125 protein-coding genes, 1 tRNA gene, 1 other RNA gene and 1 other annotated feature (1 of these 128 only partly in view) are annotated in these 112,974 nt (G+C 57.0%); of the genes, 113 read left to right on the top strand and 14 right to left on the bottom strand.

Going from position 1 to position 112,974, the window contains the following annotated elements; translation table 11 throughout:
• Window positions 1-116: the 3' portion of a hypothetical protein gene (locus KDN35_RS09815; RefSeq protein WP_171567393.1), read on the top strand. The gene continues 79 nt to the left of window position 1, outside the view; the window shows 116 of its 195 coding nt (coding positions 80-195); its start codon lies beyond the left edge, outside the window; its stop codon occupies window positions 114-116.
• 64 nt (window positions 117-180) lie between these two features.
• Here the strand turns inward: KDN35_RS09815 and KDN35_RS09810 are convergent, their stop codons facing one another.
• From KDN35_RS09810 to KDN35_RS09785, 6 genes are all read right to left on the bottom strand, one after another.
• Window positions 181-1,095: a DUF7916 family protein gene (locus KDN35_RS09810; RefSeq protein WP_171567392.1), complete on the bottom strand. Its 915-nt coding sequence runs from the start codon at window positions 1,093-1,095 to the stop codon at window positions 181-183.
• A gap of 107 nt (window positions 1,096-1,202) precedes the next feature.
• Complete coding sequence (gene nagE, locus KDN35_RS09805; RefSeq protein WP_212132629.1) at window positions 1,203-2,645, bottom strand: N-acetylglucosamine-specific PTS transporter subunit IIBC; 1,443 nt, start codon at window positions 2,643-2,645, stop codon at window positions 1,203-1,205.
• A 330-nt stretch (window positions 2,646-2,975) separates the two neighbouring features.
• Entirely contained in the window at window positions 2,976-3,473 is a 498-nt protein-coding gene (locus KDN35_RS09800) for a PTS sugar transporter subunit IIA (protein ID WP_171567390.1), read from the bottom strand.
• A 147-nt stretch (window positions 3,474-3,620) separates the two neighbouring features.
• Window positions 3,621-4,478 carry a glucose PTS transporter transcription antiterminator GlcT gene (gene glcT, locus KDN35_RS09795; RefSeq protein WP_212132628.1) on the bottom strand — a complete coding sequence of 286 codons (858 nt, stop codon included), beginning with the start codon at window positions 4,476-4,478 and terminating at the stop codon, window positions 3,621-3,623.
• A gap of 249 nt (window positions 4,479-4,727) precedes the next feature.
• Window positions 4,728-5,228, bottom strand: a complete 501-nt coding sequence (locus tag KDN35_RS09790) for a ribonuclease H-like YkuK family protein (RefSeq protein WP_171567388.1) — start codon at window positions 5,226-5,228, stop codon at window positions 4,728-4,730.
• Between the two features lie 166 nt (window positions 5,229-5,394).
• The gene (locus tag KDN35_RS09785) at window positions 5,395-5,898 is read right to left on the bottom strand and encodes a DinB family protein (RefSeq protein ID WP_212132627.1); all 504 of its coding nucleotides are present in this window, start codon (window positions 5,896-5,898) and stop codon (window positions 5,395-5,397) included.
• A 130-nt stretch (window positions 5,899-6,028) separates the two neighbouring features.
• Here KDN35_RS09785 and KDN35_RS09780 point away from each other — a divergent pair, with 130 nt between their 5' ends.
• Window positions 6,029-6,625, top strand: coding sequence for a nitroreductase family protein (locus tag KDN35_RS09780; protein WP_212132638.1), 597 nt, complete (start codon window positions 6,029-6,031; stop codon window positions 6,623-6,625).
• Window positions 6,625-7,104, top strand: a complete 480-nt coding sequence (gene tadA, locus KDN35_RS09775) for a tRNA adenosine(34) deaminase TadA (protein WP_212132637.1) — start codon at window positions 6,625-6,627, stop codon at window positions 7,102-7,104. The genes KDN35_RS09780 and tadA overlap by 1 nt, the downstream gene beginning before the upstream one ends.
• Here tadA and KDN35_RS09770 read toward each other — a convergent pair.
• A complete protein-coding gene (locus KDN35_RS09770; protein ID WP_212132626.1) occupies window positions 7,101-7,835 on the bottom strand; it encodes a pseudouridine synthase in 735 nt (244 codons plus the stop codon). The genes tadA and KDN35_RS09770 overlap by 4 nt on opposite strands.
• A 142-nt stretch (window positions 7,836-7,977) precedes the next feature.
• Here KDN35_RS09770 and KDN35_RS09765 point away from each other — a divergent pair.
• A tRNA-Ser gene (locus KDN35_RS09765) sits at window positions 7,978-8,069 on the top strand.
• Window positions 8,070-8,119: 50 nt separating this feature from the next.
• Here the strand turns inward: KDN35_RS09765 and KDN35_RS09760 are convergent.
• On the bottom strand, window positions 8,120-8,683 hold the full coding sequence (locus KDN35_RS09760; protein ID WP_212132625.1) for a hypothetical protein: 564 nt from the start codon (window positions 8,681-8,683) through the stop codon (window positions 8,120-8,122).
• 137 nt (window positions 8,684-8,820) lie between these two features.
• Entirely contained in the window at window positions 8,821-9,129 is a 309-nt protein-coding gene (locus KDN35_RS09755; protein ID WP_212132624.1) for a DUF4870 domain-containing protein, read from the bottom strand.
• A gap of 262 nt (window positions 9,130-9,391) precedes the next feature.
• Between KDN35_RS09755 and hmpA the strand changes: the two genes are divergently transcribed.
• From hmpA to KDN35_RS09705, 10 genes are all read left to right on the top strand, one after another.
• Complete coding sequence (gene hmpA / locus KDN35_RS09750) at window positions 9,392-10,612, top strand: NO-inducible flavohemoprotein (RefSeq protein ID WP_171567383.1); 1,221 nt, start codon at window positions 9,392-9,394, stop codon at window positions 10,610-10,612.
• Between the two features lie 249 nt (window positions 10,613-10,861).
• On the top strand, window positions 10,862-12,607 hold the full coding sequence (locus tag KDN35_RS20195; protein ID WP_212132623.1) for an HD-GYP domain-containing protein: 1,746 nt from the start codon (window positions 10,862-10,864) through the stop codon (window positions 12,605-12,607).
• 70 nt (window positions 12,608-12,677) lie between these two features.
• Window positions 12,678-12,943, top strand: an RNA gene (gene ffs, locus KDN35_RS09740) — signal recognition particle sRNA large type.
• A 199-nt stretch (window positions 12,944-13,142) separates the two neighbouring features.
• A complete protein-coding gene (locus tag KDN35_RS09735; protein WP_171567381.1) occupies window positions 13,143-14,576 on the top strand; it encodes a PAS domain-containing sensor histidine kinase in 1,434 nt (477 codons plus the stop codon).
• Window positions 14,577-14,701: 125 nt separating this feature from the next.
• On the top strand, window positions 14,702-16,399 hold the full coding sequence (gene dnaX / locus KDN35_RS09730) for a DNA polymerase III subunit gamma/tau (protein WP_171567380.1): 1,698 nt from the start codon (window positions 14,702-14,704) through the stop codon (window positions 16,397-16,399).
• Window positions 16,400-16,432: 33 nt separating this feature from the next.
• Complete coding sequence (locus KDN35_RS09725; protein ID WP_212132622.1) at window positions 16,433-16,744, top strand: YbaB/EbfC family nucleoid-associated protein; 312 nt, start codon at window positions 16,433-16,435, stop codon at window positions 16,742-16,744.
• 13 nt (window positions 16,745-16,757) lie between these two features.
• Window positions 16,758-17,354, top strand: a complete 597-nt coding sequence (recR, locus tag KDN35_RS09720; RefSeq protein ID WP_171567378.1) for a recombination mediator RecR — start codon at window positions 16,758-16,760, stop codon at window positions 17,352-17,354.
• Between the two features lie 108 nt (window positions 17,355-17,462).
• Window positions 17,463-18,437, top strand: a complete 975-nt coding sequence (locus tag KDN35_RS09715) for a CPBP family intramembrane glutamic endopeptidase (protein ID WP_171567377.1) — start codon at window positions 17,463-17,465, stop codon at window positions 18,435-18,437.
• 15 nt (window positions 18,438-18,452) lie between these two features.
• Window positions 18,453-18,689, top strand: a complete 237-nt coding sequence (locus KDN35_RS09710) for a DUF2508 family protein (RefSeq protein WP_171567376.1) — start codon at window positions 18,453-18,455, stop codon at window positions 18,687-18,689.
• Window positions 18,690-18,692: 3 nt separating this feature from the next.
• Window positions 18,693-18,959, top strand: coding sequence for a pro-sigmaK processing inhibitor BofA family protein (locus tag KDN35_RS09705; protein ID WP_171567375.1), 267 nt, complete (start codon window positions 18,693-18,695; stop codon window positions 18,957-18,959).
• 4 nt (window positions 18,960-18,963) lie between these two features.
• Here KDN35_RS09705 and KDN35_RS09700 read toward each other — a convergent pair whose 3' ends face one another.
• Window positions 18,964-19,482: a hypothetical protein gene (locus KDN35_RS09700; protein WP_171567374.1), complete on the bottom strand. Its 519-nt coding sequence runs from the start codon at window positions 19,480-19,482 to the stop codon at window positions 18,964-18,966.
• A 183-nt stretch (window positions 19,483-19,665) separates the two neighbouring features.
• Between KDN35_RS09700 and KDN35_RS20230 the strand changes: the two genes are divergently transcribed.
• The 13 genes from KDN35_RS20230 to rsmI all read left to right on the top strand — a co-directional run bounded on the left by KDN35_RS20230 (window position 19,666) and on the right by rsmI (window position 28,637).
• Window positions 19,666-19,908 (top strand): hypothetical protein, encoded by a 243-nt coding sequence (locus KDN35_RS20230; RefSeq protein ID WP_212132621.1) that lies wholly within the window; start codon window positions 19,666-19,668, stop codon window positions 19,906-19,908.
• Window position 19,909: 1 nt separating this feature from the next.
• Window positions 19,910-20,920, top strand: a complete 1,011-nt coding sequence (locus tag KDN35_RS09690) for a Rossmann-fold NAD(P)-binding domain-containing protein (protein WP_212132620.1) — start codon at window positions 19,910-19,912, stop codon at window positions 20,918-20,920.
• A 48-nt stretch (window positions 20,921-20,968) separates the two neighbouring features.
• Complete coding sequence (locus tag KDN35_RS09685; RefSeq protein WP_171567371.1) at window positions 20,969-21,145, top strand: sigma factor G inhibitor Gin; 177 nt, start codon at window positions 20,969-20,971, stop codon at window positions 21,143-21,145.
• Window positions 21,146-21,244: 99 nt separating this feature from the next.
• Window positions 21,245-22,738: an aminotransferase class I/II-fold pyridoxal phosphate-dependent enzyme gene (locus KDN35_RS09680; protein WP_216369559.1), complete on the top strand. Its 1,494-nt coding sequence runs from the start codon at window positions 21,245-21,247 to the stop codon at window positions 22,736-22,738.
• A gap of 7 nt (window positions 22,739-22,745) precedes the next feature.
• Window positions 22,746-23,387, top strand: a complete 642-nt coding sequence (gene tmk, locus KDN35_RS09675) for a dTMP kinase (protein ID WP_171567369.1) — start codon at window positions 22,746-22,748, stop codon at window positions 23,385-23,387.
• A gap of 139 nt (window positions 23,388-23,526) precedes the next feature.
• Window positions 23,527-23,856, top strand: coding sequence for a cyclic-di-AMP receptor (locus tag KDN35_RS09670; RefSeq protein ID WP_029098050.1), 330 nt, complete (start codon window positions 23,527-23,529; stop codon window positions 23,854-23,856).
• A 90-nt stretch (window positions 23,857-23,946) separates the two neighbouring features.
• Complete coding sequence (locus tag KDN35_RS09665; protein WP_171567368.1) at window positions 23,947-24,393, top strand: YaaR family protein; 447 nt, start codon at window positions 23,947-23,949, stop codon at window positions 24,391-24,393.
• Window positions 24,394-24,403: 10 nt separating this feature from the next.
• Window positions 24,404-25,384: a DNA polymerase III subunit delta' gene (gene holB, locus KDN35_RS09660; RefSeq protein WP_171567367.1), complete on the top strand. Its 981-nt coding sequence runs from the start codon at window positions 24,404-24,406 to the stop codon at window positions 25,382-25,384.
• A 3-nt stretch (window positions 25,385-25,387) separates the two neighbouring features.
• A complete protein-coding gene (locus tag KDN35_RS09655; protein WP_171567366.1) occupies window positions 25,388-26,203 on the top strand; it encodes a PSP1 domain-containing protein in 816 nt (271 codons plus the stop codon).
• Window positions 26,204-26,252: 49 nt separating this feature from the next.
• On the top strand, window positions 26,253-26,618 hold the full coding sequence (yabA, locus tag KDN35_RS09650; protein ID WP_171567365.1) for a DNA replication initiation control protein YabA: 366 nt from the start codon (window positions 26,253-26,255) through the stop codon (window positions 26,616-26,618).
• A gap of 114 nt (window positions 26,619-26,732) precedes the next feature.
• Window positions 26,733-27,500 (top strand): tRNA1(Val) (adenine(37)-N6)-methyltransferase, encoded by a 768-nt coding sequence (locus KDN35_RS09645; protein WP_029098045.1) that lies wholly within the window; start codon window positions 26,733-26,735, stop codon window positions 27,498-27,500.
• Window positions 27,501-27,528: 28 nt separating this feature from the next.
• Window positions 27,529-27,756, top strand: a complete 228-nt coding sequence (locus KDN35_RS09640) for a GIY-YIG nuclease family protein (protein WP_481752769.1) — start codon at window positions 27,529-27,531, stop codon at window positions 27,754-27,756.
• Complete coding sequence (rsmI, locus tag KDN35_RS09635) at window positions 27,753-28,637, top strand: 16S rRNA (cytidine(1402)-2'-O)-methyltransferase (RefSeq protein ID WP_212132619.1); 885 nt, start codon at window positions 27,753-27,755, stop codon at window positions 28,635-28,637. Before KDN35_RS09640 ends, rsmI begins: the two co-directional genes overlap by 4 nt.
• Window positions 28,638-29,109: 472 nt before the next feature.
• On the opposite strand, the gene KDN35_RS09630 is transcribed toward rsmI, so the two are convergent.
• A complete protein-coding gene (locus KDN35_RS09630) occupies window positions 29,110-29,361 on the bottom strand; it encodes an AbrB/MazE/SpoVT family DNA-binding domain-containing protein (protein ID WP_029098042.1) in 252 nt (83 codons plus the stop codon).
• Between the two features lie 442 nt (window positions 29,362-29,803).
• Window positions 29,804-30,057 (top strand) — a binding site (T-box leader).
• A gap of 44 nt (window positions 30,058-30,101) precedes the next feature.
• Here KDN35_RS09630 and metG point away from each other — a divergent pair.
• Together metG and KDN35_RS09620 are read left to right on the top strand one after the other, a co-directional pair.
• Window positions 30,102-32,132, top strand: a complete 2,031-nt coding sequence (gene metG / locus KDN35_RS09625; RefSeq protein WP_212132618.1) for a methionine--tRNA ligase — start codon at window positions 30,102-30,104, stop codon at window positions 32,130-32,132.
• Window positions 32,133-32,152: 20 nt separating this feature from the next.
• Window positions 32,153-32,932 carry a TatD family hydrolase gene (locus KDN35_RS09620; RefSeq protein ID WP_212132617.1) on the top strand — a complete coding sequence of 260 codons (780 nt, stop codon included), beginning with the start codon at window positions 32,153-32,155 and terminating at the stop codon, window positions 32,930-32,932.
• A 5-nt stretch (window positions 32,933-32,937) separates the two neighbouring features.
• Here KDN35_RS09620 and KDN35_RS09615 read toward each other — a convergent pair whose 3' ends face one another.
• Entirely contained in the window at window positions 32,938-33,318 is a 381-nt protein-coding gene (locus tag KDN35_RS09615; RefSeq protein WP_171567360.1) for a hypothetical protein, read from the bottom strand.
• Between the two features lie 61 nt (window positions 33,319-33,379).
• Between KDN35_RS09615 and KDN35_RS09610 the strand changes: the two genes are divergently transcribed.
• The 10 genes from KDN35_RS09610 to spoVG all read left to right on the top strand — a co-directional run bounded on the left by KDN35_RS09610 (window position 33,380) and on the right by spoVG (window position 41,114).
• Entirely contained in the window at window positions 33,380-34,465 is a 1,086-nt protein-coding gene (locus tag KDN35_RS09610; protein WP_171567359.1) for a 3D domain-containing protein, read from the top strand.
• A gap of 151 nt (window positions 34,466-34,616) precedes the next feature.
• Window positions 34,617-35,171 (top strand): ribonuclease M5, encoded by a 555-nt coding sequence (gene rnmV, locus KDN35_RS09605; RefSeq protein WP_171567358.1) that lies wholly within the window; start codon window positions 34,617-34,619, stop codon window positions 35,169-35,171.
• Entirely contained in the window at window positions 35,168-36,070 is a 903-nt protein-coding gene (gene rsmA, locus KDN35_RS09600) for a 16S rRNA (adenine(1518)-N(6)/adenine(1519)-N(6))-dimethyltransferase RsmA (RefSeq protein ID WP_212132616.1), read from the top strand. The genes rnmV and rsmA overlap by 4 nt, the downstream gene beginning before the upstream one ends.
• 263 nt (window positions 36,071-36,333) lie before the next feature.
• Window positions 36,334-36,606, top strand: coding sequence for a biofilm formation stimulator Veg (gene veg, locus KDN35_RS09595; RefSeq protein WP_029098036.1), 273 nt, complete (start codon window positions 36,334-36,336; stop codon window positions 36,604-36,606).
• 171 nt (window positions 36,607-36,777) lie between these two features.
• Complete coding sequence (locus KDN35_RS09590; RefSeq protein WP_029098035.1) at window positions 36,778-36,960, top strand: small, acid-soluble spore protein, alpha/beta type; 183 nt, start codon at window positions 36,778-36,780, stop codon at window positions 36,958-36,960.
• 271 nt (window positions 36,961-37,231) lie between these two features.
• Entirely contained in the window at window positions 37,232-38,389 is a 1,158-nt protein-coding gene (locus KDN35_RS09585; RefSeq protein ID WP_212132615.1) for a YdcF family protein, read from the top strand.
• A gap of 88 nt (window positions 38,390-38,477) precedes the next feature.
• Window positions 38,478-39,356 (top strand): 4-(cytidine 5'-diphospho)-2-C-methyl-D-erythritol kinase, encoded by an 879-nt coding sequence (ispE, locus tag KDN35_RS09580; RefSeq protein WP_212132636.1) that lies wholly within the window; start codon window positions 38,478-38,480, stop codon window positions 39,354-39,356.
• A gap of 58 nt (window positions 39,357-39,414) precedes the next feature.
• Entirely contained in the window at window positions 39,415-40,245 is an 831-nt protein-coding gene (gene purR / locus KDN35_RS09575; RefSeq protein WP_171567197.1) for a pur operon repressor, read from the top strand.
• A 7-nt stretch (window positions 40,246-40,252) separates the two neighbouring features.
• The gene (locus tag KDN35_RS09570) at window positions 40,253-40,636 is read left to right on the top strand and encodes a RidA family protein (RefSeq protein WP_171567198.1); all 384 of its coding nucleotides are present in this window, start codon (window positions 40,253-40,255) and stop codon (window positions 40,634-40,636) included.
• Between the two features lie 190 nt (window positions 40,637-40,826).
• Window positions 40,827-41,114, top strand: coding sequence for a septation regulator SpoVG (gene spoVG / locus KDN35_RS09565; protein ID WP_029098031.1), 288 nt, complete (start codon window positions 40,827-40,829; stop codon window positions 41,112-41,114).
• 121 nt (window positions 41,115-41,235) lie between these two features.
• On the opposite strand, the gene KDN35_RS09560 is transcribed toward spoVG, so the two are convergent.
• Window positions 41,236-42,252: a CobW family GTP-binding protein gene (locus KDN35_RS09560; RefSeq protein WP_171567199.1), complete on the bottom strand. Its 1,017-nt coding sequence runs from the start codon at window positions 42,250-42,252 to the stop codon at window positions 41,236-41,238.
• 267 nt (window positions 42,253-42,519) lie between these two features.
• Between KDN35_RS09560 and glmU the strand changes: the two genes are divergently transcribed.
• The 27 genes from glmU (at window position 42,520) to nadA (ending at window position 72,562) form a co-directional block, all read left to right on the top strand.
• Window positions 42,520-43,902, top strand: coding sequence for a bifunctional UDP-N-acetylglucosamine diphosphorylase/glucosamine-1-phosphate N-acetyltransferase GlmU (gene glmU, locus KDN35_RS09555; protein ID WP_212132614.1), 1,383 nt, complete (start codon window positions 42,520-42,522; stop codon window positions 43,900-43,902).
• Between the two features lie 24 nt (window positions 43,903-43,926).
• A complete protein-coding gene (locus tag KDN35_RS09550) occupies window positions 43,927-44,877 on the top strand; it encodes a ribose-phosphate diphosphokinase (protein WP_171567201.1) in 951 nt (316 codons plus the stop codon).
• Window positions 44,878-44,966: 89 nt separating this feature from the next.
• Window positions 44,967-45,590 (top strand): 50S ribosomal protein L25, encoded by a 624-nt coding sequence (locus tag KDN35_RS09545; RefSeq protein ID WP_230077608.1) that lies wholly within the window; start codon window positions 44,967-44,969, stop codon window positions 45,588-45,590.
• Window positions 45,591-45,885: 295 nt separating this feature from the next.
• Window positions 45,886-46,452 carry an aminoacyl-tRNA hydrolase gene (pth, locus tag KDN35_RS09540; RefSeq protein ID WP_171567203.1) on the top strand — a complete coding sequence of 189 codons (567 nt, stop codon included), beginning with the start codon at window positions 45,886-45,888 and terminating at the stop codon, window positions 46,450-46,452.
• 115 nt (window positions 46,453-46,567) lie between these two features.
• Window positions 46,568-46,798 carry an anti-sigma-F factor Fin gene (locus KDN35_RS09535; protein ID WP_171567204.1) on the top strand — a complete coding sequence of 77 codons (231 nt, stop codon included), beginning with the start codon at window positions 46,568-46,570 and terminating at the stop codon, window positions 46,796-46,798.
• Window positions 46,799-46,941: 143 nt separating this feature from the next.
• On the top strand, window positions 46,942-50,490 hold the full coding sequence (gene mfd / locus KDN35_RS09530) for a transcription-repair coupling factor (protein WP_212132613.1): 3,549 nt from the start codon (window positions 46,942-46,944) through the stop codon (window positions 50,488-50,490).
• 36 nt (window positions 50,491-50,526) lie between these two features.
• Window positions 50,527-51,585, top strand: a complete 1,059-nt coding sequence (locus KDN35_RS09525) for a peptidylprolyl isomerase (RefSeq protein ID WP_171567206.1) — start codon at window positions 50,527-50,529, stop codon at window positions 51,583-51,585.
• A 273-nt stretch (window positions 51,586-51,858) separates the two neighbouring features.
• Window positions 51,859-52,401 carry a stage V sporulation protein T gene (spoVT, locus tag KDN35_RS09520; RefSeq protein WP_171567207.1) on the top strand — a complete coding sequence of 181 codons (543 nt, stop codon included), beginning with the start codon at window positions 51,859-51,861 and terminating at the stop codon, window positions 52,399-52,401.
• Window positions 52,402-52,543: 142 nt separating this feature from the next.
• Entirely contained in the window at window positions 52,544-54,181 is a 1,638-nt protein-coding gene (locus tag KDN35_RS09515; RefSeq protein WP_212132612.1) for a putative polysaccharide biosynthesis protein, read from the top strand.
• Window positions 54,182-54,211: 30 nt separating this feature from the next.
• Window positions 54,212-55,687, top strand: a complete 1,476-nt coding sequence (gene yabN / locus KDN35_RS09510) for a bifunctional methyltransferase/pyrophosphohydrolase YabN (protein ID WP_171567209.1) — start codon at window positions 54,212-54,214, stop codon at window positions 55,685-55,687.
• A 21-nt stretch (window positions 55,688-55,708) separates the two neighbouring features.
• Window positions 55,709-56,002, top strand: coding sequence for an RNA-binding S4 domain-containing protein (locus tag KDN35_RS09505; RefSeq protein ID WP_212132611.1), 294 nt, complete (start codon window positions 55,709-55,711; stop codon window positions 56,000-56,002).
• A gap of 90 nt (window positions 56,003-56,092) precedes the next feature.
• Complete coding sequence (locus tag KDN35_RS09500; protein WP_171567210.1) at window positions 56,093-56,761, top strand: tetratricopeptide repeat protein; 669 nt, start codon at window positions 56,093-56,095, stop codon at window positions 56,759-56,761.
• A gap of 162 nt (window positions 56,762-56,923) precedes the next feature.
• A complete protein-coding gene (locus KDN35_RS09495; RefSeq protein WP_216369541.1) occupies window positions 56,924-58,963 on the top strand; it encodes a copper amine oxidase N-terminal domain-containing protein in 2,040 nt (679 codons plus the stop codon).
• A gap of 151 nt (window positions 58,964-59,114) precedes the next feature.
• Window positions 59,115-59,399 carry a sporulation protein YabP gene (gene yabP / locus KDN35_RS09490; RefSeq protein ID WP_171567212.1) on the top strand — a complete coding sequence of 95 codons (285 nt, stop codon included), beginning with the start codon at window positions 59,115-59,117 and terminating at the stop codon, window positions 59,397-59,399.
• A complete protein-coding gene (gene yabQ / locus KDN35_RS09485) occupies window positions 59,396-59,968 on the top strand; it encodes a spore cortex biosynthesis protein YabQ (protein WP_171567213.1) in 573 nt (190 codons plus the stop codon). The genes yabP and yabQ overlap by 4 nt, the downstream gene beginning before the upstream one ends.
• Window positions 59,969-59,989: 21 nt before the next feature.
• Window positions 59,990-60,298, top strand: a complete 309-nt coding sequence (locus KDN35_RS09480; RefSeq protein ID WP_171567214.1) for an FtsB family cell division protein — start codon at window positions 59,990-59,992, stop codon at window positions 60,296-60,298.
• Window positions 60,299-60,340: 42 nt separating this feature from the next.
• The gene (locus KDN35_RS09475; protein ID WP_171567215.1) at window positions 60,341-60,706 is read left to right on the top strand and encodes a S1 RNA-binding domain-containing protein; all 366 of its coding nucleotides are present in this window, start codon (window positions 60,341-60,343) and stop codon (window positions 60,704-60,706) included.
• A 294-nt stretch (window positions 60,707-61,000) separates the two neighbouring features.
• Window positions 61,001-63,475 carry a stage II sporulation protein E gene (gene spoIIE, locus KDN35_RS09470; protein WP_212132610.1) on the top strand — a complete coding sequence of 825 codons (2,475 nt, stop codon included), beginning with the start codon at window positions 61,001-61,003 and terminating at the stop codon, window positions 63,473-63,475.
• A 72-nt stretch (window positions 63,476-63,547) separates the two neighbouring features.
• A complete protein-coding gene (locus KDN35_RS09465; RefSeq protein WP_212132609.1) occupies window positions 63,548-64,303 on the top strand; it encodes a vWA domain-containing protein in 756 nt (251 codons plus the stop codon).
• Window positions 64,293-65,216 carry a serine/threonine protein kinase gene (locus tag KDN35_RS09460; RefSeq protein ID WP_171567218.1) on the top strand — a complete coding sequence of 308 codons (924 nt, stop codon included), beginning with the start codon at window positions 64,293-64,295 and terminating at the stop codon, window positions 65,214-65,216. The genes KDN35_RS09465 and KDN35_RS09460 overlap by 11 nt, the downstream gene beginning before the upstream one ends.
• 16 nt (window positions 65,217-65,232) lie before the next feature.
• Window positions 65,233-65,982 (top strand): threonine/serine exporter family protein, encoded by a 750-nt coding sequence (locus KDN35_RS09455; protein WP_171567219.1) that lies wholly within the window; start codon window positions 65,233-65,235, stop codon window positions 65,980-65,982.
• A 6-nt stretch (window positions 65,983-65,988) separates the two neighbouring features.
• Complete coding sequence (locus tag KDN35_RS09450) at window positions 65,989-66,456, top strand: threonine/serine exporter family protein (protein WP_216369542.1); 468 nt, start codon at window positions 65,989-65,991, stop codon at window positions 66,454-66,456.
• Window positions 66,428-67,855 (top strand): tRNA lysidine(34) synthetase TilS, encoded by a 1,428-nt coding sequence (tilS, locus tag KDN35_RS09445; protein ID WP_212132635.1) that lies wholly within the window; start codon window positions 66,428-66,430, stop codon window positions 67,853-67,855. Before KDN35_RS09450 ends, tilS begins: the two co-directional genes overlap by 29 nt.
• Entirely contained in the window at window positions 67,852-68,391 is a 540-nt protein-coding gene (gene hpt, locus KDN35_RS09440; protein ID WP_171567220.1) for a hypoxanthine phosphoribosyltransferase, read from the top strand. Before tilS ends, hpt begins: the two co-directional genes overlap by 4 nt.
• A 69-nt stretch (window positions 68,392-68,460) precedes the next feature.
• On the top strand, window positions 68,461-70,386 hold the full coding sequence (gene ftsH, locus KDN35_RS09435; protein ID WP_171567221.1) for an ATP-dependent zinc metalloprotease FtsH: 1,926 nt from the start codon (window positions 68,461-68,463) through the stop codon (window positions 70,384-70,386).
• Window positions 70,387-70,659: 273 nt separating this feature from the next.
• Window positions 70,660-71,523 (top strand): HAD family hydrolase, encoded by an 864-nt coding sequence (locus KDN35_RS09430; protein ID WP_249179015.1) that lies wholly within the window; start codon window positions 70,660-70,662, stop codon window positions 71,521-71,523.
• A 94-nt stretch (window positions 71,524-71,617) separates the two neighbouring features.
• A complete protein-coding gene (nadA, locus tag KDN35_RS09425; RefSeq protein ID WP_171567223.1) occupies window positions 71,618-72,562 on the top strand; it encodes a quinolinate synthase NadA in 945 nt (314 codons plus the stop codon).
• 121 nt (window positions 72,563-72,683) lie between these two features.
• On the opposite strand, the gene KDN35_RS09420 is transcribed toward nadA, so the two are convergent.
• Window positions 72,684-73,175, bottom strand: a complete 492-nt coding sequence (locus KDN35_RS09420; protein ID WP_212132608.1) for a PCYCGC motif-containing (lipo)protein — start codon at window positions 73,173-73,175, stop codon at window positions 72,684-72,686.
• Between the two features lie 169 nt (window positions 73,176-73,344).
• On the opposite strand from KDN35_RS09420, the gene KDN35_RS09415 reads away from it, so the two are divergent.
• The 47 genes from KDN35_RS09415 to lysS all read left to right on the top strand — a co-directional run bounded on the left by KDN35_RS09415 (window position 73,345) and on the right by lysS (window position 112,716).
• On the top strand, window positions 73,345-74,358 hold the full coding sequence (locus KDN35_RS09415) for a metal ABC transporter substrate-binding protein (RefSeq protein WP_212132607.1): 1,014 nt from the start codon (window positions 73,345-73,347) through the stop codon (window positions 74,356-74,358).
• 139 nt (window positions 74,359-74,497) lie between these two features.
• Window positions 74,498-75,268 carry a metal ABC transporter ATP-binding protein gene (locus KDN35_RS09410; RefSeq protein ID WP_171567226.1) on the top strand — a complete coding sequence of 257 codons (771 nt, stop codon included), beginning with the start codon at window positions 74,498-74,500 and terminating at the stop codon, window positions 75,266-75,268.
• A gap of 31 nt (window positions 75,269-75,299) precedes the next feature.
• Window positions 75,300-76,139, top strand: a complete 840-nt coding sequence (locus KDN35_RS09405; RefSeq protein ID WP_171567227.1) for a metal ABC transporter permease — start codon at window positions 75,300-75,302, stop codon at window positions 76,137-76,139.
• Window positions 76,140-76,169: 30 nt separating this feature from the next.
• Window positions 76,170-76,592 (top strand): Fur family transcriptional regulator, encoded by a 423-nt coding sequence (locus KDN35_RS09400; RefSeq protein ID WP_171567228.1) that lies wholly within the window; start codon window positions 76,170-76,172, stop codon window positions 76,590-76,592.
• A 307-nt stretch (window positions 76,593-76,899) separates the two neighbouring features.
• On the top strand, window positions 76,900-78,522 hold the full coding sequence (nadB, locus tag KDN35_RS09395; RefSeq protein WP_171567229.1) for an L-aspartate oxidase: 1,623 nt from the start codon (window positions 76,900-76,902) through the stop codon (window positions 78,520-78,522).
• Entirely contained in the window at window positions 78,512-79,357 is an 846-nt protein-coding gene (gene nadC / locus KDN35_RS09390; RefSeq protein WP_171567230.1) for a carboxylating nicotinate-nucleotide diphosphorylase, read from the top strand. The genes nadB and nadC overlap by 11 nt, the downstream gene beginning before the upstream one ends.
• Before the next feature lie 11 nt (window positions 79,358-79,368).
• Window positions 79,369-80,133 carry a type III pantothenate kinase gene (locus KDN35_RS09385; protein ID WP_212132606.1) on the top strand — a complete coding sequence of 255 codons (765 nt, stop codon included), beginning with the start codon at window positions 79,369-79,371 and terminating at the stop codon, window positions 80,131-80,133.
• 572 nt (window positions 80,134-80,705) lie between these two features.
• Window positions 80,706-80,864 (top strand): hypothetical protein, encoded by a 159-nt coding sequence (locus KDN35_RS09380; RefSeq protein WP_212132605.1) that lies wholly within the window; start codon window positions 80,706-80,708, stop codon window positions 80,862-80,864.
• Between the two features lie 122 nt (window positions 80,865-80,986).
• Window positions 80,987-81,715 (top strand): RcpC/CpaB family pilus assembly protein, encoded by a 729-nt coding sequence (locus KDN35_RS09375; protein ID WP_212132604.1) that lies wholly within the window; start codon window positions 80,987-80,989, stop codon window positions 81,713-81,715.
• Complete coding sequence (locus KDN35_RS09370) at window positions 81,712-83,115, top strand: CpaE/TadZ family protein (protein ID WP_212132603.1); 1,404 nt, start codon at window positions 81,712-81,714, stop codon at window positions 83,113-83,115. The genes KDN35_RS09375 and KDN35_RS09370 overlap by 4 nt, the downstream gene beginning before the upstream one ends.
• 13 nt (window positions 83,116-83,128) lie before the next feature.
• Window positions 83,129-84,613, top strand: coding sequence for a TadA family conjugal transfer-associated ATPase (locus KDN35_RS09365; protein WP_212132602.1), 1,485 nt, complete (start codon window positions 83,129-83,131; stop codon window positions 84,611-84,613).
• A gap of 12 nt (window positions 84,614-84,625) precedes the next feature.
• A complete protein-coding gene (locus KDN35_RS09360; RefSeq protein WP_171567236.1) occupies window positions 84,626-85,525 on the top strand; it encodes a type II secretion system F family protein in 900 nt (299 codons plus the stop codon).
• A gap of 4 nt (window positions 85,526-85,529) precedes the next feature.
• Entirely contained in the window at window positions 85,530-86,438 is a 909-nt protein-coding gene (locus tag KDN35_RS09355; RefSeq protein ID WP_171567237.1) for a type II secretion system F family protein, read from the top strand.
• Between the two features lie 65 nt (window positions 86,439-86,503).
• The gene (locus KDN35_RS09350; protein WP_171567238.1) at window positions 86,504-86,680 is read left to right on the top strand and encodes a pilus assembly protein; all 177 of its coding nucleotides are present in this window, start codon (window positions 86,504-86,506) and stop codon (window positions 86,678-86,680) included.
• Window positions 86,677-87,156 carry a prepilin peptidase gene (locus KDN35_RS09345; RefSeq protein WP_171567239.1) on the top strand — a complete coding sequence of 160 codons (480 nt, stop codon included), beginning with the start codon at window positions 86,677-86,679 and terminating at the stop codon, window positions 87,154-87,156. The genes KDN35_RS09350 and KDN35_RS09345 overlap by 4 nt, the downstream gene beginning before the upstream one ends.
• Before the next feature lie 4 nt (window positions 87,157-87,160).
• Window positions 87,161-87,580, top strand: coding sequence for a TadE/TadG family type IV pilus assembly protein (locus KDN35_RS09340; RefSeq protein WP_171567240.1), 420 nt, complete (start codon window positions 87,161-87,163; stop codon window positions 87,578-87,580).
• Window positions 87,580-88,086, top strand: coding sequence for a hypothetical protein (locus KDN35_RS09335; RefSeq protein WP_171567258.1), 507 nt, complete (start codon window positions 87,580-87,582; stop codon window positions 88,084-88,086). Before KDN35_RS09340 ends, KDN35_RS09335 begins: the two co-directional genes overlap by 1 nt.
• 92 nt (window positions 88,087-88,178) lie before the next feature.
• A complete protein-coding gene (locus tag KDN35_RS09330; RefSeq protein WP_171567241.1) occupies window positions 88,179-88,796 on the top strand; it encodes a DUF4046 domain-containing protein in 618 nt (205 codons plus the stop codon).
• A 106-nt stretch (window positions 88,797-88,902) separates the two neighbouring features.
• Window positions 88,903-89,181, top strand: a complete 279-nt coding sequence (locus KDN35_RS09325; RefSeq protein ID WP_212132601.1) for a hypothetical protein — start codon at window positions 88,903-88,905, stop codon at window positions 89,179-89,181.
• A gap of 146 nt (window positions 89,182-89,327) precedes the next feature.
• On the top strand, window positions 89,328-90,086 hold the full coding sequence (locus tag KDN35_RS09320) for a hypothetical protein (protein WP_171567243.1): 759 nt from the start codon (window positions 89,328-89,330) through the stop codon (window positions 90,084-90,086).
• A gap of 3 nt (window positions 90,087-90,089) precedes the next feature.
• Window positions 90,090-90,962 carry a CpaE/TadZ family protein gene (locus tag KDN35_RS09315; RefSeq protein WP_171567244.1) on the top strand — a complete coding sequence of 291 codons (873 nt, stop codon included), beginning with the start codon at window positions 90,090-90,092 and terminating at the stop codon, window positions 90,960-90,962.
• Entirely contained in the window at window positions 90,959-91,747 is a 789-nt protein-coding gene (locus KDN35_RS09310) for an SAF domain-containing protein (protein WP_212132600.1), read from the top strand. The genes KDN35_RS09315 and KDN35_RS09310 overlap by 4 nt, the downstream gene beginning before the upstream one ends.
• Window positions 91,744-92,865 (top strand): CpaE/TadZ family protein, encoded by a 1,122-nt coding sequence (locus KDN35_RS09305; RefSeq protein ID WP_212132599.1) that lies wholly within the window; start codon window positions 91,744-91,746, stop codon window positions 92,863-92,865. The genes KDN35_RS09310 and KDN35_RS09305 overlap by 4 nt, the downstream gene beginning before the upstream one ends.
• Window positions 92,862-94,211 (top strand): ATPase, T2SS/T4P/T4SS family, encoded by a 1,350-nt coding sequence (locus KDN35_RS09300; RefSeq protein WP_212132598.1) that lies wholly within the window; start codon window positions 92,862-92,864, stop codon window positions 94,209-94,211. Before KDN35_RS09305 ends, KDN35_RS09300 begins: the two co-directional genes overlap by 4 nt.
• Window positions 94,208-95,107, top strand: coding sequence for a hypothetical protein (locus KDN35_RS09295; RefSeq protein WP_171567248.1), 900 nt, complete (start codon window positions 94,208-94,210; stop codon window positions 95,105-95,107). Before KDN35_RS09300 ends, KDN35_RS09295 begins: the two co-directional genes overlap by 4 nt.
• The gene (locus KDN35_RS09290; protein WP_171567249.1) at window positions 95,107-95,946 is read left to right on the top strand and encodes a hypothetical protein; all 840 of its coding nucleotides are present in this window, start codon (window positions 95,107-95,109) and stop codon (window positions 95,944-95,946) included. Before KDN35_RS09295 ends, KDN35_RS09290 begins: the two co-directional genes overlap by 1 nt.
• A 15-nt stretch (window positions 95,947-95,961) precedes the next feature.
• Window positions 95,962-96,108 (top strand): hypothetical protein, encoded by a 147-nt coding sequence (locus KDN35_RS09285; RefSeq protein WP_212132597.1) that lies wholly within the window; start codon window positions 95,962-95,964, stop codon window positions 96,106-96,108.
• A 74-nt stretch (window positions 96,109-96,182) separates the two neighbouring features.
• Window positions 96,183-96,383, top strand: a complete 201-nt coding sequence (locus KDN35_RS09280; RefSeq protein ID WP_171567251.1) for a hypothetical protein — start codon at window positions 96,183-96,185, stop codon at window positions 96,381-96,383.
• A gap of 163 nt (window positions 96,384-96,546) precedes the next feature.
• Complete coding sequence (locus tag KDN35_RS09275; RefSeq protein ID WP_212132596.1) at window positions 96,547-96,954, top strand: hypothetical protein; 408 nt, start codon at window positions 96,547-96,549, stop codon at window positions 96,952-96,954.
• 1 nt (window position 96,955) lies between these two features.
• Window positions 96,956-97,108, top strand: a complete 153-nt coding sequence (locus tag KDN35_RS09270; RefSeq protein WP_212132595.1) for a hypothetical protein — start codon at window positions 96,956-96,958, stop codon at window positions 97,106-97,108.
• Window positions 97,108-97,524: a hypothetical protein gene (locus tag KDN35_RS09265; RefSeq protein ID WP_171567254.1), complete on the top strand. Its 417-nt coding sequence runs from the start codon at window positions 97,108-97,110 to the stop codon at window positions 97,522-97,524. The genes KDN35_RS09270 and KDN35_RS09265 overlap by 1 nt, the downstream gene beginning before the upstream one ends.
• 121 nt (window positions 97,525-97,645) lie before the next feature.
• A complete protein-coding gene (locus tag KDN35_RS09260) occupies window positions 97,646-98,209 on the top strand; it encodes a hypothetical protein (protein ID WP_212132634.1) in 564 nt (187 codons plus the stop codon).
• 254 nt (window positions 98,210-98,463) lie between these two features.
• Window positions 98,464-99,408, top strand: coding sequence for a sigma-70 family RNA polymerase sigma factor (locus KDN35_RS09255; RefSeq protein ID WP_171567255.1), 945 nt, complete (start codon window positions 98,464-98,466; stop codon window positions 99,406-99,408).
• Window positions 99,409-99,669: 261 nt separating this feature from the next.
• Window positions 99,670-100,542, top strand: coding sequence for an Hsp33 family molecular chaperone HslO (hslO, locus tag KDN35_RS09250; RefSeq protein ID WP_212132594.1), 873 nt, complete (start codon window positions 99,670-99,672; stop codon window positions 100,540-100,542).
• A gap of 181 nt (window positions 100,543-100,723) precedes the next feature.
• Window positions 100,724-101,656 carry a cysteine synthase A gene (gene cysK / locus KDN35_RS09245; protein WP_171567567.1) on the top strand — a complete coding sequence of 311 codons (933 nt, stop codon included), beginning with the start codon at window positions 100,724-100,726 and terminating at the stop codon, window positions 101,654-101,656.
• A 162-nt stretch (window positions 101,657-101,818) separates the two neighbouring features.
• Window positions 101,819-103,336: an anthranilate synthase component I family protein gene (locus tag KDN35_RS09240; RefSeq protein WP_212132633.1), complete on the top strand. Its 1,518-nt coding sequence runs from the start codon at window positions 101,819-101,821 to the stop codon at window positions 103,334-103,336.
• A complete protein-coding gene (gene pabA, locus KDN35_RS09235) occupies window positions 103,333-103,917 on the top strand; it encodes an aminodeoxychorismate/anthranilate synthase component II (RefSeq protein WP_171567566.1) in 585 nt (194 codons plus the stop codon). Before KDN35_RS09240 ends, pabA begins: the two co-directional genes overlap by 4 nt.
• Before the next feature lie 150 nt (window positions 103,918-104,067).
• Entirely contained in the window at window positions 104,068-105,711 is a 1,644-nt protein-coding gene (locus KDN35_RS09230; protein WP_212132593.1) for a PhoX family protein, read from the top strand.
• Between the two features lie 23 nt (window positions 105,712-105,734).
• Window positions 105,735-105,944: a twin-arginine translocase TatA/TatE family subunit gene (tatA, locus tag KDN35_RS09225; RefSeq protein ID WP_171567564.1), complete on the top strand. Its 210-nt coding sequence runs from the start codon at window positions 105,735-105,737 to the stop codon at window positions 105,942-105,944.
• A gap of 184 nt (window positions 105,945-106,128) precedes the next feature.
• Window positions 106,129-106,974 (top strand): aminodeoxychorismate lyase, encoded by an 846-nt coding sequence (pabC, locus tag KDN35_RS09220; protein WP_171567563.1) that lies wholly within the window; start codon window positions 106,129-106,131, stop codon window positions 106,972-106,974.
• A 407-nt stretch (window positions 106,975-107,381) separates the two neighbouring features.
• Window positions 107,382-108,233, top strand: coding sequence for a dihydropteroate synthase (folP, locus tag KDN35_RS09215; RefSeq protein ID WP_311838091.1), 852 nt, complete (start codon window positions 107,382-107,384; stop codon window positions 108,231-108,233).
• Entirely contained in the window at window positions 108,226-108,597 is a 372-nt protein-coding gene (folB, locus tag KDN35_RS09210; RefSeq protein WP_171567561.1) for a dihydroneopterin aldolase, read from the top strand. The genes folP and folB overlap by 8 nt, the downstream gene beginning before the upstream one ends.
• Window positions 108,594-109,124, top strand: a complete 531-nt coding sequence (gene folK / locus KDN35_RS09205; RefSeq protein WP_171567560.1) for a 2-amino-4-hydroxy-6-hydroxymethyldihydropteridine diphosphokinase — start codon at window positions 108,594-108,596, stop codon at window positions 109,122-109,124. Before folB ends, folK begins: the two co-directional genes overlap by 4 nt.
• Window positions 109,076-109,288, top strand: coding sequence for a helix-turn-helix domain-containing protein (locus KDN35_RS09200; RefSeq protein ID WP_171567559.1), 213 nt, complete (start codon window positions 109,076-109,078; stop codon window positions 109,286-109,288). The genes folK and KDN35_RS09200 overlap by 49 nt, the downstream gene beginning before the upstream one ends.
• A 97-nt stretch (window positions 109,289-109,385) precedes the next feature.
• Window positions 109,386-110,414, top strand: coding sequence for a tRNA dihydrouridine synthase DusB (gene dusB, locus KDN35_RS09195; protein ID WP_212132591.1), 1,029 nt, complete (start codon window positions 109,386-109,388; stop codon window positions 110,412-110,414).
• A 204-nt stretch (window positions 110,415-110,618) separates the two neighbouring features.
• Window positions 110,619-111,095 (top strand): transcription elongation factor GreA, encoded by a 477-nt coding sequence (greA, locus tag KDN35_RS09190; RefSeq protein ID WP_171567557.1) that lies wholly within the window; start codon window positions 110,619-110,621, stop codon window positions 111,093-111,095.
• 100 nt (window positions 111,096-111,195) lie between these two features.
• Window positions 111,196-112,716 carry a lysine--tRNA ligase gene (gene lysS, locus KDN35_RS09185; protein WP_212132590.1) on the top strand — a complete coding sequence of 507 codons (1,521 nt, stop codon included), beginning with the start codon at window positions 111,196-111,198 and terminating at the stop codon, window positions 112,714-112,716.
• The last annotated feature ends 258 nt before the right edge of the window (window positions 112,717-112,974 follow it).

Genomic DNA, 112,974 nt, shown 5'->3' with positions numbered 1-112,974 from the left:
CCCAAAGCGTTTCTGCCTGTCAGGATTTCCTTCGTCGCTTGGAGTCGTTTGAGCGGGAACTGCAAAGGGAGAGCGACGCGGCACTGACCGCCCCGATTGCCGGGCAGGTGCCGTGAGAAAAAGCGGTTTCCCCAAACGGACGAGCCCACGGGGGAAACCGCTTCGTTGTGCTGTCTGGCGTTACCGCAGGACCGATGCGGCCATCCGCACATAGGTATGCCGTTTTCCGCGCACGGCGATGGAGTAGTGCATGATGTTTTCCGGGATAGCGATGCCATTGTAACCGGCGTCGCCGATGTGATACAGATCGGCCCCGGCCATTTTGCTGTTCAGCGCGATCTGGCGAATGGTCGCCTCGTCTGCCCCTTCCTGACTGGTGCCGGTGGCCAATAGGGCCAATGCGCCGTGGCGGTGGGCCAGATCGACCATGGATTTGGCCGCATCAAGCGTGATGCCGGGAATTGTGCCGGGCGAGGGGAGCAGGATGATGTCCGCCCCTGCTTCGATAAACTGGACAATCGTCTGCTCTTCTATCAAATTGCCACCGGCTTCATCTGCTACGCCAGCGCCGTGCATTTTCCCGGCCATGATCAAGGCGTCTTTGCCCATGACTTCACGGGCGGTGCGGATCGCCTGCCTGATTTCCCGGTTGGTCACTCCGGTCTTGGGGTTGCCGGTCAGGCAGAGGAAGTCAAAACCGAGCCGTTTTGCCTCGACAAAGGTTTCCGCCGAGGCCAGCCGCCCTGGGGGCAGGGGGAGCAGTTGTTCTGCCGCTCTGGCCTGTGGGTCGACTGGTTCCAGGTTGAGGCCGACGGGCCGTCCGATGAGCCGTTTCAACTCATGTACCGTCTCATCGGGCGCAGCGGTCAGTCCTTCCACGTGCGGCTGAAACACGTCAAAGAGATTGAGCAGGATCATGTCGGCACCAAAAGCGGCGGCCAATTCTGCATTGGTAACACTGGGGTAGAGTGGGGAGACGGAGGAGATCACTTCGGCTACCAGCACTCGCCCTTCAGAGGCCTTGATTGCCCGCTTTACATCCTGCCCGGTCATCCGTGAGAAATCGGAAGCTGTGCAGTCCAACAATCGTTTCATCGTCTTCCTCCCAGTAACAAATATTGTGCCGTTATAAAGCAGTCCACCCGGCACGTCAGGGCGCTGCCGGGTGGAATCGTGCCGTCAGGCGAGCGGTGACGACAGGTTTACATCTTTTTGATCTCGTCCTTCAGCGCTTCCGACTGGGGACCGAAGACGATCTGCACGCTGCCCTGCCCCAGTTTCATCACGCCGGCCGCCCCGAGACTGCGCAGGCCTTTTTCATCGACGACCTTGTCATCCTTTAAGACCAGCCGCAGGCGGGTAATGCAGGCGTCCACGCTGACGATGTTGTCCTTGCCGCCAATGAGGGCCAGCACTTTTTGTGCCTTTTCGTGCATCGCATCGCTGCCGGACGCGTGGGATGCCGTCTCCTCTTCGTCGTCTTCGCGGCCCGGTGTCTTCAGATTCAGCTTGACGATCAGGAAGCGGAAGAGGAAGTAGTACACCGCGGCAAAGGCCAGGCCGACCGGAATGATCAACAGCGCGTTGGTCGACAGGTGGAAGTTGACCAGGTAATCGATGAGGCCCGCGGAGAAGCCAAAGCCGTGTTTGATGCCCAAGGCGTACACAACAAAGCCGGAAATGCCCGTCAGGACAGCGTGAATCACATAGAGGACGGGAGCCACAAACATGAACGCAAACTCAATCGGCTCCGTAATCCCTGTCAGGAAGGAAGCAAGGGCTGAGCTAAGGAAGATGGCGGCGACGGTTTTCCGCTTTTCCGGTTTTGCCGTGTGGATAATGGCAAAAGCACCTGCCGGCAGGGCAAACATCATGATCGGGAAGAAGCCGGTCATAAACATGCCGGCCGATTTGTCACCGGCAAAGAAGCGCCACAGGTCGCCGTGAACCACATTTCCGGCGGGATCGGTAAAACTGCCGATTTGGAACCAGGCGATGGAGTTGAGCACGTGGTGCAGGCCAAACGGGATGAGTAGACGGTTGAAGAAGCCAAAGATGGCCGCGCCGATGCCGCCCAGCCCGACAACCCAGTTCCCGAAGGCGTCCAGTACGGATTGGATCGGCCCCCAGATGCAGCCGATGATGATCCCGATGACCACCATGAACAGCGAGGTCACGATCGGCACAAACCGCTTGCCGCTGAAGAAACCGAGCCAATCCGGCATCTTGATGTCGCGGTACTTGTTGTAGCAGTAAGCGGCGACGCCGCCGGCGAGAAATCCGCCGAGAACGCCCATGTTCAGTTCCACCTTGTCATCGATGAAGGGCATGGCGGCAGGCACTTTGGCCAGTACTCCCACCAGCACCTGGTAGGCCAGGACCGCCGCCAGGGCGGCAATCGCGTCACCTGCAAAACCGATGGCGACACCCACCGCAAAAATCAAGGCCAGGTTGCCGAGAATCGCAGTACCGCCGGCATTGAGGAAGGGAGCGACGTACGTGTTCAGAAAACCACCCACTGCGGAGCCGAGCGGGATGTTCTTCTCGTAGTCGAGAAGACCGATGGACACCAGCAGCGCCGCGGCAGGCAGTACGGCTACAGGGAGCATGAGCGCTTTCCCGAGCCTTTGCATGAAAGCAAGCATGGATAAAACCTCCTTGGATGAAAGTGATATTCAGAAAGCCGCTCTCCGGAGTACGTTCAATTAGGAGCGATAATTAGGACACGGCCGGAGAGTGACTCATCTGACGAAGGGAGAATCGCGGTTTGTAAGCGTTTGCAATTCGAAGCTGGCGAAACCTGTGATGCGGTTCTGCCTTCCCGCTGACGGGATGCCTCTGTTGCCGTGACAGAGTGCAATATGGGTTCAGCGTGACGGTCGAGCGGGACTGGGCGGAACAATTTACCAACAGGGGGCGGGCGTGCAGCCCGCCATTCCCCGTGATGCTTACCTGAAACTACATTATGCGGTGCCTCACTTTACTACAACGTTCATCACCGGTTCCTGACCGGCATGCACGTTGGGCGGAGCAATCACCTGTTTCTCGGCGACCACATCGCCGTTGGTGATGACAACAGGCGTCACTGTTGCGCATCCTGCCTGCCGGATTGTATCCAGTTGAAACTCGATCAGCTTGTCGCCGGCTTTTACCTGATCGCCGACAGACACGAACGGCGTAAATCCTTCTCCGTTCAACTTCACTGTATCAATGCCAATGTGGAGGAGAATTTCCAGACCGTTGTCGCTGGTCAGGGCAATCGCATGATGGGTGGGGAACAAATGGGTCACTTTCCCGTCTACGGGGGAGACGAGCACCCCTTCAGTCGGGTCGATTGCTACGCCGTCACCGACAACCTGCTGTGCGAAGACCGGGTCAGGCACTTCGCTCAACGGCACCATCACGCCCGTCAAGGGGGCCAGGATCGTCACTTCTTGCTGCTTTTTTTTGCGGGAAAACAAACTGCGTAACATAAGCTCCTCCTTTTGCGTCTGCTGTATGAAATAAGGTGTATGAAAAAAGGCATGAACGGGGAAACAATGCGGCATCGTTTGCCATGTCCGCATGCTCTCACCGCTCATGCCTAGTCGAACTAGTAACACGCAGGTAAGGTATTCTGTTCATTCGTATGGTTGCTGGGTCAGCCGAAATACATGCATCGCCATGTAACCGATCTCATCGTCGGGCACGTTCATGTCCAGCCGCTTCGAGATGTGCCGGGCCAATTTTTCGGCCACGGCGTAGGCCTCTGGAGCGGTCTCTTTCAACCGGTCCAACAGCGGATTGTAAATCGATTTCTGCTGCCGGATGCGCTCGCAGGCAAACCGCAGATGTGTGATGAGGCGGACGTAATCAATCGAGTTGCGATCGATGGATCTGCCCGTCTGCTCCTCGATGATGCCGACCAGCTCGGCGATGATGTTGGTAAATTGAACGGTTTTGCTCACCGGCATGGAGCTGACGGCCGAATGGATGTGCAGGGCCAGAAAGCCGATCTCGCTCTCCGGTATCTCTTGGGAAAACGCCGTTTTGATCATCTCGGCCGCTCGTTTGGCCAACGCGTATTCCTTGCTGTACAAGGTCTGGATCTCAAACAGGAACGGGTTGACGATATCCATGCCGTTGCGCAGGCGGTAGATGGCAAACTGGATGTGGTCCGGCAGGGCGACATGGACGTGTTCGTTTACGTGCGGCGTGATTTCCTTGGCAATCAGGGCGATGATTTCTTCGGCGATCCCCACTACGGCCGGGTCGATCTGGCTGAGCAGGGTTTGATACTGCTGCTGGTGGCTCTCATTTTCCAAGCGGAAGCGTTTTTCGACACGTGCATCGTGGGGAAGGATGGTGTTCCCAGGTTTGGTGCCGAAGCCGATGCCTTTTCCGAACAGCACAATCTCCTGGCCGGAGTCGGGTTCTTCGACGAGGACCACGTTGTGGTTGAGGACGCGTGTGATCGTATACGGTTTTTCACGAGACACCCGTTACCACCCACCTTTACCAACAAAAAAGAGCTGAAAAAACCTTTTTTGGGTGAAAAAAAGATCTTCTCAGCTCATGCCTGCATTACCAGTAACACGCTTATGTGAAAACGCTTCATTGTCAATTTCATGATAACGCACTGGCTTTCCGTTGTCAATCATGCAGGGAAAAGACGCGGGCGAAGCGAAATCGTTCCTGCCGTCCAAAAAAACGGCAAGGTTGGGGCAGCGTTCTGCAACAGATGTTTCTTATCTGGTAAACTTGTCTGCAATGGAGGAAGCGCAGTACGCGTATGGTTTGATTTCCGCCCGGAAGTGGTTTGATTTTGCCAGGCTTAGCAAAGACTGGATAAACTTGCGGGTGGGACCGTTCTTGCCGATGTCGAAATGCAGGCTGATGGGGATGTCGATATTGCGTTCACGCAGATAGTGGCGCAGTTCGGAAGCCAACCCCACAGCGTAAATCGCCTCCTGGAAAATGCGCTGCTGCAGCGAAGCATAATGTCGTTCCTGAAACGTGTGGTAAAAAAAATTGCCGCCGCGACCGTGACGGATCAGCGTGATGACGATGGCAAAGGACGTGCTGCGGTTCCGCAGTTTCGAGTCGGCGCCGACAATGATTTCGCACGTCCCGGCTGTCGAGGATACGGTTTGCTCGATGTTGGAAAAAACGGCTGCCTTGTCCAGTAGGCCGATTGTTGGACTGTAAAATCGGTCGAACAGGACGGGGCTAACAGGGGTTACTCCCACTCACATCCCCCCTCACAGAGGTTGTATACATACGTGCGCTTACACTGTTAATGTATGTAAACACGAAGAGAGTATGTGAATGGAAGAGACAAATCCTCGCGCGGAATGCTGCGTGCTTACCGAAACTGCCGAGTGAGACGGTCGAGGCGGCGGACTGAATGGGCGATTACAGGGCAGGCGGCTCCATGCTCATATTGCTCCACTCTTCGCGAGCGGGTCCGTATGTGCCCGGCACACGCAGACCAGCTTGGCGCATGAGGACGGTCATTTGCCCGCGGTGATGGACCATGTGCAGGATCAGCATTTGCAGCGTATAGCCGTTGGACCATTGCTCGCCGTACATCTCGCGCACTTCCTGCAGGGTGGCGTCACTCCATTGGGATCGGATGGCTTCGACAAAGGAAGCGCTGGTGTTGCGCCACGCTTCGGCAATGTCGCGCGCGGAGGACGGCACGGGTTGGTGCTCACCGACCGCTTCAAACTGCAGGCCGGTGCGGGACATCATTTCGTGCACGGTGCACACGATGTGCCAAGCAATCCTGCCCAGCGTACGATCATCGGCGGAGACGCGCTGCTGCAGTGAATCGTCGGTACAGGCGTCGAGAATGCGCTGGGTCATCTGTGCCTCGTCTTCCCATACCTTTAGAAAAGTGGAAATGCTTGAAAACATGAAAAACCCTCCCTCCAATAGTACTAGGAACATGTGTTCCCTTCAGTTCCCATTATACGCCAGGTTGGCTGATTTTATCCAGCCCTATTCTATAAAAATGAAAAACTATGAAGGAGGTTTGCGAACCATGATGAATCAGTACCTGCCCCAGGTGGCAGAATACCGGAAAGCATCCTACGAGGTGGACCCGGTATTTCTCAATCGCTGGTCGCCCCGTTCGTTCAAGTCAGACCCGATTCCCGACGAGGTTTTGTTCAGCCTGTTCGAAGCGGCGCGCTGGGCACCGTCGGCCAACAACGAACAGCCCTGGCGGTTTATCCTGGCCCGCAGCAAAGAGGAGAGGGAGCGCTTTTACCCGTTCATCGCCGACGGCAACCGCGTCTGGTGCGAAAAAGCGCCGGTGCTGGCGCTGATTTTGTCCAAAACGGTCAATGCCAAAGGAGTGAACAACCGGGCGCATGCGTTTGATGCCGGTGCGGCATGGGGATACCTGGCTCTGGAAGCAGCACGGCGCGGCCTGATTGCCCACGCAATGGGCGGTTTTGATCCGGACAAGGCACGCGAGGTGCTGAAAGTGCCGGACGAATACGAGCTGCACGCGGTCATCGCGATTGGCTACCAAGGGGAAAAGGACGCGCTGCCCGAGCAATTGCAGGAGCGGGAAAAACCGTCGGGGCGTCGGGAACTGTCTGAGACTGTGTTTAAAGGAGTATTTGGACGCACGTGATGGAGATGCAGGAACACGAGACATACATGCGAGCCGCGATGGAAGAAGCGAAAAAGGCAGCGGCCATCGGCGAGGTGCCGATCGGGGCGGTCATCGTTCGCGACGGGGAAATCGTCGGCCGCGGCTACAATCTGCGGGAAACGAAAAAAGATCCCACCCTGCACGCGGAAATGATTGCCATTCGGGAGGCAAGCGCCCGGCTCGGCGGTTGGCGGCTGATCGGCTGCACGCTGTACGTGACGCTGGAGCCGTGTCCGATGTGTGCAGGAGCGATTGTGCAGAGCCGCATCGAGCAGGTGGTGTACGGGGCCCGTGATCCGAAGGCAGGATGCGCGGGCACCTTGATGAACTTGCTGGATGAGTCGCGATTCAACCACCAGGTGCCGGTCGTGGAAGGGGTGCTGGCGGAGGAATGCGGCCAGATGCTGAAAGACTTTTTTCGCGGTCTGCGGATGAAAAAACAGCCCGGTCAGGATTAAACCGGGCTGTTCTTCTGGATATGGCTGCGAAGCTGTTCCAATTCTTCCTCGCTCAATTCCCGGTATTCCCCGGGGGAAAGCGTCGTGTCGAGATGGAGCGGCCCCATGCGGACGCGCTGCAGGTAGACCACCTGCAGGCCAAATGCGGCAAACATGCGCTTCACCTGATGAAATTTTCCTTCCATGATCGTGACCCGGACTTCCGAGACGTCGCCGGAAGAGAGTATCTCCAGCTTGGCCGGCAGGGTCGTAAAATCTTCCAGCTCGACGCCCCGGGCGAACGCCTCCACGTGCTGGTCGGTGACGCGGCCCTGGATGCGGGCGAAGTACTCCTTTTCCACCTTTTTCTTTGGCGACAGGAGATTGTGGGAGAGCTGTCCGTCGTTGGTCAGGAGCAGCAGTCCTTCCGTGTCGATGTCCAGCCGGCCGACCGGGTGTACCTTGTGGGCCCATTCGTACGGCAGGAGATCCACCACCGTCATGTGCAGGTTGTCTTCCGTGGCAGAGACGACGCCGGGCGGCTTGTTCAACATGATGTACAGCCAGCGTTTGTAGTTGAGCGGTTCCCCCTCGACCGTGATCTCCTGCGTTTCCGGTATCACGTGCATGCCGGGGTCAGTGGCGACGGAGCCGTCTACTTCCACCAGCCCTTGCTTTACCAGTTGTTTCACTTCCTTGCGCGTCCCCAAGCCCATGTTGGCGAGGACCTTGTCCAAACGCTCTCGCTTCAATTGAATTCCCCGTTTCTGCTCGTTTTCGCTGTGCTGTTACTATATTGGCCCAACGCTGACGGCAAATCAAGGGGTGGTAGAGATTTACTCTTGCGCATTGGGCAATCTTTTGCTATAGTTAATTTTGCTTCTAGCATACAGTGGAGAGATACCCAAGTGGTCATAAGGGGACGCACTCGAAATGCGTTAGGCGTCGTGAGGCGTGCGTGGGTTCGAATCCCACTCTCTCCGCCATACAAATCGTACGCAAAGCACAGGTTGGCAGCCAGCCTGTGCTTTTTGATTTACTTGGCAGTGGAAGGTTTGTGGGCATCCGTTTTGATGACAAATGCATATTCCTGTGTGCGGTCTTCCCATTTGCATACCAGGCGATAACCTCGGATGGTCCCGCCCGGTTGATAATCTTGACTGTTAGAACTTAAGAGGGCAAAGACGTTTTCATTCAGAGTAAATGTTGCTTCATTTTCATTATCATTAAAATTAAGCGTTACTGGCTGTTGCTGCGCTGGTTGACGATTATATTTAAAATTGCCATCTGTAAGAAGAATGCCCTCCCTTACTTCAAATGATTTTGGTTTTGGATGAAGCGAAATATGTACGGTCTCACCAAGCTTGACGTATGGAATCGTTATCGCGGGATCATTCATGATCGCTCGGAACAGTGACGCATCTTCAAAATCTGCTGGATCTTCCAATGTTCTTGACTTTAATGTCGAGCTGATATCATCGTTTCCGACTTTCAATGTGATCTCTGGAACAACATGTGATTGCTTGCTGTTCATCATGATGACAAGCAGGGAACAAACCAAGATGAACGCCATCAGTGTAAACCAATGAGCTTTTTTCATGTTGATTCTTCCACCTCTTTTCCAACATGATTACATCACCAAATATGTAATAATTATACAACAGGTCATTTGTTCGTTGCCGAGAACGAAGCGGCGGGAGTGAATTGCTCACTCCCGCCTTGTGTTATGGTATTCGTCTACCCGATCAGCGATCCGATGACCGGATAGCGAAACGGTCTGTCCTGCAGCGCGTAAACGATCCCCTTGATCGGATAGTAGAGGATCATAAAGCCGAATACCAGCACGAACGGAATGCCGATCACGAAAAACGACAGAAAGAGGGAAATGGAGAAAAGAATGCTCATGATGACATGAAACAGCAATGCCTGCAAGGCGATGTTTTTTACATGCCGGTCTTGAATCAGCAGCCAGACAACCAGCGGCACCAGGATTGGCGCGAAGAACAAACTGGCATGGGTGATCGCCTTGACTCCCTTTTGATCCATTCTGCTACCTCCCTGTATTGAGAAGCGTTATGACTGCCCCCATAATTATTGTACCTCATATTACCAAACCCTCCAACCGACGCAAGCGCGATCGGCACGTCCGACCGCAGACGGAGGACAGCGCAGGACGGCTACACATGCTCGGTACAGGTGTTCACAAAACCTCCACCGGCGATGTGATTGCAATCACAGTGAACAAAATCACAGCGCCTTATACTAAAGGCGACACGAACCATCACGGTATCATCAAGGAGGAGCGAACATGCTGAGTCAACATACGATAGACATCATCAAGTCGACCGTTCCCGTCCTGAAGGAGCATGGCCGGACGATTACGACACGTTTTTACCAGTTGATGTTTACCAACCATCCGGAACTGCTGAACATTTTCAACCACGCCAACCAAAAACAGGGGCGGCAGCAGACCGCGCTGGCCAACTCCGTCTATGCGGCGGCGGCCAACATTGAGAATTTGGAAGCCATCCTGCCGGTCGTCAAGCAAATTGCGCACAAACACCGCAGTTTGGGCATCAAGCCGGAACACTACCCGATCGTCGGGAAAAACCTGCTCGCGGCGATCAAGGACGTGCTCGGCGACGCAGCGACTGACGAGATCATCAACGCATGGGCGGAAGCGTACGGCGTTATTGCCGACGTGTTCATCAATTTGGAGGAGGAATTGTACCGGGAAGCGGAACAGTTGCCCGGCGGCTGGCGGGATTTCCGCAACTTTGTCGTGGACCGAAAAGTAAAAGAGAGCGACGTGATTACCTCCTTCTACCTGAAACCGCAGGACGGCGGCCTTATTCCGCCATTCCAGCCAGGGCAGTACATCAGTGTGAAGTTGGATATCCCGGGTGAAACCTACACGCACATCCGTCAGTACAGCCTGTCGGACAGCCCGGGCAAGGATTACTACCGGATCAGCGTCAAACGGGAAGATGCCGTAGATGGCAAACCGGCGGGGATCGTCTCCACCTACCTGCACGACCACATTAAGGAGGGAGACGTGCTGCCGATCAGCGCGCCCGCAGGCGACTTCGTCCTGGATACGTCAAAAGAGACGCCGGTCGTCCTGTTGAGCGGAGGCGTTGGTCTCACGCCGATGATCAGCATGCTGAATACGCTGGTAGAGCGGCAGCCGCAGCGACGGGTTCACTTTATCCACGCTGCACGCAACAGCCGGGTGCACGCGATGAAGGAGCACGTGGCCGCGCTGGCCGATAAGCACGAAGCGCTGACTTTCCATGCAGCATATTCGGAACCGACCGAAGAAGACCGGGCTGAGCGCCGTTTTGACAAGGAAGGATTCATCGACCTGCCGTGGTTGCAGTCGATTCTGCCCGACAACAATGCCGATTTCTACTTCTGTGGACCGGTGCCGTTCATGAAAAACGTTTACCAGGCGCTGAAAGACTGGGGCGTGCCGGAAGAACGCATCCATTTTGAATTCTTCGGGCCAAAGGGCAGTCTGAGCGAGTAATCGAATATGATCGCCAAAATCCTCCGTACTTTACGGAGGATTTTTTGCTGTGTGTGGCGGCATGAAAGCATAGGGAGGAAACTTTTCTGCAAAAACCCCTGAAAGAGGTTTAGGCGCTGCTTCCCCGTGGTAGGTAAAGAATGTCATAGATATGGGCGTTGTTCCCAGTCGGTTGGAGATTCACAGCGTGCACGAAGCAGGAGGGAGCTTGTGCCCGTCCACCTCGGGAAAGAAGCAAGGGGGAGGCCCGTGTTTACCAAGGTAAGAGACCGCTTATTTGCAGCACTGCTGTGCTTGTGCCTGATCCCGATACTCGTCGTCAGCTTTGTCAATTACGACGCGGCAAGAACGGTGGTGTACGAACAGTACGCCACCAGCATTCGCGAGCGTTTGCGCCACACGGACGAGCAGTTTTCGCTGTATGCCCAGCTCTTGCTGGACAGCGTCCAACGGCTGGCCAACGAACCAGCCGTGCGCAGCACGGAGGGACAGTTGGCGCTTTTGCCGCGCAGCGCACAAACGGCTGCGGCGGAGAAGCTGTTCCGGGACTTTCAACGCAGAAATCCCTCTGTCCGCAATGTTCATCTGCTCGCCGTCGATGGTGGACGTCTCTCCCTGTTTACCGACGAGCAATGGATGGACGGAAATGTCCGCAGTCTGTCATGGTACCGCGACACACTGGAGGCGTGGCACATCGCTCCCCGGCTGCTGCTTGGAGCGGAAGCGGGGGCCGATCCGTCGTGGCTGTACGCGGTGCAGGCGGTAACGAACGAGCAGGGGCGGCCGTTCGCCGTGCTTGTGGCAGAATGGAAGCCCGATTTATTGGAAAGGTGGCTGAAAACAGACACCGAGCGGCACGACTGTACGCTTTTGGTGTTTACCTCCGACGGGCACCCGCTGATTCAGGTTGAACCGGAGTCCTCGGGTGCGCGGCTGCTGGTGGAGTCTTATGCAGATGTAAGAGAGGTGCACAATGCGGGCCTAACGGAGGAAGTGCGGTATGACAGCCGGCTGAACGGGATGGTGCATCTCTTTCGATACGTCTCCCCGCATACGGGAAACACCTACGTGGAACTGCTGCCGGCCGAAGTGATTGACCGTCATCTCGGCCGTCTGGAGCTGATTTTGCTGATCGTCACGTTATTGGTGGTGCTGTTTGCCGCTATGGAGACCCGGCTGGTCGCCCGGTGGATGGACCGGCCGATTTCCACCCTTGTCGAAGCGACGGAGGCTTTGCAGAAAGGGGATTTTTCCATTCGCGTGCCGGTGGACGGGATGGAAGAGATGGCGCGCTTGGGAAACAAATTTAATCAGATGGCCGAGCAGTTGGACACTCTGATCCGAAGGGAACGGGAGTACATGCAGAAGGGGATGGACCAGATTGTCCGCAGCTTTTACCTGGCTGTGGAGATGAAAGATCCGTACACGGCCGGCCACAGCGAGCGGGTTACCCGGTACGCGCTGCTTATCTACGATTATTTGGATGATGCGAAAAAGCAAACCATATCCCGGAACGATCTGCGTTATGCCGGGCTGATGCACGATATCGGCAAGGTGGCCATTCCCGACCGGGTGCTGTTGAAGGAAGGCAAGCTGAATGACGAGGAGTACGAACTGATCAAGCTGCACACCACCATTGGAGCCGACATCGTGGAGAGGATCGAGAGCCTGTCCCACGTCAGTCCCGGTGTCCGTCATCATCACGAGCGCTGGGACGGATACGGGTATCCGGACGGACTGAAAGGGGAGGATATCCCCCTGCTGGGGCGTATTTTGGCCGTCGCCGACACCTTTGACGCCATGACTTCAACGCGTTCCTACCGCAAGGCGATGACAGCAGAAGAAGCGTATGCGGAAATTGTCCGCTGCTCTGGCACTCAATTCGATCCGGAGATTGTCCGGGCGTTTTGCCGGGCGTATCAGGCGATTGCCGCCAGCATGATTTCATCCGACGCCGGGCATGAAGTGCAGAAAGCGGCAGCCCACGTCACGTGAGGGGACGCTTTCCTGTTATGGATGGCTTTTTGCCTTGCGATCATTCCGGTTCTTTGGTATGCTAAATGTGCCGTGCTAGACGGGGAGGTTGCGGTGCCCTGTAACCTGCAATCCGCAATAGCAGGGTCGAATTCCTATCAGAGGTCTTCTCATGTAAGGCTGCCATATGGGCGGCGGTGTTGAGGATCGGGTCCTGTGCAACGCGAACCCATGAACCTGGTCAGGTCCGGAAGGAAGCAGCCATAAGTGGATCATCGCGTGTGCCGCAGGGGAGCCTGGTCTGAGCTGCCCCCATATGTAACGCTTGGATGGGGAGTATCGAAGATAGGTGCACGGTCTTCTCGAAGAACATCAAGTGGCCTGTTCATGAGGAACAGGCCATTTTTTGTTGATTTCTGACGATCTCTAGCGAAACATTTCCTTCCAGAATCATTCTGTACAGGCAGGGCATTCCTGATAGGGTGACGAATGTGTAGGAATGTGCAGAATGCGATGATTGCCTGTAAAAACGTCAAGGGTCAGGGGGGGACAAGCTGTGAGTGCATCATTCTCGTTACATCTCGCCGGTTCGTCCAAACGATTGACGAAATTTTTGCAATACTTCCCGACGGCCGTATTTCTGGTGACGCAAACGGGATGTATCGTGGAAGTGAATGAACAGCTTCTTCGCGTTACCGGATACCAACGCGGAGAACTCGTGAACCAGCCGTTTCACGTCCTGCTGCCGTACCGGGGCACGATCGAACAACTGTATCAGGATCTGCTGCGCCGGGAAGCGGAGACAGATATGCCCGCAGAAGTGGAATGGCGTGACAGGCAGGGCAGAAGCGGTAAAACACCGGCGATGATTTTGGGGCAGCAGACAGAGGAGGAGCTGCTGTATCTGGTTCACCTGTATCAGTTGACCAAAGAGACGGATTACGGGCTGTCACAGCGGCTTGTGGAAAAACTGACTACCGATACCAGCCTGGGATTGTTCGTGCTCAACAAGCAGGGACAGATCGTCGAAGCCAGCCACGCGGCCTGTAAGCTCCTCGGAATGGAGCGGCTGCATGTGCTCAACCGGCACGTGGACGATGTGTTTGCCGGCATACCTGAAGAGCATCGCCTGATTAAGCGGGAACTGCTCGACGGGGTGAAGCTTCACAATATCGCCACGTCCTGGACAAACGACAACCAGCGCTACGAATTAATCGTGGACGCCCACACGCTTCAGGACGAGGCCGGCAATACCGTCGGCGCGTTCGTCTTGTTCAAGGATATTACCAACCTGCGCTCGTTTGAACAAAAAATCGAGCGTAACGAGCGACTGGCGATGATCGGACAGATTGCCGCCGGCACGGCTCACGAGATCCGCAACCCGCTCACGTCGATCAAGGGCTTTTTGCAGATGTTCCTGCAATCCTTCAGCGACAACGGCATGGAGCGGGAGCGTACCTACACGGAAATCATGCTGACGGAGATCAATCGGATCAATTCGCTGGTCAGCGAATTTTTGCTGCTGAGCAAGCAGCGCGACGTCCAGTATTCCCTGGTCGATTTAAACACGGTGTTTGAGGAGATTCTCCCGATCGTGGAGTCGCAGGCACTTCTGTTCGGCATCGACGTAAAGTTCTCCTCGCGGGGACAGCTTCCGCTGGTGGTGGGGGACACGGAACTGCTCAAACAGGTCTTCATCAACATCTGCAAAAACGGCATCGAGGCCATGGGGGAGAAGGGGACGCTGCACATTTCCCATCACATCGATCCGGAAGGGGACAAGGTCAGCATCGACATCCACGATACGGGGCCGGGCATTCCGCTGTACATCATCGACAAAATTTTTGATCCATTTTTTACGACCAAGGAGGAGGGAACGGGGCTGGGTCTTTCCGTATGTCAGAAAATCATTCACGACATTGGCGGCCAAATCCGCGTTTCGTCCAAAGGATATGGCACCACTTTTCACATCTTGCTCCCGTATCTCTGACAACGGTTATCCGGCCCGGCGTCCCGTCATCCGTACGGGGCGTTTTCTTTGTAAGAGCAAGGGCGGATGGTGTATAATAGTTAGGATTCGGAAGAGGACTGTGCAGATTGGAGTGTCACACCATCATGGCTTATACCGCGCTGTATCGCGTATACCGACCGCAAACCTTTCAAGACGTGGTGGGACAAGAGCATGTGACGACCACTTTGCGCAACGCGTTGCGTGAAGGCAGGTTGTCCCACGCTTATTTGTTCAACGGTCCCCGTGGTACGGGCAAGACAAGTGCAGCCAAAATCATGGCCAAAGCGGTGAACTGCGAACAGCCGCAGGACGGAGAGCCGTGCAACCAGTGCCCCACCTGCCGGGCCATTACCGACGGTTCCGTTACCGACGTGCTGGAGATTGACGCCGCTTCCAACCGCGGTGTCGAGGAAATTCGCGACATCCGCGACAAGGTCAGGTTCGCCCCCAGTGACGTCCGGTACAAGGTGTATATTATCGACGAAGTGCATATGCTGACGACGGAGGCGTTCAACGCGCTGTTGAAGACGCTGGAGGAACCGCCTTCCCACGTCATCTTTATTCTGGCTACCACCGAGCCCCACAAGTTGCCGGCGACGATTATCTCGCGCTGTCAGCGGTTTGATTTTCACCGGATTCCCCTAAAGGAAATGGTAAAGCGGCTCACATACATCTGCGAGGCACAGGGAGTGCGGGTCGAACCGCAGGCCCTCCACCTGGTCGCCAAAATGGCCGAAGGGGGGATGCGGGACGCTCTCAGCCTGCTGGACCAGGCGATCAGCTACAGCAAAGACGAGGTTCGGGCTGCTGACATCATGCAGATTACCGGCACCGTCTCACAGGGGCACTTTTCCGTTCTGGCCAAATACGTCGCTGAACGTGACGTGTCCCGGGTGATGGAGCATTTTGACCGGGTGATGGTGCAGGGAAAAGATCCCGAACAGTTTTTGCAGGATCTGCTCTACTACTACCGCGACATGTTGCTGTTCAAGACCGCGCCGCAGTTGGAAGAGATCGTCGAGCGGACGATGCTGGACGACCAGTTTGCCCAGGTGGCCGGGATGTACGCCCTGCCCGACGTGTACGCCGCGATCGAAATCTGCAATCAGGCGTTGGCCCAGTTGAAGTGGTCCACGTACGCCCGCGTACTGGTGGAGCTGACGCTGGTCAAACTGTGCCAGCCGGTCAAAGAGGCTGCCGCTGCGCCGGAGGCAGCCGCAGCCGGAGGAGCAGAGCTGGCCGCACTGGCCAACCGGGTCCGCACACTGGAAGAGCGGCTGGCCCAACTGATGCAGGGACAGGCGCACGTGAGCGCCCAGCCGCGAACGGAAGAGCCGCGCAGGGCGGAAACGCGCCGTCCGGCTGCGGCCGCGAGAAGTTCCCGCACGCCGATGAACAAGGTGCGGGAGGTGGCCAAGGCGGTGGACGAAGCGCTGACGCGGCAGGTGCGCGGGCAGTGGAGCCAGATTTTGGCCGATGTCAAAAAAATCAAGATTCAATACCAAGCCTGGTTGGTGAACGGCCAGCCCGCTGCTGCCGGCCGCGACGCTGTCGTCGTCACCTTTACCAGTCCCATTCACTGTGAGAAGACCATGGAGCCGGAATTGAAGGGCGTCGTGGAACGGGTGATGCTGGGTGTTCTGGGGCGGCCGCTGCAGCTGCTCTCCGTGATGGAGGAGGAGTGGCAGAGCGTGAGCCAGCAGGCCGGGCAGGAAGAACAGCCCGCCCAGGAAGAGCAGGACCCGTTTGTCGCCGAGGCGATTCGGCTGGTCGGTGAGGGACTGATTGAAGTGAAAGAATAAGCTGAACCGGCAAAAAAGAAGGAGGACACCCCGATGAAAAACATGCAACAAATGATGCGACAAGTGAAAAAGATGCAGGAAGAAATGCAAAAGACGCAAGAGGCCCTGAAGGAAAAAGTGGTGGAAAGTTCTGCAGGGGGCGGTGCGATTACCGTTAAGGCAAACGGCCACAAGCAGATTGTCGACATCACGATCAAGCCGGAAGTGGTCGACCCGGATGACGTGGAAATGCTGCAGGACCTCGTGCTGACCGCCGTCAACGATGCGTTGCGCCAGGCCGATGAGATGATCGCCAAGGAAATGGGCCGATTCACCGGAGGATTGAACATCCCGGGTCTGTTCTAAGGAGTACGAGCCGATGTTTTATCCCGAACCGGTATCAAAACTGATCGAAGGCTTTATGAAACTGCCGGGCATCGGGCCGAAAACGGCCAGCCGTCTGGCGTTTTACGTGCTCAACATGAAAGAGGACGACGTTTTGGATCTGGCCAAAGCGCTGGTCAACGCCAAACGGCAGCTCCACTACTGCTCCGTCTGCAACAACATCACGGATATCGACCCCTGCCACATCTGCCGGGACAAGCGGCGTGACGCTTCCGTCATCTGCGTCGTGCAGGAGCCCAAGGACGTGGTGGCGATGGAAAAGACGCGGGAGTACGACGGGTACTACCACGTTCTGCACGGAGCGATTTCTCCCATGGACGGCATCGGGCCGGAGGACATCCGCATCCCTGACCTCTTGAAGCGGTTGAGCGACGATCAAGTAAAAGAAGTGATATTGGCGACCAACCCGAACATCGAGGGCGAGGCCACCGCCATGTACATCTCCCGGCTGATCAAGCCGTTCGGCATTCGCGTGACGCGGATTGCGCACGGACTGCCGGTGGGCGGCGATCTGGAGTACGCCGACGAGGTGACGCTGACAAAAGCCCTGGAAGGTCGCCGGGAATTGTAGGACAAGAAAAAGACGGGGACTCCCTGTCTTTTTTGTGTTTGCAGGAGATGGGAGCAGGAGGACTTTTTTGTCCGGACAAGACATAGATTGAAATAGGAGTGTGAGGAGATGCTGACAGGACCGGGGATGTCGCTGCGGGGCGGGACGGAGAAGCGCAGGTCTGCGCCTTGGGCGATCCCGCTGTTTGTCGGATACTGGATCGTGTTTGCCGCCGAATTGATGATGCTCCGCTTTGATCGCGGACCGGATGGCCGGTGGATCGTGTCGACTGCGGAGGTTCCTGAACTGTGGCTGTCGCTGACGGTGCTGGCTGTGGTGGTCATCAGCTTTGTCGCGGCTATCGGCTTTGCTGTCAACGTCTGGCGGGACAGGCAGCGGACGGCCTGGCTGCTCAATGACGACGCACCGACGTGGTCGGATCTGCTGCATGTCGTCGCCTGGCTGCAGGTGTTTCACGCCTGCACGCTGCTGCTGTACGGCCTGATACTGCCGTACCCTCTGTTTGTCGAGGGCTCGGTCGGCAGCTTTTTTGAGTCGGCGTCGCTTCAACTGTTTATCCTGATCGCGGTGCCGCTTTGGTTTCATGGCCGGATGGACGAGATCGGCGTGTGCCGTCCCCGCCGCATCGGGCGCATGATTGCCGTGCTGGCGGTGATGTTTCTGCTGATCATGTGGGTGCTGGATGCGGTCGTCACCACCCCGCTGGCTGACTGGTTCCACCTGTCGCTGGACTCGGAGCGGGAGCGGCAAATCGAACAGGGAATCATTCAGGCCAAAGACCGCGATATCTGGGCCGTCGCTGCATCCGTGCTGGTCATCGGCATCCTGGTGCCGATTGCCGAGGAATTGCTGTTCCGCGGTGTGTTTCAGACGATTCTGGTTCAGCGTTTGGGAGCGTTTGTCGGCATTGTACTGAGCAGCCTCTGGTTTGCGTTGATGCATGTGGATGTCGCCCTGCTGGCTCCGCTGTTTGTCATCGGCCTGTGTCTGGGCTACCTGCGGCATCGGTTTCAGTCCATCTGGGGGGCTGTCGTGCTGCATGTGATCAACAATCTGACCGGTGTGCTGCACTACTTTCACTGAAGGGGCGTGGGAGAAGTGAGATTGTGGGGAAAACCGCGAGCGGCCGTGCATTGGGGGCCGGAGGCGCTGGATAAAGCTGTCGACCGCGCGCGGTTGGATTGGCAGCACGCCCGTCATCTCATGGATATCAGCGAACCGGACGACGGGTTGGAGGATGCCATTTACTATCTGCAATTGACGGAAAAACGTTACATGTTCCTGCTCGCGCAAGCAAAACGGGAGCGGGAACGTCGGCACGCGCAGGGAGGATGAGTCATGAATACGGGATGGGTCATCGCCTTGATTGTCACAGGTCTGTTGTTGGTGATTGCCGCCAGCAGGTCGGTCATGGGGCCGATTCGCTGGGCGGGGTTTGTCGCCATGCAGTTGGTCATTGGCGCGGTGCTGCTGTTTTTCGCCAATCTGGTCGGAGAACTGGCCGACTTCCACATCCCGATTAATCCGGTAACGGCGTTATTGACCGGGCTGCTGCGGCTGCCGGGTCTGGCCGCGCTGATCATCATCAAGCTGTGGGTGATGTAGGCGGTTAGCCGTCAGTCAGCAAAAAGGCGACACTGCCGCTTTCGTACTTGACCCGGCAGTGCGGAGGCTGGCGCAGTGAAGCGATAAGCGCCAGCAGCCGGGGCAAGCCCAGCACGGCTGTCCCCCAGAGCAGCGCCATTCCGTACGGCAGCGGCACCCAGACGAAGACAGCGGCGGCCAAAAACAGACTGCCGGCGAGGACGGTCGCCTCCGCTCCGCGGTATGCCCGGAGCGAAACAGGATGGCGGGAACCGGCGCCCCACCAGGGAGAGACGAGCAGGTCCGGCGTGGTATGCGGGTGGTGTGAGCGCAGGCCGGCGTAAAGCCGGAACAGGCAGAGATGACCTGCGGCGATGGCCGGGAGCACGGCCAGCGTCACCACCAGGCGATCAGCCGGAATCTTCAGCCAGACAGAGGCGGCGAGCGGAAACAGGCAGATCAGCAGGAGCTGGAACAGCCAGCCCGCCAATCGCCAGCGAAATCGGCGAAGCAGTTTGTAGCTGTAAATGGTTTGCTCTTTCATCTTGTCTATGACCTCTTGCGATTACAGGTGTACAAGCGGGCTAGACCCGATCCGTGTCTGGGGAGAACCTGGCTTTGTCCAATGGACAGGGGCAGGGTTCTCCCTATGTTTTTCCCGCTGAGATGATTATCGCACAATCTGCTGGCGCCGGAAAAGCTGTCAACCGGACGCGCGTTTGCCCGTGTGCGGCGATTCGCGACGCTGCCGGTGCGGAGAGCCCGTTACGTCATGGGCCCCTTATTTATGGGCACGATAAAAGGGAGGAACTGGCACCGCCGTCTTGGCAATTACCTGTTTACTGCGCTGCAGATGCTGACGCGCCGGCCGTCTCTCCCCGCCAGACTGACGCGTAATCAAAAGGCATGGCCGGGGCTTACAGGCGCGGTCGAACAGGAGCAGGCGGCGAAAAGAGGAGGCAGTGCTTGAGGTGTCCAGCACAGATGTGAAAGTGATCGTACAGGTGTCAGAGGCACCGTTCCCTGACACACTGGCGGGCGAATTGGAGGAAATCGGCATATCCGTCGTGCCGGCCAAAGACCGTAAACAAGCGGCCGGGGCGTGCGGTTTTTTGATCGCAAGAGAGTCGGATACAGGACGGCTGTCGACGAGCCTGGCCGAGTGGGACCGTCCCGGACTGTTGCTCGTATACGGCGACCGGGTTGCGGGCACAGCGGCAGAAGCACTGGCTGCCCGGCATCCCGGCTGGGAAGTTGTCCGTCTGTATCGCTTTGCCGGCGGCGAGCGGGCGCTGGTCGGCGGTAATCTCCGCAGCCCCTGGACCCGCATCATCAGCCGCCAACTGGCGAAGCATGACGTGGTCGCGATGGTGTGCGGGATGCGCGAAGCGGAGGAGGTCATCCGCCAGCTGCCGCGGTATCTGGCCTGGAAGGAGCGGTTTTACCTCCGTCTGGGAGAGAGCTGTGACCGGCGCGGCGTCCGTCTGCAAACGGTCGCGCGTGCGTTGGGCATGGACAGCCGCATCGGACAGGGTTGGTTGGACCCGCAGCGAATGGAGCGGGCAGCGCTGCGAAGATGGCTGGTCCGCCAGTGTCGCTTTGTCATGCGAAAGACGAACGTGCGCCGCGTCGCCTTGTGGGGGCCGCCGAGCCTGTGGAAGCAGATGCCGCCAGGCTGGATGGCGGACAAAGAGGTGCGGCTGTACGTTCCTCGGGACGAGCAAATTCCGAACGGTAAAGGTACCCTGGGGGAGCGGTGCACCACCTGGCAAACAGCGCTTGCCGAAGCCGATCTGCTGGTTGTCGCTTCGCCTGACCCCGAACTCATGGAACTCCCCCTGTCCGAGTTGATCAGGCACATGCGCCAACCCATTGTCGTCGATGCCTGCGGCTGCTTTCCGCTGCCGGAAGCGGAGGCGCTGCAAATGATCTACCGAACCATCGGGGAAAAGACGAACGTTTGGGAATGGAGTGGATTATAATGGGGTATAATGGTTGGTAGATTGAGGAAAAGGGTAGGCGTTTGTACAATGGAAAGAGTTGCTCAGCGATGTATCGTCTGTGAAGAAGAACGGACGGACGGAATCGCCATCTGTGAGCAGTTTATCTGCCAGCAATGCGAACAGGAAATGGTCAACACGGATGTACAGGATAAAAAATACACGTTCTTTATTCATCAGATGCGGCGCATCTGGCTCACGGATTAGACACGTTCGGCCAAAAGGCATCGGCACCCCCGATGCCTTTTTCCGTTTTGCGGGTGCAAATCGTGTTACAATAAGAGGTACTCTGAAAAAAGGACGTGAATGACCGTGCGGGAAAGAAGCGCCGACTTTTGGGAGAGGCAGCGGCAGGCACCCTTGTACGAACAGTTGGTACGGCACGCCATGCGCCGTCCCCACCCGTTTCACGTGCCCGGTCACAAGATGGGTCGAAGTTTTGACCATCACGGCAGGGAGCGGTTTGGGCCTGTGCTCGAACTGGACATGACGGAGATTACCGGCATGGACGACCTGCATCAGCCGGATGGTGTGATTGCCGAGGCGCAGGCGTTGGCAGCGGAAGCGTTTGGCGCGGAGGAGACGCGTTTTCTCGTCGGCGGAAGCACGGCGGGCAACATCGCGCTGATCATGACCGTCTGCCGTCCGGGAGACAAGATTCTCGTCCAGCGCAACTGCCACAAGTCCGTATTTCACGGCATCATCCTGGCCCGGGCAACGCCGGTGTACATCGTGCCGGCGGTGGACCCGGCGACCGGCACTGCCGTCGGACTGCGGCGGGAGGACGTGGAACGCGCCCTGCAGGCCCATCCCGATGCCAAAGCGGTTTTTTTGACCAACCCCACCTACTACGGCATGGGGATTGATCTGGCCAAGATGGCGGCGACCGTCCACCGGTTTGGTGTGCCGCTTCTCGTCGATGAAGCACACGGGGCCCACTTCGGCTTTCATCCTGCGTTTCCCCGTTCGGCCATGCAGAGCGGAGCAGATGCCGCCGTGCAATCCACCCACAAAATGACCGGAGCGCTCACCATGTCGTCCATGCTGCATATCCAGGGCGAGCGGATCGACCGGGAACGTCTGGCGCGCAATCTGGCGATGATCCAGTCGTCCAGCCCGTCCTATTTGCTGATGGCTTCGCTCGACCTGGCGCGCCGTCACCTGGTGATGGAAGCATCCCGGGAGTGGGAACGGCTGCTGCTGCAGTTGGACAAGCTTCGCGAACGGCTGGATCGCGTCTCGTGGGTGGAGCTGGCGCGACCAGTGCCAAACAGCGTCTGTGCGACATGGGACCCGCTCAAACTGCTGCTGGTGCTGCGCACCGCCGACGCGGACGGCTTTGAACTGATGCGGCTGATGGAAGAACAAGGCATCTATCCCGAACTGGCCGAGAACGGACTCGTGCTGTTGGCGGCTTCTGCCGGGACCTCAGCGGACGATCTCGACGCACTGGCCAGGCTGCTGGAATCCGTCTCCCCCGAGAGACGATCGGGAAAAGTGCGTATGGTGGAGCCGGGTGTGGTGGCTTCCAGCTTTTTGCGCGAACAGGCGATGCCGATGCACGCAGCGATAGACGCTCCCCGCGAGACGGTGGCACTGGAACAGGCGCTTGGCCGGATTGCCGCAGAAATGGTGATCCCCTATCCGCCGGGAATCCCGCTGCTGGTGCCAGGTGAGCGCATTGATGCCGATTTGCTGGAGCTTTTGCTGGAGCTTCGCAAGGGACAGACCCGCTTCCACGGGGTGCAGGATGCCCGGCTGCAAACGATACGGGTAATTGATGAAAGACAACAAGAGTGAAAGGAGCATGTGTGTGGCTACGAAGGGAACAGGCCGGTTTATTACCGTCGAGGGAGGCGACGGAGCGGGCAAGTCTACCGTCATCGCCCGCCTCTGCGACGAACTGCGGGCACGGGGACGGGACGTGATCCTTACCCGCGAACCGGGCGGCATCGAGATCGCGGAGAAAATCCGGTCGATCATCCTCGATCCGGAGCACGTCACCATGGACAAGCGGACGGAGGCACTGCTGTACGCGGCGGCACGGCGGCAGCATTTGGTGGAAAAGGTGCTGCCGGCACTGGCAGCGGGGAAGCTCGTCTTGTGCGACCGCTTCATCGACAGCAGCCTGGCGTACCAGGGGTATGCACGCGGCCTGGGAATCGACGAAGTGTTTGCCATCAACCGCTTTGCCGTGGAGGACTGCATGCCGGACCTGACGCTGTTTTTCGACGTGCGGCCGGAAGTAGGCCTGGCCCGCATTAACGCGACCAAGGGGCGGGAGGTAAACCGGCTCGACATGGAAGACCTGCGGTTCCACGAAAAAGTGCGGGAAGGCTACCGGCTGGTGATGGAACGTTTTCCCGAGCGGTTTGTCGTCATTGACGCGGAACAGCCGATGGAGCGCGTCTTTGAAGAGGCGCTGGCTGCGCTGGAGGCGCGTCTGTAAGGTTTAGGTACCGTCCAGGTACGTACATGCTGTATACTATGATTAAGAAGAATATCGTTACACCGTCCAGCCTTCCTTCATACAATGAAGAAAGACAGGTAACCCAGATACCATATGCGTGCGGAAAGGGTGAGAGCCGATGAAGATGGTGGTTGCTGTTGTTCAGGACAAAGACAGTGGTCGTCTGTCGCAGCAGTTGGTGAAAAAAGGATTTCGCGCTACAAAGCTGGCCAGTACGGGAAGCTTTCTACGTGCCGGCAACACGACGTTTTTGATCGGAACGAGCGACGAAAACGTGCCGGAAGTGATCGAGATCATTCAGCAGCACTGCAAGTCCCGCAAACAGATGGTCACACCTGTCTCGCCGTTGAGCAATGCCGTCGATTCGTTTATGCCGTATCCGCTCGAGGTGCAGGTGGGCGGTGCCGCCGTGTTTGTGCTGGACGTCGAGCAATTCCATTCGTTCTAGGCGTCAGATGGAGAGCCCCCTCCTTTTTCAGCCTGCTTTCGTTTATACTGTAAGGAAGAAACACGATCGGACAGGGACGGAGGGAGCGGCATGAAAATCGGAGAAGGGCTTAGGCCAAAGGTAGATCTGCTCAAAGCGGCCGACATGCGCAAAGGGCCGCAGGTGGAAAAGGCGAATTTCGGGGAATTGATCAAAGGCGAAGACCAACGCATGTCGCAGGAGCGGCTGACCCGGCTTTTGCAGGACATAGACAAACAGGGACAGATTCTGGCCCGTTCCCGCTCCATCCGCGACTTTTACCATTATAAAAATCTGGTCAAGCAGTTTATGGAAGAGGCCGTCAAGCACGGCATCGCGCTGGACGACAGACGGGGTGTAAACCGCCGGGGTCGCAGCCGGCTGTACAAGATTGTCAAGGAAGTGGACGCGGAACTGCTCAAGCTTGCCGACGAACTGTTGAGCGATCAGGCGCCAATGATCGACCTGTTGGCCCGCATCGGCGAAATTCGCGGCATGCTGATCAACTTGTACTTTTAGGTGGAACAAGATGACATGGGAGATGTTTGCGCAGCAGCCGCGTGCAGCGGAACTGCTGCATCATAGTCTGCAAAACGGGCGGCTGGCGCACGCTTACCTGTTCGCCGGCCCCAAAGGTGCAGGAAAAAAACGGATGGCCCTGCATGTGGCGAAGTCTCTTTTTTGTCCAGAAAGGGAGGCGGACGCCTGCGGGGCCTGTCTCACATGCAGGCGGATCGAGGCAGGCAACCATCCCGACGTGCTGTTGATCGAGCCGGACGGGGCCTCGATCAAGATCGACCAGATCCGTGCCTTGCAAAAGGAAATGGCGATGAGGGCGGTGGAATCGACCCACAAAGTGTACATCGTCGAGCACGTGGACAGGATGACCGTCCAGGCTGCCAACAGTCTGCTCAAGTTTTTGGAAGAACCGCCGGCTGGAGTGGTCGCGCTGCTTTTGACGGAACACAGTCACGCCATGCTGCCGACCATTCTGTCGCGCTGCCAGATTGTCTCGTTTACGCCGCTGTCCGCAGACGTCATCGCCGAGCAGCTGCAAACAGAAGGCGTGCCGGCCGGGATCGCTCGGGCAGCTTCCTATATCACGACAAATCTGGAAGAAGCTCGTGCGCTCAGCCAGGCAGATTGGTTTGCACAGCTGAGAAATGTAGTGATACAATTGGTGCAGGAGTGCAAACAGCGCAATGCTGCTGCACTCTATACCATTCATGATTTGTTGCAAAAAAGCGACAAAATAAAGGAGGAACTGCCCCTCTTTTTGGATTTGCTCATCCTTTGGCTGCGCGATATCCTGTACGTGCAAGTAGACAGGCATGCCCATCTCATCAACAGCGACCAACAGGATGTGCTGCAAGGACAAGCCCTGGTCTGGACGAAATCCGAGCTCTTGCATGGGATCGATCTGGTCATGGAAACGAAAAATCGGATAGAGCGAAACGCCAACGCACAGTTGGCCCTTGAGCGGTTGGTTCTTCAAATCCAGGAGGGATAACCTTTGTACGAGGTTGTGGGCGTCCGCTTTAAAAAAGCGGGCAAAATATATTACTTCGACCCCGACCGACTGCCGATCGAAAAGGATTCGCATGTCATCGTGGAAACCGCGAGAGGGGTCGAATACGGCAAAGTGGTGATCGGCCGCAAGCAAGTGGCCGATAAGGATGTCGTACTGCCGCTGAAGAAGGTAATCCGGATGGCGAACGAGCGGGATGCCAAGCAGGTGGAGGAGAACAAACAGGCTGCCAAGAACGCGTTTTCCATCTGTCAGACCAAAATCAAGGAACACAATCTGGAGATGAAGCTGGTCGACGTGGAATACACGTTTGACCGCAACAAAATCATCTTTTATTTTACTGCGGATGGGCGGGTGGATTTCCGCGAACTGGTCAAGGACCTGGCCTCTGTCTTCCGCACTCGTATCGAACTGCGCCAGATCGGCGTGCGCGACGAAGCGAAAATGCTGGGCGGCATCGGCCCGTGCGGACGGCTGCTCTGCTGCTCTACGTTTTTGGGCGACTTCGAGCCGGTGTCGATCAAGATGGCAAAAGACCAAAACCTTTCGCTGAATCCGGCCAAAATCTCCGGTCTCTGCGGCCGGTTGATGTGCTGCTTGAAATACGAAAACGACAACTACGAAAGCACCCGGGATGAAATGCCGGACATTGGCGCGATGGTAACCACGCCGATGGGCGAGGGGCGTGTCGTTTCCGTCAACGTGCTCGACCAGTCCGTTCAGGTAGAGCTTTTGGAAAACAAGCACACCATCGAATTTGCGCTCGATGAGATTGTCGTAGGTCATCCGACGTTTGACTGACGAGAGGACAGAGCAGGTTAGATTTGGGTAGCGGGGATGAGGTGAGCAAGTGGACAAACGGGAAATCTTCGTCAAGATGGCCAGCATCGAGGAACGAATTGGCGATCTGTATCGGGAAATTGGCGAACTGAAAGACGTCATTGTTGTCTTGATGGAGGAAAACGCCCAATTACTCGTGGAGAACCAACACCTTCGCAATCGGCTGGACAAGAAGCCAGCCAGTCCGCCGCCGAAACAAAAAGAAACACACAAGCAGGAAACCGCCAAAAAGAAAGTGGTCGGAGAAGGCTATGACAATCTGGCGCGGCTGTATGCGGAAGGTTTTCACATTTGCAACGTTCATTTCGGCAGCTTGCGCAAAGAAGGAGATTGCTTGTTCTGCCTCTCCTTCCTCAGCGGTGGTGTTCACAAATAACAGGATACACGGCCTGTACCGAAGCGACCTGAGCATTGCGGCAGGTCGCTTTTTGCAGACAACGGGCAGAGGCCGTTTGAGACTGATAGTGAAAAAAGGAGTTTGGAACAACGGATGCAACCGGAAATCAACGTGCCGCTCTACGAGACGGAGCGCATTGACGACCTGCTCACCCATGAGATGAAAATCATCCAAAGCCGTGAAGTGTTTTGCTTTTCCATGGATGCGGTGCTGCTGGCCCGCTTTGCATCGGTGCCCAAACGGGGACGGGTGCTCGACATGTGCACGGGCAACGGCGCCATCCCGCTGATCATGACGACGCGGTCGCCGGAAGCCGTATTTGAAGGCATCGAAATCCAGGAGCGGCTGTATGACATGGCCAGTCGAAACGTCAAGCTGAACAGGCTGGAATCGCGCATTACGATGCACCACGGCGATGTGAAGGACGCCGTGCAGTTGTTCGGGCACGGCAAGTTTGACCTGATTACCTGCAATCCGCCGTACATGCCGGCCACCAGCGGCGAGAAAAACGTCAGCGAACATTTTGCCATCGCTCGCCACGAAATCTTGCTGTCGCTGGAAGACGTCATTCGGGTGGGCAGCCAATTGCTGAAAAACGGCGGGAAAATCGCCCTGGTGCACCGCTCGACGCGACTGGTGGACATTATCACACTGATGCGCCAGTACGGTATCGAGCCCAAACGGATGCGGCTGGTCTACCCGCGCCGCGACGCTGAGCCCAACATGCTGCTGATCGAGGGAATGCGCAACGGCAGACCGGAACTACGCATTCAGCCGCCGTTGATTGTCTACGAAAACGGAGAGGAATACTGTGAAGAACTGCAGGAAATCTATTTCGGAAAGCGAGATTCCCTCGCATAAAAGCCACTTTGTCTACATCCTGCGCTGCGTGGACGGGACCTATTACACCGGGTATGCCACGGAATTGGCCCGCCGCATCCGGGAGCACAATGAGGGCAGAGGGGCCAAGTACACGCGGGGCCGAGGGCCGGTGGAGCTGATGTATTGGGAAGAAGGAACGGACCGCTCGTGGGGAATCAGGCGGGAGGAAGCGATCAAACGCCTGACCCGCTCGCAAAAGGAAGAACTGATCGAGGAAGGTGGTCGTACGTCATGAACGTCCAGCGCAGTTTCACCGACGAACATACAGGGGTCCTCTACCTGGTGGCCACGCCCATCGGCAACCTGGACGACATCACGGTTCGCTGTCTGGAAACGCTGCGGACTGTCGATGTGATCGCCTGCGAAGACACCCGGCAAACCCGCAAGCTGCTGAACCATTTTCAGATTGAGAAGCGGACGGTCAGCTACCACGAGCACAACAAGGAGGCCAGCGGCAGCGGTCTCTTGCAATGGCTGGCGGAAGGAAAGCGGATTGCTCTGGTGAGTGACGCCGGACTGCCCGCCATCTCCGACCCGGGGGCCGATCTGGTGCGGGATGCTGTGGCGGCAGGCTTTCCCGTAATTCCTGTCCCCGGCGCAAACGCCGCGCTGACCGCGCTGATTGCTTCCGGCCTGCCGACAGACCGCTTCGTGTTTTGCGGTTTTTTGCCGCGCGAGAACAAAGCGCGCCGGGAAGAACTGCAGCGGTTGGAGCGCTATCCGGAGACGCTGCTGTTTTACGAAGCGCCCCATCGTATCGTGAAAACGCTCCAGGCCATCCGGGAAGCCTGGGGCGATCGCCGTGCCGTGCTGGCGCGGGAATTGACCAAGCGCTACGAAGAGTTTGCCCGCGGCACGCTGGGCGATCTGATTGACTTGCTGGCGGCGGGGGAGGCGCGAGGCGAGTACTGCTTGATCGTGGAAGGATACCGCGGCGAGCCGGTCGTTCCGGAAGAAGAAGCGGCCTGGTGGCAGCCGCTTGACATCCGGGAGCATGTCGACCGCTACTGCGAGCAAGGCATGAGCAAAAAGGAAGCGATCAAACAGGCAGCAGAGGATCGCGGCCTGTCAAAGCGGGACGTCTACAATGAATACCACCGCGATCCGCAAGCGTGATCGCACGCATGAAAAAAGGCCGGGGGGTCATCCCCGACCTTTCAGCGTGTAGACAAAGTCCGTGGCGCATGGGTGATCGGGCCCGCTCGCTCTCTTGACGACCAGCAAAGAAGTGGAAGATGTCCGCTCAAAAACGCGACGCGGGCAGGGGGCAAACATCTGGGTATTTCAATGAAGTGAGACTTGTGCCCCCTGTTTTTTCCCGCGTCTTTCGTTTTTCCGCTGAGCAGGTCGTCAAAGGAGCTCGCTTGGCCCATCACTCCATGCCTGTACTTTATCTCCACCTTCGGTTGATCAATATGCAGGCCTTTCGGCCTGACAATGATGGAATGGTTTCCTTGCGGAATCTCATTGATAACGAAGTACATTTTGTCTTCAGTCTAAAAAGGCCGGGGAGTCATCCCCGGCCTTTTTCGTTTTTATGGCAGCAATCTGCTCAACGAAAAGCGGCGCTATATGGTTGAGCGGACGATTAGCGCTTGACCGCAGGCAGTTCGTTCAGGCAGTCCTGGCAAATGATTTTGCCTTTGAAATAGGAAACACGGTCAGCGTTACCGCAGAAAATACAAGCAGGCTCGTACTTTTTCAGGATGATGCGCTCTCCGTCCACGTAAATTTCCAACGCGTCTTTTTCGGCGATGCCCAGGGTGCGGCGCAGTTCGATCGGAATCACCACGCGGCCCAGCTCGTCCACCTTACGTACAATCCCCGTCGATTTCATCATAAATCGTCTCTCCTCTCACAATGTTGCCCAGTGTCGTTTATTGTGCAAATCGGATCATAAATCGTCAATATTCGACAATTTCCGTTGTTCCCATCATACCAGCGATTCCCAAAGGTGTCAATATGAATTTTACAATTCTTTGAATTTGCATCTGGTGCGAATTTAGTAGATATGACAGGACCATTGTTTGGGTGCGCTTTATCTTAATGTGCATCGAATTCTTGGAAAAAAGTAACTGGAAGCATGGAAGGTCGAATTCGACACCTTATGTCGAATGATAGAGAGGTGATTCGACAAATGTGGCTTTTTTTTCTACCAATTCCTTTTTTCCCCCTCAACCTGGTCCCGTCAAGCTCCGTCTGTCCTTCCGCAAAGTTGCAGGCGGGTGGTTTACAAAACGAGGCGGTTGTGTACAATAGAGGATGAATCAGGTATTTCATAGCGAACGACCATGACGGGAAGAGTAGGCTTGCCATCCTTATGACAGAGAGCCGGGGTAGCTGCGATCCGGTATAAGCGATCAAGCCGAACATGGCCCCTGAGTTTCGCGGATGAACCGCCGTTTCCGGCGCCAAGTAGTTCGCGACGCAAACCTGCGTTACGGGTGAGTCAGCAGCAGTCTGACTCGACAAGTCCGCTGTTCGTGAGAAGGCGGAGCATTTGGGTGGTACCACGAGAAGTATGCTCGTCCCAATCTGGGGCGGGCTTTTATTTTTTGTATGTCAGGAGGGTTTTGCTGCATGAAACCGACGTACTACATTACCACGCCGATTTACTATCCGAGCAACAAACTGCATATTGGCAACGCCTACACCACTATTGCAGCCGATGCCATGGCCCGCTACAAACGGCTGCGCGGCTACGATGTCTACTACCTGACCGGTACGGACGAGCACGGGCAAAAGCTGCAGGAGCGTGCGGCCGAAGACGGCAAGCAGCCGCTTGAATTTATCGACCCGATTGTCGACTGGATCAAGGATTTGTGGGCAAAGCTGGACATCTCCTACGACGATTTTATCCGGACGACTCAGCCGCGCCACAAGGAAGTCGTGCAAAAGGTATTCAAACGGCTGTTGGACCAGGGAGACATCTACCTGGGTGAGTACGAGGGCTACTACTGCGTGCCGGACGAAGCGTTCTGGACCGAGACGCAGTGCAAGACGGACAAAGGCTACTTCTGCCCGGACTGCGGCCGCGAAGTGAAAAAGGTGAAGGAGAAAAACTACTTCTTCCGCCTGTCCAAGTATCAGGACAAGCTGCTGAAGTTCCTGGAGGAAAATCCGGACTTCATCCAGCCGGAGTCCCGCCGCAATGAAATGATCAACAACTTCCTCAAGCCGGGACTGCAGGACCTCTCCGTCTCTCGCAGCAGCTTCGACTGGGGCATCAAGGTGCCGAACGATCCCGAGCACGTCGTCTACGTCTGGATTGACGCGCTCACCAACTACATCTCCGCGTTGGGCTACCTGTCTGACGACGACAGCAAGTTTCGCAAATACTGGCCGGCAGACGTCCATCTGGTGGGCAAGGATATCCTCCGTTTTCACACCATCTACTGGCCGATTCTGCTGATGGCGCTGGACGTGCCGCTGCCCAAAAAAGTGTTTGGCCACGGCTGGCTGCTGATGCCGGACGGAAAGATGTCCAAATCTAAAGGCAACGTGATCGATCCGAAGCTCCTGATCGACCGCTACGGCTCCGACGGCGTGCGCTATTTCCTGCTGCGGGAAATCAACTTTGGTCAGGACGGGGTCTTTACGCCGGAGGCTTTCATCCAACGGCTCAACTATGACCTGGCCAATGACATCGGCAACCTGCTGAGCCGCACCACGACGATGATTGAAAAATACTTTGACGGCATCGTGCCTGCTCCGCAGGAGGCGGGCGAACCGGACGACAGCCTCATCCAACTGGCCACCAGGACGAAAGCACTGGTGGAGGAGCACATGGACGAAATGCGCTTCAGCAATGCACTGGCCCACATCTGGGAGCTGATCGGCCGGACCAACAAGTACATTGACGAGACCATGCCGTGGAACCTGGCCAAATCGGAAGAGACCCGGGGCCGCCTGGCTACGGTCATGTACAATTTGGCGGAAAGCATCCGCATTGCCTCCATCCTGATTCAGCCGTTCATGACAAAAGCCCCGGCGAAAATCTGGGACCAATTGGGCATCCTCGACAAGCCGGAAGCGCTGACCTGGGAGTCGGCTGGCGTCTGGGGAGGTCTGCCGGTCGGCAGCACGGTCAGCCGCAAGGAGCTGCTCTTCCCGCGTCTGGACGTGCAGGCGGAGCTGGCGTTCATCGACGAATCCACGGCGGAAGCGCGCCGTCAGGCAGAAGAGAACAAGCGAAAACAGGAAGCATTGAAAGGAGAAGTGTCTGTGAACGAGACAACCGCGAACCAAACCGAAACACAGGCAGCCGAAAAACCGGCCGACGTGAAAGAGGAAATCAAGATCGACGATTTTGCCAAAGTGGAACTGCGCGTGGCGCAAGTCGTCGAATGCGTGAAACACCCCAACGCCGACAAACTGCTGGTACTCCAGCTGGACCTTGGCTATGAGAAGCGCCAGGTGGTTTCCGGCATCGCCAAGTACTACACGCCGGAAGAAATGATCGGCAAAAAGGTGATCCTGGTGGCCAACCTGAAACCGGTGAAACTGCGCGGCGAACTGTCGCAGGGCATGATCCTGGCCGCGTCCGCAGGCGATCAACTGACGCTGGCGACCGTTGACCCGAGCATGCCGAACGGAGCGGTCGTAAAGTAGGGGAAAGGAAGGTAGATCCCGTGTTATTCGATACGCACGCACACCTCAATGCCCGGGAGTTTGACGAGGATCGAGAAGAGGTGATTGCCCGCGCGCGGGAAAACGGCGTGAGCACCATCGTCAACATCGGCTTCAACGCCGAGACGATCCCCACCTGCCTGGAGCTGGCGGAGCGCTACGACTTCATCTATGCCGCGGTCGGCTGGCACCCGCAGGACGCCAAGGACATGAAAGACGAGCATCTGGAGTGGCTGGAGGAGCTGAGCCGCCACCCGAAAGTGGTCGGACTGGGAGAAATGGGTCTGGATTACTACTGGGACACCTCGCCGCGGGATGTGCAGGCGGAGGTGTTCCGCAAGCAGATTCGCCTGGCCAAAAAGCTGGGCCTGCCGATCATCATTCACAACCGGGACGCTCATCAGGACGTCATCACGATTCTGAGGGAGGAGAAGGCGGCTGAAGTGGGCGGCATCATGCACTGCTTTTCCGGGAGCTGGGAGACGGCCAAAATGGCGCTCGACATGAACTTCTACATCTCGTTCGGCGGTCCGCTCACATTCAAGAACGCAAAGCAGCCGAAAGAGGTGGCGGCCAAGGTGCCGCTCGATCGGCTGTTGATCGAGACCGACTGCCCGTACCTGACCCCGCATCCGTATCGCGGCAAGCGAAACGAGAGCGGATACGTCCGCTACGTCTGCGAGGCGATGGCCGACATCCACGGTCTGTCCTACGAAGAAATGGCCCGGATCACGGCCGAGAACGCCCGCCGGCTGTTCCGGCTGGAAGCCCGTACCGAATAGCGCCTTCAAAGCTCATTATTATGACAAAAGCCCTTCTGTGAACGCGCATCAGCGCATCGCAGAAGGGCTTTTTTGCCAATTCCGGCTTGTTGATTGCGCACATCCGGCGGCGTTTTTCCGGCAGGTGGCCGAGTATTTTCTGCCAAGCCAGGTTCTCCCGCAGTTTTCTCCTGCATACCATAGTCCATGTGTCGAACGATTCCATTTCTCTCGACAGAACTGCTCGACACAAACGTGCTTCCATTCGCCATGAGCTTTTTGCTAGGCTGGTAGCGATTATTTGGTTCTAGGAAGGGGGCAATTTGACAAACCGGAGAAAGTAGCATACAATCAAGACCGACCTTGTTCAGAACTGGCCAATTTCCAAAATATTGGTGCGATTTCATCACCCTTGCCTGACCAGACGGGAAAAGCCTCGTGCTTTTCCAGGAAAAAGGAGTGTGGGAAATGGAGTTACGCACGATATGGGAACGGCAAAAGAAGCGAGCAATTGCCATACTGGGCTGTCTCGCTCTGGTGCTGGTGCCCATGATTGGCTATTTATCTGCCCAAGCAAAGCAACCGAAGCAGGTCACGTTTACCTTGGACGGTGTCACCAAAAAGGTGGCGACCAAGGCGAAAACCGTTAAAGAGTTCTTGGAAGAACGACAGATTGCGGTGACAGATAACGATAACTTGCAGCCAGAAGCAGACACCAAAATTTCCGACGGAATAAACATCACCTTACATACACGCTGGGCAATCCCTGTCCACGTGGACGGGCAGACAAAACTCGTGCAAACGCTCAGCCGTGATGTGGCCGGTGTCTTGAAGGACGCAGGCATTACACTGGGCAAACAGGACCGGGTGGAACCGGCACTGACAGCGTCTCTCTCCAAAGACTCGACGATCTTTGTCACGCGGGTCAGCGAACAGATCGTCAAGGTTGAGGAGCGCGTACCATATCAGGAAATTCGCAAAGGCGATGCTTCTCTGACAAAGGGACAGACCCGCGTACTGCAAAGCGGGCAGGAAGGGAAAGTCATCGCGCACTACAGACTGGTTACGGAAAACGGAAAACAAGTATCCCGTGAACTGGTAAAACGAGATGTCATCACACCGAAAAAAGACCGTATTGTCGCGGTAGGAACGGCCGCATCCGTTCAAGCCGACACGTCAAAACGGGTCGTTGCCGCAGCGGGGTTGGTCTCCCGCGGTGGCAAAGTGTTCCGGCCGAAAAAGGTACTGAACGGGGTTACCTTGACCGCCTACTCTCCGGCAGGGGGAGGCAAGCCTGTCGGATCGCCGGGTTATGGCCGCACGGCTACCGGTGTCAAGGCAGAAGCCGGACATACCATAGCCGTCGATCCCAAAGTCATTCCGCTGGGATGGTGGGTGTATATCGACGGAATCGGGTATCGTCGCGCAGAGGACACAGGCGGTGCGATAAAAGGTCACAAGATTGACGTGTTTGTCAGCACAGAAGCGGAAGCGATCCGATTCGGCCGCAAGCGAAATCGCACGGTTTACATTATCGGACCACACAAGCCTTAAAGGACAGGAGCCTGCGCTCCTGTCTTCTGTTTGCCGTCTTACCATTATGACGGGCGGGGAACGGAAACGTTTCAGCCGCACGCACAGAAACAGTACGTGATTTTGGTATACTAATACCATGTCAACACGGTAGGAAAGCAGGAGCAGCGACATGAAGATCAAAGAAGTCATCGTCGTGGAAGGGCGGGACGACACGGCCGCCATCAAGCGGGCCGTGCAGGCGGACACGATCGAGACGGGCGGGTCTGCCATCAACGCGAAAACGATCGAAAAGATTCGCTTGGCCCAGCAAAAACGCGGCGTTATTATTTTTACCGACCCCGATTATCAGGGGGAGAGAATCCGCAAGATCATCAGCCGGGCGGTGCCGGGCTGCAAGCACGCATTTATCACCCAGGAAGACGGGACGAAAAAAGGGGACATCGGCGTGGAAAACGCCTCTCCCGAAGTGATCGTTCGCGCGCTTTCCGAGGTGCGTACCGATATGGCGGATCAAGCTGGGGAGATCACGCCCGACGACATGATCGCCTACGGGTTGACCTCGGGTCCGGATTCCAAACAGCGGCGCATCAAACTGGGTGAACGGCTGGGCATCGGGTACGCCAATGCCAAACAGATGCTGCAACGCCTGAACGCCTTTCAAATCAGTCGGGCGGAGTTTCTCGCCGCGATGAAGGCCATTGACGAAGGAGGGGAGCAGCCATGACCCGAGCCGTCGGCAAAGATATCGCCACGCCAACGCGGACCAGGGAAATCCTGGAGAAGTACGGCTTTTCGTTCAAAAAAAGCCTGGGACAAAACTTTTTGATCGACACCAACATTCTGCACAACATCGTGGCAGCGGCCGAACTGGACAAGGGGAAGGCGGCATTGGAGATCGGCCCTGGCATCGGTGCGCTGACCGAACAGTTGGGCAGAGCGGCCGGCCGTGTCGTGGCGGTCGAAATCGACCAACGGCTGCTGCCCATCCTGGCGGAAACACTGGCTCCCTATGAAAACGTGGAAGTGGTGCACGGGGATGTGCTGGAGCTGGATCTGCGGGCGCTCCTGGCGGACAAGCTGGCCGGCTACGAACAGGTGAGCGTCGTGGCCAACCTGCCGTACTACGTGACGACGCCCATTCTGATGAAGCTGCTGGAGGAACGGCTGCCGCTGGAGCATATCGTGGTGATGATCCAGAAAGAGGTGGCGGATCGAATTGCAGCCAAGCCGGGTACAAAGGACTACGGTTCGCTCAGCGTCGCCGCACAGTTTTTCGCGGAGACGGAAGTGGCGATGGTGGTGCCGGCCAGCGTGTTCATTCCCCGGCCCAATGTGGACTCGGCTGTAATCAAGCTGACGATCCGCAAGCAGCCGCCTGTCGAGGTGGACGACGAAGCGCTGTTTTTCAGCGTGGTGCGGGCTTGTTTTGCGCAGCGGAGAAAGACACTGCTGAACAATCTGATGAACGGCTTGTTTGACAAAACGCAAAAAGAAGACGTGGTTGGACTGCTGGTTGAGCTGGGCATCGACCCCGGCCGCCGCGGTGAGACGCTGAGCATCGAGGAATTTGCCCGGCTCGCCAACGCCATTGGCCGCAGCAATCTTCTTACGCATCGACCATGAGGAACGCCCCTTGGATACAAGGGGCGTTTGGTATTTTTGGGACAGTCTCAACCATTTGGGAAAATGATAATCAGAGGACGAAAGCGGCTAGGAATTTTAGTAGCCGGACGTGGTTTTTTTGGACAAACCATGTGACAAAAATCTGCTGATTTCACGAAAAAAACACCGTTGACAAGAGTTGATGTTGGTTGCTATAATTTTTTATTTCTTTGACAAAATAAGCATAGGCTGTTATAATGGAATCAAGCGAGGTGGATGAGATAATGGCAAGAAACGCGTTACTTGACATTAAACGCAGTTTAGACGAGCACATTGGCGAACGCATCCTGCTGAAAGCCAATGGCGGTCGCCGCAAAACCGTCGAACGGACGGGCATCCTCGAAGAAACATACCCCTCTGTATTCGTAGTAAAGCTTGATGACGACCAATTGTTTGAGCGAGTTTCATACAGCTATGCTGACATCTTGACGGAGACAGTAGAATTGACAGTGTGCCGTGACAACGAGCACATTCGTATTACTTTTGTACAGCAGTAGGGCCCTGGCGGCTCTGCTGTTTTGTTTTTTTCTCCTGCTGTTCCCTGGCTTGGTACTCGATATTATATCCATTCGGCGCCATCGTTGTGTCGGCTGAATCGAGAGGATGGCCGGGGTTTTTTTGTCCGACCTCGCGCATACTAAGGCTGTCAACGAGAAAGGGAGGATGTTATGGGTCGCAGACGAGGCATCATGTCTGAAGCGTTTAAGATGGAGTTGGCCAAAGAGCTGGGGTTTTACGACACGGTAAAAACTGAAGGCTGGGGCGCCATCACCACGCGCGATGCCGGGAATCTGGTCAAACGCGCGATTCAGATTGCCGAGGAAGCGTTAGCCAAACAGAATGCCAAATAAACTCGTTGACAGGCCGGGGAAACCCGGCTTCTTCCTGCGTTTTTGGTTTCGCGGCAGTTGCTCCGCATTGCCTATTATGATAGAATATTCAGAAAAATACACACGCGTGTCACTAGGCGAACTAGGCATGAGCGAACGGAAGCGGCAAGGGGCGAGTCCCTCTGCTCTGGACGCTCATGCTTTTTTCAGGAGGTGAAAGCGGGCAGCAGACCGGGAACAGGCGAGGGTTACGCACCAAACAGATCGATCAGCGACAGGAGGAATGGGAAGCATGTGGAAAAGCAAGGGAATCGTACGGGGAACAGTGGCCGCTCTTGTCATCTCTACGGCGCTCTATACACCAGTTCCGGCCCAAACGGAGGCGGTATCTCCCGAGCCGCCGCCATCAGCGTCTGCGGAAGCGCCGGCGAGCGTCATCCAAAACGACGAGCCCACATCCGTCCGCATCAATCAGTTGGTCGACACGGCCATGTACTACTACTGGCACGGCGGCGACCTGCAGCAAGCGGAAAAGGAAATCTTCAAGGGCATCACCCTGAAAGGCAAATACGATGTGGTCGAACACGCCTTTCGGGAAGCGACGATCCTCGATCCGTACAATCTGGATCTGAAGTTTTCGCTGGCGTCGACGCAGGTCATCCAGAAAAAGCTGCCCGAAGCCCTGCAGACGTACCGGCAGATCCTGCGCCTGGACCCTGACAATTACAACGCCACCCTGCTGTTCGCCGTCTACTCCAAGGCGAACGGAGACGAGCGGGCGTTTCAGGAGGCCGTGTCCAGGCTGCGGACGATCGATCCGCAAAGGACGGCCGCCTATCTGGAAAAGCTGCGGGCGACAGACGAGATCCTGGCCGGCAGGCTCAACACCGCGGTTCCGGCCGGGCTGCCGCAAACCCGGCACGCGATCGTGATCCTGGGCTACGCGCTGGCGGACGACGGTTCGATGCGCCAGCCGCTCGTGGACCGGCTGAAAACGGGCCTGGCGGTCGCCAGACAATACCCGCAGGCCAACATCATCGTTACCGGCGGAGTGCCAAAGCAGGGCGTCACCGAAGCGGACGCGATGAGCCGATGGCTGGTCTCCCAAGGGATTGACCAGGACCGCATCCTCCTGGAGAACAAGTCGACGGACACGGTGGAAAACGCCCTGTTTACGATGGCGATCCTGGAGCGGGAAGGGATCCGCGACGTCACGCTGGTGACTAGCGCGAGCCATATGAGACGGGCATTGACCGTCTTTCGCGAAGCCGGCGAATTGTACGCGAAGATGAACGGCAGCAGCGGGAGCGTCAGATTTAGCCATGTGGCCAGCCTGGATTACCCGACGATCGAGGAGGCGCAGCAGGTGACGAAAGACGAGCGACTGGTCACCTACCGTGACCTGTTGAGAGCTTCGGGCATCTGGGCGTATCCCGGAAAACAGCGATAGGCTTTTCTTCCGTCCAACTGGCACGGCAGAGAACCCCTGTGCTACAATAAGAGACTAGAAAATCTGAACGTAGGCAGAGGTGAACAACATGCGTATCTCGGTCAAAGCGCCCGCCAAAATCAACCTGACTCTCGACGTGCTGGCCAAACGGCCGGACGGTTATCACGAAGTGGAAATGGTGATGACCACAGTGGACTTGGCGGATCGCGTAGACCTGACCTTGCGCCAGGACGGCGCCATTACGCTGGACTGCTCTGCCAGTTTTGTACCGGACGACATACGCAACCACGCCTACAAGGCGGCGGTGCTGCTGCGTGAACGCTATCAGGTACGCCAGGGCGTACATGTGCATATTGACAAACAGATTCCGGTAGCCGCCGGACTGGCCGGAGGAAGCAGTGACGCGGCAGCCGCCCTGCGCGGCCTAAACAAGCTTTGGAATCTCGGGCTGAGTCTGGACGAGCTGGCCGCCATCGGGGCGGAAATCGGGTCCGATGTGCCGTTTTGCGTCTACGGCGGCACGGCACTCGCCAGGGGGAGAGGCGAGCAGATCACCCATTTGCCGGCTCCCGCTCCTTGCTGGGTCATATTGGCGAAACCGCCGATCGGGGTCTCCACGGCTGACGTGTACGGCCGATTGCGCGTTCAGGAGATCGCCCGCCATCCTTCCACAGAGCAAATGATCAGGTCGATTCGCGAACAGGATTTTTCACTGATGTGCCGCTCCATGGGTAACGTGCTGGAAGAGGTGACGTTGGACATGCACCCGCAGGTCCGGCAGATCAAGGAGCTGATGGAACAGTCGGGAGCGGACGGGGTGCTGATGTCGGGGAGCGGACCGACCGTGTTCGCCCTCGTGCAAAAGGAAGCGAAGGTCCACCGTATCTACAACGCGCTGCGCGGATTTGTCAAAGACGTGTTCGTGGCCCGCATGCTGGGGATGCCTGATGGGGAAATGCTTGCATGATCCCGTATGGAAATGATAAATTAGCACCATAATATTCGGTTTTTTTGGAGGAAGAATCATGAAGAAAATGCGCAGAAGTGCGCGTCTGGTCGACATGACGCAGCACTTGCTCGCCCATCCCCACACGCTGATTCCACTCACCATGTTTGCCGAACAGTACGGAGCGGCAAAGTCGTCCATCAGCGAAGACTTGTCCATTATCAAGGAAGCGTTTGAGAGCCAGGGTGTGGGTGCGCTGCGAACGGTAGCGGGAGCGGCTGGCGGCGTGAAGTACATTCCTCAGATGAAGACGGAACAGGCCCTTCACTTCATGCGCGAACTGATCGGCCATTTGGAAAATCCCGACCGCCTGCTGCCGGGCGGCTACCTGTACATGTCTGACATCCTCGGCCATCCGGCCACCATGGCCCGGATCGGCAAGCTGTTTGCCACCGCCTTTGCCGAAAAGAACGTGGAAGTGGTCATGACGGTGGAAACCAAGGGGATTCCGCTCGCCTACGCAACGGCCGCCTATCTGAACGTGCCAGTTGTGATCGTTCGGCGCGACAACAAGGTGACGGAAGGATCCGTGGTCAGCATCAATTACGTGTCCGGCTCGAGCAAGCGCATTCAGACGATGTCGCTTGCCCGCCGCGCGCTGGCCGAACAGTCCCGTGTCCTGATCGTCGACGATTTCATGAAGGCCGGCGGCACGATTCGCGGCATGATCGATCTCCTGCAGGAGTTCCGCGCCACTGTGGTGGGCTGCGGCGTGTTGGTGGAGACGGCTGACGTCACGGATCGTCTCGTGGACGAGTACGTTTCGCTGGCCAAGCTGCGCGATGTGGATGTGAAGGGCAAGCAAATCGAGATCGAGCTGGGCAGTTATTTTCACAACAGAGAGGAGTAATGAACAGATGGCGATTTCATTTGTTTCGACGGACAAGGCGCCGGCGGCAATCGGTCCGTACAGCCAGGCGGTCAAGGCAGGCCCGTTTCTGTATGCATCCGGTCAAATCCCGCTGCGCCCGGACGGCACCCTGGTCGAAGGGGATATCGTGGACCAGGCGCACCAGGTGTTTGCCAACATCAAGGCGATCCTGGCCGAAGCCGGGCTGTCGCTCGCTGATGTGGTGAAAGCGACTGTGTTTATCAAGGACATGAACGATTTTGGCCGGCTGAACGACGTGTACGCCGAATACTTTGGCGATCACAAACCGGCCCGTTCTACGGTGGAAGTGGCTCGTCTGCCGCGCGACGTCAAGGTGGAAATCGAAGTCATTGCGTACGCAGGAGAATAATGGAGAATCGTGTAGTATAATCAAAAAGTCCGACACCAGGCCGTGTCGGACTTGTTTTTTGCGCATTTGTCCCCCAGGGGAGAGAAAAATTATCGTTTTTTTTTTCAAAAATTCGGTAACCCAGCAGGAATATTTACCCAGAGCGTGGAAATAATCCTAAACGCTTTGATAGATAAAGGGAGTGAACTTAATGGAAGTAACAGACGTAAGACTTCGCCGAGTGAATACGGATGGTAGAATGAAAGCCATTGCGTCCATTACGATTGACCATGAATTCGTGGTTCATGATATCCGTGTCATTGACGGGAACAATGGCATGTTTGTTGCGATGCCCAGCAAACGCACCCCGGATGGGGAGTTCCGCGACATCGCACATCCGATCTCCTCTGCCACGCGCGAAAAGATTCAGGCTGCTGTGCTGGCTGAATACGAGCGCGTCGGTCAGGAAGAAGAGAACACCATCGAAGCAGGCGCTTGATTCAAGTCCAGCAAAAAGCACCCGGTCTCGACGACTGGGTGCTTTGTTCTTGCCGAAGCAGCCGGACGAAAAGCCAAGCGAGGCTGTTCCACCGGTCCCGGTCCTGTTGCCGTTTTCGCCGCTAATAGCAGGCCTCCAGATCGGCTATGATTTTTTCCCTGTCCAATCCTTCGCCGATAAAGACGGCTACCATCTTCGGACCGAAGTTTTCGAACGGAAACAGGTGCACCTGGTTTTCGGTGTGCTGAAATGAAATCAGTTCCTCCCTTCCTTTAAACAGCACGTACCCTTTGGCGCGGTAGACGTTTTTCGGCAGATCCCAGAGAAAATCCTCAAACTTGTCTGCGTCTACCGGTCCAGTAAAATGGTAGGAAAAGGTTTCGATGCTGTTGTACAGCGACGGCTGACCGGCTGAGAAGCCGAGCGATCGTTTTACTTTATCCAGGGTGGACATTCGTCCTATGCTTTTTTGCACAGGAGTGCCGGCCTTGTCACGGGCCTGTATGGCTGCACTGCGTTCGGCGGCGCGTTTGATGTTCAACAGTTCCCGCAGGTCCATGTCGCTCTGGATCGTCTGGTGGATCGGAGCGTGCGGATTCAGCTCCAGCAGCTTGGCCTTTACTTTTTCCAACACATCCGGGGTGACCAGATCGATTTTATTTAATAGAAGCAAATCGGCGTACTTCACCTGGTTGCGGATCGTCTTGACCAGCGTGCTGCTCGACTGAAAACGGGAGATAAGGCTGCGGAAGCGGGACGCGTCCACGACGCTGATGATTCCCTTGAGCTCCAATCTGTCGTACAGCTCCGGATGTGTCAGTGCGTCCACTACATCGACCGGATCGGCCACGCCGGTGGTTTCGATCAGGATGTGGTCAGGCTCAAAGGAAGCGAGAATGTCCTTCAGACCTTCCGTCAGCTCCCCGCGAATGGAGCAGCAGATGCAGCCGTCCAGAAGCTTTTTTACCGGAAAGCCAAAACCCTGAATCTGCTCGCCGTCGATGTCTTCATCGCCCATTTCATTCATCAGGACCACGACCCGACCGTCCTGGCTTTGCAGATAGGCCAGCAGTTTTTGTAACAGCGTCGTCTTTCCGCTGCCCAGATACCCGGTCAACATGTATACGCCAGCGCTCAACGCCACCATCCCCCTTGCCTTGTCATGTAACGGTCAGAACACGGAGGGCGGAGTTGGGAAAAATGTCAAAAATGTTACATTTATATTTTCGCAAGAGACTGACAATTCCCTTGAAGACCCGCTCTCGGTTCACTTCCCATCATAATCCAGGTGGGAAACAGGCGTCAAACGACTAAAAATCGCCATGGGAAACCAGTGCCTACCGTCTTGAAATCACCATTTGATTAAGATATAGTCATTGTGGAACTTATACGTTGGAGGGTTGACATGTCTAAGATCCATGCCGTGGTACTGGCTGCCGGTCAGGGAACGCGGATGAAATCGAAGCTGTACAAAGTTCTTCACCCCGTCTGCGGCAAGCCCATGGTCCAGCATGTGGTGGACACGCTGGCTTCCATGCGGGTGGAGGATGTCATCGTCGTCGTAGGTCATGGTGCTGACGCTGTTCGTTCCAGATTGGGCGACCGCGTCACGTACGCTTTGCAGAAGGAACAGTTGGGTACGGCTCATGCCGTACAGCAGGCGGTACCGTTTTTGCAGGCGAAAGAAGGAACTACGTTTATTTTGTACGGAGATGTACCCCTCCTGTCCGAGGAGACGCTCACTGCTCTCTTGCGCTATCACGAAGAGCAGCAGGCAGCTGCAACTGTACTGACTGCTGTCGTCCCGGACCCGACCGGTTACGGACGCATCGTGCGCAGTGAAACAGGTGAGGTGCAGGCGATCGTCGAGCACAAGGACGCAACTCCAGAGGAACGGGCGATCAGAGAAATCAACACAGGCATATACTGTTTTGACAATCAAAAATTATTGAAAGCCTTGGCACAAGTGAAAAATGACAACGCTCAAGGTGAATACTATGTGACGGATTGTATCGGCATTCTGCGGGAAGCAGGAGAAAAGGTGGCCGCGTTTGAAGCGGTTGACCCGGATGAAACGATGGGCGTCAACGACCGCTCGCAGCTGGCCGAAGCCGAAGCATACATGCGCAAACGCATCGCCGTGCGCCATATGAAAAACGGCGTGACCATTGTCGACCCCGCATCCACGTACATCGAAGCGGACGTGGTGATCGGTGCGGATACGGTGATTCAGCCCGGAACGTATTTGCGCGCAGGGACAACCATCGGCGCCGATTGCGTGATTGGTCCGCAGGCGGATTTGAGCAATGTGCAGGTGGCAGACCGTGTCACCATCTCCTACTCCGTCATGGTCGACGCTCGTGTGGAAGCAGACTCCACGGTCGGACCGTTTGCTTATGTGCGGCCGGGAACGGAAATTGGCCCGAGTGTCAAAATCGGCGACTTTGTCGAACTGAAAAATGCGAAAATCGGCAAAGGCACCAAGGTACCGCACCTCAGCTACGTAGGCGATGCCGAGATTGGCGAGGGTGTCAACATCGGCTGCGGTACGATTACGGTCAACTATGACGGCGCCGTCAAACACAAAACAGTCGTAATGGACGGCTCCTTTATCGGCTGCAACACCAATCTCGTTGCGCCGGTTACTGTGGGACAACAAGCGTATGTAGCAGCGGGTTCCACCATTACACAGGACGTGCCGGACGAAGCGCTGGCCATTGCTCGAGAGCGACAGATAAACAAGCCGGGTTATGCTAACAAACTGCCACGCAAAGGCAAGAAGGATTAACAACGGGGGGTTTTTTTAACTATCATGGCTAACTACCGCGATCCCAAACTGAAAGTCTTTACGTGCAACGCAAATCGCCAACTGGCAAAAGAGATTGCGGAGCACATCGGTGTACCGCTGGGCAATGCGGAAGCAGTCCGCTTCAGCGACGGCGAGTGTCAAATCAAATTGAACGAAAGCGTTCGCGGTTGTGACGTGTTTGTGATTCAGCCAACATGTGCTCCCGTTAACGAACACCTGATGGAACTGCTTGTGATGGTCGATGCGCTGAAACGCGCCTCTGCCAAGAGCATCAACGTCGTGATTCCGTATTACGGGTACGCCCGTCAGGACCGGAAAGCCCGCGCGCGCGATCCGATTACGGCCAAACTGGTCGCCAATCTGATCGAGACCGCAGGGGCGCACCGCGTCATCACGATGGACCTGCACGCGACGCAAATCCAGGGCTTTTTCGACATCCCGGTCGACCACCTGTTGGGCGTACCGATTCTGGGGAAATACTTTGCCGAAAAAGGCCTGCAGGACATCGTCGTCGTCTCGCCTGACCACGGTGGCGTAACCCGTGCCCGCAGGCTGGCGGAGCGCCTGGAAGCGCCGATTGCGATCATCGACAAGCGCCGTCCGGAGCCAAATGTTGCAGAAGTGATGAACATCGTCGGGAACATCGAGGGTAAGACAGCAATCATCATTGACGACATCATCGATACGGCTGGCACGATTACGCTGGCGGCCAACGCGCTGGTGGAAGCAGGTGCGCGTGACGTGTACGCGTGCTGCACGCATCCGGTGCTGTCCGGCCCGGCCATCCAGCGAATCAACGATTCCAAGATTAGCGAATTGGTAGTGACCAACACCATCCCGTTGAGCCAGGATCGGATGATCGACAAGATCAAGGTGCTGTCTGTGGCACCGATTATCGGGGAAGCGATCATCCGCGTTCACGAAGAGCTGTCTGTCAGCAAGCTGTTTGATTAGTACAACCCGGTCAGACGATTGAAATACGCCTCCGCTGGACAAGCTAGGGAGAAGGAAGAATCTGCTAGATGTCCAGAGGAGGTTTTTTTGTGGAAACGATCAAGGCGATCATCCGCCGCAAGGGAGAACAGCCGACGAACAACGAACTGCGACGCCAGGGCTGGGTCCCGGCTGTCGTCTACGGAAGCGACGTCCAGAATCTGGCGATCCAGGTGAATGGACGGGAACTGGATCAGGCCCTGCGCCATCAGTCCACCAACAAGCCATTCAAGCTGGTGGTCAACGGCAACGAACACCCCGTGATGGTCTACGAACTGCAGCGTCATCCCGTGAAGGGCAACATTCTTCACGCTGACTTCAAAAAAATCAATATGAATGAAAAAGTGCACACCAGCGTCCCGGTGCTGCTGGAGGGTGACCCGGAACTGGGGGTGGCCACCTTGGTCCGCCACAGCGTGGAAATCTCCTGCCTGCCCGGCAGCATTCCCGAAGCGTTTACCGTCAATGTCGACGGCCTCAACATCGGGGACGTGGTGCTGGCCAAAGATCTGGAGATTCCGCCCGACGTCGATCTCGGGATTGACGAGATGGAAGTGGTCGTAAGCATTCTGCCGGTGAAGGCCAAGTCGGACGAAGCAGTGGAGGCGGAACAGTCGGCCGAGGCTGTGGCCGAAGAGGCCGGATCGCCGCCAGAGAAAGCCAAAACCACATAGAGTGGCTCCTGCCCCGGATGTTTGGGGCTCAGCGTGTAGACAAAGTCCGCGGCGCAGGGGAGATCGGGCCCGCTCGCTTGGCCCATCCCTCCATGCGATGCACATTGTCTTCCGCTTCGGTTGATGAATGGGCAGGCCTTTCGGCCTGGAAATCATTTTTTGTGGACGCTAACTCAATGAACCGTTTGTCTTCAGTCTGTGCCCCGGATGTTCGGGGCTTTTTTATGTAGGTGTCACCGCCTTGGCGGAGCTTGGTTTTCTATGTACAATGAGGGGAGGTTAGGAGGGAACAACCGTGAAAGTGATCATTGGGCTGGGCAACCCCGGCAAAAAATATGAAGATACAAGACATAATGCAGGGTTTATGGCCATAGATAAAATTAGCGATAAGTGGAACATTCCCGTACAACAGCACAAGTTTCGCGCCATTGTTGGCGAGGGCCGGATCGAAGGGGAAAAGGTGCTGCTGGTCAAACCGCAGACTTACATGAATCTGTCCGGGGAGTCCGTTATCGAGGTGCTGTCGTTTTACAAGCTGACGCCGGATGATATTGTGGTAATTTACGACGATTTGGATCTGCCTTGCGGCCAGCTTCGCCTGCGGTTAAAGGGCAGCGCTGGCGGACACAACGGCATCAAATCGCTGATCCAGCACATGGGTACCCAGGAGTTCAAGCGAATCAAGGTGGGCATCGGTCGCCCCGAACCGGGAAGGAGTGTAAGCGATTACGTTTTGCAGACTTTTTCTGCCGCCGAGCGCCCGGTGATCAACGCTGCCGTGGAGCAGGCGGCTGAGGCTGCCGCGATGTGGACGAGAGAACCGTTTGAGCTCGTGATGAACCGCTACAACAGTCGGAAGTAACACGGTTAAGCGTCTGAACGTCAAAAAACCGCTCACGCCATGCGGCTTGATCAAGTATGTTTTTCCACCCCCTCGACCATACTAAGCGGTAGATTCGCCTGGGGGTGTATTGCGAGTGAGCATTCGCTATGTCTGCCGCTGCTGCGGCATCAGGATTGCGGAATTTGACGATGCGCGTGTGACGGAAGCACAGTTGGGGTTGGATTCCTTGACCCCGGAAGAACGTGCTCTTATAATAACCAAAGAACCTGAGGGGGACACGGTTGTCAGCATCACGTGCGCCTACTGTCGTGAGGCGCTGGATCTGCATCCGGAGCTTTCCCTGATCGGTAATCCGCTCCAATAACACTCCTACAGCTGCATCCTCTTATAAATAATATATGGAGGAAGCGAAATGCTTTCGGTGGAAGGCTTGCAAGGACAAGGCCTTGGCTTCTTGAGCTAAGGCTTCTTTTCGCATGACAGAAAATCCAGAGAGGGGACTAATGAATGCAAGTCATCATTAACCCGATAAAACGGGACGCCAACATCGGGACAATTGTCGCCGGCCTGGAAAAGGGGCTGCACGAACAGCTCGTCTCCGGTCTGGCCGGTTCCGCCCGGCAAGCGCTGATGGTGGCGCTCAAACAGATGGCGGGCCGTCCGATGTGCGTCATCACCCATAACATGTTTCAAGCGCAAAAAGTGTACGAGGATCTGATCGAACTCCTCCCCGCCGACGAGGTGCTGCTCTTTCCCGGAAACGAATTGATAGGCTCCGAACTGGCGATCGCCAGTCCCGAGATGCTGGCGCAGCGCGTACACGTGTTCAACCGTTTAGCCCGAGGCTTTACGGGTATTTTGGTTGCGCCGTTCGCCGGCGTACGCCGTCTGGTCGTGCCGCCTCACATCTGGCGGGACGCGCAGATCGAACTGCGGGTCGGCGAAGAACTGGACATTGACGCGTTTTTGCTCCGCTGTGTGGAGTTGGGGTACGAGCGCGTCGACATGGTGGAGCGAAAAGGTGAATTCAGCGTGCGCGGCGGGATCATTGACCTGTACCCGATCGACTCGGAATGGCCGGTGCGGATCGAGCTGTTTGATGTGGAAATCGACTCGATCCGCACATTTGACATGGGAACGCAGCGCTCGCTTACGTCCGTCCAGTCGTTTACAATCGGGCCGGCCAAGGAGGTCTTTGCCACGACCGCACTCTTGCAGGAGGCAGCTGTCCGGCTGGAGCAAAAGCTGGGCGAAACCGTATCCAAACTGAAGGACGGGGCGGCCAAGGAAAAAGTGGTGCAAAAAATCGGCGCCGACGTGGAACGGATGATGCAGGCACAGCGGTTTTCCCATCTCTATTCCTACATCTCGGTCCTCTACCCGACGAACGATACGCTGCTTTCCTATATGCCGGCTGACACGGTGCTGATCGTGGACGAACCGTCCCGCGTGCTGGATACGGCGGCGCAGCTTCAAAAAGAGGAGGCGGAGTGGCTGACCGGCCGGATCGCCGAAGGGGAGTACATGGCCAATTTGAGCTTGTCCCGCTCCTACGAGGAGACCGTGGGCGCGAAAAAGCGGCAGATCGTCTACCTGTCTTTGTTTTTGCGCCAATCGCCCAAAACGCAGCCGCAAAACATCGTCAATCTCACCTGCCGGACGATGCAAAACTTCCACGGCCAGATGAACGTGCTGAAGACGGAGCTGGCCCGTTGGAAAAAATCGCAGGACCAGATCGTTTTCGTTGCCGCCGATCTGGAGCGGGCCAAGCGTCTGGAACGGGTGCTGCATGACTACGAGATGGAAGCCGACCTGCTGACCGAGTCGGTGGAATCGGTTCCACCCGGTCGTCCGACCATTATTATCGGCAACCTGCAAACCGGGTTTGAACTGCCGTTGAACAAGCTCGTCGTCATCACCGAGGGGGAAGTCTTTACCCCCAAACAGCGCAAGGCGCGCAAAGTCCAACAGACGATGACCAACGCCGAGCGGATCAAAAACTACCTGGAGCTAAAACCGGGCGACTACGTCGTGCACGTCAACCACGGGATCGGCAAATACCTGGGGATCGAAACCAAAGAAATTCTCGGAATTCATAAAGATTACTTGCATATTCAGTATGCCGGCGGAGACAGCCTGTTTGTGCCGATCGACCAGATTGACCACGTGCAGAAATACGTGGGCAGCGAAGAGTCGGAGCCGAAAATCTACAGCCTCGGGGGCAGCGAGTGGAAGCGCGTCAAGAACAAGGTGAAGTCCTCCGTCAAAGACATTGCGGAAGACCTGATCAAGCTCTACGCGGCCCGGGAAGCGGCTGTGGGCCACGCCTTCTCGCCTGATACGGCGGAACAGCGGGAGTTTGAGGCGATGTTTCCCTACCAGGAGACGCCCGACCAGCTCCGGGCGATCGCTGAAGTCAAGCAGGACATGGAAAAGCGTCGACCGATGGACCGTCTCGTCTGCGGCGACGTGGGCTACGGCAAGACAGAGGTGGCCATCCGGGCGGCCTTCAAGGCGGTCATGGACGGCAAGCAGGTGGCCGTGCTTGTGCCCACCACCATTTTGGCGCAGCAGCATTACGAGACCTTCCGCGAGCGTTTTGCCGACTACCCGATCCGTGTCGAAGTGCTCAGCCGGTTCCGCTCGCGCAAAGAGCAGAACGCCGCGCTGAAAGGGCTGAAGGAAGGCACGGTGGACGTCGTCATCGGGACGCACCGACTGCTGTCCAAAGACGTCCAGTTTCGCGACCTGGGACTATTGATCGTCGATGAAGAACAGCGTTTTGGTGTCACCCACAAGGAAAAACTGAAACAGATGAAGACCAACGTGGATGTGCTGACCCTGACCGCGACGCCGATTCCACGGACACTGCACATGTCGATGATCGGCGTGCGCGACCTGTCCGTAATCGAGACGCCGCCGGAAAACCGCTTCCCGGTGCAAACCTATGTCATGGAGTACGGCCCGGCGCTGGTGCGGGAGGCGATCGAACGGGAACTGGCCCGTGGTGGTCAGGTCTTTTTCCTCTACAACCAGGTGCAGGGGATCGAGCAGATGGCGGAGCAAATCGCTGCGCTCGTGCCGGACGCCCGCGTCGCCGTGGCGCACGGCCAGATGAACGAGAGCGAGCTGGAAGGCATCATCCTGGACTTTTTGGAAGGCAATTACGATGTGCTGGTCAGCACGACGATCATTGAAACGGGCGTGGACATCCCCAACGTGAACACGCTGATCATCTACAATGCGGACAAAATGGGCTTGTCCCAACTGTACCAGCTCCGTGGACGGGTTGGCCGGTCCAACCGGATTGCCTATGCCTACTTTACCTACCAGCGGGACAAAGTGCTGACCGAAGTGGCGGAGAAGCGGCTGCAGGCGATCAAGGAGTTTACCGAGCTCGGCTCTGGCTTTAAGATCGCGATGCGCGACCTCTCCATCCGCGGCGCCGGGAATCTGCTGGGCGCCGAGCAGCATGGATTCATCAACTCGGTCGGGTTTGACCTGTACAGCCAGATGCTGAAAGAGGCGATTGACGAGCTGAAAGGGGAAGTGAAGCAGGAGAGCGTCTCCCCGGTGGAGATCAACCTGCAGCTGGACGCCTACATCCCGTCGCTCTACATCACCGACAGCCGGCAGAAAATCGAGATGTACAAAAAATTTGTGGCCGTCTCCTCCCTGGAGGACGTGGACGACCTGGCCGAGGAACTGCTGGACCGCTTCGGCCCCGTGCCGAAACCGGTGGAGAACCTGCTCACGATCTCACGCCTGCGGGTGTACGCGCTCAAGCACCACATCACCGAGATCAGCCAGAAAAATCCGGACGAGATCAAACTGTATCTGCATCCCAGCCAGAACAACAACATCGACGGCGGCGCGTTGTTCGCACTGGCCAGCAATTGGAACAGGCGATTGGGGCTCTCGGGTGGACAACAGATCGTCATTACTGTTAAAGTAAAAGGGTTACGGGAAGATGAAGGCGTGCAGCTTGTCGAAAAGCTGCTGCGTCAATTTCACTTGGTGCGCAAGGACACCAGTACGGAAAGCACCGTCTCCTGAGGGAGAACGGGCTTTTCGGGAAGGGAGAGCCATTCCATGAAACGATCTGTAGCCATTTTGTCTTCCGCCGTCCTGGTCGTGGCACTGCTGACCGGATGCGGAGGAGACAACAACACAGATGCTTCCAACCAGACCAACCAGAACCAAGCAGCAGGTGACCAGGCAAACGATCCGCTGGCGCAGTTTCCCAAGCTGAACCTGCCGTTCAAAGTGGATCAAAATGCCGCTGTCGTCGAGTACCAGGGAGGCACGCTCAGCGGGAAGGAATTTGAGACGTTCCTGCGAGTGATTAACTTCCTCAATCCGATGCAGGGGCAAATGATCGAAGTGGCGGATCAGGAGATGTTAAAAACGTTCGCCCGTGAATTCACGGCGACGAAAATCCTGGCCGCCAAAGCCGACGCTGCGATCGAGAAAGAGTCCAGGGAGACGGCTGAGAAGAGCTTCGACAAGATCAAAGAGCAGTATCTCAGCCTCCTGGGCAACGACAATGCCAAGTTTGACAAGCTGATGGAGAATCAGGGCGTCACCAAGAATCTCGTGATCGATCAGATGACGCTCATCAACAACTCGATCAACGTGCTGAAAAAGAACATTGATGACGCGGCGTTGAAAAAGATGTACGACGGCATGAGCAAGGAATCGCTGACCGTCGCCTCTGTCCGCCACATCCTGATCTCCACCGAAAATCGGAAACCGGAAGAAGCGCTCAAACTGGCCAACGATCTGGCGGCCCGCCTGAAAAAAGGGGAGGATTTCGCCAAACTGGCCAAAGAGCACAGCGACGACCCGGGCAGCAAGGACACGGGCGGTCTGTACGAAGACGCCGACGTGAGCCAATGGGTGCCGGAGTTCAAGGACGCGGCCCTGAAACTGCCAATCGGGCAAATCAGTGATCCGGTAAAAACTGATTACGGCTACCATGTAATGAAGGTGGAAAGCCGGAAACAAAAGAGCTTTGACGAGATGAAGGAACAGCTTCGCGCGCAGGCGTTGGAGCAGGAGTACGACAAATTCGGCAATACCGAGCTGGACAAGCTGATTACCAAGTACAACCTTCCGGAAGTGAAACAGCCTGCGGAACAGGCCAAATAGGACGGGTCTTTTGAGTGCAGGCCTTTTGGCCTGGAAATGCAACGTCTTCAGTCTGACAGGGAACTCAGGTTCCCTGTTTTTTCGTTTTCTCGCATATTCTTGAAGCTCCGGCGAATACTATAGTCACTCGCTACCGCCCGGGGGAGAGTAACAAAATCAAACTGGAAAATGTTGCAGTCGTCACTCGTCGTTAAAATGAGAATCTGAGGAAAAAATACAGGTAACCACCAACTCTTTCACAACCCACTTCTCACGAAAGCGAGGCAACATGACATGAAAGCAACTGGTATTGTTCGTCGCATCGACGACCTCGGCCGGGTCGTGATACCAAAGGAGATTCGTCGCACCCTGCGCATTCGCGAAGGCGATCCGCTGGAGATCTTCGTGGACCGCGACGGGGAGGTTATCCTGAAGAAGTATTCGCCCATCGGAGAACTGGGTGATTTCGCCAAGGAATACGCTGACTCGCTGTACGAAAGCCTGAACCATATCATCCTGATTTCCGACCGCGACAGCGTCATCGCCGTGTCCGGCGCATCCAAGAAGGAGTACCTGGAGAAGCCGATCGGCAGCATCGTGGAAAAATGCCTGGAAGAGCGGAAGACGCGCGTCGAAAAGAATTCGGGCACGTATGAAATTTGCCGCGACCTGCAAGAAACGTACGGGTCCTTTGTGATCGCGCCGATCGTGGCCGGCGGCGACCCGATTGGTGCGGTGATTCTCCTCACGAAAAACGAGGGGACCAAGATGGGCGATCTGGAAATGAAAATGGCAGAGACAGCGGCCGGTTTCCTGGCCAAGCAGATGGAGCAGTAACACGTCAAACAGCCTCGTGCGGCGGGGCTGTTTTTTTTTACGTCCGGAGGTGGAGGACGCGTCAATCCCCCGCTTTTCTTCCCGTTGATCGGTTGTGATATAATGGACGCAGTTTGTGTTTTGAGAGGAGAACATCACGCGCATGGCTCAGGAAAAGGCATCCGTCCAATTTGTAAAAGGAGCGGCCATATTGGGGGCAGCCGGGCTGGTCTCCAAACTGCTGGGTGCAGTGTACCGCATCCCGTACCAAAATATTGCCGGCGACATCGGCTTGTACGTCTACATGCAGGTGTATCCGCTGTATACCACGCTGTTGATCCTGGCGACGGCCGGGTTTCCCATCGCCATCTCCAAGATTGTCTCCGAACGCATCGCGGTCGGGGATGTGCTTGGCGCGCGCAAGGCGTTTCGCGTTGCCAGCGTCACACTTGTGGTGCTGGGGTTCTTTTTCTTTGCGCTGCTGTACGGCGGGGCACCGCTGATCGCCAGCTTCATGGGGGATGAACACCTGGTCACCCCACTACGGGCGGTCGCCTGGTCGCTGCCGATCGTGCCGATGGCAGCCATTTTGCGAGGGTACTTTCAAGGACATCAAAACATGATGCCGACCGGGGTATCGCAGGTGATTGAACAGCTGATCCGGGTTGTTTTCATTCTGTTGGCCGCTTTCTGGGCCATGAGCGTCTACCAGGACGCCTATTTGGCAGGAACGGGCGCAGTTTTCGCCGCATTTCCCGGGGCGGTGGCGGCGGTGCTTGTCCTGTTGTGGTACTGGAAAAGGGACAAGCAGTCCGGACCGATCGGGGAGGGCGTGACCCAATCGGCCGACGTGGCTGTCTGGGGCAACCGGCAGGTGCTGAAAAGCCTGTTGTTTTACGCCCTGCCAATCTGCATGGGGGCGCTGGTGCTGCCCCTGATCCCGCTGGTGGACTCGCTGACCGTCGTCAACATGCTGCAGTGGAGCGGCATGGAGGAAGAATTGGCGAAAGTGGCAAAGGGCGCCTATGACAGGGGGCAGCCGTTGATTCAGTTTGGCACGTTTTTCGCCACCTCCCTCTCGCTGGCGCTGGTTCCGGCGATCAGCGAGGCGGCGGCACAGCGGCAGTACCGGCTGATTGCCGGCCGTTCGGAAGTGGCGATCCGGCTCACCTTTTTGCTGGGACTGCCGGCTTCGGTCGGACTGGCGCTGCTGGCAGAGCCGGTCAACATCATGCTCTACGGCGACGACAAAGGGACGGAAGCGCTGGCCATCCAGGCCTTTACCATCCTGTTTGCCACGCTGAGCATCGCCAGTGCCGGCATCCTGCAGGGAATGGGACGGGTGATGCGCCCGGCCCGCAACCTGCTGATCGGAGTCGTCTTCAAACTGGTGCTGAACCTGGCGCTGGTGCCGTTCTGGGGCATTGCCGGGGCGGCGTTTGCCACTGTGATGGCGTATCTGGTCGCCATGGGGCTCAACGTGTTGGGAGTCGTCAAGTACACCAAGGCGCGCATCGGTTTGCGGCAGATCGCCAAGAAGCCGTTTTTGTCGGTGCTGATCATGTCCGTCGTCGTGCTTGTGGTGGAATGGGGATGCATGATGCTGGCGCCCGGCGCGCTTTCGTCCAGCCGGATTACCTACACGCTTACGGCCCTGTTAGCGGTCGGGTGTGGCGCAGTGGTCTATTTGCTGGCGCTGTTGAAAACGGGCGGATTGACGCGGGACGATCTCCGCTTCCTGCCGAAGGGGGCACGGATCGTTGCGCTGCTGGAACGGATTGGTCTGCTGCGCGGACAATGAGTTGAGAAGGAAAACAAGGAGGGACGGCGCATGAGTGATGCGGCGGGCACGATTACGGTCGTCGGACTCGGCGCGGGCGATTTGGAACAACTGCCGTACGGGGTCTACCGTACATTGAAGCAGGCTAAAAAGCTCTACCTCAGAACCCGGGAGCACCCGGTGGTGGCCAGTCTGGCCGCGGAGGGTGTCGCCTACGAGTCGTTCGACGAGATTTACGAACAGCACGGGACATTTGCAGAGGTGTACGAACGGATTGTCGAGACGCTTCTGGCAAAAACGGCAGAGGAGGGCAGCATTGTCTACGCTGTGCCCGGTCATCCGCTGGTGGCGGAGCGAACTGTCCAACTGCTGCTGGAGCGGGAGGCGAACGGAGAGGTCCGTGTTGTGATCGGAGGCGGACAAAGTTTTCTCGATCCGCTGTTTGCCCGCCTGCAGATCGATCCGATCGAGGGGTTTGCCCTGCTGGACGGCACGGACATGCGGGCTGATCAGGTAAATCCGATGCTGCACACCATTATCGCTCAGGTGTATGACAGGTTTGTGGCCTCCGACGTCAAGCTGACGCTGATGGAGGTACTGCCGGACGAGCATCCAGTCACGGTGGCGACCGCAGTCGGCGTAGCCGGACAGGAGCGGATCGAAACGGTGCCGCTGTACGAGCTGGACCGGCTGGATCACTTCGGCAACCTGACACTGGTCTACGTGGCGCCGACGCAGGACGAGCGGGTGCGTTACCGGCAGTTTGCCTATTTGAAAGAGATTGTCGCCATCCTGCGCAGCCCGGATGGCTGTCCATGGGATCGGGAGCAGACCCATCAGAGCATCCGCAAGAATCTGATCGAAGAGACGTACGAGGTGCTGGAGACCATCGACGACGACGATCCCGACGCGATGTGCGAAGAGTTGGGAGACCTCCTGATGCAGATCATGCTGCATGCCCAGATGGCGGCGGAGGACGGCTACTTCACTGTAGACGACGTCGTCGCCGGGCTAAACGAAAAGCTGATTCGCCGTCACCCGCACGTGTTTGGCGACAAAAGCGCAGGCAACGCGGAGGAAGCGTTGGCCAACTGGCAGGAAATCAAGGCCCGGGAAAAGGCGGCCAAAGGCATCGAGCCTGGCTCCCGGTCGCAGTTGGACGGCATTCCGCGCGACCTGCCGGCGTTGATGTACGCCTACAAGCTGCAGAAAAAGGCGGCAGAAGTCGGGTTTGACTGGGACGACATCGCCGACGTTTTCGGGAAAGTGGAGGAAGAGTTCCGGGAGCTGCGGGAAGCTGCGCCGGAAGAGCGCGCCGGTGAACTGGGCGATCTGCTGTTTGCGGTCGTCAATCTCGCCCGCTTCCTCAAGCTGGACCCGGAGGAAGCATTGGCGAAGACCAACCGCAAATTCAAGCGCCGCTTTGCCTACATCGAGGAGAAACTGCGCCAGGCAGGCCGTACCTTTGAAGAGACCAATCTGCAGGAGATGGACGCCTGGTGGGAGGAAGCAAAACACCGCGAATAAAAGAAGGGGGGAACCGTGTCCATGAGGTTGGACAAATACCTGAAAGTGTCGCGGCTGATCAAACGGCGCACCCTGGCCAAGGAAGTGTGCGATCAGGGGCGCGTGGAAATCAACGACCGGCCTGCGAAAGCCTCCAGCACTGTCAAGATCGGCGACAAACTGGCAATTCGCTTCGGCCAGAAGATCGTCGTGGTCAAAGTGGAGGACATCAAGGAGAACCCGCGCAAGGAGGAGGCCGCTTCCCTGTACACCGTAGTAGGCGAAGTGCCGGTGCCGCGCGACGAAAAGGAAGAAGAGGACTACCTCATAGGGTAGTCTTTTCTTTTTCTAACAAAAATTGACAATGACCAGGGAGCCTCTTATAGTAATAGCGAACAACTTACGCGAAGAATAGAGGGAGAAACTGTGGGGAAAGTCTTCTTGTTTTCGATCTTGTGGTGGCTGACCGGCAACCCGTTTGCCGCCCTGATCATCATTTTGCTTCTTTTGTATCTGCTTGATCTTCGCTTTGTCCGGCTGCTGCCCGACATTACCAAACCGTTTCGCCAAAACCGGCGTCTGGCTGCGCTCAAGCGTCAGGTAGCGCTCAATCCGCACGACACCTCGGCAAAGCTGGAGGCCGCCCGGCTGCTCATGGAGAGGCGGCGGTACGAGGAGGCATTGGCCTATCTGGAAGAGATAGCGCCGTCGATGGGAGAATCGGCCGAGTATCTGAGCGATCGCGGCATCTGCTGCCTCAAATTGGGCCGGGTGGAGGAGGGAGAGCGGCTGCTTCAGCAAGCTCTGACGATCAATCCGCGCGTCAAATACGGGGAACCGTACCTCCGGCTGGGCGAAGCCTATGCCGCCCATAACCAGCGCGAAAAGGCGCTGGGGTTCCTGGAAGAGCTGGCGTCCATGCACACGTCGTCGTGCGAGGTCTACTACAAGCTGGGGAAGCTGTACGCGGAGCTTACGCAGAAGGAACGGGCCAAGCAGGCGTTTCGCGAGGCGGTTGAGGTCTATCGCGGACTGCCGGCCTACAAGCGGCGCATGGAACGGCGGTGGGCGCTGCTGGCGTGGCTGAATCGATGAAGATCGACGCGTGAATGCGGCCTCCTGGCCATCAGGGTGCAGCGAACACGGCTGCGGGAAACACCGGAGAAAGCGGTTCGCAGGGATTTGTTACCTGTTTGTAACGACTTCTTTCCCACTCATTTCCTATGATGGAGGGAGTTGCAGGAAAAGGAGGCGTTAATGGTGAACAAAAGCGCGAAAACAGGCTTGTCCGCGCTGTTGGCCGTCACGGTGTTGACCGGGCCGTTCGCGGCAGTTCCGCAGACCGTTCATGCCTTGACCGTGGAAGATGTTTCAGCAGACGATCCGGACACGGATGAGGAGACCGAATACACGATCGAGATTGAAATCGACAAGGACCTGAAGGCCGGAGACGAGATCATCGTCAAGTTTCCCAGCGATTACAAGGTGTACAAAAGTCTGAAACGGTCGGACGTCAGCTTGGAGGATGACCGTGGCCGCTCGATCGACATCAAGAGCGTGTCAGTGAGCAAGACCACCGTCAAAGTAAAAGTGGACGAACGGGTGAAGGCGGACACGACGCTGACCCTGACGATCGACAAGATCACCAATCCGAAAAGCAAGGGCGACTATACCATCAAAGTGGAGACCTCAAACGAGTCGTCAAAAAGCTACAAGGTGTCCGTCGGCAAATCCTCAAGCAGCAACAAAACAAGCAGCAAATCGTTCGAAGTCAGCCAAAGCAGTCAAGATGCGGGAGCTTCCACCTCGCTGACGCTGGGCAAAATCAGCCTGTCCAAGTCGGACAAGTTGAAAAAGGGCAAGTACATCTACGTCGATTTCCCGGCAAAGGACATGCTGCCGAAAAGCATCGACAAATCCGATGTCAAGGTTAACAGCTACAAAGCCCAGAACGTCTCCGTCACGGACAGTGACACCGTGCGAATCGAGGTGCCCAGCGGCGCGGACGGGGACAACTACATCAAGCTGGAGTTTGCCACATCGGCGGATATTCAAAACCCGTCCGAGGCCGGAACCAGCTACGTGTACAAGGTGTCGTACAACAATCGTACGTACGAGTCGGAGAAAGTCGAGATCAAGGATTCCAAAAAGGCGTCCTTTGACGTAGCCCTCTCCGACAAGGCTCCGGGGGCCCGCAGCAGTTACCGGATGGATCTGAATTTGTCCGCCAAAGTGAGCGGCGGCACCGACATCACGGTGGAGTTTCCCAGTGTGGACATGGTCCCGCCCTTCATCTCCGAGTCCGCGATCAAGGTGAACGGCGAACAGGTGACCAACGTCGGCGTCAGCGGCGGAAAGGTTTCTTTTCGCACGCCCAGCCGGTTTAGCAGCAGCAGCAAGCTGAGCATTGAGTTTGGCCTGGATGCCTTTGTGACCAACCCGAAAACAGCGGGATCGTACGAGCTGGTCGTCACGGTGGACAAGAAAAAGTACTGGTCCAAACCGTTCGACATCACCGGTATGGCAGTTCCCGCCGCGCCGGTGGCTGTGGACAACAGCACGGCCACAGTGGGGCTGACCAAAACGGCGGCGCAGGCAGTCACCGGCCTGCAGGTCGGAATCAAGGCACTGGGCATGCCGCTGGAGAAAAACAAGGGCTTTGTCGAAATCGTACTGCCGCTCGAATTCCGCGTACCGGCGTACATCCAGCCGAACAGCGTGACCGTCAACGGGGTTGCGGCCGCGTACGTCGGCGTTCGCGGCAAGAACGTGCTCGTCTACCCGGCGCAAGACCTCCCGGTTAACGTGCCGGTCCAAATCAACGTGCTGGAGTCGGCAGGCATCGCCGCACCGGCTGCGCCGGGCACCTACAGCATCGGGGTTTATACGTCCGAACAGCAGGGAGTGCTGTTCTCCCGCCCGGTTACCATCGTGTCGCCAAACGCAGTCAGCTTCAAGGCAAACGTGGCGTCGTTTACCAAACAGGGCAAGACGCAAGCCCTGGCAGCAGCGCCGTTCACCGTAAACGGCCACACGCTGATGCCCGCGTCTTTCTTCCGCGACGCGCTCGGCATGTCCGTGACCTGGACCAAGTCCTCCGCGCGGATCGTCAGCGGGGGCACTACCATCCAGTTCACGGTCGGGTCCAAGACCGCGACCGTCAACGGCAAGGCGGTGACGCTGCCGGTCGCCGTACAGGCGCGCAACAACATGCCGGTCGTGCCGCTCCGATTCGTCGCCGAGCGGACGCAGTACAAGATCACCTACTACAACGGCAACTACACCGTGTACAAGTAAACACACGAAAGCACGCTGCCCCGTTTCCGCGGAAACGGGGCTTAGTGTTGGGGCAGCCTCACCGTCATCTTCGGTGGGGCTGTTTTTTGGTCTAAAAGGACATCCCCCTCCATACGATGGTACAAGAAGCGGTACGTTAGGAGGGAGCAGGATGAACGACCAGATGAAGCGGCCTCGCCACGAAGTCGTGATGATCAACCGCCGCAGCCTGGCGATTTCCGGAGTGAAAAACGTCGAAAGCTTTGACAGCGAGGAGTTCTTGCTGGAGACGGAAGGCGGCTATTTAACCATACGCGGCCAGAACCTGCATATGAAAAACCTCAGTCTGGAGACCGGAGAAGTGGCGATTGACGGCCTGGTTCACGAAATGGTCTATCTGGAACAAGGGCACGCCAGCGACCGGTCCAGAGGATTCTTCGGGAAGTTGTTCAAGTGAGCATTGCCGTTCAGATTCAAACGGTTCTGGTCATGTCGGCGTGCGGGGCGCTAATGGGGATGGGGTACGATACCTACCACGTCTTGACAGGAAGAAGCAGACTGCCGGCGTGGCTGTTGTTTGTTTGCGACGTGTTGTTCTGGCTGGGCAGCATGGGGCTTGTGTTTTTCATCCTGGTCAAGGTGAATGACGGCATTGTACGGTTTCCCATCTTTCTCGGCATGTTGTTTGGGGCATGGGTGTATTTTGTCATAGGAAGTAAGAAGTATATCCAATTCCTGATGGCCGTGATAAAATTTTGTAAGTGGTTATATCGAACCATTTTGCGGGTGATTGACCTGCTCATCATCCGTCCCATCCTGTTTGTCTACCGCCTGGTCTTCATGTTGCTTGCGTCTTTGTACGCGGCCGTGATGACCGTGTTCGGGTTTGGGTGGAAGCTGGCGCGTTACACCGCGTCTCCTTTTGCCAGATGGGGTCGGCATTTGGGGAAAAAAATGTACCGAAACACAACAGGATTTTGGACCAATTGGAAGAATTGGTTTCACTCTAAGAAGAAGCAGGAGTAACGACATTAGAGGTGGCCTGACATGACTACACCATCCCCCTCTCACGTCAACAGAAAAGGGCAAAAGCGCAGGATACGTCTCTTTCTGTTCTTCGTCCTCTGCCTGTTTGTCTGGATCGGCTACACACTCTACCTCCAGAGTGGAATGCTGTCTGAGAAGGAAGCGGAGCTGGAAACCCTGAAGAAGGAAGCGGCCGAGGTACAGCAGCAGCAAGCGGAGCTGTCTTACAAGGCAAGCCGTCTGTACGACCAGGAGTACATCGCCGAACTGGCGCGAAAAGAGTGGTTTCTCACCAAGCCTGGGGAGAGCATATACGTGATTCCGGAATAGTCGCTCAGGTTATCTACGAGCAGAGGGAGGCTTTCCACTTTCATGGGAGTCGAGGTAGGGAGCAAGCTTGAAGGAAAAGTGACTGGCATCACGAAATTCGGCGCGTTTGTGGAGCTGCCCGGCGGCGTGACCGGTCTCGTGCACATCAGCGAAATTGCGGACACGTATGTGAGGGATATTCACCAGCACCTGAAAGTGGGCGATGTCGTGACGGTAAAGGTATTGCACGTCCGTGACGGCAAGATTGGCCTGTCCATTAAAAAAGCCCGGGACAAGGAGCGGGGGCCGCGTCCCCAGCGGGAGCGAGGAGACGGGTTTGAAGAAAAGCTGAGCCGGTTCCTCAAGGACAGCGAAGACCGCCAGATGTCTCTGCGGAAAAAACGGGACAAGCGAGGACGAGGTCGTTAGCGAAAGGTTTTGACTTTTTTCACTTTTCTTTCTAACAAAAATGCGCAATTTGACGATAAATTGAGGAAGGGCATTTTAAAAACGTGACGAATGGTAATTATTAAGCCCGTTTCGCTAAGCGCGAATCACCTGTCAGCCGACGTTGACCGCCAAAACGTCGGTTTTTTTTTGTCCCTTTGCGTCAATGAATTTGTCGCACGATTCTGAGAATGCTTCAAGGTATTTTGACAAAATTTACAAAACCACCTCCGTATAATGGTAACCACATTGATGCCAGAACGGGGTGGTGTAACGATGATCGCAAACAAAAACATATCCGACACGGGCCATGTATGGGCGCGCCGTGTCTCACAACAATGGGAAGCGGCGACAGGCAGCTGGGGGCAAAAGGTCGCAGATACCGCACAAAAATGGCATGTCCTTCCGATGTTGATGGGCTTTTTGCTCGGACGAGCCCTGATCCTGGAGGAGCTGTCGCCGTTTGTTGTGCCGTATCTCATGGTGATGTACTACCTGCGTCGGGATTGCGTAATCATTTCGGCTGCGGCGCTGATCCTCGGGGCGTTTTCGCAGGCGATTCCGCTGGGCCTGCAGGCGACCATCAGTGTCGCACTTGGTCTGTTCGTATGCAAATGGAGCGAGCGGTTCCGGCGGAAGGATTTTTCCCGGACGCCTCTTTTGGTGTTCGTGACGGTGTTCGTCAGCCATCTGCTGTTTGCTGTCATTACCAATCAGGTAACTACGTACAAACTGGTAATGGTGGCGGTGGAGGGCGTGCTCAGCTTTGTGCTGACGCTGATCTTCATCCAGTCGCTGTCGATCGTCCATTTGGCCAAACCGTACGAACCGCTGAAAAATGAAGAAGTGGTGTCGCTCGTCATCCTGCTGGCGTCGCTGATGACGGGGACGGTGGACTGGGTCGTCGAAGGCGTCTCCATGGAACACGTGCTCTCCCGTTACCTGCTGCTGCTGTTTGCCTTTACCGGCGGCGGGACGATCGGGGCAGCGGTGGGGGTCGTCACCGGTCTTATCCTCAGCCTGGCCAACGTCAGCGCGCTGCTGCAAATCAATCTGCTCGCTTTTTCCGGATTGCTGGCCGGACTGCTCAAGGAGGCGGGCAAGGCAGGGGTCTCCGCCGGGCTTTTGATCGGCACGGCGATTCTGGCGATCTACGGCGGGGCGGAGGACACCCTGTACCTGTCGTTGACCGAATCGGGACTGGCCATCCTCCTGTTCGTCCTGACGCCGGCGGCTTTGTGGAAAAAAGTCGCCCGATTCATCCCCGGCACGCCGGAAAACCTGCAATCCCACCAGGAGTACATGCGGCGCGTGCGGGATGTGACGGCGGGGAAAATCCAGCAGTTCGCCGAGCTGTTCACGCAGCTTTCCAAAAGCTTTGCCCAGACGTCCGACGCCGAGGAGCGGGAAGAACAGGCAGACGTCTTCCTGAGCCGGGTGACCTCGTTTACCTGCCAGAAGTGCTGGAAAAAAGAACAGTGTTGGGAAAAGGATACGCAGGCCACGTATCAAGGGATGCGCTGGCTGGCGGAAAAACTGTACGAAACCGGCACGCTGGCCGGCGTCACTCCGCCGCGCGACTGGGAGCGCAAATGTGTCAAGGTGGACAAGGTGTTTACCGTAATGGAGCAGGAATTCGAACGGGAGCAGTCATTTGAGCAGTTGAAGCGGCAGGTGCGGGAAAGCCGCAAGCTGGTGGCCGACCAACTGTCAGGTGTCTCCCGGGTGATGAGCGATTTTGCCCGCGAGATTCAGCGGGAGGGCATGGAGCTGACCCTGCAGGAAAAGCAGGTGTCGCAGGCCCTGGAAGGACTGGGGCTGTCTGTGCGTCGTGTGGAGATCCATAACCTGGAAGAAGGCAAGGTAGACATCGAGATCAGCCAGCCGACCTGTTACGGACGGGACGAGTGTGCCAAAATCGTCGCTCCGATGCTGACCGAAATCCTGGGCGAGAACATCGTGGTGAGGGAGCGGCACTGCGAGCCGCAAAAGGATGGGGCGTGCCGGATGTGCCTTGCTTCCGCCAAAGCGTTCGACATCGACATCGGAGTGGCCGGCGCCGCCAAGGACGGCAAGCTGTTGTCCGGCGACAGTTTCCGCACGATGGATCTGGGCAACAGCAAGATGGCCTTGGCGATCAGCGACGGTATGGGTAACGGCGAGCGGGCGTATCTGGAGAGCCAGTCGGCGTTGGACATGCTGCAGCAGCTGCTCCGGTCGGGTATCGACGAAAAACTGTCGATCAAGACCGTCAATTCCGTACTGGCGCTGCGCTCCACCGACGAGATGTTTGCCACGGTCGATCTCGCGCTGATCGACCTGCAGACCGCCCATGTCAGGTTTGTCAAAATCGGCTCTACCCCCAGCTTCATCAAACGGGGGGATGACGTCATCACTGTAACCGCCAGCAACCTGCCCGCCGGCATATTGGAGGATATCGAGGTGGATGTGGTTACGCGGACATTGAAGCCAGGCGACCTGCTAATCATGATGTCCGACGGCATTTACGAGGCGCCCCGACACATCGAAAACAGGCAGGTCTGGATGAAGCGGATGATTTCCGAACTGCAGACGGACGACCCGCAGGAAGTGGCCGACCTGCTTTTGGAGCGGGTGATCCGGCAGCACTCCGGCAGCATTGTCGACGATATGACCGTGCTGGTGGCTCGCCTCGACCGTTTTGTGCCGCAGTGGTCGGCCATCCAGGTGCACGGGATGCCCAAGCTGGAACGGCCGCGGGTCGTGAGCTGAAAGGTATGATTCCCTTCCCCTCTGTCGATACTGGTAGCGAAATACAAATATAGGCAGAATGGGGAGATTTTTGTGAAAGAAGCTACACTGCGGCAAATTCTGGTCGTTACAGACGGCTGCTCTAATGCCGGCATAAGCCCGGTGGCAGCAGCGGCACTGGCCAGGGAACAAGGCATAACGGTAAACGTCATCGGCGTAATTGACAAGGGCGATATGGGCGAGCAGGGGGAAAAGGAAATCCGCGAGATCGCAAATGCGGGCGGAGGTCTGTACGACATCGTTTACCCGCAGCAGTTGGCGCAAACGGTGCAGATGCTGACGCGAAAAGCCATGACTCGAACGATCCACCATGTCGTCAACAAGGAATTGAAGGAGATTTTAGGCGATTCCGCCATCGACGTGCTGTCTCCGGAAAAGAGGGTCCAGGTAGCAGGCATGGTGGACGAGCTGGGGGAACGGAGCCGTCTGGACGTGGTCATGCTTGTCGATACGTCCGGCAGTATGAAATCAAAGCTCAGCGCCGTTCAGCAGGCGATCCACGATTTCAGCATCAGCTTGCGCTCACGCAGCGGGCAGAGCCGCATGGCCGTTTGTTCATTTCCTGGGAAACAAAAGCATCTGGATGTGCGCATTCCGTGGACAGATCAGGTAGAACAGGCGCATCAGCTGACGTCCGGGCTGACCATGAGCGGAATCACGCCTACCGGACCGGCGATCGTAGAAGCGATTGCGCTCTTTGAGCACGTACAGCTCCCGGCTTCGCTGTCCGAACGCTTCCGTAACGAACAGGAAGAAGACGACGGCAGTCTGCGCGACCATGTCTTCTAACAAACCGACGATACCCGACCTGCCCCTGCAGTTTTGCGGCAAATGGAACCAAAAGTCGTACCGCGTCCTGCGGGAGCTGGGACGCGGGGCGAATGGCGCCGTGTATCTGGCCGCCCAGGGAGGCGTGCGGCGGGCCGTCAAAGTCGGGGCGGAGGGAATGGACCTTTTAATGGAAGTGAACGTGCTGAAAAGCGTGCAGCAGGGGCGGGATGCTCGCGTGGCGCCGCTGGTCAGCGACGTGGATGATCTGGTCATCAACGGCAAGACCTTTACCTTTTACGCTATGGAATACCTGGAGGGGGAGCAGTTGGATCGCTATGTCAAACGGATGGGGACCGATTGGGTGCCTATCCTGATGATCCAACTGCTGGCCCGGTTGGAGATACTGCACCGACACGGCTGGGTGTTCGGCGACCTGAAACCGGAAAACGTGATGGTCACCCATGCGGACAAGCAGGTTCGGCTCATTGATTTCGGAGGCGTCACCAAAATGGGGAACGCAGTCCGCCAGTTCACGGAGGAGTACGACCGCGCCGCATGGCAGGCGGGTGACCGGCGGGCCGACATCGCGTACGACCTGTTTTCCCTGGCGGTCATGGCCGTGCGTCTGTCGGCAGATCCGGAAATGTGGAAAAGCAGGCGCCAGGAACCGCGTCAAACCAGTCTGCTCTGTGATATAATACGGAACAGTGACAGCCTGTACCCGTATCGGGTTTCCCTTGTAAAAGCGCTTCACGGCAAGTACGCATCTGCAGGGGAGATGCGGTCGGAGATGCTCGCCATCGTGCGCGAGCGTACGATCGGCCATCGGGGCAAACAGGCGTCCGACTCTGCGGGTAAGCTGGTGGGAGGGCTGTTTGTCGCCTCCTTGCTGCTGCTTGCGGGGACTCTGTATTACGCATGGATGATGTGAAGGGTGTGACTTGTCGGTGTCCCCAGACTTGGTTATGGATACGTGCCTGTTGGCAGGCGAAATCATGTTGAAGAACGGCGGCGAGACGTACCGCTCAGAGGAAACAATGACGTTGATCGCGCGGGCGGCCGGTATGGATTCGGTCAACAGCTCGGCGACGCCGACCAGCATTATTCTTTCGTTTCGCATCAATGGGGAGGACCATACGCGTATGATTCGCACCCCCCACCGAACCATTGATCTGAACAAGGTCACGCTTGCCAACGACGTGTCCCGCCGCTTTGTCTCCGGGCAAATCACCTTGCAGCAGGCGTATCGGATGCTTTGTGAAATCGATCAGAAAACAACCATTTATCCGAAGTGGTTGCAGCTTGTGGCGGCTGGCATGGCCAGCGGCTCTTTTGCCATGCTTTCCGGCGGATATTGGTACGAACTGCTGCCGGCTGCGTTGGCGGCCGTAACGGTCAGATTAAGCTCCGATTTTTTTGAACAGTTATTCCGGGTGAAATTTTTCTTTGAGTTTGTCTCCGCGCTGTTGGGCGGAATGCTGGCACTGCTTATCGTTACGCTGTTTCCCGAACTGCGCATCAGCGTCCTCATCATCGGGGCGATGCTGCCGCTGTTTCCAGGTATTGCCATTACCAACTCGCTGCGGGACCTGATGGCCGGCGATCTGGTGGCCGGCGTGTCCAGAGGAGCGGAAGCGCTGCTCACGGCACTGTCCGTGGCAGCGGCGACAGCGGTTACCCTGTGGTTCACGAGGTGAGGTGCGATGATTCTGTTGAAAGGTTTGGGATTGAGCTTGTGTTCTTCGATCGCGTGGGGAATGCTGTTTAACGTGCCCGTCCGTACACTGCTGGCCTGCGGTTTGGCCGGCATGACGGGATGGCTGGTCTTTTCCCTGCTGCCGCTGTGGGGGGCGGAAGTGATGCTCTCCACGTTTGCCGCGGCGACGGCTGTCTCGCTGTTGAGCCAACTGCTTTCCATCTTTCTGCGCGTCCCGTCGACCAACTTTAGCGTAGCCGGCATTATTCCCCTGGTGCCCGGTTCGCTGGCCTACAAGGCGATGCTCGCCTTCGTCAACGGTCAGAACATGGAGGGAATATCGCTGGCTACGCAGACGGCGATGGTGGCCGGTGCGATTGCCTTCGGGCTGATTTTTGGCGTGTCGCTCGTGACCATCTGGAAAGGAGTCCGCCATGCGAAAAAACGTGCTGGAAAACGTGCGCAGCCACATTGAGCGGGAGGGGCTGTTGACGTCGGGCGACACCATCGTGGTCGGCCTGTCCGGCGGAAACGACTCGACGGCGCTTCTGCATATCTTGTGGTCGCTAAATCAACACTATCCCTATGGCTGGACACTGCACGCGGTGCACCTCAACCACGGCTTTCGCGGAGAAGAAGCGAGGGAGGACGCCCGCTGCGCGGAGGCTCTCTGTCGGCGGCTCGGGGTCGCGTTTCACCTGTTTGAACGGAATGTCCCCGCTTATATGGAAGAAACGGGGATGGGGGCACAGGAAGCCAGCCGGGCGATTCGCTACGAGCTGTACAGGCAGGTGGCTCAACGTCACGGCGCGGGCAAAGTGGCGCTGGGGCACCATGCCGACGATCAGGTGGAGACGATCCTGTTTCGGTTGCTGCGCGGAACGAGGCTGCACGGCCTGACTGGCATGCCGCAGCGCCGCTGGCTGGAGGAGGGCAAAATCGAGCTGGTGCGCCCGCTGCTGTCGACCAGCCGGTCCGATCTGGAGCGCTACTGCCGCGAGAACAGCCTTGCGCCGCGTGAGGACAGCAGCAACCGCTCGCGAAAGTACAAGCGCAATCTGCTCAGGCTGGACGTCATGCCGCTGTTGGAGCAGGTGAACGAACGCTACCGCGAACACATCCTGTCGCTTTCGGATGCGGTGCGGCAGGATGAGGCGTATCTGCAGCGGGAAAGCGAATGGCGCCTGGAACAGGTGGTGACCCGGAGGAAACCGGACGCTGTAACGGTTGATATTGACAAATTTCAAACTTGTGACGTTGCTTTACAAAGGAGAATGATTACTCTAATATTAAGTTATCTCTCAAGGCAAACCGAATGGTCTTCGCAGCATGTGGAGGCCGTTTTGCACATGATAGAGGGTAACCGTCCATCAGCCGAGCTGCATTTGCCCGAACAGGTGACCGTACAGCGAATGTACGGGCAGGTTTGTTTCCGGCGTGATGGACGTCATCGCCAGATACACGGTTTTCGATACCCGCTTGTTGTCCCAGGGACGACTTTGATCGCGGAGAGCGGAACCAGGATACATACGGTTATTCGTGAAAGCCCGGTCGATTGGGCACAACTGCCGGACAATGCGGTCGTTTTTGATGCGGATCGGCTTCCCGGGCCGCTGTTCGTACGCAGCCGAACCCCGGGTGACCGGTTCACCCCGTTTGGTGCAGAACATGCCAAAAAGCTGAAAGAGCTCCTGATCGACGCCAAGGTGCCGCTGGCGTGGCGGGACAAACTGCCGCTTGTGGTGTCGGGAGAGGAGTTGATCTGGGTGCCCGGCGTCCGTCGTTCCGCCACAGCGCCTGTCGATGATCAGACCAGGCGGGTTTTGTACATGGAAGTTGAGTTTGGAGAAGATTGGCGGGAGGTTTTATTATGAATGACGACATCAAGAAGATCTTGCTGACACAGGAAGAAATCGCTGCAAAAGTAAAAGAGCTGGGTGACATTCTCAGCGAGGAATACCGGGACAAAAACCCGCTGGTCATTTGCGTGCTGAAAGGGGCCGTTTTGTTCATGGCTGACCTGATCCGGCAGATGAACATCCCCTGCGAAATGGACTTTATGGCCGTCTCCAGCTACGGCAGCGGCACGGAGTCGAGCGGCATGGTCAAAATCCTGAAGGACCTGGACACCTCCGTACAGAACCGGCACGTGTTGGTCGTTGAGGACATCATGGACAGCGGTCTCACCTTGAGCCGTCTGGTGGAACTGCTTCGCCACCGGGAGGCAGCTTCGGTCAAAGTGGTGACGCTTCTGAACAAGCCGGAACGGCGCAAAGTGGACATTTCGCCGGACTACAGCGGCTTTACCATTCCGGACGAATTCGTGGTCGGCTACGGGCTGGATTATGCCGAGCGGTACCGCAACTTGCCGTACATCGGCGTGTTGAAACCGGAAGTGTACACCAAGTAGCTTTGTTGTGAAGACCCTGCTTCCTATGGTAAAATGTGAAAAGTGTCTGTTCGTGAGAGGAGGTAAGGAATGAATCGCTTTTTTCGTAACACCGGGTTCTACCTACTAATATTTCTTGTCACGGTCGGGATCGTGAATTTTATCCTCTCCGGTTCTGATAAGGTTGCGAAACTTACATATCAGGAATTCCGGGTACAACTGCAAGCTAACAACATTAGTGAGCTTTCCCTTCGTCCCGAGGGCAGCACCTATCGCGTGGAAGGTACGTTGCTGAAATCTCAGGGACAGGAAAACGAAAAGTTTATCACGTACGTGCCGTTGTACGATTCGGATATGATCGCGCTGCTGAACGAAAAGATTGATGCACAAAAAGTGAAACGGGTCGAATTTGGCCCGCAGGAAGGGAACAGCATCTGGCTGACGTTCCTGACCTCGATCATTCCTTTTGTCATCATCTTCATCCTGTTCTTCTTCCTCTTGAATCAGGCCCAGGGCGGCGGCAGCCGGGTGATGAACTTCGGCAAAAGCCGCGCGAAGCTGTACAACGAAGAGAAGAAACGCGTTACATTTGACGATGTGGCAGGGGCAGACGAAGAGAAGGCGGAGTTGGAGGAAGTCGTCGATTTCCTCAAGGACCCGCGCAAATTCAACGCAGTCGGTGCCCGCATCCCCAAAGGGGTGCTGCTGGTCGGCCCTCCGGGTACGGGTAAAACCCTGCTGGCGCGAGCCGTAGCAGGCGAGGCAGGTGTGCCGTTTTTCAGCATTTCCGGTTCTGACTTCGTGGAGATGTTTGTCGGCGTGGGTGCATCCCGCGTGCGCGACCTGTTTGAAAACGCAAAGAAAAACGCGCCATGTATTATTTTTATCGACGAGATTGACGCCGTCGGCCGCCAGCGCGGTGCGGGGTTGGGCGGCGGCCATGATGAACGCGAGCAGACGCTGAACCAATTGCTCGTGGAAATGGACGGGTTCGCCGGCAACGAAGGCATTATCATCATCGCTGCCACCAACCGTCCGGACATTCTGGACCCGGCCCTGCTGCGTCCGGGACGTTTTGACCGACAAATTACCGTAGACCGCCCGGACATCAAAGGACGGGAAGCGGTGCTGAAAGTCCACGCCCGCAACAAGCCGCTCGGCGACGATGTGAAGCTGGACGTCATCGCCCGCGGGACCTCGGGCTTTACCGGCGCCGATCTGGAGAACCTGCTGAACGAAGCGGCACTCCTGACCGCCCGGAAAAACAAGAAGCAGATAAGCATGGAAGAGGTAGACGAGGCGATCGACCGCGTCATCGCCGGACCGGCCAAGAAATCCCGCGTCATCAGCGAGGAAGAACGCCGTCTCGTGGCATATCACGAAGCGGGTCACACCATCGTCGGCTATCATTTGAAAAATGCGGAAATGGTGCACAAGGTGACCATCATTCCGCGCGGTCAGGCAGGCGGTTACACCGTCATGCTGCCAAAAGAAGACCGCTTTTTTGCCACCAAGTCCGATCTGCTTGACAAGATCACCGGTCTGCTGGGCGGACGGGTTGCAGAAGAGCTGGTGCTGGGCGACATCAGTACCGGTGCGCACAATGACTTCCAGCGCGCGACGGCAATTGCTCGCAGCATGATCACCGAGTACGGCATGAGCCGTCTGGGCCCGATGCAGTTCGGCCGCAACCAGGGACAGGTGTTTCTCGGCCGCGACATCGGCCACGAGCGCAACTACTCCGACCAGATCGCCTACGAGATCGACCAGGAGATGCAGCGCATCATCAACGAGTGCTACGAGCGATGCAAAGAGCTGCTCATCAAGCACCGCGACCAGCTCGAGCTGGTGGCGACCACGCTCCTGCGCGTCGAAACGCTGGATGCGGAGCAGATCAAGCGGCTGATCGAAACGGGCAAACTGGAAGAAGACGACACGGCAGCGGACAACAGCGATGTCGTAGTCAATATCCAGCCCAAAAAGGACGAAGAGACAAACGAAGAACCGAAGGCATAAGGAGCGCTGTGTGCGCTCCTTTTCGTTTGGAGACAAAGTCCGTGGTGTCATGGGTGATAGGGCCCGCTCGGACCAGGCGGGGTCAGTCGAGGTCTGCCTGCTTATGGGCGGGGAGAACTAGGCCGCCTGGCGTGATCGGGAATTATGCGTCCCTCCTATTGAAACTGGGAACAGAATCGGGTACAGTGAAGGTGAATCAACGGAACACGTACGGAAGGAAAAAGTGCAGGAGCGTCAGCCTGCGCTTTTCTATTAGCAAAGGAGGAGATGGCGTTGTTTTCCCAACTGCGCTTGGCGGCTTTTGACATGGACGGTACGTTGTTGAACGAGGACGCACGGATGACGGAGGCGACTCGGGAGGCGTGCCGTCTGCTCCAGGCCAGCGGCTGCAAGCTGGTGCTGTCGACGGGCAGAACGTACCCGTCGGCCCGACTTCCGATTGACGGCTTTCCCTTTGACGGCTACGTCTGCAGCAACGGGGCGGCCGTGTACGAAGCGGACGGACGGCTGGTGCAGCGCACCTTTTTGCCGGCGGACATGGTGCGGGAAGTGGTGGATACACTTCGGCAGGAACTGCTGTATTACGAACTGCACGACACGGCCGGCAACCGCTGGATGGTGCAGGAAGACCGGGAGCGCATCGAAACGCTGATCGGGGAGGATGCTTCGGTGGAAGGCCTGGAGCTGCGCCGCCATGCGTTTTACGAGTGGGCCCGCGTCGCACCGTTGGAGGAGATGATGCGGCTGGTATCGACAGGCGAAGCGGAGATCGTCAAGCTGTTTATCTGGCACCCTGTACCGGAGCAGCTGGAACCGGTGCGTCAGCGCCTGGAACAGTGGGGCGAGTCAGCGGCAATCACTACCTCGGGTCCGTACAACATCGAGGTGATTCCCAAACACGCGTCCAAGTGGGAGGGACTTCTTTATTTTATCCGCAAGTGGGGCTTTACCCCGGAACAGGTCATGGCGTTTGGCGACGCGGACAACGACCGCGAAGCGCTGACCCATGCCGGCTACTCCGTGGCGATGGAGAATGCGGACCCGGCGATCAAAAAAATCGCCCGGTTTATTGCCCCGCACCACAATGAAGACGGGGTCGCCCGGTTTATCCGGGAACGCGTGCTCGGGCGCGGGTAAAAACCAGCAGTTCCCCCAAGGACAATACATTGACAAGGGGGAGCATTGGGATTACAATGGCCCTAAGTTACGACACCATGTAGGGGGATATTCCATGGAAGCCTTGGCGTTAGAGAAGAAAGCGCAGCGAAATGCTGAGTTACGCGAACGGCTGATGCAGTTGAAAAAAGAACGCAATGCCATTATCTTGGCTCACTACTACCAACGGCCGGAGATTCAGGAAGTGGCTGACTATATTGGCGATTCGTTTGGTTTGGCCCAAAAGGCGAAAGAGACCGATGCGGACGTGATACTGTTCTGCGGCGTTCACTTCATGGGAGAAAGTGCAAAAATTCTCAATCCCAACAAGAAGGTGATTATTCCCGACGAGCGGGCCGGCTGTCCGATGGCGGACATGGTCAACGTGGAAGGCCTGCGCCGCCTCAAAGCTCAGCACCCCAACGCCAAAGTCGTGGCGTACATTAATACTTCGGCAGACGTGAAAGCGGAAACATACATCTGCTGTACGTCTTCCAACGCCAAACGCGTGATCGAGTCCATCGACAGTGACGAGATCATCTGGGTGCCGGACAAAAACCTGGGCCACTACGTCTCCCAGTTTACCGACAAGAAAATGATCATCTGGGAAGGGTACTGCAACACCCACGACCAGCTTTCCGTCGAAGACATCATGACGTTGAAACGGCAGCATCCCAACGCGCTGGTCGTCGTCCATCCGGAGTGCCGTCCGGAAGTGGTCGCCCTGGCAGACTACGTCGGTTCCACGACGGGCATTTTGAAGTTCTGCCGCGAGTCCTCCCACAAGGAGTTCATCATCGGGACCGAAGACGGCACGCGCTACATGCTGGAGAAGGACAGTCCGGACAAAACCTTTATCTTTGCGTCGAAGTACCTGGTCTGCCCGAACATGAAGGTAAACAACCTGAAAAAATGCGTGGAAGCCTTGGAAAACATGAAGCCGGAAATTTACGTGCCGGAGGATATCGCCAACCGTGCTCGCGCTTCGTTGGAGCGCATGCTGGAAGTGGCGCCGGCGTAACGACACAGGCGAGCAAACAGGAAAAAACCTGCACCCGTGTGCACGATGCGCGAGGGTGCAGGTTTTTGCTTGTGGGGGCACATGCAGCGGGCGCGTCCCCGGCAAGACAGGGCGCGCGTAATTACGATGGCATCGGGGTAGTCGTCGGTTCGGCGTAGCCTTCCTTGTAGGTGTCGTCGATAAACTGGCGGATTTCCTTGACCGATTTGCCCTCCTGCTTCAGTTTGGACGAGACGATGGCGATTTCCATGCAGACGCCGCAGCGTGTGCCGTGTTCGTCCCAGACGATGGAGCCGTCTTCCCGTTCTTCCTTGATAAAGCAGTTGCCGTTGTGCTGATGGCCGGCGCTTTCCCCGCAGCCGCAGTAGCATGGAATGGATTTCAACAGGTCGCGGTTGGCGGCGGCGATTTTATAGGCCGCTACGATCTGGGGGTCCAGATCGTTCAAAAAGCTGGGCAGTTGGTCCGCCGAGGCGGTCAATTCCTGCAGGTCTCCATTGGGGGCGTGCTGTTGGTGACCGGAGTGGTCGCCCTGGGCATTATCCTGCCCGTCGCAGCCGGCAATCAGGGCCGCCGCCAGGAGACTGATGGCGAGCAACGGTTTCCGTTTCATGCGGGACATACCTCCTTGCGACAATCATATCATATCCTTGTGCAGAAAGTGTGAAAGCCAGCAGGTAAATCGGAATAAATCCTATTTACATCCCGGTCATCTGTCTGTATAATTAAGAACGACATCTTGTAAATCGTAATGATTATGAATTTGGAGAGGACGAGTAAGGATGAAAAAGAGCCTGTTAACTATACTGAGTGTCATCACGGCGGCAGCGCTTGCCGGCTGCGGAGCGCAGGACGCCTCCCAAAACGGGCCCCAGACAGATGCGGGCGCGTCAAAACTGAAAGTATACACCTCCATCTATCCGCTGGAGTTCGCGGCCAAGCGGATCGCCGGCGATCACGCCGAGGTAACCAACATCGTGCCGACCGGCGTTGAACCCCACGATTTTGAACCGACGGCACAGGACATGGTCGGCCTGTCGGGAGCCGATCTGTTCATCTACAACGGCAATGGCTTTGAGGCGTGGGTGGACAAGGCGGTCGAGGGTCTCGACAAAAATAAAACGGTTGTGATCAACGCCACGGAAGGATTGGAACTGCTCAAGGCCGCGGAGGGTCACCAGCACGGTGACGAACATCAGGAAGGGAGCGCGGAACACGGACACGAGGAGCATGAGGAAGGAGGCTCGACAAAGGCCCACGAGCACGAGCACGGGCAGTTTGACCCGCACGTATGGCTCGACCCGACCATGCTGAAGGAGCAGGCCGAAAAGATCAAGGCGGCGCTGGCGCAAAAAGACCAGGCGCACGCGGCCGATTACGAAGCGAACTTCAAGCAGCTGGCCAGCGACTTGGACCAGCTTGACCAGGAGTTTCAGGAGATGGTGGCAAAGGCGCCGAAAAAAGAATTTATGGTCTCTCACAGCGCATTTGCTTACCTGGCGAACCGTTATGGTTTGAAACAGGTGGCCATCTCCGGACTTAACCCGGCGGATGAACCGTCCCCTTCCGACATGAAGGAACTGGTGGAGCACATCAAGGAGCACAACATCTCCTACGTTCTGTTTGAAACGCTGGTCTCTCCGAAAGTGGCGGAGGTCATCGCCAAAGAGGCAGGCGTGAAAACGGGCACGCTCAACCCCTTGGAAGGACTGACGGAACAAGAAGCTCAGTCCGGCAAGGATTATCTCTCCATCATGCGCGACAATCTGAACATGCTGCGCACAGCGCTGCAGTAAGAAGACGAGATTGTCCTCCGAGTGTGCTTGCCCGTGCCGGTGAATGCGAAGGATATGTGTATACTTGAGGATTTTGGCTAATCGTAGTAGGATGAAGGGAGCAAATCTGAATAAATCCGATTTGAGAAGGGATTGTCTTATGGAACGGACGCATCACAAAGAGGCCGTGGTACAGCTCACTTCGGTCAGCTTTCAATACGAAGATAAAGTGGTGCTGGACGACGTCACCTTTACGCTGGAGCGGGGGGATTTTGTCGGCATCGTCGGTCCCAACGGGTCGGGCAAATCGACATTGATGAAGCTGATCCTCGGTCTGCTGCCGGCGACCAAAGGGAAGGTGGAGCTGTTCGGTCAGCCGCTCTCCCGGTTCCGCGACTGGACCAAGATCGGTTACGTCGCTCAGCAGGCTGCCCACGGCGCGGGCGGTTTTCCGGCTACCGTGCGGGAAGTGGTCTCCTCCGGCCTGGTGGGCAAGGTCGGGCTGTTCCGCCGCCTGAAGCCGCACCATCACGAGAAGGTGCGGGACGTGGTGGAACGCGTCGGCTTGGCGGAAAAGCTGGATCAGCGGATCGGCAGCCTGTCTGGCGGTCAGCTCCAGCGGGTGTTTATCGCCCGGGCGCTGGTGGCGGAGCCGGAACTGCTGATCCTCGACGAACCAACGGTGGGCGTGGATCAGGAATCGATCGAGCAGTTTTACGAGCTGCTGCGCTCGCTCAAGGAAGAGAACGGCATGACGATGATGATCGTCAGCCACGATGTGGGCGTGATGACCCAGTGGGTGAACAAGGTGGCCTGCCTGCAGCGGCGGCTGCACTTCCACGGGACGGCGGACGAGTTTGCCCACAGTCACGAGCGCATCTTGCAGCAGATGTACGGCGATACGGTGAAGCTGCTCGCTCATCATCATTGACAATCGGGGAACGGAAAGAAGGAGCATGACCATGCTGGCTGACTGGTGGCAGTATGACTTTTTGCGTTACACCCTGCTGTCCGGGGTGCTGATCGGACTGATTTGTCCCATATTGGGGACGTTTTTGATTGTGCGCCGCCTGTCGATGATGGCGGACGGACTGTCCCACGTGACGCTTTCCGGCGTCGCGGCGGGGATGCTGCTGTCCAAAAAGGTGGCGCTGTTTCAAGCGGTCAATCCGCTGTTTTTCGGCATGTTGTTTTCGGTGGCAGGATCGCTGTTTATCGAGCGGTTGAGAAAGGTATACAAATCGTATCAGGATTTGGCGATACCGATCATCATCTCCGGCGGGCTGGGGCTGTTTACGGTATTGATCAGCATCGCCAAAGGATTTAACGCCGACCTGTACTCGTACTTGTTCGGGAAGATCGTCGCCGTGACCAAGGACGACTTGTATGCGCTGATTGGCGTGGCGGCGGTGGTGCTGGTCACCGTGTTTTTGCTGTACAAGGAGCTGTTTGCCGTCTCGTTCGACGAGGAATTTGCCCGCGTCTCCGGGGTGGCTCGCCGGTCGATCAACCTCTGGTTCATGGTGCTGGTCGCGCTGACGATCGCGGCGTCGATGCGGATTGTCGGCGTGCTCTTGATCTCGGCGCTGATCACCATACCGGTGGCGGCCAGCCTGCAGATTGCCGGCAGCTTCCGCCAGACGATCCTGTACGCGATCGTCTTCGCGGAGATGTCCGTGCTGGTCGGCCTCTACCTTGCTTATCTGCTGGACTGGGCTTCAGGTGGTACCATTGTATTGATGGCTGTTCTCATCTTGGTTGCGGTATTGGGAGTGAAACGGCTGAGGGCCGCTCTGCGGTAAGACCATAGTAAGCGGGAAGGAGCGTTGGCGATGACGGTAGAAGAAGCGCTGCAGATATTGAAAGAAAACGGATACAAATACACCGGCAAACGGGAAGAGATGATCCGCATCTGCGCGGAAGAGAAACGGTACCTGTCGGCCAAGGAAATCATGGAGCGAATCAGGGACCACTACCCCTCTCTCAGCTTTGACACAGTCTATCGCAACATCTCCACATTTGTGAAACTGGGCATCCTGGAAGAGACGGAGCTGGACGGGGAAGGAAAGTACCGGCTGGCCTGCTCGGTTGACGGCCACCACCATCATCACGTGATTTGCACGGTATGCGGCAAGACGTCGGCACTGCCCGGCTGTCCGATGAGCGTGCTGCAATCGATCCCGGAGGAATTCCAGGTGACCGGCCACAAATTTGAGGTATACGGTACGTGCAAGGAGTGCCGGCCGGCACAGTGAGCGGCCGTCTGTACAGGAAAAAAGGCGCTCTCACTGTGAATGGGACGTAATGGATTGGACGCCAGCGAACGCATGAGCGAAACATGCTGCCTGAAGATGGGCGGCATGTTTTCTTTTTTGCCGCTCCCGTTTTTGGGGGAGCCGGGTAGTAACAAATGTTTTCCGCTGGCTGAAACCGAGCGGCGATCGGCCATCTGCTTGTTTATCGGGCGGCATACCGGCTTTTGGCGGCAAACGGGTATTTGCTATAATGAGTGGGACAAGATGTGCCATTTGATCACACGGAAGAGAGAAGGGACACAGCGGCATGATTCCCCGTTATATCGTTGACTTTGACCTGCATACGCTGCCTCGTGTAAAAACGGATGTGGCGGTGATCGGCGCCGGGATTGCCGGGTTGTACACGGCACTTCAGGCGAGCGAGTACGCCGACGTGGTACTGATCAGCAAAAAGGGGCTGGACGACAGCAATACCCGCTGGGCCCAGGGAGGGATCGCCGCTGTGACGGCCAAATCGGACTCCCCCGCGCTGCACCGGCAGGATACGTTGATCGCCGGAGCGGGCCTCTGCTCGTACGCAGCGGTGGAGGTGCTGGTGCACGAAGGACCGGAGCGGTTGAAAGAGCTGATCGCGTACGGTACGAAATTTGACAAGGACGCCCAGGGGCGCTATGAGCTGACCAAAGAGGGAGCGCACAGCAAGCGGCGGATCCTGCACGCCCACGGCGACGCGACCGGGGCGGAGATCGTCCGCGCCTTGTCCGCCCGTGTGCGCGATCAAGCCAACATCACCGTGCTGGAAAACCACTTCGCGATCGATGTGGTGACACAGGACGGCGAGTGCGTCGGAGTCATCGTGCAGAACCAGGAAGGCGGCCTGTTTTTCCTCGAATCAAACGCAACCGTGCTGGCGACGGGGGGAGCGGGACAGCTCTACCGCTACACGACCAACCCCGACATCGCCACGGCGGACGGGATCGCGATGGCGTACCGCGCCGGGGCACGGATCAAGGACGTGGAGTTTATTCAATTTCATCCCACCGCGCTATACTACCCGGGAGCGCCCCGTTTTCTCATCTCGGAGGCGGTGCGCGGGGAAGGAGCCATTTTGCGCAACACCAGCGGCGAGAGGTTCATGGAAAAATACCACCCGCAAAAAGAACTGGCTCCCCGCGACGTCGTGGCCCGGGCGATTGTGTCGGAGATGGAAAAGACCCATTCGTCCTACGTATACCTGGATATTACTCATGAGTCGGAAGAGCTGATCAAGCACCGGTTTCCGACCATCTACCGGTTCTGCCTGCAGTACGGGCTGGACATGGTGACGGACTGGATTCCGGTGGCGCCCGCCTGCCACTACATCATGGGCGGGGTGCAGACGGATCTGAATGGCGAGACCTCCACCAGGCGGCTGTTTGCCTGCGGCGAGGTGTCCTGCACGGGGGTGCACGGTGCCAACCGGCTGGCGAGCAACTCGCTGTCGGAGGCGGTGGTGTTCGGTCACCGCATCGTTCGCCGCATCCGCGAGCTGACGCCGCTGCCCGAGGTGCGTCCGTTTGCCGCGGTGGAGCCAAAGCGGACATCCCGCAGCGTGGACACGCGGGAACAGCGGGTCCGCTTGCAAAAACTGATGCTGCGCCACGTGGGCTTGAAACGGCATGAGAAAGGACTGCGAAAAGCGCTGGACGAGCTGGAGCGCATGCAGCAGTTTTGTTACGGAACGTACAGTGACCGGGAATCGTTTGAGTTTCTCAACCTGCTGAATACCGCCGTGCTGACGACGCGCGCGGCACTGCTGCGGGAGGAAAGCCGGGGCGGTCACTATCGCATTGATTTCCCCAACAAGGACGACCTGATTTGGCGCAAGCACATCATCCAATCGATCGGCGAAGGCGTGCGCGAGGAGAGTGAACAGTACGATGTGGAGTAAACGGGAATTGCAGCGCAAAATCGAAGAGTGGCTGCAGGAAGATATCGGATTTGGCGACGTGACTACGATGAGCACCATCCCGGAAACGGCGCAGGGCGTCGGGATTCTGTACGCAAAGGAAGCGGGCGTCATCGCCGGTCTGCCGGTGGCGCAGTTGGTGTTTGAAACAGTGGACCCGACGCTGTCCTTTACCGCGCTGGTGAAGGAAGGGGCCCGCGTCGAAAAGGGGGAGCAGATCGCCGAAGTGAGCGGTTCGGTCCGCTCCATTCTCAGCGGAGAGCGGCTGGCGCTCAACCTGCTGCAGCGCCTCTCCGGCATCGCCACCCGGACCAGCGAGTACGCCCAAGCGGTCTCCGGCACCAAGGCGCGGGTGGTGGATACGCGCAAAACCACACCGGGGCTGCGCATGCTGGAGAAGTACGCGGTCCGCGTCGGCGGCGGTCACAACCACCGCTACGCCTTGTATGACGCGGTGATGATCAAGGACAACCACATCAAGGGCGCCGGCGGCATTGCCCAGGCGGTGGCTTCGGCCCGGGCGGCGGTTCCGCACACGATGACGATTGAGGTGGAGACGGAGACGCTCGACCAGGTGCAGGAGGCGCTGGACGCAGGGGCGGACATCATCATGCTGGACAACATGCCGCTGGACGTAATGAAACAGGCGGTGACGCTGATTGGCGGCCGCGCCGTGGTGGAAGCCTCCGGCGGCGTCACGCTGGACACAATCCGTTCCATCGCGGAGACAGGTGTGGACGTCATCTCCGTCGGGGCGCTGACGCATTCGGTCAAGGCGCTGGATATCAGTCTCGATCTCAATACACGTAAACGGTAAGGGGAACCCGCATGCTACTGGTGATGGATGTCGGCAACTCCAATATTGTCATGGGACTGTATACGGGCGAAGAGCTGCGGCACCATTGGCGGATCGCCACCGACCGCAACAAGACCGAGGATGAGTACGGCATGCTGGTCCGCAGTTTGTTTGACAGCGTCGGCCTGACGCTGGATCAGGTGGACGGGGTGATCATCTCTTCGGTGGTGCCGCCGCTGAATCTGACGATCGAGCGGATGTGCGACAAATACTTCCGCATCAAGCCGCTGATCGTCGGACCGGGGATCAAGACCGGCCTCAACATCAAGTACGAGTATCCCCGCGAGGTGGGCTCGGACCGGATCGTCAACGCGGTGGCGGCCATCCATCATTACGGCGCGCCGCTGATCGTCGTCGACTTCGGGACGGCCACCACGTTTTGCTACGTGGACGAACGGGGACAGTACTGGGGCGGCGCGATCGCTCCGGGGATCAGCGTCTCCACGGAAGCGCTGGTGAGCCGCGCTGCCAAGCTGCCGCGCTTCGAGATGACCAAACCGCTCAGCGTGGTGGGGCGCAACACGATTACTGCCATGCAGGCCGGAATCTACTACGGGTTTGTGGGCCTGGTGGAAGGCATCGTACGGCGGATTATCGCCGAGCACAAGACCCGCCCCACCGTGGTGGCGACCGGCGGCCTGGCCTCGTTGGTCGCAGATGAGGCATCGTGCATCGACGTGGTCGATCCCTACCTGACCTTGAAGGGACTTCGCCTGATCTACGAACGAAATCAATAAGGGGCGTACGCGCAAAGAAACGCGTGCGCAGTGGAAAGAGAAAGCTGCAGCTTCGTCAGGAATGCTGCGGCTTTTCTCTTTTCGGTGGCTTATCGGCAATAGCTTCTTGTTTACATTTGTGATAAGAAATGGTAATGTTTGGCTGATAGAACATGATAGATTTATAAAAGCGGCATTCTTACAAGCATGACGAGTGCAGGAGAATGGCGATGCTCCGGGCGACTGTACGTGTGCAGGGAATCAACGGGGTGAATGAGGAGAAAATGAAATCTGCCAGTTTTATAGTCATGAGAACGATCGCATTTGGAATCGGCCTTACGTTTCCATTTGTATCCGCTCTTTGGAAGATTGTCATATTGATTCTGTTCTTTGTGTTTAGGTTTATAGATATCGAGCGGGAGCGAAAGCTGATTGGCGTCACTACCTTGTTCTTCTTCGGTATGTTTTTGTCCTACGTATACAGACTGTTCTAGCCGCAGCGAGAATTGATTGTTTGTGAAAGGACAATTGCAGAGCGGAGCAGTGAGAATGACTGCAGGGTTGGCGGAACACGTAATCGGGAGGGGAATTTCGTGGGAGAGTGGACCCTTCCGGCGGTTGCCGTTTTGCTTGTGCTGTTACTTCTGGGTATTGTTGCTGCAGCTATAAAAAATCTGTTTACAGATTTTGCAGGGGTTGAAATTGAAGAGGTAATCGAGAAGATGAACGAAAAACCGGCACCAACCGGATAATGAAATCGGTCAGTCCCAGACGTTTTGTCCCCCGTCTGTGCCGCTCCACACCTGGAGCGGCTTTTTTTGTCCCGTTATCCCTTTGTACGCTGATGGCAGCATACAGGAGAGGAGGTTGCGGGATGTCGATACATCCGCTGCGGCTGGTGGCGATCCTGCTGTTGGCGGCCTGCGTGGCGGCCGGTGCGTATCACGTGCTGAAGCCGCACACGATCGCCTACGTCAAACTGCGGCAGGGAGTGGTCAAAGAGAGCGGACAGCGGTTGGAAGCGTCCGACCTGGAGCGGGCGGAGCTTTCGCTTGGCGGCCTGTTTCGCATGCAGTCGTCTCCGGTGCCGGGGCTGATCACGTGGGAGGAGGCGCGGCGCTTCGTCGGCCTGCCCCTGGCCCGCCGGGTAGAGGGAGGCCGGCTGCTGTTGGCCGAGGATGTGGAACGGCCGGGTGCAGCAGGGCAGGAGCGGGCACTGGGTGCATCCATGACCGGCATCAGCATCCCCGTCGACAACGTATCGGGTGTGACTCCCTACGTCGCTGTCGGGGAGCGGGTACACGTGTATGCATCGTTTGAAGACGACGCCGGCGCCCACACGGGGCTGCTTTTAAAAAACATGCCGATCATCGGCGTCCAGCGGGAGATGGAGGGGGATCATCCCCGGCTGAAGGCGGTGACCCTGTCGCTCAGGATGGACGAGGCCGTTCTGCTTACCCATGCGCTACACTACGGCAAAATCCGCCTGGGCCAGGCGTCACCGGCAGACGGGCAAACAGCAGGTATTGGTGACGCGGCGTTTGCCGCCGCCTTGATCAAGACCAAAAAACGATGGATCGACGGAGAGGAGGAACGTTCGTGAGAAAACGACTGCTGATCGTGGATGACGATCCCGCCGTGGGCAGCGAGCTTGGGGAGCAGTTGGCTGGCAGCCAGTGGCTGGAGCCGTGCGGCCAGGCGGAAAATGTGGAAACCGCCTGGCGGATGCTGCGTGACGTCCGGCCAGATCTGGTGCTGCTGGGCGGGATCAGGGAGGCCGAACGAGGCGTGCTGTGCCAGCAATTTCGGCTGGCGTTTCCCCATTTGGCGTATATCGCCGCATGCGAGCCCCGGGAGCTGGCGTGGGAACCGTTTTTTCGCAACCTGGGCATATGGGTAATCGCCAAGCCGATCCAGCCCGGACAGTTGGAGGCGCTGGCGATGCAGCACGCTTCCCTGCAGGTGCTGCCGATGGGAGGAGTGCAAGCGGGAGGAGCCCCAGCGTTTGCCGCAGAGAGTGGATCTGCGCCCGGTCTTCATGCCGTCGCCGAGGCGAAACCGGTCCAGCCTTACCGGGAAAGCCGCTCGTCGAGCAAGCACCTGATTACCGTCTACGGCCCCAAGGGAGGGGTAGGTAAGACCTTTCTGTCGCGGGAGCTGGCGGTCTATTTTTCCCTGCAAAAGCGGGACGGGCGGCCGCTAAAGGTGCTGGCAGTCGACTTTAACCTGGATTTGGGCACGTTTGCCACGTCGCTCAATCTGCCGCGTTCGCCCAACCTGTTCACCTGGGTGCAGGACATCGATGCCCGGCTGCACGAACTGGTTCGCCGTCACGGCAAAGATACGCTGGACGTACGCCCCGAGGAGTGGCAGGAGTATGTCGCGGCCGTGCAGATGCAGCCCGAAGAGGTGGACAAGTACGTCGTTACCTATGAGGAAACGGGCCTTCACGTGCTCACGTCGCCGCGGGACATCCGGCACAGTTTTGAGATTCGCGACTACCACCTGTACCTGATGCTGGAAACGCTCAAACACAGCGCGTACGACGTGATTCTGATCGACACGGCACCCGATACGACGGACGCGACGATCCAGGCGTTGTTTTTTGCCGATCGTGTGGTGATGGTCGGAAATCCCATCGTAGATTCCATTGAAAATATTCAACGGATGTTAAAACTGCTTCGGGAGGCGGAATATCCGGAGGAGCGGATTCAATTGTGCATGAACCGGATCCAGAAGCGGGAGATGTTTACACTGGACGAGATTCGGGCGTATTTTCACCTGCATCCGAGCAAAAAGATCCACCCGATCCCGGATGACGCGGAAGTGAAAAAGTCGATCAACACCGGGACGCCCATGGTGCTTCATCCCGGCAGAAGCGCGGCAAAAGAGGCGATCGAAGCGCTCGGCAGCATCCTGCTGCCGATGGATTCAGCCAAAAACGACAGCGTCAAGGGAAAAGCGAAAGAGCGGCCCGCCTTGTTGAAATGGCTGTGGCGGTAAGGAGGGAAACGTGATGAATTTTGACCGAAAAACGCTGCTGGGTATTCAAACGGCAGGACGGGAGCGGTTTGACCTGCGATCCCATGTGCGGGAAACGGCGCGCGCGCCGCAAACGCTAAACGAGCGGATGCACATGCCGCAGCCGGTCGGCGACAAGCGGATACCGGCGGAGACAGAGGCGGCCGTCCGGACGCAAATTGTGGAGAAACACGGAAAGCGGCTGTGGGAGGAAAAGCATCAGCCGGCGTATCTGGAGGAACTGTCCCGCGATATCCGCCTGCTGCTGGAGACCAGCACGTCGCTTGCCTCCGCGCATTTGGAAGTCGAGGTGGAGCGGCTGCTGCGCTCGCTGATTGGCTGGGGCCCCTTGGACCCGTTGCTGGAGGACCCGGACATCACGGAAATCCTGTTTCACCGCTACGACCGCCTGGTGGTGGAGCGCAAGAGCACGGGAAGGTTGGAAGTGCCGGATGTTCCCGTGTTCCGGGACGAGGAGGAGATGCTCCGCCTGCTGGAGCAGATCGCCGCCTCGATGGGTCGGGAGTTTAACGAAACCAGGGCGGAATTAAATACCCAGCTTCCAGACGGCTCACGCATCGCGGCAGCCCACCGCTCCATTTCGCCGGACGGCCACATGCTGACGATCCGCAAACACCGCGATTTGCTGACAGAGGCGGACTATTTGGCCTACGGTTCGATCTGCGAGCCGATGCTTCGCTTTTTGCAGTGGGCGGTCGGCTTGTCCCGTGCATCCGGGCTGGTCAGTGGCGGGACGGGGTCGGGCAAGACCCATCTGCTCAATCTGATCTCGCAATACGTGCCGCACCACTTGAGCATCATCACGATCGAGGACGTGCTGGAACTGAAACTGCAGCATCCGTTCGTCCGCCGCTTTCTGGCCAAACCGCCCAACCATGAGGGAAAAGGCGGGTTTTCCATCCGGGATTGTGTCTGTCTTTCGCTGCGCAAACGGCCGGACGTGATTATCGTCGGCGAGGTACGTGGAGGGGAGATTGTCGACATGCTGTGGGCGATGAATACCGACCACCCGGGAAGCTGGAGCACGGCCCACGCCAATTCGCCGCGTGCGCTGGTTGATTCCACCCTGCCCATCCTGTTCGGCAAAGCGGATGAGACGTACAGTTCGTTGGAGCGCAACTTGATGATCGGTTCGGCACTCGACCTGATTGTGCAGGTCAAGCGGTTCGAGGAGGACGGCAGCCGCAAAGTGGTGGCGATCACCGAAGTGGTGGGAACCGGTCAGTCGCACGAGGAGCTGATCCGGCGGGCCTGCAACGTTCGGCAGGTCATCGCCGAACGCGTATATTTGCAGGACATCTATGTGTACGAACCGACAGGGATACGGGACGGCAAAGTGGTGGGACAGTTCAGATGGACCGGCTACAAGCCGGAGAAACTGGTGCGGCGCTGGCTGGAAAAGGGATTGCGGCCGGAAGAGGCGGAACAAGTCTTTTTTCCGACGCCCATCCCAATGTAGGAGGGACAAATCATGGTCGATATCGGGATGGTGATTGCCGCCGGGGCAGGCACGGGAATCGTCCTGCTGCTGCTTCCCCGCCGTTTCTGGCAGGGGGGATCGGCAGGCAGGCACGCAATCGTCGAACAGCTTCAAAAGGAGCGAAAGAGCGTGTGGGACCGGTTGGATGAGCGGCTGCAGCGGTCGGGTTCAGGAATGGAGGTCCATCAGTACGTGGCGCTGGTCTGCCTGTTCGGACTGGCTGCATACGGAGTGAGCGGGCAGATTTTGCGTTCCTGGTGGCTGGCGCTGCCCGCCCTGCCTGCCGGCATTCTGTTTGCGGAGCGGCTGGTCAGCGTATTGGGAGCGAGGCGCAAAGACCGGTTTGAAGAGGATAACGTAAAGGCGATTCGCCTGATGGCCAGCTCGCTTCGCACCTCTCCGTCCTACCTGCACGCATTTGAAGAAGTGGCGGCCAGTCCGTACGTGAACAAGACCGTCACGGACGAATACCGCCGGGTGGTGGAGCTGCTGCGGGCGCAGGTGCCGCTGGAACAGGTGATGGCTGCCTTTTACCGGCGGACGGGCTCGCCAGATGTCCGTTACTTGTCGACCATCGTGCAGATTCAGCGGGAAATGGGCGGAGACATGGCCAGAACGCTTGATCTGGCGGCGGCCACCATCCTCAGGCGCCGCCAATCGCTGCGCAGGCAGAGGGCGGCGACGGCGCAGATCGTGGCACAGGTCAACGTGCTGAGCGTCATGCCGTTTGTCTTTGTCACCGCCTTGTACGTAAATAATCCGCACCATTTTGATCCGCTGACGGCAACGATTCAAGGACGCCTGTCCATTCTGGGCGCGCTGCTCTCCATTCTGATTGGCGGGGAAGTGATTCGCCACCTCGCCCGCAAAGGCATTCACAAAGGAGGATGACCATGTGTTGTTGATCAGCGCGCTGGCCGGGGTGGCCGTGCTCTTGTTTGGGCTGCCGGCCTGCCTGGAAAAGACGGCTGCGGATGAGGGAGATTTGTTTGGGCGGCTGGAGCGGGAGCGGCAGGCCCATTTGGCGGAATCGTTTCGCCGTCGGCGGTCCTCCTGGACGATCGTACGCCTGTTGGAGCGGCGCGAGCGGTGGCTGGATTGTTTATGCCGATGGACGGGCGTGGACCGAAAGAAAACGGCGGACATGCTCTACCGGCTGCGCTCCCCAATCACGGTGACGGAAGTGGCCCTGGCCAAGGCAGTGGGCGGTGCCGTCTTGCTGGGAGCGGCCTTGCAGCTGGCTGCCCGGCTGTACAGCGGGCGGGAGTGGAGTATGCTGGCTGCCTGGCCGATGCTGGGGGCCGTCCTGGCGTTTTTGCTGCCCACCCTGCTCCTGGAATGGGCGGACAAGCGGGCGAAGGCGGAAATGGCGGAACAGGTGCCGGTCTTTTTCAGCATTGTGCAGGCGCTTGTCGAGGCGGGCATGCCGATACAGGCAGCGGTCAAACAGGCGGCCCGCCGCTTTGACGGGAGGCTGGGACGCGAACTTGCCAGGCTGGAAGTGGAAGAGAAGCGCTGCGGCAGTTGGCGCAAGGCCCTGGAGGAACTGGCCTTTCGCTGGGAGGTGGATACGCTGACGGCCATCGCCTTGGAGATCAACGAGGCGATCAGCAAAGGCGTCAGCGTGGCTCCCATGCTGGCCGTCCTGGTGGAGGAGCAGGTCCGCCAGCAGGAAGATGCGGTTTCCGCCCACATGAATCGGCTGAGCGTCCGGCTGCTGCCGTTTGTAATCGTGATGATGGGCGTCCCTTTGCTGTACCTGGTCATGGGGCCAGCATTCATGGGCATTGGCGCGCGGCTGTAATTTTTTTTTGCGGTGCCCGCTGTCTTTTGTCAGAGTGATAATACACACCGCAAAGGAGGGATTGTATGTCGCTCGTTCGCGAATACGTGCGCAGATTTGCCCGGGAGGAGGATGGCGTCACGATTGTGGAGATGGTCATTATCATCGCCGTCATCCTGATTCTGATCATTCCCACGCTGGCTACCCTGGGGGAAGCGGAGGACGCCAAGTTGAAGGAACTGGAGGAAAAGCTCAGCAAATGAAAGAGGCGGTCTTGTTCGCCCTGCTGGCGGCCGCTGCGTGGTCTGACTGGCGCTGCCGCAAGGTGCCGAACAGGTTGACCATGCCCGCAATGGCCGCTGGTCTGCTTTATCAGTGGCAGAGCGGAGCGGGATGGCTGGCGTTGGGCGGATTGCTGGGGGCGTTTTTGCTGACGGTCGGGCCGGTCGCGGTGCGAGGCATGGGGATGGGCGACCAGAAGCTGCTGATGGCAGTCGGCGCCTGGACCAGTTGGGCGGAGGTGTATCCGCTGTTTTTGCACTCGCTGCTGCTGTGCCTGGCAGTAGTCTGCTGCCGTCCGAAGACGTGGCGGCGGCTGCGCTTCAATCTGCACGGACTGGCGGCGGGCTGGATCGCGCATCGGCAGTTGTGGCTGCCTGGTCGTGCAGAATCCGCCCTTGTTTTTCCCTATGCGGTTTTCCTGCTGGCCGCTTATTTGCTGCAGCCGGCCTGGAGGTAAGCAGATGAAAAAACGTTGGAGCCGTTTCGTATGGGACGAGCGTGGCAGCCAGCTCTTGGAGTTTGTACTGGTATTTCCGCTCGTCTGGATACTGTTTGTATTTACGTTTGACCAGTTTACCATTCTCTACAACCGGCAAAAAGCGCTGGAGGCCGCCTATGAGGCCGGGCGGATCGCCGCCGTGCAGCCCAATTACGGATTGGCGCAGTACCACGCCAGGGAACGGGGCGAGGCGGAGCTGGAGCAGGGCATTGGCATGACGTGGGGGGAGGTGCGGCTGTCGCTTACGGGCGGGACGTGGAAAAAAGGAAATCACGTCGAGGCGAAGGCGACGATCGCATTTCGCCTGCTGGCATCCGGCACGCCGCAAGAAGTGACGGAAAGCTACCACGTAATGATCGAAAACGCGGAGGAAGGAAGTTGATGCGCTTGCGCGGGATAAGCGAGCGATTGGTTGATGAGCGCGGGTCCATCACGTTGACCGCGCTCTTTTTTCTCCTCTGTCTGGGCGGACTGGTATCGCTGCTGCTACTCACAGGCCAGGCGGGATTGTTGAGCATGCAGGCGCAGCAGACGGCTGACATCGTGTCCAAAGGGGCGCGGGCTGCAGGAAAGTGGGTGTACATCGACGATGAGGGCAGCAAGCGGACGTATCTGTTTGCCACGACGAGGGAAGCGAGGCGGAACAAGGCCGACATCGTTCGCGGCGCGAGGGAGGAGGCGGAGATTCTGTGGCGCCTGAACAGTCCGGCCATCAAACGGCGGGCGGATGAAGCAGTGATCATTCATCAAAAGGGAGAGCAAAAACATTTGTACCGGCAGGGCATTTATCACGTACGCGTGGAGGTTTTCAGCCAACTTCCCCTCCTGTGGCAGGAGGTCGAAGCCGGGATGGACAGAACGTCCCAGTCGGGCATCTATGATTTTTGAACCAGATAAGCGCGGGTGAACTGTTATTTTTGTCCTATTTCTGCATGGTAACGTAACAATATATTCCAGAAATGGGACAGGAGTGAGGAGCAGTGCCGTCAAGAATTGTCGAACGGTACAAGCGTATTCTCAACGGAGAACAGAAGCGCTTTTCGCCGTACGAATTTGAAGATGCACAATACCGCAAGCAAAAAGTGCAGCTTGTCTTGCGGTACGCGATCGAACAGGTAAAAAAATGGACACCGGAGCAGGCGCGGAAGGAGATGAGCATCAAGGACGTCAAGGAACTGAAACTGCATCTGGTCCGCGAGTACATTGAGCCGCCGATCGAGGCGAAGCCGCAGGACGTCTACTACATGGTCGAATACGCGTATCCGTACCTTCCGCGAATGACGGAAAAACAAAAGGTGCTGTGGGTGTACCGGGAAGTGCTGGCGGGCGTCCGCCGCCACTTTCCACCGCTGTACTTTCAGAGTGTCAAGGGGGAGGAACGGGCCAAAATCTGCTTTGACTACATGTGCCGCGAACTGATGAAGCTGCAGGACCTGCGGCAGCTTCCCCGCATCTTCGGAAAGACGGAGCAGGCATACAGCCTGCTGAGAAAGTACAAGCTGAAAATCCTGGTCGATACCCTGTATTTCTCCCCTTTCGACATGATCACCGACATGTATCCCGAACTGGCCGATCCTGAATTGTGGAACGAACCGTAAAATTTATTTGCGTCCATGCGCTGTCTTTTCATACGGTAAAGGTAGTTTCATAGGCTTATAAGCACATGAAACGGCCGTATGTTGGTGAGAAAAGGAGGCGTTGCGCATGGCAACAGTAGAAGCTCACCACAAATGCTCCGCAAACGTGGAGCTGCTTTTGGGCAGGCGAGTCCGCTACCAAAAGCACAAACCCGGCAGGCATCTGTCGCTGGACCGCATGCCGCAGGGTTTCTTCCAGATCGAGTCTGTGCACCGATTTGGAAGCAGAGTTGTACTCAATGACGGGGCAGTGACGATGGAGAGTGCTCCAACCGTCATGGAGCGCGGGGGAAGAATCGCTCTTCTGCTCGCGACGGGAGAGGAACTCTACTTTTACGTGGAGTAGACCTCTCGTGATTCGCCTTGCACGGGTGCGTGCGAGGCGGATCATCCCCCATTTTTCCGATATGGAAAAATAATTTGACGAAGCGCGAGAGATGTAGCAAAATGTCTATAAATGTATAAATTTGTAAATATTGGGGGTAATTTGAAGTGATTGTGAATAGCGCAATCGAATTGGTCGAACGCTGCTACGAACAAACGAATTGCCTGATTTCACTGGAAGAGTTGAAAGAAGTGTTCATCGCGTACGTGTTCGGCAGTTACCAGGAAGAGTTCGTTGCCCGCTACGGACTGGATCGCTTTTACGAACACCTAGACCAGCTCCGGTTAACCACATGCCGCAAAGACTTTGACCAGGCGGTGGAAGACTGGTATCTGCTCCAGTACGGCAGCCGATCAGATGAGGCCAACTACCACGACATTTTGTTCTCGCTCGTCAAGGAGGCGATTGTGCAATACAAGTCGGAAAATCGCAGCGCACTGATTCGGGACGTGACCAAACTGTTGACGACACCCACGGGATTTATCAAGCGCTGGCAGATGGGACAGGCCCGCGAACGGACGCTGCCCGCCTACTTCAAATACCTGATGAAGCTCGGGATTCGCACGTACGATGACATCGAATCATTGGTGGACATGTGGCTGGTGGAGTATCCCAATGCGTTTGACAAGAAGCAGCAGCAGCTTTTTGCCAACCCTCCGCGAAAAGGCAGGCCCAACAACGTGGAACTGGCCCTGCTGCAGGACATGGTCAGCCAGGTAAAGCAGGAGCTCACCCCGCAGGAGCGCGAACGGCTCCGAAAAATCTACTACTATCACCGCAAGTCGCTGACCATGAAGGAAATGGTGGAAAAATTTAAAAAGTACCTGCTGACGAAAGAGAATCAGAAGGGTTCGCAGGCGGGGTAAGCGATGTTTCAGCAGGTAAACCGCTTCGTCACCCAGTTCCGCGAACTGGAGAAGAGGGAATACGCCCGATCCCGGGAAGAAGAGCGATTGTGGCAGTCATTAAAGGACAAACTGTCAGCCTCTTTGACGGAAGAACAACCTGCAGCGGTGCGCCGCTGTATCGCCGTAACCGGGTTGTACGCCCAGGCCGGCGCCAGTTTCCTGGCGGCCAACGCGTCGTTTTTGCTGGCCGGCAGCGGAGTTTCCGTCACGCTGTGCGAACTGCCCGGTACCGCTTCCTATTATTACTTCGCGCTCGACTGCGAACGCAGAGCGCATCATCGCTTCAAGAACTCATCCGCATCCGTGCTCCTCATGCAATCCAATCACTTGCGCATCTTGGTGGATACCCCTTTGTCGAATGAATCATCAACTCCGACCGACACGGCGGACTGGCTGCTGAGAATGACCAAAGAGAGCGCCACGGTCGTCATCGATTTGTCTTCGCGCTGGAAAGAAGAACAGGCCGTCCGGGTAATGGATCTGGCTGACGAAATCTGGGTCGTGTTCGATTCCGACCTGGCCAGGTTTACCCGATTGTTTCTGACAGAAGAAACGCCCTCGTGGTGGGAGAAACACGGCGAAAAAATCAGGCTGATCGCAAACAAATGGAACGAATATCTGAGCCGCTCCGCCATCATGAAAAAGGTGGAAGGAACCATCTCGCTCTGGAACAGCGAACGTTTTGCTCCAGGCATTGACGCGGTCATTCCCCTGATCGACAGCGAGAAAACGGCGGCTGCCCAAGCAAAAGCCAGCCTCTTGCTGGAGCTGTACACGGAGGAGGAACATCGGTTCCTACCGCTGCTACACTCGGAAAAGGGAAGGATGTTATGAAAAAGCAGACGCTGCTGCTCATCAGTTTGCTCTCGTTTCTCTTGGCCGGTTCCTGCTTTTACGCGGCGACCCGGTATATCGACGCGCTGGCCATTGAACGGCTGTTTGCGCCGGTGGTAAAGGTGGCCGAAGGAAAACAGATCGACCCCTTTGAACCGATCACGCGAGAGGACGTGGTGCTGGTTCAGGAAGAAGTGGACGAGATTTTGCCCGGGTCTTTTCAATCGCTGGAGAGCGTATTGGGAAAACGCAGTTCCCAGACGATCTACGCCGGGGAACAAGTGCTGAAACAGAAGCTGACCGATACGCAACTGCTGCCGGAAAAGGGGGAGGCTCGCTACGAATTTCCGCTGACGTCTATCGAACCCATCACCGAGCTGCGAAAAGGGGACCGCGTCAAGATTTGGGTAAAGTACAAGCCGCCGACGGAGCTGGAGCATTTGCCCGAACCGACGCATTTTCGCAAGACGAACGCGACGGCCGACCTGCTGTTTGAAAGCCGGTTGGCAACGGTGAAGGACAGCAACGGTACGGAGATATACACGCTGAAGCCAAGCATGCTTCCAGGCCCCGATCACATGGATGCTGTGTTTAACGGCTCCCGGGAAAAACCGCTCTTTAACGGGGAAAAGCGTTACCGCGACTACCGTGCGCAGCCGACCGCCTTGACGGCTTATATCGGCTTCAACCTTTCCGATCAGCAGTATGTCGCATTGAGCGAAGCCATGATGTACGGGACCATTCAGATTGGTCAAATTTCCGATGCGGAGGATCGGACCCCATGAGAACCCTTGTATGTTTTCCGATGAAATCACTGGTCAAAACCTACCTGCCGACGGAATGCGAGTCGCTGGTTGCAGAGTCGGCCGAAGAGTATTTTCGCCTCGCCAAACTGTACCGACCGGAAGCAGCGGTGCTGTTTTCCGAAATGTTTGACGAACCGGTCTGGGAGTGGCTGCCGCGTGTGCAGGAGGTTCTCCCGGAGGGTGTGCCCGTCATCATCGTGCCTTTGTACAAGGATGAATCCCTGATTGCAACAGTCATGGAGAAAATCAATCCAGCCGGATTGTACATCCTTCCGGCCACTCTCAACCAGGAGGAGATCCGGGAAAAAATCGCGCTGATACTGGGCGTTACGCAGCAAAACGAGGAACTGCCCGCCGCAAAGGGCGACGGCATTGTCTACACTTTGATGAGCTACGGTTCCTCAGGCATCACCACGTTTTGCATCAATTATCCGATTCTGCTGGCAAAGCGCAATCCCGACAAGCGCATCGTCGTTCTTGACATGAACGCGCAAAAGCCGGATTTGACCCGTTTTTTCAAGCTGCAGCAGCATCATCTGGCGTTGTTTCGGCCAGACCTGCTGGAAATGCGCACAGCGCTGGTCCGCAAGTGGGAGCGAGGCTGCAAACAGATCAGCCACTTGCCCAACCTCTACTATGCCAGCGCCACATGCAACTGGAAAAGCGGAGAGATCTCCAATTTGCTCACGGCCCTGCGCCAGCAGTTCGATTACATCTACATCGACTGGGGATACTGCTTTCCGGAGACGGAGGCCTTGCACCGGTTGATTTACGCGTCCGACCGCAATCTGTTTTTTGTGCGGGCTGATCCGTTTGGCATCGAGAACGCAAAGGCGTGGATTCATGCCTGGGCAGAGCGGGGGGTGAAGTATCAGGTGATGCTCAGTCATCTGGACAAGGGGCAGACGTACCGCATCGGTGAAGGAATCTCCGTATATGGAGTGGTGCCGCGCATTTCCAATGCCCGGCTGATTCAATCGCACCGCAGTCACAGCGTGCTGGTGGAAGAAATCTTTCCGCCCAAGCCGTACGTCACCAGCCTGCAGGCGATGGTGGATGCGGTACATGCGGACGAAGGAGCTGTGGTTTGCCGATGAAAACCGCTATCCGACAATGGAACGCATCGCAGCTCAAGGATGTGGAAGACCTCAAGCAAGCAGCCCGCGACTACCTGAACCACTTTGGCACCACTCCCGAGGAGAAGATGGAGATGCAGCGGATATTGACCCTCGCGGAGATGGGCGACCGGAACAGCCACAACCATGTCATCCTGCGTTTGCAGCATTACTTTGAAGAAGTGCTGAAGCGGCCGGTAACCGAGGAAATTCTGCCGCATGTCAACGGATACGAAGGGCTGTTGTTTGCCACGTACGGGTGGGGAATTCTGGATGCCGTCCTGCATTTGTCGCCATGGGTGGAGGAGGTACGGGTGTCAGCAGGTCGACCGGTGGCGTACATCGAGCAGGGGCAAAAAAAGAGCCTGCCGTACACACCCACTTGGACGGAGGTGGAGACGCTTCAGCAAAAGCTGACCAATGCCGCCGGCCTGACCTTTCACGAAAAAAAGCCGCGCTTGAGCGGGTATCTCGATTCGTTGAAAGCCAGGCTGACCATGTTCACCTTTCCCTATTCCCGGGTGCCGACCATCATTGTGCGCCGCTTTACCACGCCTTCGTTTTCGCTGGACCAATTGCGAATGCAGCCGCTGCCCACGTTTGACGAAAGGGTGCAGCTTTTGCTGGAGCAGCAGGTGTACGGCAGAAGCAACGTCCTGGTGATCGGACCGATGGCAGCGGGCAAGACAACGCTGATGCTCTGCATGTTAAAACTGAAAGACCCTCAAACCGAGTACGTCACGATTTTTGAAAGTGAACATGAAATGAGATTTGGTGATGTTTGGCCGGGCGAGGTGATCGAACTGCAAAACGTGGAAGAGATCGGCATCGAATTGGAAAGCTGCTTCAAGGACATGTACCGGACCACCGCCAACACGATTCTGATCGGGGAGATACGGGAGCCGATCGAAGCGTATCACTTTGTCAACGCCGGCGTGCGGGGAACAGACGCTACGATCGCCGCCATGCATGAACGATTTCCACACAAGGCACTGCAAGACTTGACCGACCTCGTTTATCAATATGGCGGACGGAGCATTGAACTGACCCAGGAGAGGATCAGTCGGGCAGTCAATTTCGTCAATTCACTGACCTATCGGAATAATGGACACCGCTATATCGACGCCATACATGTCAGCGAATGGAACGACGTGATGAACCGGGTTGAGTCCGTGCCGCTTGTCTTTCGCAACAGGCAGACAGGTGCTTATGAATGGACCGGGAAGAAGCTGGACGAACATTTGGTGGAATACATGTGCCACGTGGGCAGGGCTGATCTGGCTGTCTTAAAGGAGTTACGTCTCATCGATATGGGAAGGATGCTATGAAACACCTGCTGTTTATTCCCATGTCTGTCTGCCTGTTTGCCGGGTTCTGGCTGCTCGGACTTCATTTGTACCGTACCTGGTCCGCTCCCAACGTCTTCTTTCCCAAGACGGTGGCCGTGTGGCGAGAGAGGATGCTGCGCCACAAAACAAACCGCATCATATACGAGAGGTACGAAAAATGGTGCGGGATCGCTGGCGGTACGCCGGAAGCCCATATTCTGCTGTCGCTGATTGGGGGAGCTGCAGGGTTTGTTTCCGGCATCCTGCTTGGCAATATCGTCGTATCCCTGTCCCTGTTTGTGCTCTTGGTATTGCTGCCGACTCTGCTGCTGTACGCCCGCTATACGGTGCGCATCAACAAGAAAATTGGCGCGTTTTGCCGCTTTGTCGACCTGTTTGCACGTTATTACAGCAGCCGGAAAAACATTATCCTGACGTTTCGAGATATGGTGGAAGAATGTCCGAAAGAGCTGCTGCCCGATTTGCTGCTGCTCAACAACCATCTGTCGGACGGAGGAAATCCCGTCCGGGCGGTGGAGATCTTCGCCGAGCGGATTAATCACCCGTGGGCCCACGATTTTGCCATGTATGCCGCCAGCGGTCTGGAAGGCGAGACGGAGGACATTCAGAGCGCACTGAATCGATTGACCAACGAAATGTTTATTCAACAAGACGAAAAAGAGGAAAGGAACTCTGAGATTTACGCGATCTGGGTCAGCTTGATTCTGGTCATCCTGATCTGCATCTGTCTGATTCCTTACAACCAGAGCCTGCTGAAAGATTCATACCGCCTGTATTTCTTTACCGCTGACGGACAGGCCATACTGTCGCTCGCGGTAACGGTCTGGGCTCTTTCCATTTTATTAGCGTTCATCTGGGGACGGAGGTATCGCTGATGCGCTTGTTGCTCATGTATGTCTGCCTGACGCTGGGGTCCCTGTTCGTGTTTGTGGCCGTGTTTGCCATCGGCAAGCAGGTGGCGTCGATGCGTCGCCCCAGGCTGTTTGTCACCGGGCAGTGGCGCCGCTTGTGGGAAAAGGCGGTCAACGCCGAGGAAGACGGCGCGTGGGAAAAACTGCTGGCGCGAGCAGGCCGGCCGTTTGGTTGGGGAAAACCGGAGTGGGTGTTCCTGCAGCTTGCCAGCGGGAGTGCCGTTTGTGTGCTGATTCTGTTGTGGGGGATGCTGAGCGCAGGCGAGTCTTTTCCGCTGCTTTCCCTGATTGTGGCGTCTGCGATCAGTTTTATGCTGCCGTACGTCGGCTTAAAGATGTGGGCGGGGTACCGCGAGGAAGTACTCAGCACCGATATCGCCCGCTTCGTCAACCGATACGTAAATCTGCTGGAAAACCAGGTGCCCATATACAATGCGATGGTCAAGGCAGCACGGCCTACGCGCAAGCTGAAGGAGTACCTGCCAACGTTGTCAGAGTGGAACAAGGACCGCGAGGAAGCACTGGAGACGTTTAAGCGCAGGCTTGGTGTGGACGACGCGGTCATGCTCGTGTCCAGCATGAGGACGGTCGAGCACCTAAGCGAGGGGCAGATGGCTGTCACCATGCAGCGGTTGGAGTGGGCGGTCGATCATCGACGCATGTATCGTCACCGCAAGCAGATCAAATCGCTGGGGATTGGCTACAGCGTGATCGTTTACCCGGCTTTCTACATTGGATTGTTGGTAGCCATGTTTCCCTGGTACAAGTTGCTTACCGAGATTCTCGACAAATACTTGACGTAAGGTAGGGGCAGCAACATGACTAAGCTCTTTTCCATTCTCATCTGCATTGTATTGACACTGGGCATTATCGTATCCAGTCTGTCAAAGGTAAACGGCTCGATTGTACATGAGGGCGGTTTGCGCGACAGGGCGGTTCATTGGATAAACCAGGCCATCCCTTAGGACAAACCGGTTCCCCCGCTCATGTTTTCGGCAGTTTGTCAACCTGATCAAATCATGTAAGGAGAGTGTTTCGTATGTCCAAAATGTTTTTTATCTTCCTGGCGTGTGTCATGGTGCTTGGCATCGGCGTCAGTTCCTACGGAAACGAGCTCAGCCCATCGGCCAACCAATCGGCGGAACGCATCAACAATTCGGTCCGCTCGCTCAAATACGACACCAGAAGCGAACGGGTGCAGTTCGAAATGCAGGACGGCACTCCGTACTCCAGCAACTGATGCTCAATCTGCAGACGTTTCTCATCATCCTGGTCATGGTTGGCAGTCTGTGCGCGTTTATATGGGGGAGCGATTCCTCAAAACAGTTGTATCAAACCCAACAGGAAAGGGTGTACAGGGCAGCGACGTTCAGCTTTCATTGAACGATCGCTGACCGGCTTAGATGGTCAAGACAAAGGTATTTCTCATCTGCCTGTCTGTCATGATTGTGCTGTTTTCCGCCGTTGCGGCCAGCCACATGTACACCATGGAACGAGCGATCGCACGCAGCATTTTCGCTGATGTGCTGGATGACATGCAGGATATCGGCTATCTCGATCCGGCCCTTGCCGATTACTACCGGCAAAAGATGGCGGAGCTGGGCTGGGATGTGACGGGAGACGTGTTTGCGGGGAGCTGGCCTCAAACGGAGCAGCAGCGGGCCTTGAAGGAGCGAAACGAAATGGTCACGCTTACCCTCATCGTCCGGCCGTCCCGTGTCGCCCAATGGCTGAATCAGTTTGCGGAAGGCAATGCCGCGTTCTTGTTTACGGGCAGTCGTCCCTCCGAATACTTTGATCCGGGGTGGTAGTGTGAACAAACTCATTGCTGTGCTTGCCTTGATGGTGATCGTCCTGCCGATAACTGTTCACCTGCTGTTGAGCGGCCCCGACAACCTCCTTTCGGTCTGCACGCGGTTTTTCGGGGACCTGTTGGAAAACGTGACGCGGTTTGGGACGGGCTGATGGGACAGGTTGTGGCCGTTCTTCTCAATGTGATGGTGCTTCTTTTGGTCCCGCTAGGTATCCTGCAGGTTCATACCGTGGTGCAGACGCATAACGAATTGCTGGAGGTGAGCGCTGCCGCCGCCAAATACGTCAGCAATCACGGGGGCGGCAGCGATGCAGAAGTATTGGCTGACGTCCGTTCCTTTGTCTCGCGGGAACTGTCGGAAAAATCGTTCTTCCTGCATGACTCAGAGCTGTCCGTCAGCATCGTCAGAACGCGGGCGGCCGATCCGGTATTGTGGAGTCACGAAGATGAATTTTTACTGCAGGTGGAAATCCCCTATCCGCGCCTGACTCAACTGCTTCCTGTAGGCAGCGAAACGATGCGGGTGGAGCGGTACGGGACGATCAATATCATGGATTACGATTTATAAACCAGGTTGCGAATAAAGCTGTTTGCCCAATCGAATGGCGGTGCCCATGGGAAATAGCTGCCCGAACGGTTTGAAAAGGGAGGGGAGGCTTACGGGCATCAATGTACTGTCCATTTCGGCTCTGCTGTTATTTCTGCTGGTGGGGTTGTTTGTCGTCGACGCCGACATTGCCATGCAGAAAAAGACAGAAGTGAAAACCTTGCTGGAACTGGCCAACCATCACGCTACCTTTGCAGTCGAGCCAGTGTTGAAGACAGAGGGCGTCATTGATCTGGTCGAGGAAGAGGCGCTGCTCCGCTTTGACCAGCGCATGCGGGAGAATGGCGGCTATCGCCGGGAAGGCAGCAGCTACCTGCCGGCCGCCGACAGCGTCACTACCGATCCGCTGCGGTTTGTGCGCCATTACGTCGACTTTCGTTCCTGGCGTAAGGATCTGCAGCTCCGGCTGCGGTACGACGGAGCTGCTCTGCACCTGGAGCAGGCAATAACCGGCGCAGAGCGTCCGTCTGGCGGTCATCTGCAGATTGTGGTGGTGACCCAGCGCGGGGAGGAACTCCGGCTTGCTCCGAAGACAATGGGAGGCCCCTCTCATGTGGTCGTTGCGTACGTGGACGAGCGTCCGTTTCTGCCGTTACTGCCCGCTCACGCCTTTCCCGTCGTCAGCGTCGAGGAGCTAAAGCGGTAATGCCGGCTGGAGATATCGCGAATTTTCGACGTTTTTCTCCAAGCATCCCGTTGTTTCGGGATGCTTTTTGTGTAAAGCAAAATACCTAAAAATGTAAGCGATTCCATCAACTATTTGCTAATACTAACATTAATATTCTGTAAACAGGGAGGAATTACCCAGGCTTTGTCGAAATACGCATACAATAACGCATCCGAGAACAACTGGCTTGTACCTCAACGTGAATATCCATTCCAGAGAAGTGAGGGTTGCATATGACTGTGAGTACCTCCACTTTCCAGTCTACTCCCCGTCGCTGGCGGGAAGTCGAAAAGCAGTTGGGTATTACCGTGCCCCGCTCGTTGCGGTCCGACACGTCAACCCTGCTGTTTCTGGAAAGCGTCGCTGCAACACCCATGTTGGACAAAGAGGAAGAGCTGGACTGCCTGGTTCGCTATCAGCGTGACGGGGATTTGAGCGCCCGGGAGACGCTGGTGCGGGCCTATTTGCGCTATGTGGTCAGCACAGCCCTGCGCCATTTACAAAAGGGCATGCCGTTTATGGACTTGATCCAGGAAGGAACTATCGGCCTGTTTACTGCCATTGACAAGTTTGATGTGAACCGAGGTGTCCGTCTCTACCATTATTCCCACTGGTGGATTTCACAGGCGATCACCCGCGCGATTAACGATAAAGGTGCGCTCATCCGCATTCCCGTCCACATGCATGAGCAGATTCGGCACTATCAAAAGCAGGTGACTCACCTGGCCCACCTGCTGAACCGCACGCCGGATCGGCAGGAGATTGCCGACTGGTTGGACATTCCCGTAGAAAAAGTAGAAGCAATTGAGTATGCGCTGATGCTCAAAATGGAATCGATTGATGCTGAACTGGACGACGAACCCAACTCATTTGAACATGATGACGAATGCCTGAGCTATGCGGAGATCGTAGATGACGGAGAAGCGTCGTTGGAAGACTGGATTGAGAAGATCGATCTGCGCGTTCAAATGCGAGCCGCGCTGGAACGTCTTAGCCCGCGCGCCCAGGAGATTATCGCCATGCGCTACGGCCTGTACGACGACCATGTTTACACGCTGGAGGAAGTGGGCAGGATGTTTGGCCTCACTCGAGAGCGCATCCGTCAGATCGAGGCGACCACCATTGATCGGCTGCGCAAGCAAAAGTGTTCCCGCGTGCTCAAAGAATACCTGACGTGACAACACTTCATAATAAAGAATACGCATCCCCCTCCGTTTGCGAGGGGATTTTTTTTGCAGACACGACTTGTCCGGCTTGTTGTGATTGGGGGCGATTACTGGCCAAGCTGCTGCTTCAAAGTGTGTGACAAAGTGATGGATACCGCCCGGATGAGTCGGAAATCTGTCCATGCGCCGCGCTGCACGCTTGGCTTGAGCGGCATCGGTTTTCTTGTGGTACACTACTTCTTGCAGACGTCATGGCAAAAGGAGGATCGCTGCATGAGCGATTATTTGATACGGGCGACCGGGTATAACGGGCATGTGCGCGCATTTGCCGCCCGGACGACCGGCATTGTTGAAGAAATGAGACGCCGCCACGACATGTGGAACACGGCGACGGCGGCCGCAGGGCGGACGTTGACCGTCACGTTGATGATGGGGGCCATGCTGAAAGGAGATGAGCGGCTTTCCGTCAAAGTAAAAGGGGGCGGGCCCATTGGGCAGATTATCGCCGAGGCCAACGCCCACGGGGAAGGCATCGCTTACGTGACCAACCCGCACGTTCACTTTGAACTGAACGACAAGGGCAAACTGGATGTGGCCCGCGCGGTCGGCACCGACGGGTTTCTGTACGTGGTCAAAGACCTGGGAATGAAGGAGCCGTACAGGGGCAGTTCGCCGATTGTCTCCGGTGAAATTGGCGAGGATTTCACCTACTACTTTGTCACTTCGGAGCAAACCCCGTCTGCGGTCGGCGTGGGTGTGCTGGTCAATCCGGAAGATCGCTCCGTGCTGGCCGCCGGAGGGTTTATTCTGCAGCTCCTGCCGGGTACGCCGGACGAGGTAGTGAGCCGGATCGAAGAACGGCTGGGGCAGCTCCCGCAGGTATCCCGGATGATCGGGGAAGGTCTGACGCCGGAACAGATTCTGGAGCGCGTGTTGGACGAGCCGAAAATTCTCAGCCGGACCGACATTCAGTTTCGCTGCACCTGTTCGCCGGAAAAGGTGAGCCAGGCGTTGGTCAGCCTGGGCAAAGAGGAAATGACGGCCCTGATTGAAGAAAAGGGCGAAGCAGAGGTCCACTGTCACTTCTGCAACGAGCGCTACCACTACGATAAAGCGGCGCTGGAAGAGATCATGAAGGAGATGTAAACCAGGGTACCGCTCGTCGACCGCCTTTACCCGGTGGCGATCGTTTTGTAACGATTGCGCAAGGCGGTCGGCGCCCAGATATCTGGGCAAATGCCTCATTGACCGGCCTAGGCACACCTTGTTATAATTATGCCAATAAAACCTAGCATTTTACTAGGTTATAAAAAGGGGGATTGACACGATGCGTGTCGCCAATTCCATTACGGACCTGATCGGGTATACGCCGCTGGTGAAGCTGAATCGCGTCGTCAGCGCTGATATGGCCGACATTTACCTGAAACTGGAGTTTTTCAATCCGGGCAGCAGCGTCAAGGACCGGATTGCTCTGGCGATGATCGAAGCTGCTGAGGCGGAAGGCAAACTGAAACCGGGAGACACGATTATCGAACCAACGAGCGGCAACACCGGGATCGGCTTGGCCATGGTGGCAGCAGCCAAAGGATACCGCGCCATCCTGGTCATGCCGGAGACGATGAGCATTGAGCGGCGCAATCTGCTGCGCGCCTACGGAGCAGAGCTGGTGCTGACACCGGGCAGCGAAGGCATGGGCGGCGCCATTCGCAAGGCGGAAGAGCTGGTGAAAGAAAATCCTTCCTATTTCATGCCGCAGCAGTTCAACAACCCGGCCAACCCGAAAGTGCATCGGGAGACGACCGGTCGGGAACTCTTGGAGCAGGCAAAAGAAATCGGCGGGATCGACGCGTTTATTTCCGGTGTCGGCACCGGCGGGACGATCACAGGCGTTGGTCAACTGCTGCGTGAACATTACCCCCATGTCCACATTGTCGCCGTGGAACCGGCCGCCTCGCCCGTTTTGTCCGGCGGAAAACCGGGCCCGCACAAGATTCAGGGCATCGGAGCCGGCTTTGTACCGGCGATTCTGGACACCAATGTGTATGACGAGATCATCAAGGTAGAAAACGAGGAAGCCTTCGAAACGGCACGACGCGTTGCCCGCAACGAGGGGATTCTCGGCGGCATTTCTTCCGGTGCGGCTATTTTTGCCGCGCTGAAGGTGGCGCAGAAGCTGGGTCGGGGCAAAAAAGTAGTGGCGGTCATTCCGAGCAACGGTGAACGCTACCTGTCCACCCCGCTGTATCAGTTTGAAGAATAAGACGGAAAGAAGCGTTGGACCAAATGAAACGTCGGCTTGCGGCCGGCGTTCTTTATTTCATGCGATTCGTTCCGCGCAGCCAAAAAGTAACCGCGAAACATCCCCGGTGAATGTGATATGCTGGAGGCGAGAAAGCAGAATGACGGAGCGTGAATTGATTTGATCCTGCCATCCTTTACCGACATCGAGAAGTATGCTGGCGAGTATCCGTACGTCCCGCTTGCTGTACGCCTCGCCTGGCCGGAGAACCTGGACCCGTGGGAACTGCTCAATGCCCTGCAGCCCTCACTGGAGGGAGCGGCGCTCTTGGAGAGCGGACGAGCCGGCCGCTTTACCTATCTCACTTGGCAGCCCGTCGCGGTGATGCAGAGCAAGGACCTGCAAACCACGGTCACATTCGCTGACGGCCAAACTGAACGGATAACAGGGGAAAACCCGCTGTTTGCGCTTCGTGAGCTGCTGGCCCGCTACCGGACGCCGGTTGTGCCGGGTCTGCCCGACTTTTGCGGCGGCGCATTGGGATACCTTAGTTACGACATGAACCGTTTTTTTGAACCGACCCTGCCGCAGATCGCTGCAGACGACTTACGGCTGCCCGACCTGTATGTTATGATAGTGCAAGACCTTCTTGTCTTTGATCATGCGACGCGGGAATGTTACTGCCTGACGCACCTGCCGACGAGCGGATTGACGGAAGATTCGTACCGCGACGCGGCGGAGCTCCTGTCACAGCGGGCCCGAGAGCTTACATCCCTGACCCGGGACGCACAGGCGGACGATACCGACTGGGACGCGCTGCGCAAGCGGCCGCTGGAGTCGGCCACCCCGGCCCAGGTGTCATTTGGCCAGGAACAGTTTGTAGAGGCGGTGCGCCGCGTGCAGGCGTACATTGCCCAAGGGGACGTGTTTCAGGTGAACCTCTCGGTGCGGCAGAGCAAGCCGATGCGGGTGATGCCAGCCGACGTCTACAGCGTGCTGCGCAAGCTAAACCCGTCGCCGTACATGGGCTACCTGCACTTCCCCGAGTTTCAACTGGTCAGCGGTTCGCCGGAGCTGCTCATCAAGGTAAAGGGCGGCGCAGTCAGCACACGGCCGATCGCCGGCACGCGCCCGCGGGGAAGAAACGACGCGGAAGACGAGGCACTGGTGCGCGAACTGGTGGAGAACGAAAAAGAGCGGGCGGAACACGTCATGCTGGTCGATCTGGAGCGCAACGACCTCGGCCGTGTATGCCGGTACGGCAGCGTGCGGGTGAGCGAGTTCATGGTAGTGGAAAAGTACTCCCACGTCATGCATATCGTCTCCCATGTGGAAGGAGAGTTGGCGGAGGGGAAAGACGCGTTTGACGCGGTCGCGGCTGCATTTCCCGGCGGGACGATCACCGGTGCGCCCAAAGTGCGGACGATGGAGATCATCGAGGAGCTGGAACCGGTCAAACGGGGTGTCTACACCGGGTCGATTGGCTGGTTCGGGTTTAATGGCGACGTGGAAGTCAACATCGCCATCCGCACCATGGTGGTCAAGGACGGCATGGCCCACGTGCAGGCGGGGGCGGGCATCGTCATCGACTCCCGTCCCGAGGCAGAGTATGTCGAGTCGCTGAAAAAGGCGGAAGCGTTGTGGAAAGCATTGGAGTTGAGTGAGCAGAGAAAGGCGAGTCGAGAGGAGTTGAGCGTATGATTTTGATGATTGACAACTACGATTCCTTTACCTACAACCTGGTGCAGTACGTGGGGGAGCTGGGCGAGGAGCTGCGGGTCGTCCGCAACGACAAGATTACGCTGGAGGAGATTGAGCGCCTCGCGCCGGACTACCTGATGATTTCGCCGGGGCCGTGCACGCCCAATGAGGCGGGCATCAGCATGGAGGCCATCCGTTATTTCGCCGGCAAAATTCCGATGCTGGGCGTATGTCTGGGCCATCAGTCGATCGGTCAGGTGTTCGGCGGCAAGGTGGTGCGTGCCGAGCGGCTGATGCATGGCAAGACGTCCGAGGTGTATCACGACGGCCAGACGATTTTTCGCGGCATTCCCTCTCCATTTACGGCGGCGCGCTACCACTCGCTGATTTTGGAGGAGGCGAGCCTGCCCGACGTGCTGGAAGTGACCGCGCGTACGGAGGAAGGGGAGATCATGGCCGTGCGCCATCGCCATTACCCGATCGAAGGCGTGCAGTTTCACCCCGAATCGATCATTACCCAGTACGGCAAACAGCTACTGCAAAACTTCCTGGATACGTATGCGAAACAAGCAGCAGGATAACGATAATGTGAAAGCGCTCGATGCACTCGGGCGCTTTTTTATTCAATAGACCAAAGATTAACACAACATTTATCCGGAATTAACCGAATGTCGACGATTCGCTTGTACAATCGACGTAACAGATGCGTAACGTAAAGGAGCGAATGTGCAATGGACGTGAACCGTCGACAGTTTTTGACATATCTCGGCGCTGGTGCGGCAGCGCTGGCTTCTCTGGCGACCGGCATACCGGCGCTGGCAGCGGGTGAATCGCTCTCCGGAAAAACGGCCGACCACCTGTTCGGGCTGGAGGTAAAAAAGCACAAGTTTTCCCCAAAGTTCAAACCGATCCGGCCAACCACCAAGGACGATGTAGTGCTGCCCGAAGGATTTCGATACGACGTCGTGGCTGTCTACGGTGACAGAATCAACAAGGCAGGCGACACGTTTGGCTTCAACGCTGACTTCACCTGTTTCCTCCCGATTGACGGCAGGTCGGACCACGGCCTCCTGTGGGTAAATCACGAGTATCTGGGCGAACTGGAATACTACGTCACCGGCTATGACGCGCTTAACGCCGATCCAAAACAGAACCGGCGAACGGCGGAGCAAATCCGGAAGTACCTGTATGCGCTGGGCGGGTCGGTGATCGAAGTGAAAAAGGAAAACGGCAGGTGGAAGCTGGTCAGCGACTCCGCCTACGGTTGCCGCGTCAGCGGTTTGACCAAACACGTGTTGACCGGCCCGGCCGCGTCCATCGCCAAGGAAGTGACCGGCACGTTTGCAAACTGCTCCGGCGGTGTGACGCTGTGGAACACCATCCTCTCCTGCGAAGAAAACTTCCAGGACGTGGTGAACGACTGCAAGTTGCCGGACAGCCGCCACTACGGCTGGGTGGTGGAGGTGGATCCGTTTGATCCGGCATCCACGCCGAAAAAGCATACCGCCCTGGGCCGTTTTTCCCATGAAAATACGGCCATGGTGATCGCGCCGACGGGACAGCTGGTCGTCTACATGGGTGACGACGCCAACGACCAGTACGTGTACAAATACGTCTCCAAAGGCAAATACGACCCGAAAGCGGGCAAACAAAACTCCAAGCTGCTGGAAGAAGGTACGCTGTACGTGGCCAACTTCGGCAAGGGCGCCTGGATTGCGCTGGACTATGCCTCCAACGAGGTGCTGCAGCAGGCGACCGACAGCGCGGGCAAACCGCTGTTTTCCTCCCAGGCCGACGTGTTGGTCAACTGCCGCGATGCGGCCAAAGCCGTAGGGGCCACCCCGATGGACCGGCCGGAAGACGTCGAGGTTCATCCGATCGACGGCAGCGTTTTTATCGCCATGACGAACAACGCAAAGCACGGCAACTTCTACGGCCAGATCGTCCGCCTGTTTGAACAGGACGGCAATCATGCCGGCACCGCATTTACCTTTGAAATCTTTGCCGCCGGCGGTCCGCAGAGCGGGTTTGCGGCACCGGACAACATGGCGTTTGACAGCGCAGGCAACCTCTGGGTGGTGACCGACATTTCGTCATCGTCCATGAACAGCGGCATCTACACGCCATTCGGCAACAACGGCGTCTACTTGATCCCGACCTCCGGAGACCACAAAGGGGAAGCGGTGCAGTTTGCATCTGCACCGGTCGGCGCGGAGATGACCGGCCCGTGGTTTACCCCGGACGAAAAGACGTTGTTCCTGTCCGTGCAGCATCCGGGGGAAAACCTGACGTCCTACGACCGGCCGACCAGCCACTGGCCGAAAGGCGGCAGCTCGGTAGCTCTGCCTGGCGTCATTGCCATCACCGGCTTTTAATCTGCGAGGGAGTGTAGCCTGACATGTTATCCAGCATTGGTATCCCCGGGCTTATCTTGATTCTGATTATCGCCCTGGTCATCTTTGGACCGAGCAAGCTGCCGGAGATCGGCCGCGCCTTTGGCCGGACGTTGACGGAGTTCAAGTTGGCGGCCAGGGAACTGACCAACGACGACGAGGAAAAGAAAATACAAGGGCTGGATGTCTCCGTAAAAAACGGGGAGAAGCGTTGAAGCCAATCAACAGCCATCCGGCAGAAAAAGGCGGTGCGTCCCGTGCGTACTGCCTTTTTTTTGTAGGGATTACCATGTCGCCATCCCCGATGATGCACCGTACACGGTGCGCGGAAAGAGCGCTGAGGCAGGACGTAATGTGGTATGATGAACTCGAATACCGATTGTCGGGAGCGAGCGCGAAATGCATATCTACGTAAACGGAACAATCATGCCTGCGGAACAGGCGTCGGTGTCCGTCCTGGATCACGGTTTCCTGTACGGAATTGGCCTGTTTGAAACGGTGCGCGTCTACCAGCGCCGCCTCTTTCTGTGGGACGACCATTACGCCCGGCTCAGTTCGGGGCTGTTGGCGCTGCGCATCAAAGCGCCGTGGACGGCGGAGGAATTGGCTGACGCGATCCTGCGGACGGCGGATGCCAACGGGCTGGCCGACGCGTATGTGCGGCTCAGCGTGACAGCCGGGCCGGAGGGAGTCGGCCTGGCGTCGGATGAGTATGTGAGGCCGTCGCTCTTCATCTTTGCAAAAGAAGTGCCGCCCCTGACGGAACCGCCCCGGCCCAAGAAACTGCAAACGCTGTCCGTACCGCGCCAGACGGCGGAGGGTCATCAGCGGTTCAAATCGCACAACTATATAAACAACGCGCTGGCCCGTCTGGAATTGGGAGCACAGCCGGACGTGGAAGGGTTGTTTTTGACACGGGAAGGCTATGTGGCAGAGGGCATCGTCAGCAACCTGTTTTGGGTGACCAACGGCCACTTGTACACGCCTTCCACGGACACAGGCATTCTCGACGGCGTGACCCGGCGCCATGTGCTGAAACTGGCGCAAAAGCTCGGCATCCCCGCCCAAGAGGGATGGTACCGGCCGGATGCGCTGGTGCAGGCGGACGAAGTGTTTGTCACCAACTCGGTGCAGGAGGTCGTGCCGGTGAGCACAATCGACGGCCGACCGGTGCCGGCTTCGTACGGGGAATACACCCGTGCTTTGCGCCGCGCCTACCGCGAATCGGTAGCGTCCGGTAGGTAAGTATGGTATGCTATCAATCAACATGCCACCTTGTCATTGACAACTGAAGGGGAGCTAGGCAGATGAAGCACAATCCATTTGTGATACACGGCCGGAGCCGGGCCGGACTGGCGACGGAACTGTCTGACCGAAACGTGTGCGAGTCCGACCTGGAGCGGCTGGCCGTAGCGGGAGAACCGCTGTTGATCCACCTGGAACGTCTGTCGCCGGCAGCTGCACGACTGCTGCGGACAAGCGTACAGGCGTGCGGAGGCGATGCAGTCGTCCTCGACAATCCGGCTTCGTCCGGAGTGGCCGACATTCTGATCCAGGCGACACAAGGTCAGCTGGAGGGCTTGCTGCACCGGCTGCCGGATCAGGAAGGAAGCCTGCTGGAAGCGGCACAGGAAGTGTTGGAGCTATTGACCATGCGTCGGCAGCTTCGGCAGCGACGGGGGCTGGTCTGCGGCCGTTATGTGCTGCCGTTGGGACAGCGGACCCTGGTGATGGGGATTTTGAATGTGACGCCCGACTCCTTTTCCGACGGCGGCCGGTACGTGGACCTGGATCAGGCGGTTGCCCGGGCCCGCGCGATGGTGGAAGCGGGAGCGGACATCATCGACATCGGCGGAGAGTCGACGCGCCCCGGTGCTGTGGAAGTAGGACTGGAGGAAGAGTTGGAGCGCGTCATGCCGGTCATCCGCGCGCTGGTGGAGGAAGTGCAGGTCCCGCTGTCCATTGACACCTACAAGTCTGAAGTGGCGGAGCAGGCAATCAAAGCCGGCGCCCACATCATCAACGACGTCTGGGGAGCTAAACGGGACCGGCGAATCGCCCAGGTTGCCGCGCGCTACGATGCTCCGATCATTTTGATGCACAACCGGGAAGACATGGCCTACTCCCGCTTCTTTTGCGACATGGTGCGCGATCTGCGGGAATCGGTCCGCATCGCGCGGGAGGCTGGTGTCCGCGACGAGCAGATCATCCTCGATCCGGGGATCGGGTTTGCCAAAACGCTGGACCAAAATTTGGAGGCGATGCGCCGCCTGGACGATCTGGTCGCGCTCGGCTATCCGGTGCTGCTCGGCACGTCGCGCAAATCGATGATTGGCAAGGTGCTCGACCTGCCGGTGCATGACCGAATGGAGGGTACGGCTGCCACCGTCGCCCTGGGCGTAGCGAAGGGCTGCCACATCGTCCGGGTGCACGACGTCAAGGAAATGAAGCGGGTCGTCACAATGATGGACGCGATGTGCAAGGGAGGCCTCCCTGTTGGATAAAATCTACTTTAACCGCATGTCATTTTACGGCTATCACGGCGTTTTCGAAGCAGAGGCCCAGCTCGGGCAGCGTTTTTACGTGGATCTGGTGCTGGCGTTGGACTTGTCCCGCGCCGGAGCCAGCGACGATCTAAACGATACGGTCAATTACGCCGATATCTTTGATTGTGTTCGAAAAATCGTCGAAACAGAGCGATACAACCTGGTGGAAGCGTTGACGGCCCGCATTGCCGGCCAACTGTTGCAGTCATTCCCGATCGCGGAAGTGACGGTGAAGGTGACGAAACCCAACCCGCCCATCAACGGCCAATACGACTCGGTTGCCATCGAGATGACGCGCAGAAGAGAGGACATGAACGTATGACGGTACGGTCGTATCTCGCCCTTGGTTCCAACTTGGGGGACCGGGCGGACAACTTACGGCAGGCAGTGCAAAAGCTAAACGAACGGAAGGGCATCCGCGTCGTGCGGATCTCATCCGTCTATGAAACCGATCCGGTCGGGTACGTGGAGCAGGACGCGTTCCTGAACATGGCGATCGCGGTGGAAACGGATCTGTCCCCGGAAAAACTGCTGGAGGAAGCGCTGGCAGTGGAACAGGAACTGGGACGTGTGCGCACCGTCCGCTGGGGGCCGCGCACGATCGACATCGACGTGCTGCTGTACGGCGGCCAAGCGGTGAGGCAGGAACACCTGGTCATTCCCCATCCGGAGATGGCTGATCGGGCATTTGTTCTGATTCCGCTTCGTGACGTCTGGGAGGGAGGACCGCTTCCCGTATTCGGCCGGACCGTCGATGACCTTCTCCGGTTGTTGCCGCAGGATGACAAGGGGGTACGAAAGTGGGGAACAATCGATTGGGCAATCGCATACGGTCATTCCGGAAGTTGAAGGGGTACACGCAGCAGACCCTGGCTGACAAGATGGGCGTGTCCCTGTCGTTTGTCGGTTCACTGGAGAGGGGCACCCGCACGCCGACCGAACCGGTGCTGCGCAAAATCGCCAGCACTTTACAGGTGGACTACGAAGAATTATGTGCTATAAATAGTAAATGACCTTTCAGCTGGGTCAGACGCTCTCCGCATCGCCCGCCCGCGCATGTATCAGCGCAGAGGTCACTTGTACCTTGCGGGAAAAGGAGGTTGTGTATAAATGAAAATCGGTAACATCGAGTTGAAAAACAACGTCGTTCTTGCGCCGATGGCAGGGGTGTGCAATCCCGCTTTCCGCTTGATCGCCAAGGAGTTTGGCACCGGTTTGGTCTGTGCCGAAATGGTCAGCGACAAGGGAATCGTGCACGGCAACAAGAAGACGATGGATATGCTGTTTGTTGACGAACGGGAAAAGCCGTTGAGCCTGCAGATTTTTGGCGGAGACAAGGAAACGCTGGTCGAAGCGGCGAAGTATGTTGACAAGAACACCAACGCGGACATCATCGACATTAACATGGGCTGTCCCGTTCCCAAGATCGTGAATTGTGATGCCGGCGCCCGGCTGCTGCTGGACCCGAACAAGATATACGAAGTCGTTTCGGCCGTTGTCGATGTCGTGGACAAACCGGTTACGGTCAAAATGCGTCTGGGCTGGGATGACGAGCATCTGTACGCGATTGAAAACGCCCAGGCGGTGGAGCGTGCCGGTGCCCAGGCGATTGCCGTCCACGGTCGCACCCGCGTGCAGATGTACAAGGGCAAGGCTGATTGGAACTGGATTCGCCGCGTCAAGGAAGCGGTCTCCATTCCCGTGATTGGCAACGGCGACGTCGCGACGCCGGAAGACGCGCGCCGCATGCTGGACATGACCGGCTGTGACGGCGTGATGATCGGCCGAGCCGCTTTGGGCAACCCGTGGATGCTGTACCGCACTGTTCAGTACCTGACCAAAGGGGTGCTGCCGCCGGAGCCGACAGCCCGCGAAAAAGTGGAGATTTGCCTGCTGCACGCTCAGCGGCTGATCGCCTTGAAGGGGCCGCGCGTCGGCATCCTGGAGATGCGCAAGCACGCAGCCTGGTATCTGAAAGGGCTGAAAGGGGCCACCCATGCCAAAAACCTGATCAATGCCGTGGAGACGGAGGAAGAGCTGCGCCGCATCCTGTTGGACTACGTCGAATGGGTGGAAAACCACGCCGACGATCTCGACGAAGCAGACGTTTTCGTGCCGGATGAAGCCGTCAGCTCGTAACATCCCAGACATTGACAAGGGTTCCTTCATATCCTATAATACACCGTATTATCAGGACTCAAGCTGCCAGTTCACCCTGGCAGCTTTCCCTATGAAGCCTTATGTCATGCACGATCGAACTGTATATTGTATAGAACATCTACATATAATTCTTTGTACTTTACCAGGTGCGAAGGAATTATCTGTAAACGGGGGAATTGAACCATGTCGGAAAAAGAAGTAATTCTTACACCAGAAGGTTTGGCGAAACTGGAACAAGAGCTGGAGGATTTGAAAACGGTTAAACGCAAAGAGGTAGCGGCGCGGATCAAGGAAGCGATCAGCTATGGCGATATCAGCGAGAACTCTGAGTACGAAGAGGCGAAAAACGAGCAGGCCTTTATCGAAGGGCGCATTCTCACGCTGGAAAAAATGCTGCGCAACGCCCGCATCATCACCAACGAAGATGTGGATACCGGAGTGGTGAGCGTCGGTTCCACCGTCAAACTGAAAGACCTGGAGTTTGGCGACATCGTCGAATACACCATCGTCGGGTCCGCCGAATCCGATCCGATGAACAACAAGATCTCCAACGAATCCCCGGTGGGCCAGGCACTGCTGGGCAAGGCCAAAGGAGCGATCGTCGACGTACAGGTGCCGGCCGGCACCATTCAATATGAGATTCTCGACATTAACTTGTAATTCAGTACCACAAGGCGTACCTTAGAAAAAGGGTACGCCGTATCGCTATTTTCCGCACGCCCGTTTTCCGATTGATTTTTTTCGAGGAGTGAACATAGGAATGAACAACGAGCAAGACCTGCAGCAAGCAGAACAGCAACAGGAAAGCCTTCACGAGTTGCTGCAAGTGCGTCACGACAAGATGAACCAACTGCGCGAATGGGGCATTGATCCGTTCGGCAAAAAATTTGAACAAACCCATCACGCAGCCGACATCGTCAACCGTTTCGGCGGCAAAACCAAGGAAGAGCTGGAAGCGGAAGGACATGTCGTCACGATAGCTGGCCGTCTGATGGCCAAACGGGAGATGGGCAAGGCCAGCTTTGCCCAATTGCTGGACCGTTCCGGCCAGATCCAAATCTACGTGCGGCTGGACACAGTGGGCGAAGAATCCTACAAGGTGTTTGAGCTGTGCGACATCGGTGATTTGATCGGGGTCAACGGCGTTGTATTTAAAACCAAGACGGGCGAACTGAGCGTCAAGGTAAAGGAGCTTACCTTTCTGACCAAGTCGCTTCGCCCGCTGCCAGAAAAGTATCACGGTCTGAAAGATATTGAGACCCGCTATCGCAAACGCTACGTGGATCTGATTGTCAATCCGGAAGTGCGCGATACATTCATCACGCGCAGCCGCATCTTGACTTCGATGCGCCGGTATTTGGACAACCTCGGGTTCCTCGAAGTGGAGACGCCCACTCTTCACGCCATCGCCGGCGGTGCAGCAGCCCGTCCGTTCATCACGCACCACAACGCACTGGACATGCAGCTGTACATGCGGATCGCCATCGAGCTTCACCTGAAGCGGTTGATCGTCGGCGGTCTGGAAAAGGTGTACGAAATTGGCCGCGTTTACCGCAACGAGGGGATTTCCACCCGCCACAATCCCGAGTTCACGATGATTGAGCTGTATCAGGCGTATGCCGATTTTGAAGACATCATGAAGCTAACCGAAGAGATGATCGCACACATCGCCCAGGAGGTGCTGGGGACCACCAAGATTCACTACCAGGGTCATGAGGTGGACCTGACGCCGAAGTGGCGCCGCGTGCACATGGTCGACCTGATCAAGGAACACGTCGGGGTAGACTTCTGGAAGGAAATGAGCGACGACGAAGCGCGTGCGCTCGCCAAGGAACATGGAGTGGCCGTGGAGCCGCATCATACCTTTGGCCACGTGGTCAACGAGTTCTTTGAACAAAAAGTAGAGGACAAGCTGATTCAGCCTACGTTTGTCTATGGTCATCCGGTGGCAATTTCCCCGTTGGCCAAGAAAAACGAGCAGGACCCGCGCTTTACGGATCGCTTTGAGCTGTTTATCGTGGCCCGTGAACACGCCAACGCGTTTACCGAATTGAACGATCCGATCGACCAGCGCGAACGTTTTGAGGCTCAACTGCTGGAGAAGGCGGCCGGAAACGACGAAGCGCACGAAATGGACGAGGACTTCATCGAAGCGCTGGAGTACGGCATGCCGCCAACCGGGGGATTGGGTATCGGCATTGACCGTCTGGTGATGCTGCTGACCAACTCGCCGTCCATTCGCGATGTGCTGCTATTCCCGCATATGCGTGCTCGCGACTAGAGACCAGAAAAACCGTCCGGGAAGTGCCGGGCGGTTTTTCCATTTTTTTCACTTGCACGCGAGCAGGTTTGGTGGTATATTACTTTTCGTTCTCTTCTGAAGCGAAGGGATGCACCAAAACAAAAAATACCACTTGTCATTCATGATAGAATGTGGTAGATTAACAAAGTCGCTGTTTGACAAGGTAACGCGAATGACGATGCGAAAAAACTTGTTGACAACGACTGGGCAACTTGATATAATGAAGAAGTTGTTGAA

This window comes from Brevibacillus sp. NL20B1 (assembly GCF_018195675.1).
In the GTDB taxonomy this organism is placed as follows: Bacteria; Bacillota; Bacilli; order Brevibacillales; family Brevibacillaceae; genus Brevibacillus; species Brevibacillus aydinogluensis.
The sequence above is the reverse complement of the archived record's forward strand: the minus strand, read 5'-3'. Positions and strand labels throughout refer to the sequence as shown.

Coding starts and splice junctions, on each gene's coding strand:
- KDN35_RS09810 (WP_171567392.1), bottom strand. CDS start 1,095: ATGAAACGATTGTTGGACTGCACAGCTTCCGATTTCTCACGGATGACC.
- nagE (WP_212132629.1), bottom strand. CDS start 2,645: ATGCTTGCTTTCATGCAAAGGCTCGGGAAAGCGCTCATGCTCCCTGTA.
- KDN35_RS09800 (WP_171567390.1), bottom strand. CDS start 3,473: ATGTTACGCAGTTTGTTTTCCCGCAAAAAAAAGCAGCAAGAAGTGACG.
- KDN35_RS09785 (WP_212132627.1), bottom strand. CDS start 5,898: ATGTTTTCAAGCATTTCCACTTTTCTAAAGGTATGGGAAGACGAGGCA.
- KDN35_RS09780 (WP_212132638.1), top strand. CDS start 6,029: ATGAATCAGTACCTGCCCCAGGTGGCAGAATACCGGAAAGCATCCTAC.
- tadA (WP_212132637.1), top strand. CDS start 6,625: ATGGAGATGCAGGAACACGAGACATACATGCGAGCCGCGATGGAAGAA.
- KDN35_RS09760 (WP_212132625.1), bottom strand. CDS start 8,683: ATGAAAAAAGCTCATTGGTTTACACTGATGGCGTTCATCTTGGTTTGT.
- KDN35_RS09755 (WP_212132624.1), bottom strand. CDS start 9,129: ATGGATCAAAAGGGAGTCAAGGCGATCACCCATGCCAGTTTGTTCTTC.
- hmpA (WP_171567383.1), top strand. CDS start 9,392: ATGCTGAGTCAACATACGATAGACATCATCAAGTCGACCGTTCCCGTC.
- dnaX (WP_171567380.1), top strand. CDS start 14,702: ATGGCTTATACCGCGCTGTATCGCGTATACCGACCGCAAACCTTTCAA.
- KDN35_RS09725 (WP_212132622.1), top strand. CDS start 16,433: ATGAAAAACATGCAACAAATGATGCGACAAGTGAAAAAGATGCAGGAA.
- recR (WP_171567378.1), top strand. CDS start 16,758: ATGTTTTATCCCGAACCGGTATCAAAACTGATCGAAGGCTTTATGAAA.
- KDN35_RS09715 (WP_171567377.1), top strand. CDS start 17,463: ATGCTGACAGGACCGGGGATGTCGCTGCGGGGCGGGACGGAGAAGCGC.
- KDN35_RS09705 (WP_171567375.1), top strand. CDS start 18,693: ATGAATACGGGATGGGTCATCGCCTTGATTGTCACAGGTCTGTTGTTG.
- KDN35_RS09700 (WP_171567374.1), bottom strand. CDS start 19,482: ATGAAAGAGCAAACCATTTACAGCTACAAACTGCTTCGCCGATTTCGC.
- KDN35_RS09685 (WP_171567371.1), top strand. CDS start 20,969: ATGGAAAGAGTTGCTCAGCGATGTATCGTCTGTGAAGAAGAACGGACG.
- KDN35_RS09680 (WP_216369559.1), top strand. CDS start 21,245: ATGACCGTGCGGGAAAGAAGCGCCGACTTTTGGGAGAGGCAGCGGCAG.
- tmk (WP_171567369.1), top strand. CDS start 22,746: ATGTGTGTGGCTACGAAGGGAACAGGCCGGTTTATTACCGTCGAGGGA.
- KDN35_RS09670 (WP_029098050.1), top strand. CDS start 23,527: ATGAAGATGGTGGTTGCTGTTGTTCAGGACAAAGACAGTGGTCGTCTG.
- KDN35_RS09665 (WP_171567368.1), top strand. CDS start 23,947: ATGAAAATCGGAGAAGGGCTTAGGCCAAAGGTAGATCTGCTCAAAGCG.
- holB (WP_171567367.1), top strand. CDS start 24,404: ATGACATGGGAGATGTTTGCGCAGCAGCCGCGTGCAGCGGAACTGCTG.
- KDN35_RS09645 (WP_029098045.1), top strand. CDS start 26,733: ATGCAACCGGAAATCAACGTGCCGCTCTACGAGACGGAGCGCATTGAC.
- rsmI (WP_212132619.1), top strand. CDS start 27,753: ATGAACGTCCAGCGCAGTTTCACCGACGAACATACAGGGGTCCTCTAC.
- KDN35_RS09630 (WP_029098042.1), bottom strand. CDS start 29,361: ATGATGAAATCGACGGGGATTGTACGTAAGGTGGACGAGCTGGGCCGC.
- metG (WP_212132618.1), top strand. CDS start 30,102: ATGAAACCGACGTACTACATTACCACGCCGATTTACTATCCGAGCAAC.
- KDN35_RS09615 (WP_171567360.1), bottom strand. CDS start 33,318: ATGAAATCGCACCAATATTTTGGAAATTGGCCAGTTCTGAACAAGGTC.
- KDN35_RS09610 (WP_171567359.1), top strand. CDS start 33,380: ATGGAGTTACGCACGATATGGGAACGGCAAAAGAAGCGAGCAATTGCC.
- rnmV (WP_171567358.1), top strand. CDS start 34,617: ATGAAGATCAAAGAAGTCATCGTCGTGGAAGGGCGGGACGACACGGCC.
- rsmA (WP_212132616.1), top strand. CDS start 35,168: ATGACCCGAGCCGTCGGCAAAGATATCGCCACGCCAACGCGGACCAGG.
- veg (WP_029098036.1), top strand. CDS start 36,334: ATGGCAAGAAACGCGTTACTTGACATTAAACGCAGTTTAGACGAGCAC.
- KDN35_RS09590 (WP_029098035.1), top strand. CDS start 36,778: ATGGGTCGCAGACGAGGCATCATGTCTGAAGCGTTTAAGATGGAGTTG.
- KDN35_RS09585 (WP_212132615.1), top strand. CDS start 37,232: ATGTGGAAAAGCAAGGGAATCGTACGGGGAACAGTGGCCGCTCTTGTC.
- ispE (WP_212132636.1), top strand. CDS start 38,478: ATGCGTATCTCGGTCAAAGCGCCCGCCAAAATCAACCTGACTCTCGAC.
- purR (WP_171567197.1), top strand. CDS start 39,415: ATGAAGAAAATGCGCAGAAGTGCGCGTCTGGTCGACATGACGCAGCAC.
- KDN35_RS09570 (WP_171567198.1), top strand. CDS start 40,253: ATGGCGATTTCATTTGTTTCGACGGACAAGGCGCCGGCGGCAATCGGT.
- spoVG (WP_029098031.1), top strand. CDS start 40,827: ATGGAAGTAACAGACGTAAGACTTCGCCGAGTGAATACGGATGGTAGA.
- glmU (WP_212132614.1), top strand. CDS start 42,520: ATGTCTAAGATCCATGCCGTGGTACTGGCTGCCGGTCAGGGAACGCGG.
- KDN35_RS09550 (WP_171567201.1), top strand. CDS start 43,927: ATGGCTAACTACCGCGATCCCAAACTGAAAGTCTTTACGTGCAACGCA.
- mfd (WP_212132613.1), top strand. CDS start 46,942: ATGCAAGTCATCATTAACCCGATAAAACGGGACGCCAACATCGGGACA.
- KDN35_RS09525 (WP_171567206.1), top strand. CDS start 50,527: ATGAAACGATCTGTAGCCATTTTGTCTTCCGCCGTCCTGGTCGTGGCA.
- spoVT (WP_171567207.1), top strand. CDS start 51,859: ATGAAAGCAACTGGTATTGTTCGTCGCATCGACGACCTCGGCCGGGTC.
- KDN35_RS09515 (WP_212132612.1), top strand. CDS start 52,544: ATGGCTCAGGAAAAGGCATCCGTCCAATTTGTAAAAGGAGCGGCCATA.
- yabN (WP_171567209.1), top strand. CDS start 54,212: ATGAGTGATGCGGCGGGCACGATTACGGTCGTCGGACTCGGCGCGGGC.
- KDN35_RS09505 (WP_212132611.1), top strand. CDS start 55,709: ATGAGGTTGGACAAATACCTGAAAGTGTCGCGGCTGATCAAACGGCGC.
- KDN35_RS09495 (WP_216369541.1), top strand. CDS start 56,924: ATGGTGAACAAAAGCGCGAAAACAGGCTTGTCCGCGCTGTTGGCCGTC.
- yabP (WP_171567212.1), top strand. CDS start 59,115: ATGAACGACCAGATGAAGCGGCCTCGCCACGAAGTCGTGATGATCAAC.
- KDN35_RS09480 (WP_171567214.1), top strand. CDS start 59,990: ATGACTACACCATCCCCCTCTCACGTCAACAGAAAAGGGCAAAAGCGC.
- KDN35_RS09475 (WP_171567215.1), top strand. CDS start 60,341: ATGGGAGTCGAGGTAGGGAGCAAGCTTGAAGGAAAAGTGACTGGCATC.
- spoIIE (WP_212132610.1), top strand. CDS start 61,001: ATGATCGCAAACAAAAACATATCCGACACGGGCCATGTATGGGCGCGC.
- KDN35_RS09460 (WP_171567218.1), top strand. CDS start 64,293: ATGTCTTCTAACAAACCGACGATACCCGACCTGCCCCTGCAGTTTTGC.
- KDN35_RS09450 (WP_216369542.1), top strand. CDS start 65,989: ATGATTCTGTTGAAAGGTTTGGGATTGAGCTTGTGTTCTTCGATCGCG.
- hpt (WP_171567220.1), top strand. CDS start 67,852: ATGAATGACGACATCAAGAAGATCTTGCTGACACAGGAAGAAATCGCT.
- ftsH (WP_171567221.1), top strand. CDS start 68,461: ATGAATCGCTTTTTTCGTAACACCGGGTTCTACCTACTAATATTTCTT.
- nadA (WP_171567223.1), top strand. CDS start 71,618: ATGGAAGCCTTGGCGTTAGAGAAGAAAGCGCAGCGAAATGCTGAGTTA.
- KDN35_RS09420 (WP_212132608.1), bottom strand. CDS start 73,175: ATGAAACGGAAACCGTTGCTCGCCATCAGTCTCCTGGCGGCGGCCCTG.
- KDN35_RS09415 (WP_212132607.1), top strand. CDS start 73,345: ATGAAAAAGAGCCTGTTAACTATACTGAGTGTCATCACGGCGGCAGCG.
- KDN35_RS09410 (WP_171567226.1), top strand. CDS start 74,498: ATGGAACGGACGCATCACAAAGAGGCCGTGGTACAGCTCACTTCGGTC.
- KDN35_RS09405 (WP_171567227.1), top strand. CDS start 75,300: ATGCTGGCTGACTGGTGGCAGTATGACTTTTTGCGTTACACCCTGCTG.
- KDN35_RS09400 (WP_171567228.1), top strand. CDS start 76,170: ATGACGGTAGAAGAAGCGCTGCAGATATTGAAAGAAAACGGATACAAA.
- nadB (WP_171567229.1), top strand. CDS start 76,900: ATGATTCCCCGTTATATCGTTGACTTTGACCTGCATACGCTGCCTCGT.
- nadC (WP_171567230.1), top strand. CDS start 78,512: ATGTGGAGTAAACGGGAATTGCAGCGCAAAATCGAAGAGTGGCTGCAG.
- KDN35_RS09385 (WP_212132606.1), top strand. CDS start 79,369: ATGCTACTGGTGATGGATGTCGGCAACTCCAATATTGTCATGGGACTG.
- KDN35_RS09375 (WP_212132604.1), top strand. CDS start 80,987: ATGTCGATACATCCGCTGCGGCTGGTGGCGATCCTGCTGTTGGCGGCC.
- KDN35_RS09365 (WP_212132602.1), top strand. CDS start 83,129: ATGAATTTTGACCGAAAAACGCTGCTGGGTATTCAAACGGCAGGACGG.
- KDN35_RS09360 (WP_171567236.1), top strand. CDS start 84,626: ATGGTCGATATCGGGATGGTGATTGCCGCCGGGGCAGGCACGGGAATC.
- KDN35_RS09350 (WP_171567238.1), top strand. CDS start 86,504: ATGTCGCTCGTTCGCGAATACGTGCGCAGATTTGCCCGGGAGGAGGAT.
- KDN35_RS09345 (WP_171567239.1), top strand. CDS start 86,677: ATGAAAGAGGCGGTCTTGTTCGCCCTGCTGGCGGCCGCTGCGTGGTCT.
- KDN35_RS09340 (WP_171567240.1), top strand. CDS start 87,161: ATGAAAAAACGTTGGAGCCGTTTCGTATGGGACGAGCGTGGCAGCCAG.
- KDN35_RS09335 (WP_171567258.1), top strand. CDS start 87,580: ATGCGCTTGCGCGGGATAAGCGAGCGATTGGTTGATGAGCGCGGGTCC.
- KDN35_RS09325 (WP_212132601.1), top strand. CDS start 88,903: ATGGCAACAGTAGAAGCTCACCACAAATGCTCCGCAAACGTGGAGCTG.
- KDN35_RS09315 (WP_171567244.1), top strand. CDS start 90,090: ATGTTTCAGCAGGTAAACCGCTTCGTCACCCAGTTCCGCGAACTGGAG.
- KDN35_RS09310 (WP_212132600.1), top strand. CDS start 90,959: ATGAAAAAGCAGACGCTGCTGCTCATCAGTTTGCTCTCGTTTCTCTTG.
- KDN35_RS09305 (WP_212132599.1), top strand. CDS start 91,744: ATGAGAACCCTTGTATGTTTTCCGATGAAATCACTGGTCAAAACCTAC.
- KDN35_RS09300 (WP_212132598.1), top strand. CDS start 92,862: ATGAAAACCGCTATCCGACAATGGAACGCATCGCAGCTCAAGGATGTG.
- KDN35_RS09295 (WP_171567248.1), top strand. CDS start 94,208: ATGAAACACCTGCTGTTTATTCCCATGTCTGTCTGCCTGTTTGCCGGG.
- KDN35_RS09290 (WP_171567249.1), top strand. CDS start 95,107: ATGCGCTTGTTGCTCATGTATGTCTGCCTGACGCTGGGGTCCCTGTTC.
- KDN35_RS09285 (WP_212132597.1), top strand. CDS start 95,962: ATGACTAAGCTCTTTTCCATTCTCATCTGCATTGTATTGACACTGGGC.
- KDN35_RS09280 (WP_171567251.1), top strand. CDS start 96,183: ATGTCCAAAATGTTTTTTATCTTCCTGGCGTGTGTCATGGTGCTTGGC.
- KDN35_RS09275 (WP_212132596.1), top strand. CDS start 96,547: ATGGTCAAGACAAAGGTATTTCTCATCTGCCTGTCTGTCATGATTGTG.
- KDN35_RS09265 (WP_171567254.1), top strand. CDS start 97,108: ATGGGACAGGTTGTGGCCGTTCTTCTCAATGTGATGGTGCTTCTTTTG.
- KDN35_RS09255 (WP_171567255.1), top strand. CDS start 98,464: ATGACTGTGAGTACCTCCACTTTCCAGTCTACTCCCCGTCGCTGGCGG.
- hslO (WP_212132594.1), top strand. CDS start 99,670: ATGAGCGATTATTTGATACGGGCGACCGGGTATAACGGGCATGTGCGC.
- cysK (WP_171567567.1), top strand. CDS start 100,724: ATGCGTGTCGCCAATTCCATTACGGACCTGATCGGGTATACGCCGCTG.
- pabA (WP_171567566.1), top strand. CDS start 103,333: ATGATTTTGATGATTGACAACTACGATTCCTTTACCTACAACCTGGTG.
- KDN35_RS09230 (WP_212132593.1), top strand. CDS start 104,068: ATGGACGTGAACCGTCGACAGTTTTTGACATATCTCGGCGCTGGTGCG.
- tatA (WP_171567564.1), top strand. CDS start 105,735: ATGTTATCCAGCATTGGTATCCCCGGGCTTATCTTGATTCTGATTATC.
- pabC (WP_171567563.1), top strand. CDS start 106,129: ATGCATATCTACGTAAACGGAACAATCATGCCTGCGGAACAGGCGTCG.
- folP (WP_311838091.1), top strand. CDS start 107,382: ATGCGTCGGCAGCTTCGGCAGCGACGGGGGCTGGTCTGCGGCCGTTAT.
- folK (WP_171567560.1), top strand. CDS start 108,594: ATGACGGTACGGTCGTATCTCGCCCTTGGTTCCAACTTGGGGGACCGG.
- dusB (WP_212132591.1), top strand. CDS start 109,386: ATGAAAATCGGTAACATCGAGTTGAAAAACAACGTCGTTCTTGCGCCG.
- greA (WP_171567557.1), top strand. CDS start 110,619: ATGTCGGAAAAAGAAGTAATTCTTACACCAGAAGGTTTGGCGAAACTG.
- lysS (WP_212132590.1), top strand. CDS start 111,196: ATGAACAACGAGCAAGACCTGCAGCAAGCAGAACAGCAACAGGAAAGC.